Annotated in this window: 96 protein-coding genes and 4 tRNA genes; 69 read left to right on the top strand and 31 right to left on the bottom strand. The window is 37.7% G+C overall.

What is annotated here, in order from left to right; all coding sequences use genetic code 11:
* The first annotated feature begins 82 nt into the window (after window positions 1–82).
* Complete coding sequence (locus tag RGQ13_RS06225) at window positions 83–331, top strand: type II toxin-antitoxin system Phd/YefM family antitoxin (protein ID WP_348392697.1); 249 nt, start codon at window positions 83–85, stop codon at window positions 329–331.
* Window positions 321–608, top strand: coding sequence for a type II toxin-antitoxin system RelE family toxin (locus RGQ13_RS06230; protein WP_348392698.1), 288 nt, complete (start codon window positions 321–323; stop codon window positions 606–608). Before RGQ13_RS06225 ends, RGQ13_RS06230 begins: the two co-directional genes overlap by 11 nt.
* 171 nt (window positions 609–779) lie before the next feature.
* Here RGQ13_RS06230 and RGQ13_RS06235 read toward each other — a convergent pair whose 3' ends face one another.
* Complete coding sequence (locus RGQ13_RS06235) at window positions 780–3374, bottom strand: putative Ig domain-containing protein (RefSeq protein ID WP_348392699.1); 2595 nt, start codon at window positions 3372–3374, stop codon at window positions 780–782.
* A 211-nt stretch (window positions 3375–3585) separates the two neighbouring features.
* A complete protein-coding gene (locus RGQ13_RS06240) occupies window positions 3586–7386 on the bottom strand; it encodes a S8 family serine peptidase (RefSeq protein WP_348392700.1) in 3801 nt (1266 codons plus the stop codon).
* Between the two features lie 398 nt (window positions 7387–7784).
* On the opposite strand from RGQ13_RS06240, the gene RGQ13_RS06245 reads away from it, so the two are divergent.
* The 10 genes from RGQ13_RS06245 to RGQ13_RS06290 all read left to right on the top strand — a co-directional run bounded on the left by RGQ13_RS06245 (window position 7785) and on the right by RGQ13_RS06290 (window position 17276).
* Entirely contained in the window at window positions 7785–8999 is a 1215-nt protein-coding gene (locus tag RGQ13_RS06245) for a carbohydrate porin (protein ID WP_348392701.1), read from the top strand.
* Between the two features lie 191 nt (window positions 9000–9190).
* Window positions 9191–10339, top strand: a complete 1149-nt coding sequence (locus tag RGQ13_RS06250; protein WP_348392702.1) for an acyl-CoA dehydrogenase family protein — start codon at window positions 9191–9193, stop codon at window positions 10337–10339.
* Window positions 10340–10515: 176 nt separating this feature from the next.
* Entirely contained in the window at window positions 10516–11547 is a 1032-nt protein-coding gene (locus RGQ13_RS06255; RefSeq protein WP_348392703.1) for a YeiH family protein, read from the top strand.
* A 396-nt stretch (window positions 11548–11943) separates the two neighbouring features.
* The gene (locus RGQ13_RS06260; RefSeq protein ID WP_348392704.1) at window positions 11944–12915 is read left to right on the top strand and encodes a 1,2-phenylacetyl-CoA epoxidase subunit PaaC; all 972 of its coding nucleotides are present in this window, start codon (window positions 11944–11946) and stop codon (window positions 12913–12915) included.
* A complete protein-coding gene (locus RGQ13_RS06265) occupies window positions 12909–13229 on the top strand; it encodes a metal-sulfur cluster assembly factor (protein ID WP_348392705.1) in 321 nt (106 codons plus the stop codon). The genes RGQ13_RS06260 and RGQ13_RS06265 overlap by 7 nt, the downstream gene beginning before the upstream one ends.
* A gap of 49 nt (window positions 13230–13278) precedes the next feature.
* Window positions 13279–13512 (top strand): hypothetical protein, encoded by a 234-nt coding sequence (locus tag RGQ13_RS06270; protein WP_068545434.1) that lies wholly within the window; start codon window positions 13279–13281, stop codon window positions 13510–13512.
* On the top strand, window positions 13512–13721 hold the full coding sequence (locus RGQ13_RS06275) for a PaaD-like zinc ribbon domain-containing protein (RefSeq protein ID WP_348392706.1): 210 nt from the start codon (window positions 13512–13514) through the stop codon (window positions 13719–13721). Before RGQ13_RS06270 ends, RGQ13_RS06275 begins: the two co-directional genes overlap by 1 nt.
* Before the next feature lie 98 nt (window positions 13722–13819).
* Window positions 13820–14674 (top strand): Phenylacetic acid catabolic protein, encoded by an 855-nt coding sequence (locus RGQ13_RS06280; RefSeq protein ID WP_348392707.1) that lies wholly within the window; start codon window positions 13820–13822, stop codon window positions 14672–14674.
* A gap of 256 nt (window positions 14675–14930) precedes the next feature.
* A complete protein-coding gene (locus RGQ13_RS06285) occupies window positions 14931–16082 on the top strand; it encodes an acyl-CoA dehydrogenase family protein (protein ID WP_348392708.1) in 1152 nt (383 codons plus the stop codon).
* 18 nt (window positions 16083–16100) lie between these two features.
* Window positions 16101–17276, top strand: coding sequence for an acyl-CoA dehydrogenase family protein (locus RGQ13_RS06290; protein WP_348392709.1), 1176 nt, complete (start codon window positions 16101–16103; stop codon window positions 17274–17276).
* Window positions 17277–17371: 95 nt separating this feature from the next.
* Here RGQ13_RS06290 and RGQ13_RS06295 read toward each other — a convergent pair whose 3' ends face one another.
* Complete coding sequence (locus tag RGQ13_RS06295; RefSeq protein ID WP_348392710.1) at window positions 17372–18187, bottom strand: enoyl-CoA hydratase/isomerase family protein; 816 nt, start codon at window positions 18185–18187, stop codon at window positions 17372–17374.
* Window positions 18188–18329: 142 nt separating this feature from the next.
* Here RGQ13_RS06295 and RGQ13_RS06300 point away from each other — a divergent pair, with 142 nt between their 5' ends.
* Window positions 18330–19277 carry a LysR family transcriptional regulator gene (locus RGQ13_RS06300; protein WP_348392711.1) on the top strand — a complete coding sequence of 316 codons (948 nt, stop codon included), beginning with the start codon at window positions 18330–18332 and terminating at the stop codon, window positions 19275–19277.
* Window positions 19278–19444: 167 nt separating this feature from the next.
* On the top strand, window positions 19445–20281 hold the full coding sequence (locus RGQ13_RS06305; protein WP_348392712.1) for a hypothetical protein: 837 nt from the start codon (window positions 19445–19447) through the stop codon (window positions 20279–20281).
* Between the two features lie 158 nt (window positions 20282–20439).
* Here the strand turns inward: RGQ13_RS06305 and RGQ13_RS06310 are convergent, their stop codons facing one another.
* A complete protein-coding gene (locus RGQ13_RS06310) occupies window positions 20440–21489 on the bottom strand; it encodes a helix-turn-helix domain-containing protein (RefSeq protein WP_348392713.1) in 1050 nt (349 codons plus the stop codon).
* Between the two features lie 119 nt (window positions 21490–21608).
* Between RGQ13_RS06310 and RGQ13_RS06315 the strand changes: the two genes are divergently transcribed.
* A complete protein-coding gene (locus tag RGQ13_RS06315; protein ID WP_348392714.1) occupies window positions 21609–22637 on the top strand; it encodes an AraC family transcriptional regulator in 1029 nt (342 codons plus the stop codon).
* A gap of 173 nt (window positions 22638–22810) precedes the next feature.
* Complete coding sequence (locus RGQ13_RS06320) at window positions 22811–24112, top strand: carbohydrate porin (RefSeq protein ID WP_348392715.1); 1302 nt, start codon at window positions 22811–22813, stop codon at window positions 24110–24112.
* Window positions 24113–24160: 48 nt separating this feature from the next.
* Here RGQ13_RS06320 and RGQ13_RS06325 read toward each other — a convergent pair whose 3' ends face one another.
* On the bottom strand, window positions 24161–25435 hold the full coding sequence (locus tag RGQ13_RS06325; protein ID WP_348392716.1) for an MFS transporter: 1275 nt from the start codon (window positions 25433–25435) through the stop codon (window positions 24161–24163).
* Between the two features lie 59 nt (window positions 25436–25494).
* A complete protein-coding gene (locus RGQ13_RS06330) occupies window positions 25495–25914 on the bottom strand; it encodes a MaoC family dehydratase (RefSeq protein ID WP_348392717.1) in 420 nt (139 codons plus the stop codon).
* Window positions 25915–26211: 297 nt separating this feature from the next.
* On the opposite strand from RGQ13_RS06330, the gene RGQ13_RS06335 reads away from it, so the two are divergent.
* The 5 genes from RGQ13_RS06335 (at window position 26212) to RGQ13_RS06355 (ending at window position 32451) form a co-directional block, all read left to right on the top strand.
* Window positions 26212–27330, top strand: coding sequence for a hypothetical protein (locus tag RGQ13_RS06335; protein ID WP_348392718.1), 1119 nt, complete (start codon window positions 26212–26214; stop codon window positions 27328–27330).
* 15 nt (window positions 27331–27345) lie between these two features.
* Window positions 27346–27807 (top strand): MaoC family dehydratase, encoded by a 462-nt coding sequence (locus RGQ13_RS06340; RefSeq protein WP_348392719.1) that lies wholly within the window; start codon window positions 27346–27348, stop codon window positions 27805–27807.
* A 180-nt stretch (window positions 27808–27987) separates the two neighbouring features.
* Window positions 27988–30342, top strand: a complete 2355-nt coding sequence (locus tag RGQ13_RS06345) for a molybdopterin-dependent oxidoreductase (protein ID WP_348392720.1) — start codon at window positions 27988–27990, stop codon at window positions 30340–30342.
* A gap of 100 nt (window positions 30343–30442) precedes the next feature.
* Window positions 30443–31144 carry a Crp/Fnr family transcriptional regulator gene (locus RGQ13_RS06350; protein WP_348392721.1) on the top strand — a complete coding sequence of 234 codons (702 nt, stop codon included), beginning with the start codon at window positions 30443–30445 and terminating at the stop codon, window positions 31142–31144.
* A gap of 131 nt (window positions 31145–31275) precedes the next feature.
* A complete protein-coding gene (locus tag RGQ13_RS06355) occupies window positions 31276–32451 on the top strand; it encodes a dipeptidase (protein ID WP_348392722.1) in 1176 nt (391 codons plus the stop codon).
* A gap of 170 nt (window positions 32452–32621) precedes the next feature.
* On the opposite strand, the gene RGQ13_RS06360 is transcribed toward RGQ13_RS06355, so the two are convergent.
* Entirely contained in the window at window positions 32622–32924 is a 303-nt protein-coding gene (locus RGQ13_RS06360; protein WP_348392723.1) for an ArsR/SmtB family transcription factor, read from the bottom strand.
* 106 nt (window positions 32925–33030) lie between these two features.
* Between RGQ13_RS06360 and RGQ13_RS06365 the strand changes: the two genes are divergently transcribed.
* Window positions 33031–33945 carry a permease gene (locus RGQ13_RS06365; RefSeq protein ID WP_348392724.1) on the top strand — a complete coding sequence of 305 codons (915 nt, stop codon included), beginning with the start codon at window positions 33031–33033 and terminating at the stop codon, window positions 33943–33945.
* Between the two features lie 61 nt (window positions 33946–34006).
* Here RGQ13_RS06365 and RGQ13_RS06370 read toward each other — a convergent pair whose 3' ends face one another.
* Window positions 34007–35164: an MBL fold metallo-hydrolase gene (locus RGQ13_RS06370; RefSeq protein ID WP_348392725.1), complete on the bottom strand. Its 1158-nt coding sequence runs from the start codon at window positions 35162–35164 to the stop codon at window positions 34007–34009.
* Between the two features lie 278 nt (window positions 35165–35442).
* Here RGQ13_RS06370 and RGQ13_RS06375 point away from each other — a divergent pair, with 278 nt between their 5' ends.
* The 4 genes from RGQ13_RS06375 to RGQ13_RS06390 all read left to right on the top strand — a co-directional run bounded on the left by RGQ13_RS06375 (window position 35443) and on the right by RGQ13_RS06390 (window position 42091).
* The gene (locus RGQ13_RS06375; RefSeq protein WP_348392726.1) at window positions 35443–36600 is read left to right on the top strand and encodes an alpha-hydroxy acid oxidase; all 1158 of its coding nucleotides are present in this window, start codon (window positions 35443–35445) and stop codon (window positions 36598–36600) included.
* Window positions 36601–36852: 252 nt separating this feature from the next.
* Window positions 36853–37347 (top strand): RidA family protein, encoded by a 495-nt coding sequence (locus RGQ13_RS06380; protein ID WP_348392727.1) that lies wholly within the window; start codon window positions 36853–36855, stop codon window positions 37345–37347.
* Window positions 37348–37365: 18 nt separating this feature from the next.
* On the top strand, window positions 37366–40851 hold the full coding sequence (locus RGQ13_RS06385) for an indolepyruvate ferredoxin oxidoreductase family protein (protein ID WP_348392728.1): 3486 nt from the start codon (window positions 37366–37368) through the stop codon (window positions 40849–40851).
* A 76-nt stretch (window positions 40852–40927) separates the two neighbouring features.
* Window positions 40928–42091, top strand: a complete 1164-nt coding sequence (locus RGQ13_RS06390) for a CaiB/BaiF CoA transferase family protein (RefSeq protein WP_348392729.1) — start codon at window positions 40928–40930, stop codon at window positions 42089–42091.
* Between the two features lie 34 nt (window positions 42092–42125).
* On the opposite strand, the gene RGQ13_RS06395 is transcribed toward RGQ13_RS06390, so the two are convergent.
* Window positions 42126–43124: an AraC family transcriptional regulator gene (locus RGQ13_RS06395; RefSeq protein WP_348392730.1), complete on the bottom strand. Its 999-nt coding sequence runs from the start codon at window positions 43122–43124 to the stop codon at window positions 42126–42128.
* A 266-nt stretch (window positions 43125–43390) separates the two neighbouring features.
* Here RGQ13_RS06395 and RGQ13_RS06400 point away from each other — a divergent pair, with 266 nt between their 5' ends.
* The 3 genes from RGQ13_RS06400 (at window position 43391) to RGQ13_RS06410 (ending at window position 46572) form a co-directional block, all read left to right on the top strand.
* Entirely contained in the window at window positions 43391–44758 is a 1368-nt protein-coding gene (locus tag RGQ13_RS06400) for a metal-dependent hydrolase family protein (protein ID WP_348392731.1), read from the top strand.
* A 77-nt stretch (window positions 44759–44835) separates the two neighbouring features.
* Window positions 44836–45237: a hypothetical protein gene (locus RGQ13_RS06405; RefSeq protein ID WP_348392732.1), complete on the top strand. Its 402-nt coding sequence runs from the start codon at window positions 44836–44838 to the stop codon at window positions 45235–45237.
* Window positions 45238–45426: 189 nt separating this feature from the next.
* On the top strand, window positions 45427–46572 hold the full coding sequence (locus RGQ13_RS06410; protein WP_348392733.1) for an alpha-hydroxy acid oxidase: 1146 nt from the start codon (window positions 45427–45429) through the stop codon (window positions 46570–46572).
* 548 nt (window positions 46573–47120) lie between these two features.
* On the opposite strand, the gene RGQ13_RS06415 is transcribed toward RGQ13_RS06410, so the two are convergent.
* The gene (locus tag RGQ13_RS06415; protein WP_348392734.1) at window positions 47121–48128 is read right to left on the bottom strand and encodes a helix-turn-helix transcriptional regulator; all 1008 of its coding nucleotides are present in this window, start codon (window positions 48126–48128) and stop codon (window positions 47121–47123) included.
* A gap of 200 nt (window positions 48129–48328) precedes the next feature.
* Between RGQ13_RS06415 and RGQ13_RS06420 the strand changes: the two genes are divergently transcribed.
* The 4 genes from RGQ13_RS06420 (at window position 48329) to RGQ13_RS06435 (ending at window position 52007) form a co-directional block, all read left to right on the top strand.
* Window positions 48329–48721, top strand: a complete 393-nt coding sequence (locus tag RGQ13_RS06420; protein WP_348392735.1) for a RidA family protein — start codon at window positions 48329–48331, stop codon at window positions 48719–48721.
* 177 nt (window positions 48722–48898) lie between these two features.
* On the top strand, window positions 48899–50146 hold the full coding sequence (locus RGQ13_RS06425) for a dipeptidase (RefSeq protein WP_348392736.1): 1248 nt from the start codon (window positions 48899–48901) through the stop codon (window positions 50144–50146).
* Window positions 50147–50257: 111 nt separating this feature from the next.
* Entirely contained in the window at window positions 50258–50761 is a 504-nt protein-coding gene (locus tag RGQ13_RS06430; protein ID WP_348392737.1) for a FixH family protein, read from the top strand.
* A 13-nt stretch (window positions 50762–50774) separates the two neighbouring features.
* Window positions 50775–52007, top strand: coding sequence for a cytochrome-c peroxidase (locus tag RGQ13_RS06435; protein ID WP_348392738.1), 1233 nt, complete (start codon window positions 50775–50777; stop codon window positions 52005–52007).
* Window positions 52008–52041: 34 nt separating this feature from the next.
* On the opposite strand, the gene RGQ13_RS06440 is transcribed toward RGQ13_RS06435, so the two are convergent.
* The gene (locus RGQ13_RS06440; protein ID WP_348392739.1) at window positions 52042–53304 is read right to left on the bottom strand and encodes an FAD-dependent oxidoreductase; all 1263 of its coding nucleotides are present in this window, start codon (window positions 53302–53304) and stop codon (window positions 52042–52044) included.
* A gap of 267 nt (window positions 53305–53571) precedes the next feature.
* Between RGQ13_RS06440 and RGQ13_RS06445 the strand changes: the two genes are divergently transcribed.
* The 3 genes from RGQ13_RS06445 to RGQ13_RS06455 all read left to right on the top strand — a co-directional run bounded on the left by RGQ13_RS06445 (window position 53572) and on the right by RGQ13_RS06455 (window position 58777).
* Window positions 53572–54591, top strand: a complete 1020-nt coding sequence (locus RGQ13_RS06445; protein WP_348392740.1) for an AraC family transcriptional regulator — start codon at window positions 53572–53574, stop codon at window positions 54589–54591.
* Window positions 54592–54967: 376 nt separating this feature from the next.
* Window positions 54968–57301 (top strand): TonB-dependent receptor, encoded by a 2334-nt coding sequence (locus RGQ13_RS06450; RefSeq protein WP_348392741.1) that lies wholly within the window; start codon window positions 54968–54970, stop codon window positions 57299–57301.
* A 210-nt stretch (window positions 57302–57511) separates the two neighbouring features.
* Complete coding sequence (locus RGQ13_RS06455) at window positions 57512–58777, top strand: D-amino acid dehydrogenase (RefSeq protein ID WP_348392742.1); 1266 nt, start codon at window positions 57512–57514, stop codon at window positions 58775–58777.
* Here the strand turns inward: RGQ13_RS06455 and RGQ13_RS06460 are convergent.
* Both RGQ13_RS06460 and RGQ13_RS06465 read right to left on the bottom strand, forming a co-directional pair.
* The gene (locus tag RGQ13_RS06460; protein WP_348392743.1) at window positions 58774–59199 is read right to left on the bottom strand and encodes a hypothetical protein; all 426 of its coding nucleotides are present in this window, start codon (window positions 59197–59199) and stop codon (window positions 58774–58776) included. The two genes, RGQ13_RS06455 and RGQ13_RS06460, sit on opposite strands and share 4 nt — an antisense overlap.
* 231 nt (window positions 59200–59430) lie before the next feature.
* Window positions 59431–60420 (bottom strand): AraC family transcriptional regulator, encoded by a 990-nt coding sequence (locus RGQ13_RS06465; protein ID WP_348392744.1) that lies wholly within the window; start codon window positions 60418–60420, stop codon window positions 59431–59433.
* A gap of 170 nt (window positions 60421–60590) precedes the next feature.
* On the opposite strand from RGQ13_RS06465, the gene RGQ13_RS06470 reads away from it, so the two are divergent.
* From RGQ13_RS06470 to RGQ13_RS06480, 3 genes are all read left to right on the top strand, one after another.
* Window positions 60591–62288: an amidohydrolase family protein gene (locus tag RGQ13_RS06470; protein WP_348392745.1), complete on the top strand. Its 1698-nt coding sequence runs from the start codon at window positions 60591–60593 to the stop codon at window positions 62286–62288.
* A 151-nt stretch (window positions 62289–62439) separates the two neighbouring features.
* Window positions 62440–63192 carry a Crp/Fnr family transcriptional regulator gene (locus RGQ13_RS06475; RefSeq protein WP_348392746.1) on the top strand — a complete coding sequence of 251 codons (753 nt, stop codon included), beginning with the start codon at window positions 62440–62442 and terminating at the stop codon, window positions 63190–63192.
* Window positions 63193–63330: 138 nt separating this feature from the next.
* The gene (locus RGQ13_RS06480; protein ID WP_348392747.1) at window positions 63331–64575 is read left to right on the top strand and encodes a dipeptidase; all 1245 of its coding nucleotides are present in this window, start codon (window positions 63331–63333) and stop codon (window positions 64573–64575) included.
* Between the two features lie 98 nt (window positions 64576–64673).
* Here RGQ13_RS06480 and RGQ13_RS06485 read toward each other — a convergent pair whose 3' ends face one another.
* Window positions 64674–65390 carry a TetR/AcrR family transcriptional regulator gene (locus RGQ13_RS06485; RefSeq protein ID WP_348392748.1) on the bottom strand — a complete coding sequence of 239 codons (717 nt, stop codon included), beginning with the start codon at window positions 65388–65390 and terminating at the stop codon, window positions 64674–64676.
* A 684-nt stretch (window positions 65391–66074) separates the two neighbouring features.
* Between RGQ13_RS06485 and RGQ13_RS06490 the strand changes: the two genes are divergently transcribed.
* Window positions 66075–68474: a TonB-dependent receptor gene (locus RGQ13_RS06490; RefSeq protein WP_348392749.1), complete on the top strand. Its 2400-nt coding sequence runs from the start codon at window positions 66075–66077 to the stop codon at window positions 68472–68474.
* Window positions 68475–68559: 85 nt separating this feature from the next.
* Window positions 68560–69042: a GNAT family N-acetyltransferase gene (locus RGQ13_RS06495; RefSeq protein ID WP_348392750.1), complete on the top strand. Its 483-nt coding sequence runs from the start codon at window positions 68560–68562 to the stop codon at window positions 69040–69042.
* A 19-nt stretch (window positions 69043–69061) separates the two neighbouring features.
* Here the strand turns inward: RGQ13_RS06495 and RGQ13_RS06500 are convergent, their stop codons facing one another.
* From RGQ13_RS06500 to RGQ13_RS06510, 3 genes are all read right to left on the bottom strand, one after another.
* A complete protein-coding gene (locus RGQ13_RS06500; RefSeq protein WP_348392751.1) occupies window positions 69062–69469 on the bottom strand; it encodes an RNA-binding S4 domain-containing protein in 408 nt (135 codons plus the stop codon).
* 86 nt (window positions 69470–69555) lie between these two features.
* On the bottom strand, window positions 69556–70053 hold the full coding sequence (locus RGQ13_RS06505; protein ID WP_348392752.1) for a PepSY-associated TM helix domain-containing protein: 498 nt from the start codon (window positions 70051–70053) through the stop codon (window positions 69556–69558).
* A 62-nt stretch (window positions 70054–70115) separates the two neighbouring features.
* Entirely contained in the window at window positions 70116–71999 is a 1884-nt protein-coding gene (locus RGQ13_RS06510; protein WP_348392753.1) for a TonB-dependent receptor plug domain-containing protein, read from the bottom strand.
* Between the two features lie 389 nt (window positions 72000–72388).
* Between RGQ13_RS06510 and RGQ13_RS06515 the strand changes: the two genes are divergently transcribed.
* Complete coding sequence (locus tag RGQ13_RS06515) at window positions 72389–75655, top strand: WD40/YVTN/BNR-like repeat-containing protein (protein ID WP_348392754.1); 3267 nt, start codon at window positions 72389–72391, stop codon at window positions 75653–75655.
* Window positions 75656–75934: 279 nt separating this feature from the next.
* Here RGQ13_RS06515 and RGQ13_RS06520 read toward each other — a convergent pair whose 3' ends face one another.
* Complete coding sequence (locus RGQ13_RS06520) at window positions 75935–76300, bottom strand: DUF3718 domain-containing protein (RefSeq protein WP_348392755.1); 366 nt, start codon at window positions 76298–76300, stop codon at window positions 75935–75937.
* Window positions 76301–76781: 481 nt separating this feature from the next.
* On the opposite strand from RGQ13_RS06520, the gene RGQ13_RS06525 reads away from it, so the two are divergent.
* The 4 genes from RGQ13_RS06525 (at window position 76782) to RGQ13_RS06540 (ending at window position 77167) form a co-directional block, all read left to right on the top strand.
* Window positions 76782–76857: transfer RNA gene (locus RGQ13_RS06525), tRNA-Val, on the top strand.
* Window positions 76858–76885: 28 nt separating this feature from the next.
* Window positions 76886–76961, top strand: a tRNA-Val gene (locus RGQ13_RS06530).
* Window positions 76962–76991: 30 nt separating this feature from the next.
* Window positions 76992–77067: transfer RNA gene (locus RGQ13_RS06535), tRNA-Val, on the top strand.
* Window positions 77068–77091: 24 nt separating this feature from the next.
* A tRNA-Val gene (locus RGQ13_RS06540) sits at window positions 77092–77167 on the top strand.
* A 512-nt stretch (window positions 77168–77679) separates the two neighbouring features.
* Here RGQ13_RS06540 and RGQ13_RS06545 read toward each other — a convergent pair.
* Window positions 77680–77994 carry a 2Fe-2S iron-sulfur cluster-binding protein gene (locus tag RGQ13_RS06545; RefSeq protein WP_348392756.1) on the bottom strand — a complete coding sequence of 105 codons (315 nt, stop codon included), beginning with the start codon at window positions 77992–77994 and terminating at the stop codon, window positions 77680–77682.
* Window positions 77995–78228: 234 nt separating this feature from the next.
* Between RGQ13_RS06545 and gltX the strand changes: the two genes are divergently transcribed.
* Window positions 78229–79641 carry a glutamate--tRNA ligase gene (gene gltX, locus RGQ13_RS06550; protein ID WP_348392757.1) on the top strand — a complete coding sequence of 471 codons (1413 nt, stop codon included), beginning with the start codon at window positions 78229–78231 and terminating at the stop codon, window positions 79639–79641.
* Window positions 79642–79766: 125 nt separating this feature from the next.
* The gene (locus RGQ13_RS06555) at window positions 79767–81092 is read left to right on the top strand and encodes a DEAD/DEAH box helicase (protein WP_348392758.1); all 1326 of its coding nucleotides are present in this window, start codon (window positions 79767–79769) and stop codon (window positions 81090–81092) included.
* A 230-nt stretch (window positions 81093–81322) separates the two neighbouring features.
* Here RGQ13_RS06555 and RGQ13_RS06560 read toward each other — a convergent pair whose 3' ends face one another.
* A complete protein-coding gene (locus RGQ13_RS06560) occupies window positions 81323–82762 on the bottom strand; it encodes a metal-dependent hydrolase family protein (protein ID WP_348392759.1) in 1440 nt (479 codons plus the stop codon).
* A 199-nt stretch (window positions 82763–82961) separates the two neighbouring features.
* Between RGQ13_RS06560 and RGQ13_RS06565 the strand changes: the two genes are divergently transcribed.
* Window positions 82962–83951: a helix-turn-helix domain-containing protein gene (locus tag RGQ13_RS06565; protein WP_348392760.1), complete on the top strand. Its 990-nt coding sequence runs from the start codon at window positions 82962–82964 to the stop codon at window positions 83949–83951.
* Window positions 83952–84070: 119 nt separating this feature from the next.
* On the opposite strand, the gene hpf is transcribed toward RGQ13_RS06565, so the two are convergent.
* The 4 genes from hpf to RGQ13_RS06585 all read right to left on the bottom strand — a co-directional run bounded on the left by hpf (window position 84071) and on the right by RGQ13_RS06585 (window position 87308).
* Entirely contained in the window at window positions 84071–84406 is a 336-nt protein-coding gene (hpf, locus tag RGQ13_RS06570) for a ribosome hibernation-promoting factor, HPF/YfiA family (protein ID WP_348392761.1), read from the bottom strand.
* A 207-nt stretch (window positions 84407–84613) separates the two neighbouring features.
* Entirely contained in the window at window positions 84614–85090 is a 477-nt protein-coding gene (locus tag RGQ13_RS06575) for a VOC family protein (protein ID WP_348392762.1), read from the bottom strand.
* 21 nt (window positions 85091–85111) lie between these two features.
* Window positions 85112–85312: a DUF4250 domain-containing protein gene (locus RGQ13_RS06580; protein WP_348392763.1), complete on the bottom strand. Its 201-nt coding sequence runs from the start codon at window positions 85310–85312 to the stop codon at window positions 85112–85114.
* 160 nt (window positions 85313–85472) lie between these two features.
* Window positions 85473–87308: a M2 family metallopeptidase gene (locus RGQ13_RS06585; protein WP_348392764.1), complete on the bottom strand. Its 1836-nt coding sequence runs from the start codon at window positions 87306–87308 to the stop codon at window positions 85473–85475.
* A gap of 353 nt (window positions 87309–87661) precedes the next feature.
* Between RGQ13_RS06585 and RGQ13_RS06590 the strand changes: the two genes are divergently transcribed.
* From RGQ13_RS06590 to RGQ13_RS06600, 3 genes are read left to right on the top strand one after another with little or no spacing between them, the layout of a single operon-like run.
* Window positions 87662–88291: a TetR/AcrR family transcriptional regulator gene (locus RGQ13_RS06590; protein ID WP_348392765.1), complete on the top strand. Its 630-nt coding sequence runs from the start codon at window positions 87662–87664 to the stop codon at window positions 88289–88291.
* A 3-nt stretch (window positions 88292–88294) separates the two neighbouring features.
* Complete coding sequence (gene nagZ / locus RGQ13_RS06595; RefSeq protein ID WP_348392766.1) at window positions 88295–89314, top strand: beta-N-acetylhexosaminidase; 1020 nt, start codon at window positions 88295–88297, stop codon at window positions 89312–89314.
* 44 nt (window positions 89315–89358) lie between these two features.
* Window positions 89359–90729 (top strand): SLC13 family permease, encoded by a 1371-nt coding sequence (locus tag RGQ13_RS06600; RefSeq protein ID WP_348392767.1) that lies wholly within the window; start codon window positions 89359–89361, stop codon window positions 90727–90729.
* A 174-nt stretch (window positions 90730–90903) separates the two neighbouring features.
* Here the strand turns inward: RGQ13_RS06600 and RGQ13_RS06605 are convergent, their stop codons facing one another.
* From RGQ13_RS06605 to nhaB, 3 genes are all read right to left on the bottom strand, one after another.
* On the bottom strand, window positions 90904–91287 hold the full coding sequence (locus tag RGQ13_RS06605; protein ID WP_348392768.1) for a hypothetical protein: 384 nt from the start codon (window positions 91285–91287) through the stop codon (window positions 90904–90906).
* A 17-nt stretch (window positions 91288–91304) separates the two neighbouring features.
* Window positions 91305–91832 carry a disulfide bond formation protein DsbB gene (dsbB, locus tag RGQ13_RS06610; RefSeq protein ID WP_348392769.1) on the bottom strand — a complete coding sequence of 176 codons (528 nt, stop codon included), beginning with the start codon at window positions 91830–91832 and terminating at the stop codon, window positions 91305–91307.
* Between the two features lie 203 nt (window positions 91833–92035).
* The gene (gene nhaB / locus RGQ13_RS06615; protein WP_348392770.1) at window positions 92036–93622 is read right to left on the bottom strand and encodes a sodium/proton antiporter NhaB; all 1587 of its coding nucleotides are present in this window, start codon (window positions 93620–93622) and stop codon (window positions 92036–92038) included.
* A 224-nt stretch (window positions 93623–93846) separates the two neighbouring features.
* On the opposite strand from nhaB, the gene fadR reads away from it, so the two are divergent.
* From fadR to RGQ13_RS06635, 4 genes are all read left to right on the top strand, one after another.
* On the top strand, window positions 93847–94557 hold the full coding sequence (gene fadR, locus RGQ13_RS06620) for a fatty acid metabolism transcriptional regulator FadR (RefSeq protein ID WP_348392771.1): 711 nt from the start codon (window positions 93847–93849) through the stop codon (window positions 94555–94557).
* Between the two features lie 183 nt (window positions 94558–94740).
* Complete coding sequence (locus RGQ13_RS06625) at window positions 94741–95073, top strand: Grx4 family monothiol glutaredoxin (protein ID WP_348392772.1); 333 nt, start codon at window positions 94741–94743, stop codon at window positions 95071–95073.
* Between the two features lie 96 nt (window positions 95074–95169).
* The gene (locus tag RGQ13_RS06630; protein ID WP_348392773.1) at window positions 95170–95775 is read left to right on the top strand and encodes a peroxiredoxin; all 606 of its coding nucleotides are present in this window, start codon (window positions 95170–95172) and stop codon (window positions 95773–95775) included.
* Between the two features lie 333 nt (window positions 95776–96108).
* Window positions 96109–96504, top strand: a complete 396-nt coding sequence (locus RGQ13_RS06635) for a hypothetical protein (RefSeq protein WP_348392774.1) — start codon at window positions 96109–96111, stop codon at window positions 96502–96504.
* Window positions 96505–96535: 31 nt separating this feature from the next.
* Here RGQ13_RS06635 and rnt read toward each other — a convergent pair whose 3' ends face one another.
* On the bottom strand, window positions 96536–97228 hold the full coding sequence (gene rnt, locus RGQ13_RS06640) for a ribonuclease T (protein ID WP_348392775.1): 693 nt from the start codon (window positions 97226–97228) through the stop codon (window positions 96536–96538).
* Between the two features lie 202 nt (window positions 97229–97430).
* Between rnt and RGQ13_RS06645 the strand changes: the two genes are divergently transcribed.
* Window positions 97431–99278 carry a M1 family metallopeptidase gene (locus RGQ13_RS06645; protein WP_405054171.1) on the top strand — a complete coding sequence of 616 codons (1848 nt, stop codon included), beginning with the start codon at window positions 97431–97433 and terminating at the stop codon, window positions 99276–99278.
* 80 nt (window positions 99279–99358) lie between these two features.
* On the opposite strand, the gene RGQ13_RS06650 is transcribed toward RGQ13_RS06645, so the two are convergent.
* Window positions 99359–99721, bottom strand: a complete 363-nt coding sequence (locus RGQ13_RS06650; protein WP_348392776.1) for a hypothetical protein — start codon at window positions 99719–99721, stop codon at window positions 99359–99361.
* A gap of 457 nt (window positions 99722–100178) precedes the next feature.
* Here RGQ13_RS06650 and RGQ13_RS06655 point away from each other — a divergent pair, with 457 nt between their 5' ends.
* From RGQ13_RS06655 to RGQ13_RS06685, 7 genes are all read left to right on the top strand, one after another.
* The gene (locus RGQ13_RS06655; RefSeq protein ID WP_348392777.1) at window positions 100179–101057 is read left to right on the top strand and encodes an ATP-grasp domain-containing protein; all 879 of its coding nucleotides are present in this window, start codon (window positions 100179–100181) and stop codon (window positions 101055–101057) included.
* Between the two features lie 83 nt (window positions 101058–101140).
* A complete protein-coding gene (rnd, locus tag RGQ13_RS06660; protein ID WP_348392778.1) occupies window positions 101141–102271 on the top strand; it encodes a ribonuclease D in 1131 nt (376 codons plus the stop codon).
* Between the two features lie 193 nt (window positions 102272–102464).
* Entirely contained in the window at window positions 102465–102746 is a 282-nt protein-coding gene (locus RGQ13_RS06665; protein ID WP_348392779.1) for a YcgL domain-containing protein, read from the top strand.
* 14 nt (window positions 102747–102760) lie between these two features.
* Complete coding sequence (locus RGQ13_RS06670) at window positions 102761–103810, top strand: lytic murein transglycosylase (protein ID WP_348392780.1); 1050 nt, start codon at window positions 102761–102763, stop codon at window positions 103808–103810.
* 274 nt (window positions 103811–104084) lie between these two features.
* Window positions 104085–104663: a YcgN family cysteine cluster protein gene (locus tag RGQ13_RS06675; protein WP_405054172.1), complete on the top strand. Its 579-nt coding sequence runs from the start codon at window positions 104085–104087 to the stop codon at window positions 104661–104663.
* A 21-nt stretch (window positions 104664–104684) separates the two neighbouring features.
* Window positions 104685–105470 (top strand): tRNA-uridine aminocarboxypropyltransferase, encoded by a 786-nt coding sequence (locus tag RGQ13_RS06680; protein ID WP_348392781.1) that lies wholly within the window; start codon window positions 104685–104687, stop codon window positions 105468–105470.
* Window positions 105471–105525: 55 nt separating this feature from the next.
* The gene (locus RGQ13_RS06685) at window positions 105526–106455 is read left to right on the top strand and encodes a TolB family protein (protein ID WP_348392782.1); all 930 of its coding nucleotides are present in this window, start codon (window positions 105526–105528) and stop codon (window positions 106453–106455) included.
* A 36-nt stretch (window positions 106456–106491) separates the two neighbouring features.
* On the opposite strand, the gene RGQ13_RS06690 is transcribed toward RGQ13_RS06685, so the two are convergent.
* Window positions 106492–107016, bottom strand: a complete 525-nt coding sequence (locus tag RGQ13_RS06690) for a gamma carbonic anhydrase family protein (RefSeq protein ID WP_348392783.1) — start codon at window positions 107014–107016, stop codon at window positions 106492–106494.
* 171 nt (window positions 107017–107187) lie between these two features.
* Here RGQ13_RS06690 and RGQ13_RS06695 point away from each other — a divergent pair, with 171 nt between their 5' ends.
* The 4 genes from RGQ13_RS06695 to rsuA all read left to right on the top strand — a co-directional run bounded on the left by RGQ13_RS06695 (window position 107188) and on the right by rsuA (window position 109393).
* Window positions 107188–107499 carry a PilZ domain-containing protein gene (locus tag RGQ13_RS06695; RefSeq protein WP_348392784.1) on the top strand — a complete coding sequence of 104 codons (312 nt, stop codon included), beginning with the start codon at window positions 107188–107190 and terminating at the stop codon, window positions 107497–107499.
* Window positions 107500–107561: 62 nt separating this feature from the next.
* The gene (locus RGQ13_RS06700) at window positions 107562–108230 is read left to right on the top strand and encodes an AAA family ATPase (RefSeq protein WP_348392785.1); all 669 of its coding nucleotides are present in this window, start codon (window positions 107562–107564) and stop codon (window positions 108228–108230) included.
* A complete protein-coding gene (locus RGQ13_RS06705) occupies window positions 108217–108582 on the top strand; it encodes a ribbon-helix-helix domain-containing protein (RefSeq protein WP_348392786.1) in 366 nt (121 codons plus the stop codon). Before RGQ13_RS06700 ends, RGQ13_RS06705 begins: the two co-directional genes overlap by 14 nt.
* 118 nt (window positions 108583–108700) lie before the next feature.
* A complete protein-coding gene (gene rsuA, locus RGQ13_RS06710; protein WP_348392787.1) occupies window positions 108701–109393 on the top strand; it encodes a 16S rRNA pseudouridine(516) synthase RsuA in 693 nt (230 codons plus the stop codon).
* A gap of 841 nt (window positions 109394–110234) precedes the next feature.
* Here rsuA and RGQ13_RS06715 read toward each other — a convergent pair.
* A complete protein-coding gene (locus RGQ13_RS06715) occupies window positions 110235–112403 on the bottom strand; it encodes a transcriptional regulator (RefSeq protein ID WP_348392788.1) in 2169 nt (722 codons plus the stop codon).
* Between the two features lie 223 nt (window positions 112404–112626).
* Here RGQ13_RS06715 and RGQ13_RS06720 point away from each other — a divergent pair, with 223 nt between their 5' ends.
* Window positions 112627–114486, top strand: coding sequence for a serine hydrolase domain-containing protein (locus RGQ13_RS06720; protein WP_348392789.1), 1860 nt, complete (start codon window positions 112627–112629; stop codon window positions 114484–114486).
* Window positions 114487–115343 lie beyond the last annotated feature (857 nt).

The following is a 115343-nucleotide window of genomic DNA, read 5'->3' on the forward strand; positions in this document are numbered from 1 at the left end:
TCTTGCTGTTCACATTTATTTTCTTTAAAACAATATAAAACCTATAATTGGACCGATTAAAAGTCTTTAAAAAGGTTTCTAAATGACTGCTCGAATATTAACAGAAATAGCTACAAGCATAACTGAACTAAAATCCAACCCTATGAAAGTGGTATCTAGTGCCCACGGAGATCCTATTGCAGTGCTTAATAGGAATGAACCAGCTTTCTATTGCGTTCCCGCGAAAGCTTATGAGCTATTGATGGAGAAGCTTGAAGATCTCGAGCTGTTGGCATTAGTAGAAGAACGTAAAAATGAAGCTTCAATATCGGTTAGCATTGATGACTTATAAGCTTGAGTTTAAAAAATCAGCTTTTAAGGAGTGGAAGAAATTAGGAGCTACGCTCCAAGCTCAATTCAAAAAGATACTTATAGAACGCCTAACCAATCCTTATGTTCAACCTGACAAACTTTCAGGAGCAGACAACCTATACAAAATTAAGCTTCGCCAAGCAGGTTATAGATTAGTTTATAAATTTGAAGATGACGTTTTGACAATAACAGTGATTGCGGTAGGTAAAAGAGAACATGGTAAAGTATATGAGCAAGCATTCAAGAGATTAAATTAGTCTCATTGCTACCATTATGATGCATTAACGTCTTCGATGGTTTTATCTAAAATAGAGTAATTGATTGGAGTTGGCTCTTTAAGTTTTCACAGTTATATTTAAACCATAAAAAAACCAGTTCAAAATGAACTGGTTTTTAAAGTTAGCCAGAAGGCTATTTTATTGTTAGTACTAAGGTTTCACTTCACCTTCAAAACCAGTTCCTGTACATTGTGCGTCCAAAGAGCCTATTGCACAAACACCATTAGGACCTGATGTTAGTGTTCTAGCATCAAACTCTAAATCAAGTTCAAATGTTTTATCGCTACAACCCCAAACATGTTCTTCTAGTTCATTTAACGAGAAGCCACAAGAGCGAACAATACTACAACTCACTTGCCCTTCATTGATAGTACAAACATTTTTGTCTGCGATATAAATTGAATTAGCTACCGCGTTTTCAGCAAATGTTACAGCATCTAATAAAACGGTATTTTGGTGAACGCCTTCAATATAAGGAGTTAGAGTTTCTTCCATTGGTGCAACATAGTCACCTTCGGCAACAATTAGTACGTTGTTTTCATCATAAATATCTGCAGGGGCCGATGGGAGTGAGTTGACTTGATCGCTCTGACCGTAACAAATAGGCGTTCCATCATCAATCAAACATACACGCTTGTTATTCATTTGTAGGTTACTAATGGTTGTCGATGCATGGTTTATACTGTTATGCGTATAATCTGGGTTACCCCAACATTGCAGGCCGTTGTCGTCAATTACACAAACCGAGGTTTCTGAAGCGAATAATTCTTGCGGGTTGACAAATTCTGGCATTACTGTGGTAATTTCATACTCATCACCACCCCAACATTTAACTACAGTAGACGTAACAGTGTCGATAGTTTCGTCGCCTAGTGCGCAAGATGCACGTGCTGTTGCCACTAGGTTTTGAACGTTAGTTAAATCGGGTGTATCATTTATAACCGATGCGTCAGGCGCAGAAAAACAGTTAATGCCGCTTTCATCTGCATAACACATATGATAAAAACCCATCACCATATGTGTTGGATTGTTGGTTAAAAATTGTTCTCCTGCCCATACTTTGATTTGACCATCTAAACAGAAAATTTCTTTAGTGCCGGCGTCATCAACCATTACACAAGTGCCGACTGATGCGGCTTTATCACCGCTTTGAATGATTGCATCAGCGGTAAAGTTTAACGAGTATCCTTTTAGGCTCGTCGGCTTAGACCATTTGTAGTCTTTTAAACACAGCAAACTGTTATCAGTTTTTAGACCTAGACACATATCATAGCCAGGTATGTTCGCATGAGCTGCAACATCAAATACCGCTAGACCTTCTGCTTCATAGGGTTTCGGATCTGCATCATTTAAAATACCATCGTTGTCGCTATCACCATCTTCGTCAGTACATGATGTAACAGAATCTGCTTTTGTAGCACAATCGCCTAGACCATCTTTATCAATATCGCTGATGAAGTCAGCATTATTGGGTAAATCATCATTGGCATCAACAACACCATCGTTGTCGGTGTCATTGGTATTTGCCTGCTCCCTTTCAACCAACACTTGGGCAAGAGCGGCAAGATCTGTTTTGGTTGATAACGGTACATCTGTGGCAAAAAAGTCTACTGTTAACCACTTATTATCGACTGCATATTTTGTTGATACACTTTTTAGTGCTTCAGTTTTAAAATCAGCATAAATACTGTCGTTAATTGCAGCAAGATTATTACCTACAGAAGCTAATATTTGCTGGTGCACTAAGTGAGTGAAAGGTGAAATAACGGCAGTGTAATCGCCATCTTCGTTTACCGCATCAGTAACAGGGAAGCTGTAGAGTTTAAACGGCATTGCTGCAAAATCATCGTCACGACGAGAAATGTCGTCGGCGCCTTCGCCAATATTAGCTACCAAAGTACTACGTTTGATTTGTTCAATTAAATCGCCTGTGACAGTAAGGGTAAAGTCACCTTCATCAGCAGATACCGTTACTGGTTCACCTTCATCTAAGGTAAAGTTATTGTTTAAATCTAAGAATACGCTAGCACCATTAATGTAACCATCAACTACTTTACCAATAATGTTAACACTCGCTGGTGTTACGCTTAACATAACTGTGTGCGTTTGTGATGTTGTCGTAGTAGATGCGGTAATTACTATAGTATATGTACCTACATCAGCAGCCGTTGGGTTTGCAGTAAAGCTACCCGTTGTTGTATCAAAACTAAAACCAGCCCAAGAAGGTGCACCTGACACTGAATATGTAACGTTTGCGGCTTCGGCATCATTTAGGGTCGGTGTGAAAACTACTTCATCATCGGCAACAACAGTTAACGATGATTGACCTATAAGTGAGAATATGTCATTTACCGTTAACGTAAACGGTGCTAACGCTGTTGAATCTGTGCCATCGGTTGCTGAAATTGTAATGTTTTCATAAATACCGGCTTGGCCTTGAGCTGGTGTACCTGAAAGGGTACCTGTATCTGCGTCAAATGCTGCCCATTCAGGTTTTTCACTGATTGTAAAAGTAACTGTGTCACCAGCATCTGAGTCAGTTGCTGTTGGGGTAAAACTATAAGCAGCGCCTTCATCAACATAAGTATCTGCTGTTCCGGTGATCACTGGAGCACTGTTGGTTGTATTATTGTTATTGCCTGGATCTGGCGTACCTGAGCCGCTACCGCCACCACCACAGGCTGTTAAACCTAAAGTTGCAGCAACTAACAAAGCTAAGGAAGATTTATTTAAATTTTTGTTCATAGTTTCTCTCGTTGATGATAGTAATGAACAAGCCAGTTATTATTGTTTTAGGGGCTTACTCTTAAAAATTAGTCACCACTGAGAGTATGATATTGAAGCGTAGCTAGTTGTTAAAAAGTGTAAAGCACAAAGTCACGTCATTTTTGTTTGATATATTACATAAAAATCAAATGGTTAATTTTATTAAAAAAATTTGTTAAATGATTAGATACTATAAAATTTTACGTCTAACTGCTGTAACTAACATCATACAAGCCACTAACAACCAATTAACAGAACCGCCACTTGAAGTGCTCGATTTTACCTGAGTAATATTAATTGTTGCGGTAGCAATGGTAGATTCTCGGTCATCAACTTTAACTATCAGATCAAAGGTTACTTGGCTATCGGCTTCAACAGATGGCAGCATGAATGTTATGTCACTTTGTGACATACCATTAACTGAAATAGCAGGACCAGAGCGCTGTTGCCAAGTGTATTCAATGATCCTTGTAGTCGTAGGATTAATACTTTGCTTACCCGACAGACTAATCGATTCATTTTCGAATGCAGATATTTGCACGGTTTCTTGACCGTTAATTTTTGCAACAGGTAATCCCTTGAAGTGCACATCATTAAATCTTTTTTCAGGCAATAATTGATTGTTTACACTATGTCTCAAATCGAGTGTTAGTGTTTGATCAAGAACTAAACCTTGCGTATCTAAGTTAATAATTATTTCAATGTTTTTACTCGCCACACTTTGCTCAAGATCGATAGTTAATACGTTATTGCTTATTGAGTAGATTTCTGAAGCCGTAAGAACTTCGATACCTTCAGGGATAGGGATTTCGAGGAAGTGGTTTAACAGTTGTTCACTGTGGTTAGCATCGATAAATATCTTTAATTGTAATTGCTCATCAGCGTTAACTGTTGCTGGAGCATATAAAGCTGTATTGTTTGCAGTTCGGCTGATACGAACAGGAATAAAGCCAACATCTTCTTGCTTATCAATAGTAGAAGATAATCCAACAGCGGTTATGTATTGCTCATTGCTTAACATATTGGCATTCCAAGATATGTTTAAACCAATATCAGTATTATTGTCAATTTGCGAATTAGTCGAGGCGATCAATGAACCGTCGTCTTCATTAATCGTTAAAACTTCAAACTCAATCATGTCGGCGATATTACTTGGGTTTACTTTGTCGCCGTAGTTGTGAATTAGTACATAATAATTCGCATTCGCTGGGTCATCAATTTGGCACCTTTCCATAGCCGATGGCGAGACACTTTCACACACTAAACTGGTCATTTCATGTTCAGTATCTACTTTGCCATTAAAATTCCAATCGTAGCCTATATATAAATCTAAATCTGGAGAGGTTGTAGATAAAATATTAACTTCGATATAACGGGTTCCCAAATGGGTGCTTAATGGAATAGCAAAAAAGGTTTCATCGTCGTTATAAATATTGTAAGGGAAAACGGTTGTGTCGAAATCGTCCCGATTTAACTCAATTTGGTATTTATCTATCTTTGCAATGCTATAAGGTGTTGTGTAAATCTCATCAACCGCTGTGGTAACGACATTATCAATATTAACTTGTCCAATGTTAGCGTGGGCATTGATGGTAATGTTGTTGGGGTATTTGCCTTTTTGGAATGTAGCAATTAACGGCAGGATTGCACGAGCTAAACCTTCGCTGTTATCAATGACTATATCGGCACTAACGTATTCGCTGGGGTAGTCGCTATTAATTTTGCCTCGAAACTCGATACTAATTACTTCATTGGCGTTCAATGAAAATTTTTCAATTGAGGTACTGATCTCAATACCAGTTGATTGGTTGGCGATTGAAACTTGAAAATCACCAGCGGCCGTCGCTTTAAATGTACGAGTCCAAACACACTCAATCATACATTTATTACCCACAAGAGCAGGTAGGTTTAATGATTGAATATTACCTTGCAAGCTTGGGTCGGCATTATAAAAATTTTGGCTTGTTTCATTCATAACCAATGAGGATTGGATTGCACGATCAATGAGAATGTTGCCGGTGCCTCTTTCAAATAAACCTGCAGGCTCTAAGTCTGCTTTATAAACTGCTTTATTCGCGGTAAGCATTAACGCTGATTGTGCTTCAGATGGTGTCCAGTTAGGTTTTAAACCTGCTATTAATGCTAGCGCACCAGCTACATGCGGACTCGCCATTGAAGTACCATCTAAAAATGCGTATGGAGGCTGTTCATCTTTACTATAAAATGGTTGGTTATCTGCATTTGCCGCATAGATGGCAACACCTGGCGCGGAAACATGAGGAACAAGGTACTCACTAAAAATAGGCTCCGGACCACGAGAGCTAAAATCAGCAATTATATTGCTTTTACTTTTATCATTGATTTGTTCACTGTCAGATATCGTGACAGTAGCATCAGTATTAGTAGCCGCAAAATTGATCAAATATTGCCCTGATTGGTAATCAATATGAATACTCGGTAATACGTGAAAGTCGGTATTTAATTGTTCACCTTCTTTTACTGTATTAATTAGTACCATACCTGCAGCGTTACCTGCTAATGCATTGCGGCCTTTTTCAACACGTGGTGTAGAACCACGTCGGCAAATAACAATTTTATCGGTTAAAGAGCCTTCGCTAAATGGACGTAAACAGTCACCATTATTAAATTCGTCACCATCGATTATTGTAGCTGTTACACCACTTGTTGCGGCATAGCCATAAACAGTCTCAAAGTCGTTGTTAGAACCATCTATGGTTAATGATTTTTGTGAATACGCTCTGCTATGACTTACAGCTGCAACAGATGTTAGCCAAGGTGCATTGCCTGGGCTCATTAGAGATTTTTCACCTGAGCCCATATTACCAGCTGAGGTAGCAACATGAATACCTGCTTCTCTGGCACTTAACATCGCCAGAGCGTCAAGACTGTACCAAGGACTAATGGCTTCACCACCAATAGAATAGTTAATCACTTGTATACCGTTGGCAATCGCATGTTCAACCGCTAAAGCAGCAACATCAGGCCAGCAACCATCGAGATCACAGACTTGATAAGAGACAATGTTAGCATGTGGTGCCACACCACTTATCTGGTTAAAGCTTTGTTCAGTTTTATCACCTACTACATTATAAATTGGAACATTCTTCACCACATTTCCTGCTACTGTACTCGCTACATGACTGCCGTGCCCCTGCACATCTAAGCCAATAGGGTCATCACCAGTAAATGTTGCATAATCGGTAATGTAAGGGTGGCTCCATATGCCGATTAACTTGTCATTACAATAGTGTTGGTATTCAGGTATTGCGCAATCTCCCAGATATATTCCATCACCCAATGGGTTTATATGTTGATAGTTATCGGCCCCCACGGCAGCAAAAGAAGGGTGGTTAGCTGATACACCAGTATCAAGAATACCAACGATAACACCTTCACCTTTAAACGCACCATGGCCAGTTGAACCTTGCCAGACTTGCGGCGCATTAATATGCTGAGGGCCGGCGTTGGTAGATAATTTGTGCGGCTTTATTTTTTGTACAATTTTTACTTTTGCAGATGCTCTAAGCATGTCTAAATCAGCTTTTTCTAGGCGAGCAGTAAAACCATTAACGGCTAATTGGAAAGAGTGCTCAGCTGTTAGCTGGGAACGTCGCTGTTGGTTAAGGTGAGCCAATAGTTGCTGTTGATGTGAAATTAATTTATTTCGATATTCTTGGTTTACTTTACTGCTTATATTGAGTTTTTTATTATCTGACTTATTTGCCATTAATTGCGCGGAGTCTTTACCTGTACTGTTGCTTGCATTAAATGTAGCAACAGATGGCTCAGTTAAAATCACTACGTACAAGTTGTCGGTATTTCTTGATTGTTTAACTTTATTGGCTTTCACTTTTTTAGGAGAAAAACTAAGATTAAGAGGTTCTTTAACTGCAATCGATGAGAAAGGTATTGCTATTAACCCTAACATTAATAATGAAACGCTATAAAATTTAAGATTCTTTAAAATCACTACAACCTCAACAACCATGGATTTACTAACAACGATATTGAAAAAAGTCTATTTTTATTAATTTAAAAAAATAATCACCGATAGTACTTTAATTCAACAAATTTAACTGGTTATTTTAAGCAAACTGGCCCTCCTTATATGTTAAATAACGTTAACTGATATTAACCGTTTTAATTGATGATTTAGATGATTTTGTAGCCTCCTGTAACAAGTTGTTTTCAGTGAATTTTATTACCCAAATTAACCATTAAAAAAACATCCTCATGACTAAAATAGCGAAAATTTAGCTGTTCGGTGGTTGATAAGCATGTTTATCTCCTGCCATTGACTATCGAGCAGCGCTTTCTTTAGATACGGACTATTTATGCATTGTATGGTTCGTTAACAAGGTATTACTTATGTCAGTTAAAATGAAAAGTGCTGTTGCACTCGCAATCTCATTAGCAATTAGCCCGTTAACATTTGCCAAAGATGGTCAAAAAGTTGGTTCACCAGACTCTACCGAGCATGTTATTGAAGATAACAAACATGCACCGCGTATCTCAATAAAAGAGCGTCTTGAAGAAGATTATGGATTAAGCTTATCTGCCGATTATATCGCCTTTGGTACTGCCTCAGACGATACTATGGAAGGTACTGATGATTCGGCTGCATCAGGCGTTTTTCGTCTTATGGGCTCATGGGCTGCGACTGAAAGCGGTTCATTAAACTTTAAAATTGAACATCGCCACGCTTACACTGACGAAGCGCCTAAGATGTATGGTATTAATAATATCGGTATGGCGAGCTTGTCTGGAGCAGCATTTAACGATCAAGGTGCTCGTGTAACCAACCTTTACTGGCGTCAAAATTTTAATGACGGCAATACCGTAGTTTGGGCAGGTTTTATGGATATTACCGATTACCTTGATGCCTATGCTCAAGCATCACCATGGACCGATTTTTCTAACTTAGTATTCTCAACCGGTAGCGGCACAATGGCACTACCAGATGATGCGGCATTTGGTATGGCTGCAGCGCATATGATCACCGACAACATATATGTACTAGGTGGTATTGCAGACGCGTCAGGTATGTCTGATTTAGAAGAGATGAGCGATAACGTTGATAAATTTCTAAATGATGAAAAACATCATAAATCAATTGAACTAGGTTATACCGGCGCAGGAAAAAGCCGTATTTACTTAGATAATGTGCACGTTACTTATTGGCATCAAGATGGCGGTACTCGTCATGATAACAATGCCTCTGGTGATGATAGTGAAGGTGTTAACTTTTCAGCAAGTTTCATGATGGGTAAATGGATGCCATTTATTCGTGGTGGTGTAGCAGAAGGTAGCGCGCCAATGCTAGAGCAGTCTTTATCTATTGGTACCGGTTATTATGGTTTGCTTAAAGAGGGTGACACGTTAGGCGTTGCCGCGAACTGGGGCAAAGTAAATAAAGAAGCCTTTGGTACCGATCAAAATCAATACATCGGCCAGGTTTACTACAAAATACCAGTGACAGATTACTTAGAGTTAATCCCTGATGTACAGTACGTACGGAATGGCGCAATTAGTAATGAAGAAGATCAAGTGATCTTCGGTTTACGCGCACGCATAATTTTATAGTTTGGCATAGCTGATTATCAATATATTGATAATCGATAAATAGATTTAGGTCATTACTTTACCCGTTTTGACCTTTTTTTTTGCGCAAAATACCATACAATACTAACAAACATAAATACTAGGGTCAGAGTCAGGTTTACTCACTAAATTAACTTGACTCTGACCCTCGTTTAAAAATAAATGGAAAGACTATGAACATCTCTTTAACCGAAGAACAAATGATGATTCAGGATATGGTAAAGAAATTTGCTGAATCTGAATTAGCACCTAATGCTGCGCACTTGGATGAAACAGGCGACCAAGAATCCTTTAAAAAGAATATAAGCCAGTTAGCAGAGCTTGGTTTGATGGGATTAAATATTAAAGCCGAGTATGGCGGCGTTGAAGCGGGTGTTGTAGCCTTTTCTTTAGCGATTACTGAAATTGCTAGAGCGTGTGCGTCAACTGCGGTTACAACGTCAGTAACCAATATGGTTGCCGAGGTTATTCAAGCGGTTGGTAACGAAGAGCAAAAGCAAAAATATCTTCCTAAAATTTGTTCAGGTGAATATTTAGCTGGTGGTTTTTGTTTAACAGAAACAAGTGCAGGCTCTGATCCCGCAGGTATGAAAACCACAGCAGTTAAAGATGGTGATGACTACATTTTAAATGGTTCAAAACTGTTTATTACCAGCGGTGAATTTGCCGGTGTATTTGTAGTTTGGGCCGTTACTGATAGTGAAGCTCGAAAAGGTAGGGGTATCTCATGCTTTATCGTAGAAGCTGGTACGCCTGGCATGACCATTGGTAAATGTGAAGATAAAATGGGCCAAAAAGCGTCTCCTACCAATGAAGTAAATTTTGATAATTGTCGAGTACCGGCAAGTGCATTAATGGGCACCGAAAATAAAGGTTTTGGTGTTGCTGTTGGTGAATTAGCTGGCGGTCGTATTGGTATTGGCTCATTAGCCTTAGGTATTGGTTTAGCCGCACTAGATTACGCTAAAGAGTACACCAAAGAGCGTAAGCAATTTGATCAACCAATTAGTAACTTCCAAGGTTTACAATGGATGCTTGCTGAAAACTATACCAATATGGAAGCGGCTCGTTTATTACTTATGCAAGCTGCACACATTAAAGAGCAAGGTGGTGCATTTGGTACTGCAGCTTCTATGGCAAAACTGTTTGCTGCAGAAAAAGCCAACAAAGCTTGTTATGACGCACTGCAATTAATGGGCGGTGCAGGTTATATTAAAGAATATCCGCTAGAGCGAATGGCAAGGGATGTTCGTATAACCTCAATTTATGAAGGTACTAGTGAAATTCAGAAAGTGATCATTGCCCGAGATCTTTTAAGCTAATTTGGCAATAGTCTTTTTAAAGGGGTCAGTACCCATTACTATATTAAATAGTAAAGGGTACTGACCCCTTTTTGTTGATATAGAAACAGTTTTGCTGTTATCGATAATATAAATCATTAACATATTAAGTATGGTTTCAATCATAATGATAAATAAAGTATTCCAAGGTAGAGAAGATGACAACCGAAACCCAAGCTGAGCAGGCAGGTTTGCTTAGCAACTTTCTGACAACATGTAAGTCCCACTATTCTGGTGTGGCGATCAGTGTCATCATCGCAATTGCATCTGGGGCGTTAGCTACTCGTTATGATGCCCCTGTAATGTTATTCGCGTTATTGCTGGGTTTGGCATTACATTTTTTATACGAATCTCCCAAGCATCAAGCAGGCGTTAATTTTTCATCGCGGGCCGTTTTACGTTTTGCTGTTGCCTTGTTAGGTGTACGCATTGCATTTTCAGATATCGTGTCGTTAGGCATTACACCACCGATGATCGTAATGGTGTCTATGGCAATAATGATAGCGTTCGGCGTTATGTTTTCTCGAGTGCTTGGTTTGTCGAAAGTATTTGGTGTTCTGTCAGCTGGCTCTGTTGCGGTATGTGGCGTTTCAGCTGCCGCAGCTATTTCTACGGTATTACCGAAAAAAGAATACGAAGAAAAATTCTTTGCCTTAACTGTTATTGGCGTTACCACCCTTAGTACAATAGCTATGGTGGTTTATCCGCTAATTGTTTCTTACTTGGGCTTACCCGATGATTTAGCCGGGGTGTTTATCGGCGGCTCTATTCATGATGTAGCACAAGTTGTAGGGGCAGGTTATTCGATATCACCTGAGGCCGGAGATATTGCCACTTACATTAAACTATTACGAGTTGCGCTATTACTACCTATTGTAATGATCATCTTTTTTGCTTTTAAAGAGCGAGATAGCAAGATGGAAGGTGGTGTATCTACATTTATTCCAACGTTCTTAATTGGCTTTTTCGTGCTGGCGTTATTAAATAATATTGGTTTAATTCCGGTAGAGGTGGCATCAGTAATAAAAACACTGTCTAGTTGGTGCTTGGTGGTATCTATTGCCGCTATTGGGGTGAAAACATCGTTAAAACAGATTGTCTCTGTTGGTTGGAAGCCCGTTGTATTGATAACCGCTGAAACGGTTTTATTTGCGGTATTAATATTAGTGGGTATACATTTATTCGCATAATTTAAAGCTATCATCCCCACTCTTTAAGCCTGAATATACGCTAATATTCAGGCTTTTTTGCTTCAAAAGGCTAAACTTAATTAAGAGACATTATTAAAAATTAATTCAATTCCACAATAAAAATAAGGTTTCATTCATATTTGTGATACCTCTTACGCCTAAAATGACAAGTTGAAAATGCTTATCTATCAAAAAATAATGACAATAAAAACAAATAATGTTTAATAAAAACAATGGTTAATGATTGTTTTTAGAGTTGAGTCATATAATTATTATCAATGGTAAAAGTGTTCGAAATAAGTGTGAATGGCTGCTAATTTTATAGCCATGAAGTTTGATTAGAAGTAATTAAACGAAAACCAAGATAATAAATATCCTTATAAATTGGAGCAACAGATGGAATCAACAGTTATTCGACCAATGGCAAAACCAGAAATGGTTGCCGATGATCCTGCTGAACAAGCATTACTTGATAGAATCAAGTCGGGTGAATTAATTGAAAATATTGATGAGCTTACACCTCGTTACCGTAAAGTATTAGAAAATACCCTAGAGATAGCTGCAGCAGGCGAAGTAACTGTACTTACCTGGGCACAAACGGGTTATGTAAATGCTCCTGATTTAGGCGCTAAAATGGCAATTTCTGGCTCTATTCAAGATGAAGTTGGCCATGCACATCAGCAAGGTATGTTGTGGGAGCGTTTCGGTGTAGATATGCACAAAGAAGCATTTGAGCGTCCACCTGAGAAGTTCTGGTCAATGCCTGTTCTTGAGTTTGAAATCAAAAACTACATCTATTTTGTTGTAGCGCAAGCTTTCCTAGATAGAGCGGGTCGTTACACTACATGGGACATCGAATTACATTGTTCATTCGCCCCATATCGTCGTGCCTTGAAAAAAGTAAACTTTGAAGAAGCATTCCACATGCGTCACGGCTCTTACTGGATGGAGTTCTATTGGAACTACAACGAAGAAACTCGTGCCATGGTACAAGAAGCTGTTGATTGGGTATTCCCACACGGTGTTTTTTGGTACGGCCGTCCGGATGCAATGAAAGGTAAAATGGACCAATTAATTTACGGTGTGCGTAAATGGTCAAACGATGAAATGCGCGATAAATGGTTACAATCTGCTTGTAACTTAGCAAAACGTATTGGTTGTGAAGTACCTGCTCACTTTGATGAAGATGAAGGTAAATACATATTAGATTTACCATACCCAATGACTTGGGATCGTGAAACTGGCGATTGGATTTGGGAAAAATGTGAATGGTCAGATGTTGTTGGCAACATGAAAAAAGGTGGTCGCATGCGTCCAGCTATTTATGAACGTTTACAACGTGAAGAATGGGGTGCGTCATTTTGGTAAACGAACAATTACAACAAATTAATGCTGCTTTGAAGGAAGTTATTGACCCACACATGGGTGTCAACATTCTTGATATGGGAATGGTTAAGCGTGTAGAAGCTACCGTTGATAAAGGCATTTATGTTGGATTGGTTTTACCTTGTATCGGTTGTCCAGCATTAGAGTTGATGATGGCTGATATACGCAAGCGTGTTGGTGACTTAGACGGTGTTGATACAGTAAAAGTAAAAGTTGAGTGGGGCCATCAATGGGATCGCACTCACATCACCGAAGAAGCTCGCGAGCGTGCAGCCCGTCACGGATACGTGATTTAAAAATTATTAGTTATTGCTTTGCGATAACTCTAACAGAGAAGATTTAATTATGAGCAAGCTTGATCATAAAGCCGATGCTAGTGTTTACGAAGTATTCGGTCGTGAAAAAATAGATAAAGAACTGAGCCACTTAGGCTGTATCTACGCGCTGAATGAAGATTTAGCCAGAGCACAAGCCTACATGACCTATTCAGAAAAACCTTGGGTAGAATTATGTTGTGTTCGTCAAGATCACATTCTTGGCATTATTGGTAAAGAAGATACGCCAATCGGTTTTGCATAATGACTACTGATAAACAACCAAAACAAAAGCATGATTCGAAAATCTTTAAAGATGAATACGATCAAACTGTAGCGTGTCCATGGTGTAAATCTGAAGACACACAGGTAGCAAGCCCTTTTGGTGGAACGGTTTCGGAAATTTTATTCAAGTGTAATGGTTGTAAACAAACCTTCGGTTGGATGAAGTGGCAACATAAGATGCCCGAGTAACGTTTAAAATTATCATAAATGAAATAAAAATTTATATATCTGCTCGTTTGGCTTATTAAAACCATGGGCAGGAAGAGCAGATAACATAGGTGAAAGAAATGACTATAGAAAAGAATTTAATGGCTGAATTACTTTGTATCGCAGATACAGAGTGGGTATTAGGTCACTGGTATACACGCAGCTTAATGAACAGCCGCAACCTTCAAGATGCAACTGCACTAGGTGCAATGTCGCAAGATACTTGGGGCCATACCCGCGCATTATTTCGTTATTTAGAAGAAGAAAATAACTTACCAGATTTTCAAATAGAATTTGGTCGTAAAGCCGTAGAAGTTCATAATATGGATATGCTAGATAATCCACCGCAAAGCTACGGTGATTATATTCTAACAACATACATAGCAGAACTTGCCGTTTGGCGTTTAATGGCCACGTTTAAAGATGGCTCACATTCAGACATTGCACCAATGATGACTGCGTTTGGTAAAGAATGTTATTTCCACCGTCTTAATTCTGATGGTTGGTTTACTTTATTTACTGACGAAGAAAAGCAAGAAGCTATTGGCGCAATCGCTCACCGATTAGGTGCAGCCATTGCATGGTTTGGTACTGAGAAAGCTTCATCTGAGTGTGAATTATTAGCATCAGGCGTTCGTAGCCAATCAGTGTGGGATGCACGTGAAATGTTCGTTAAAGAAGCATCATCAAAGCTTGCTAAAGTATTAGATATTACTGAGCAAAAAATTGAAGCTCTTATCGACAGTGTTAACCCATCTGAGCGTAACAATATGCGTCGTCGTCCAGAGGGCACTGAAATGCCAGCACCATTATGGGAATATGTTGTACCTACAAACGAAGGCGCAATTTTAGCACGTCGTCCATTATCAGTTTCTGTTCAAGATGAAATTGATTTATGGGACAAGCCTGAAACGATTGCTTTTGATTACGATTAATTAAATCGATACTTGAGCACTAAAAAAATCCTAGCCTTGCTAGGATTTTTTGCTTTATAAACCATACTAATTCCTGAACTTGTTTCAGGATCTAATAGATAACATCAACCATTACTACATACATAGCAATCGCTATGCTCATTTTGATAAACCAATGTCAGCCATAGGCGTTATTATCATTTGTATTCTAAAATACTGATCACTATAGAAAACAAGTTTATAGCCAATAGGTCAGTGATAAACAAATGAGGCCACAATGGATTTTTCATTAGACGAAATGCAAACTATCGCCGTAGATAGTTTTAAAAAGTTCTTACAAGCAGAAATTAAACCTATTGCTGATGAATATCGCGACAAATACATTCCAACACAATTAGCTAAAGAAATTCAAGCAAAGCTAGCCCCATTTGGCGTAGTAAATGGTTTCTTACCAGAAGAGCTTGGTGGCTTTGATATGGACGCTGTTACGCTTGGTTTAATGATGCATGAATTAGCCAAAGTTTCGCCTGATATCGCCATTACTACATTAATTTATTTTGCCTCAGGTAAAATGGTGTCAGGTACGCCTGAGCCACTGCGCAGTAAATACCTTGAAGGCTTCATTAATTGTGAATTGATTGCTTCGGTTGCTATCTCTGAACCAGGCACTGGCTCTGATATTTCTTCTGCTACTTGTCGTGCTAAACCAGATGGTGATGATCACTTTATTATCAACGGCGAAAAAATGTGGATATCAAGCGGTGATTACTCAGACTTTATGTATGTGTTGGTTAACGTTACCGAAGGCGATGAAACCGGCCTCGCAGTATTTTTAGTTGACCGTGAAGAGCATGGCTATGAAACTACTAACATTGATAAAACTGCGCTAAACAGCCAATCAACTGCACAAGTGTTTTTTGATAATTGTCGTGTGCCAAAAGAAAACATGGTTGCAGCACCAGGTCAAGGCTTGAAAATGTTGTTAACCCTATTGCAATCGTCTCGTCCAATTGTTGGCTTAATGGCGATGGGCATTGCGCAAGCAGCTTTTGATGAAGCAGTGCAGTACGCACTAGATAGAGTACAATTTGGTAAGCCTATTGCAGCAAAACAAATCGTGCAAGATAAGCTAGCAACTATGTATACAAAAATCGAAGCCGGTAAATTAATGGCGTATAAAGCGCTAAGTTCAATTGATCAGAAAAAACGTGCTGATATCGATTCTGCGATGGCAAAATGGTTTTGTACTGATTTAGCTTGCGAAATTGTTGATGAAGCCACAAAAATTCATGGCGGTAATGGTGTTACCCGTGAATTCCCTGTTGAATATATGGCACGTGCAGCAAAAGTTTTCCGTGTTACCGAAGGCACCAATGAAATCCAAAGACTGATGATTGGCCGTGCCATCACTGGTTTAAATGCCTTTTAGGTTAAATGGGAAAATATTATGAATTTTGATTTAACTATGGAACAGCAAATGATCGCCGATATGGCCGCTGATCTTGCTAAAAAATATGACCCAGAATATTGGCGTGAAAAAGACGAAAACAAAGCATACCCGCAAGAGTTTATGGACGAAATTGGTTCATTAGGCTTCTTCGGTTTGCCACTTGCTGAAAAGTGGGGCGGTGCCGATGCTGGTCTAACCGATGTTGCTTTAGCGATGGAAGCGTTATGTCGTGGCGGCGGTGGTGGCGGTCCTGCATTGGGTTATTTATTTGGTCTACTTGGTAACTTGTCTGTTGCTCATCATGCCAACGACAGTCAAAAAGAAAAATATTTACCTGCATTTGCTGCTGGCGAAAAAACCTGTGCATTTGCTTTATCTGAGCCGAATGCCGGAACTAATTCATTAAACATTGAAACCTTTGCCAAAAAAGACGGTGATGATTACATCATTAACGGTGGTAAGTGGTTTATTACTAATATCGACAATACCGATGCTGTTCTTATTGTTGCTCGTACAACTAAGAAAGAAGACGTAAAAAATAAAGCTGCCGGTATTTCTTTATTTTTAGTCGACCTGCCTGCGGAAGGTATTAGCTACACACCTATTGATAAGCACGGTTACCATTACTACAAATCGTTCCAGGTATTCTTTGATAACGTTCGCGTATCAAAAGATTGCCTGTTAGGCGAAGAAGGTAAGGGCTTTTATCAATTACTAGGTACACTTAATCCTGAACGTATTTTAATTGCATCAGGCGCATGTGGTACGGCAAAGCTTGCTCTTGAACATGCTATTGAGTATGCCAAAGAGCGTAATGTGTTTGGCCAGCCAATAGGTGCTCATCAAGCAGTACAACATCCATTAGCAGCGGCATATGCAAAAGTTGAAGCTGCGTGGGGGCAAGTATTAAAAGCGGCTACTCTATACGATGATGGTAAGTCAGATAAAGAAGTTGGGGATGTTGCCAATATGGCGAAATGGCTTGCCGCAGAATCTGCGTTAGAAGCTACTCATCATGCAATGCAAACGTTAGGTGGTTGTGGTTTTGCCCGCGAATATCACGTTGAACGTTGGTTTAGAGAATGTCAGTTATTCCGCTTAGCACCGGTAACTCAGCAGATGACTCTAAACTATTTGGGTGAACATGTGTTGGGGTTACCTAAGTCATATTAATAAAATGCCTTAACTATTGAAAACACATAACAACATTTAGTTGTCTAAAAGCACTTGATTATGCAATTAATCAAGTGCTTTTTTTATGTTTAATCTTAACTTGAAAGTTCTACAGCTGTGTCGATAAATATCCCCTGTATGTCATAGGCTTCTCTTTCTGTTTGCCCTCCATGTTTAAGAAATGCAGTTATATGTGTTTGAGTTTTCTCTTCTTTTGCTCGTTCTAGAAAGTAACGCAATTCAAGTTCAGAGCCCACATCCTCGTCTATTATAGAAGCCGTTATAATTTCCTTGTACATCACAATGTCACGAATTTCCCAACCAGCGACAATTGCAAAAAATTGTGCTAAAAATGCATCAAGATCTGCTTTAGGAATAAACTGAGTAATGATATTTAATTTTTCGGCCTGTTGTGCGCTAAAGTCAGCACCAGATAGTAATGCCTGAAGTGCTTTACCTTTTCCTAAACGTCGAGCAAACTGAACTGCACCTTGTCCTCCTGTTGGAATGTTGATGTATAACTCTGGCTGGGCGAAAGCTGAATTTTCAGTCCCGTATGCTAAATCACATGCCATAACAAATTCATTACCACCACCACGCGCCACACCATCAACGACAGCAATAGATAGCTGTTTCATTGCTTTAATGTTGGCTATCATATGGTTGAATTCAATTGAGGCAGCTTGTCCGCCTTGAGTGCCGTTAATAATATTAAGATCTAAGTGAGCTATAAAAAAAGCTTCATGGAACGATTTAAAAACAACAGCTTTAGTTTCTCGGTTATCCTTTAATGAAAGAATAAATGCGTTTAACTCATTAATTAAGTCAATAGTCAAAATATTCACTGGAGGGTTTTTAATTAGAACTGTAGCCACGCCAGCTTCTTGGGTTATCGTTAGTTTTTTCATCATAATGTTCCTTTTAAGGTAGTCAGGACAGAGACAACATTTGTCTCTCTTCGAATTTAAGAAACTATATTAAGCGTAAATAAGGTGTCTAAAAACAAGCTAAAATGAACTATACTGTTTCCAAATAGGAAACAATGAGGTGTTTATGGACCTTGCAAGTCGATTACTACTTTTACTTGAAGTCTCTGAGTTAGGTAGTTTTACAAAGGTGTCGGAGCATAGAAATGTCAATAGATCTGCTATTTCTAAACAAATAGGTAAGCTTGAACAAGAGCTTAGCGTTCATTTATTGAATCGAACTACACGCTCACTATCATTAACTGCAGCTGGCGTTGAAATGGTTAATCAAGCAAAACAATTACGAAATTTGCTCAATAAATCAAAACGATTGGCAGAAAACTATCACAATGAACCTAGAGGGGATCTCAAAATCTCCAGCTCTACATTTTTTGGTCGTCAGTATGTGCAACATGCTATTTTAAAGTTTCAGGCACGGTATCCTGATATTCGTGTTGAGCTACTTCTGGAAGACAGAGTTGTCGATTTAGTTGGTGAAGGCTTTGATATAGGTTTTCGTATTGGTGAACCGGAAGAGTCCAACCTAATTGCCAAACAAATAGCCAGAAACCGACTATTAATCGTTGCTGCACCTGCATTTATAGATAAATATGGGAAACCCAATACAATACCAAAACTAGAAAGCCTACCTGCGGTTGTATATTCTGCTCAAGGGTTATTGATTGATAAAATCAAGTACCGTGACAACGCAGGAAACGAAGCATTTATACAGCTAAATCCAATTTATAAAGTTAATGAAGTTGAAATGCTAATCAATACTGTTTTAGCTGGAAGAATGTTTGCTGTAACTACAGCACAGATGATTGAAAATGAGGTTCTAGAAGGCAAGCTTGTACCTATTATGACACATATAAACTTAACTAATTACGGGACATTTTATGCGGTATACCCTCATAGGGATTCACCACTGAAAACAAGACTATTTATCGAAACACTAAAAGAAGTAATTGGTGATAAAACACCTATTTGGGAAACTCGAATTCCTGGTTTTCAGAAAATGTATGGTAATGGTTAGTTCGCCGAATAATTATCAAGACACAAGAAATTATTTATCTCATTGATTTATTTATTAAATACTTTCAAAAAACATCTCTCTCCAACTACCTATTTTAATTATCTCTGCTATACATAAAGTAATAAAAATAGTTACTAATAAGAATTATCGTTCCTGGAGAAAATTATATGCCTCAATCTTTTCAACGCAAAAGTGTGACTAAGCTTGCGCTCGCTTTACTTGCTTCAATGTCATTTTCAGCACTGTCTGCTGAAGAAAATGCCGCAGATAAAGCCGCAAAAGAATTAGCCAATCCAAATACTGCCTTTGCTTCGTTAAATTTTAAATTTCAACACAGAACCTATGAGGGAGATATTCCAGGTGCTGATGACCAAGATGGGCAAATGATATTGTTTCAACCATCACTACCTTTTCCGCGTGAAGATGGTACCAAGATAATATGGAGGCCAGCTGTTCCTATTCATATTTCTACACCTTGGCAAGAAGAGTCAGGTTTAGGGGATATATCCATGGATGTAGCTTATGCTTTCGCGCCACCTAAAGATAACCCTGGAGAGCTTATGGCTGTTGGGGTATTTACTTCCTTACCAACAGGGGATGAAAAGGTTGGGGGCGGCGAAGCTACAACTTTGGGACCAGAGTTTTTATGGGGACAAATATCAGCCGACGGTATTATTGGCATGTTTCCAAACCATCAATGGGATGTGGCAGGCGACATTGATATTAGCATTACATCATCGCAATTTTTTTATGTTAAATTACCTGGCGGTGGTTGGAACTACGGTACCTCACCAACACTTAGCTATGATCATAAAGCCGAGGAGTGGACTATTCCGCTAAACTTCTCATTTGGTAAAACCGTTATGTTTGGTACTAGGCCTTGGAAACTTGGTATGGAAATTAACTATTATGTTGAAAAGCCAGATGACTTTGGCCCTGAATGGATGATCAGCTTTAATGTATCGCCTGTGGTTGAAAACGTTATGGCTAACTGGTTTAGATAAACGATTAAATAATTCATTGTTAATAAAAAAACGCTAATTTTAGCGTTTTTTTTGATTCAGGAAATAATCAATGCAAATCCCCATGGAACGTTCATTCATATCCTTATGAACACATCATATACAACTTTCATGTTGAAAACGGGAATAGATTTGTAGTATTAAAACTTTAAATTATTAATCCGTTCCATATATGACTTTCTATAATCTGCCGGTGAGTTTCCAGTCCATCGATTATAAGCTTTGTTAAATGAGCTCGAACTCGTGTAACCCAATTTAAACGCTATCTGCTTAATTTGAACGCCTGGTTGCTGTAATAAATGTCTTGCTAATACCGGCAGTACTTTGTTTTTAATCGTATTTAGATCTGTTTTCTGCTCATTTAACTTTAAAGTAATGAACTCTAAATTTAAACCTAAGTCTTTGCTGATATCTGCGTTGTCTATGTTGTTACTTAATACTGTATCTATAAACCAAGAACGGACTTTTAACACCATATTGTCAGGAGCTATATCAACGAGCCGCTTGGAAGCGAGTTGATAATAAGCCAAGTTACAATGGCTATCGCCAGCGGGAAGGAGAGTAAATAAACGATCCTTTTTAATAAGTATCTGCCCCTTGTTTTCTGGCGTAGTTTCGACAACGCAACCGGCAAGTTTTGCAAGCTTGTCTTGGGTTTTTTTCTCAATGCCTTCTGGCACAATAATTTTGTCGGGACTAAAGTCTTTATGGGCAACAGTGCGTAAATTAGATAAGCTGGCTGAAATTCCACCTTGGATAGTTTGATAATGAATATTATCTTCAATTACATCGTTATCAGGAATAAAAGTTAACACGCCGTATTCATCAGTTTCTTCAAACGATGCAGTGTTAAAAATAAATAAAATACGAGAGAACTCTGCCCAAAATTCAAAAAAACAACGTAAAGTCGTCGCCGAACTTACCGCTAAGCCAAAAACACCAAATAAAGCAGGGTTAATAGGTTTGGCAAAATTTAATTGAATCGGAAACTGTAGGTTTGTTTCGCCCCACTTTTGGATGATACTTTTTATATATCTGCGGCCACTGACACTTAAATCATCGGCCTCAATGTAATTATCTAATAATGAAGAGATGTCATCATTTAAGTTTATTTGTTCAGAATATATCTTTTTAAACGCTTCTAAAATAAAAAGATAACGTTTTGTATGGCCAGCAACTTCAAGTTTCATATATTATATCTTTTCAATTAAATGTTTTTGAATAATAATTAAATATTAGCTAATTAAATATTAGCAGATAAAAATTAATAGATTCAGCATTTTATGCTGACTCATATAAGGAAGGCAAGGTGGAAATACTCGACTATCAACATTCAGTGATCCGTTCATTGTTGCATATGCTTATTCAAACATTAGAAGATGCAGGAGAAAGTGTTGATTCTTTACGACAATATATGGAAATTATTGATAGCCAAGATTTGCTTGCCCAATGTGGTCGAGTTAAAGGCAGTTCGTTTCTTCCTATTTTAGCCTTATTGTTAAATAACGATAAAAAGCCTTTTTTAGTATTAAACATGGTCAATAACTACCGACCAGTTACGTTTAATGCATTAGGGCCACTATGCTACTCTTGCGAAACTGTACGAGAAAATATCGAATTATTAATAAAGCACTACTCAATGATCAGCACAGGCGCAGAAGTCTATTTAAAAAAGACGGATGATAGTTGGTTTGTTGGCGCAAGATCTCGTCACCATAAACTTAATGAATCTAAAATGCAGCTTGCTTGGGTGTGTAACATGTATGCCCATTTGAAATTCAGTGTCAGTAATGAATTTATTTTTCACAAAGTCTGTCTAAGTATTCCTAGACCTGAACAAAAGTATGTTGAAGAAATAAATGCTGTATTTAACACCGAAGTAGAATTTGACTGTGAAGATAGTGGTTTTTATTTAACCACAGGTCAATTAGATATTGAACAGGTCGGTTTCGATCCGCAAATTTACGCTTTGAATCAGAAGTTAGTTGATGAATATGAACAACGCTTTGAATACTTTGAATTACCAACTCGTATATATTCTAATATATTAGAGTTAATGAAAAAGGGCGTGTTTTCAAAAGAAGCAATCGCGAGAGAATTAGGTATGAGCACACGCAGCTTAAGCCAAAAAATAAAACAGTTTGGATTAAATTATCGTGATATTTCTGAGAATGCACGAATGACATTAGCGAAAGAGTATTTATCTAACTTAGACCTTAAGTTGGTTGAAGTGGCAGAGAAACTTTGTTTTTCTGAAAACAGCAACTTTACTCGTTCTTTTAAGGCGCATAGTGGACAAACCCCTCGAGAATTTAGAGCGAAGTTAAAAGTTACATAGCGGAAGAAACTTAGCTAATGTCAGCCGCGTTAATTTTCAAAAAATAACGCGGCTTTTTTTTAGTATTTATTTGAAAAATCTCATCTTTTTTCTATCCTTATAGATAATTACTGTGAAATCACCAATTAAAAGGTGAAGTTTAAACATAGAAAGTAAACGTCAAAGGGAATCTCATGATAAATACCGTAAAACTATTACAACTAAGTGCGTTAACAATAGCTTTACTCGCCTCTCCATACTCTTTAGCAAAAGATGCGTCGACAAAAGAAAAGCCATATGACGATGATGAAGGTTACGGTGCGCCAGGTGAGTCTTCTGCACAATTAGAAGAAGATAATAAAGACAAATACCCACTTATTCGTATGCCTATTTTAGATCAAACAACCGAAGATCTACGCGCATGGAAATCTCAGCTGTATAAAGACACTGGTTTTCAGTTTGGTATCGCTTATACGAGTATGATGCAAGAAGTCGTAGATCCAGATATTAATGCCAATACTGCGGGCTCTGGTATTTTAAGGTTTACCGGTAAATGGGAACTTGTAGATCGAGGCGGTAAAAATCCTGGGGCTTTAGTTATTGGCCTTGATCATAGACACAAATATGGCGACACAGCACCAGCTTCACTCGGTGGTGAGTTTGGTTATTTAAGCCAAACAGCTATGTTATTTAGTGATACTGATGATTTAATTGGCGATTTGAAGTGGACACAAGCATTATTTGATGGCAATGGTGGTATGGTTATTGGTCGCTATGATCCAAATGATTACCATAATGTATTAGGTTACGCATCACCTTGGACAGGTTTTTCGAACCTGGATAACCTGATTAATATGACCATTGCAGCGCCAGACTGGAGTTGGGGAGTTGGTTTTGGTGGCTGGTTAAATGACTCTTATTATGCTTTAGGTGGTGTCAATGATGCCAATGGCTTTGCAACAGATGATTTAGAGTTTTTTGAAGAGGGCATGGATGAGCTTTATAAATATGCTGAATTTGGCTGGTCACCCACTCGAGATGAGCGATACTTTAAAAACTTTCACATAACACTATGGCAAGTCGATGAGCGTAAAGTAAAAGGTGAAGACTCTGATTCTTACGGTGTGGTATTTGGCTTTAATTGGACGTGGAACATGGAGTGGATGATATTTAGCCAGCTAGGCTTCTCTGATGCAGATTCCGCAAATGATGTGCAATTGTATGAGCAAGAGGTAAATGTTGGCTTTATTAAGTACTTTGAAGATCGCTCTGACTTATTTGGTATGGCGGTAAATCACGGTAAAATCATCGAGCCGTTATACGATGTAGGTTTTGCTACTAATGAATATACCACGACCTTTGAAACTTTTTACCGTTTTCAGTTGGCTGAAACAGTACAAATAACACCAAACTTTCAGTACATTATTGATCCACACACTAACGCCGAAGATGACAGTGCGTTTGTCGCAAGTGTAAGGTTTCGTATTACGCTTTAATCTAACTAGGTATGACACTGAGTTAAATGCCGGTTTTTATAACCGGCATTAATCGATTATTTTTTTACCCGTCCCGTAAATCATAAACACTAACGCACCACTTATACTGATCACAGCTGCCAGTATAAACGCTGAATTATAACTATTGGTCACATCAACTATCCAGCCGGTAACTGCAACGGCCAATATGCCAGGTAAGGTAGCTGCGGTATTAACCACCCCAAACAGTGATTCTGAGTGTTTTGGAGCAATGTCCATGGGATTAACTGTATATCCCGAATAACAAAAGGATAATGCTCCTAAGGCACCGCAGGTACAAAGTACCGCCATTATGGGGGCTGTTACATATAACGCGATAAACAAGAATAGAGCAGAGCCCAGTAAACCGATACTTTGAACTAGCTTGCGCGTAAAACCAACTGACTTCCCTGATTTAATGAGTTTGTCAGAGACGATACCTGCGACATTCATCATTATTATCATGGTTAACCAAGGTGCTGCTGACGAAAGGCCTGCCTGGGTAATGCTAAAACCATGAACATCGGCAAAATAGCTTGGTAACCAAGCAAGAAACAAATATAGCGTCCATTGTGTGGTAAATGCGGTATAAAATAATGCCCAAACAGGAGCTTTGTTGAAAAATTGTTTCCACGGCACTGCCTGGTGTTGCTTAATTTCTTCTTTTTCTGAGTATATTAACGCGAGTTCTTCTTGGCAAATATTAGGATCATCCTTGGGTTTTGAGTAGGCGAATAATAGCCAAAATATAATCCAGATAAAGCCCAATGAACCAAATATATAAAACACCATGGTCCAGTCATAATGGTTAATGATCCAACCAGAAGCGATAAGACCTACAATAGTGCCTAATGGCGCACCACTAGAGAAGATAGTTATTGTTCTCGCTTGTTCAGATTTTGGTACCCAATGTTTAAATAAAGAATATGCTGACGGTACGCTGGCGCCTTCTCCTAATCCAAGCAATATGCGACCTAGTATTAGCATAGGCAGTGACGCCATTGCTAAAATCGGAGTTAATATCGTGAATATTGACCAAAATATAACGGCGCTGCCTAAAACTATTTTGCCGCCAAACTTACTGGCTAACACTCCCCCAACAATTTGCATCAGCATATAGCCAATAAAAAATGAGGCTAAAACCATGCCTTTTACCGTATCACTCCAACCAAACTCAGCTTGCATTGGCAAGATAGCAACAGAAATATTCACCCTGTCGATAAAACAAATAAATAACGCAAACGTACACAAAATTGTAATGTTGTAACGCTGTTGCCAGTGGGTAAATAAAGAAAAGTTAAACATAAAGCAATGATCTTGGTTTGGTAAATGAAGTGATAATTAGGTGCTTATTTAGAAGCACTTTAATCTAATAACAATACTTTCATTGTTGCTGAAATTAATAGTTTGTCAGAACTATCAGTCATTTGGCCTTCTAAATATGCTAGATGACCTTTTAATTTTGTTTTATGCTCGATGAGGGTTGTTGTCCACGTGATCGTTAACTGCTCATTAGGTAGTACAGCCTTATGAAATCTATAACTACAATCTAGCCCCATAAATGGTCCCGAATGTTGAAATTTTTGGGTAAGGGCACCGCCACACAAACCAGATGTATGAGCACCACTTGCGATTATTCCTGCATAACCTGCTTTAATTGCTTCATCATGGTTGAAGTGAATAGGGTTAGTATCACCCAGCGCACTTGCACCATTGGCAATATCTTCTATCGTTAGACGTAACTGCTTGATAATAGTATCGCCAATATAAGTTTTGGTAGTCATAATTTACTGAACTCTCGATCCTTTGCTATAAAAGCGCATTAATGAGCTTAACTCAATAGTATCTTGTTTTGTAAACTATGCAAGTAAATAAAGTAATAGGATTGTTAAAGTCTACATAGGCTGTCGTTGTGTGGGGTGGCGTATAGTTGTGATGAATACTTAATTTAGGTTTTTGTTGATTAAGTTTCTTTAGTGAGTTAGGCTCAGTTGGTGTTTGGGGTAGCTGTTATAACAAATATAAAAATAAATTCAGCTTATCTTATAGAGTGAACAATAAAGAAGTTAAACGAGGTCATAGTGTCAAAATCTTTTTTCGTAAGAGTTATGCTAATCCCTGCTGCTGTTTGGTTGTCGGTATTTTTTGGCGGTTCGATGGGATCAGGTATAGAGTTGATTCAATACGTAACTATTAATGGGCCTATTGGCGGGTTAATTGCAATAGCAACAATCGCAGTTGTTGTTGGTTTTGTTATGTATTTGTGTTTTGAAATAGCTAGACAAAATAAAGCTTACGATTATCGTGAATTTAGTAAGATCATTTTAGGTAAGGGGTGGTGGTTATATGAAATCGTCATTTTGATTTCTATGATCATTGTTATTGCAATTTCTTCGACAGCAGCAGGCACTGTCATTGGTAAACACCTCGATGCAAATATATATATCGGTCAAACTATCTTGCTCGCAGTTGTTATTTTTTTCACCTATAAAGGGCGTGAATTTATTGAAAAGAGTATGGCTGTAGCTTCAGTAAGCTTACTTGTAGTGTTGAGTATTGTTGTTGGATATGTATTTTTTAATTTAGGTGACGTTACCGCCGCCAATTTTTCTAAAGATAACGTATCAGTTGCACCCGTTGGCGTCGCTTTCCAATACGCATTAGTAAACATTTCATTTTTTCCTTTGTTATTATTTGGCGCACGTCAGTTAGCTACAAGTAAAGAATCATTAGTTGCCTCTATCAGTGCCGCTGTGGTTGGAGTGTTACCGTTATTAGCCTTACATTATGCATTTGTGTCACATTACCCTGAAATAATCAGTAATGGTGCTGATGTGCCAGTGTACTGGTTATTAGAAACCTTAAATTCAGCTTGGTTAATTGATGTATATGTCGTTATTTTATTTGTTCTTATCACGCAAACAGGTGTTGGCATGATGCAGGGGTTTGTAGAACGTTTAGATAGTTATATGCAAAAATCGAAAGGTAAAAAAATGACACCGCTGCAGCATTCAGCAAGTGCTGGTTTTATGGTAGTGTTAAGTTTAATTTTGTCTAGTATGGGCATTGTAGCTTTAATACTTGCAGGTTATTCATTTTTGTTTATGAGCTTTATTGCTGTATTTTTTATTCCTTTAATCACTGTAGGTGTATATAAGTTAGTAAAAGGTAAATCAACTACTGTAGTAAATGAGTTTTAATTTTAAGAAAATATTATGTCAGAAAAAATTCAACTAAACGGTATCGGGTCTTTATCCGCCTATGAAGGTAAAGAGCTATTTACCTCAAAGCCATTGCATGTAACCGCCACTATGATTCAAGATTTTTGTCGTAGTGTTAATCAAATGGACTGGTTTCATTTTGATGAAGAGCGTTGTAAGGCTTCACCGTTCGGAGCCGTTGTTGCGCCGGGCATGTACACTATGTCATTGCTGCATTCGGTTTACTTTGACCATGTAGAACTTCATAACATGAAGGCACTGTTTTTAGGCACCGATAGGTTTCGCATTCTAAAGCCGGTAAAAGCTGGTGATTCAATTGTGCTTAAATTTAATGTCGATAAAATTGAACAGCGTAAAGAAGGCATTGCCGTACATTATGATTTTACCTGGACCGTAGCAGGAGATGAACAACCTGTGACGCTGGGTAATTTCATTGTTCGTTACTGGCCTTTATAAAATAAATCTCTATTCATATTATCGAATAAAACAGGCATCTATTGATGCCTGTTTCTATTTTAGTTACCAAACATCCATACTTATCCTTAGTCTTCAACTATTTATCACCTTAAGATAAGTTATTTAACCGTTAATGAACGTAGTATGGTTTTTACAATAATTTAATATATTAAGCTCATCATGTCAGCCAAAAAGCGCAATAGTTCAACACCAACATCGTTAACACCTACCTGTTCGCATTGGGGCAACTACTTAGTTGAGTCAGATGGCGAACAAATACTTTCAATAAAAAATTATGCTGTAGATAAAGAGCCTACGCCAATAGGTCAATCATTGAATGATGCGTTAGATAACGGCGCTCGAATTCCACAACCTATGGTACGTGAAGGATATTTAAAGCATGGTGTTAACAGTGATGGCAGTGGCCGAGGTAAAGAAAAATTTGTACCTGTTAGCTGGGAAGTAGCGTTAGATTTAGCGGCAAAAGCCATCGATGACACCAAAACTAATTATGGAAAAGATGCAATTTATGGCAGCTCTTATGGCTGGGCCAGTGCAGGGCGGTTCCATCATGCACAAAGTCAAATTCATCGATTTTTAGCAAAATGCGGAGGCTATGTAGATTCATTAAATACTTACTCATCTGCAGCCGCTGAAGTGATCATGAATCACATTACTGGTATTCCATTTCTATTATTGGTGCGTGAAGCGCCAAGTCCACAAGAAATTGCCAAGCATTCTAAAAACTTTGTGCTTTTTGGCGGCGCCGCAATTAAAAACTCTCAAGTTAATGCCGGCGGCATTGGTGCGCACAGCGCCGTTGAACAGTTAAAACAACTCAAAGACGCTGACGTTAACGTGGTTAATATTAGCCCAATTCGTGATGATGTTATTGATGAGGTTGGGGCTAAATGGCTGGCATTACGACCAAACACCGATGTTGCGTTAATGCTTGGGCTGGCTCATACCATAGCAGTAAACAATTTACATGATACGGAGTTTTTAGATAAATATACCGTTGGTTTTGAACAGTTTTTGCCGTATTTACTTGGTGACAGTGATGGCCAAGCTAAAGATGCGGCTTGGGCGGCAAATATTTGTGATGTTAATGAGCAAGAAATTATTAACTTAGCTTTAGAACTTGGTAATGCACCAAGTGTGTTAAGCATAAGTTGGTCATTACAACGGCAAGAATTTGGTGAGCAAACTTATTGGATGTTTACCACCCTTGCGGCCATGCTTGGCCATATTGGTAAGGTTGGAGCCGGCGTTGGTTATGGCTATGGTTGTATTCATAATATGGGCTTTGGTGGTCGTAAAGTACCAACCTATAAAATGGGCGCATTTGGCATGGAAATCGGCGAACGTCCAGCGTTAGGTGATAAAAAATTTATACCCGTCGCTCGCCATACCGACATGCTGAATAACCCGGGAGGTAAGTATCAATATAATGGCATGGATTTAACTTATCCTGACATTAAATTGATATATTGGGCGGGCGGTAATCCATTTCATCACCACCAAGATCTTGATGAACTAGCTAAAGCCTGGTCAAAACCCGACACCATAATAGTTAATGAAGCATTTTGGACGGCAACAGCAAGGCATGCAGATATTGTATTTCCATGTACCACAATGTTAGAACGAAATGATCTCGGTGGTAGCAGTTACGATGCGTTTATTTCCCCTATGCGTCAAGCCGTTAAGCCCTATCAGCAGTCGCGTTCAGACTTTGATATCTTTTCAGACTTAGCTCAGCGCTTGGGCTTTGAAGATGAGTTTACCGGTGGTAAAACTGAAATGCAGTGGGTAGAGCAGCTATACAATACTACCCGTGAAAATGCTGCGAAAATTGATGTGAAATTGCCTGAATTTAATGATTTTTGGCAAGGTGAACAGTTTTATGTGGGCGACCAACTCGATGATATAGAATTCACCCTTGAGCGGTTTCGACGAGATCCTAATAAATATAAGCTCAGAACCCCATCGGGCAAAATTGAATTATTTTCAGAAAAAATTGCCAGCTTTAATTATGATGATTGCCATGGTCATGCCAAATGGTATCAGCATGTTGAATGGTTAGGCGGCGAACGCGCGGCTAAATACCCATTGCATCTTGTATCTAATCAACCGAAAACTCGTTTGCACAGTCAATTTGATCACGCACGAACAAGTCGTGAAAATAAGATAAAAAACCGTGAACGTGCACGTATGAATAGCGCAGAAGCCAATAAACGAAATATTCAAGATGGCGATATTATTCGCTTGTTTAACGACCGAGGCGCATGTTTAGCGGGTATTGAAATATCAAATGATATTCGTGATGGGGTAATCGAGTTACCAACTGGCGCGTGGTACGACCCACAAACGGTGGATGGTAAAAAGCTTGAAGCTCATGGCAACCCTAATGTGTTGACCAAAGATACAGGTACATCAACACTGGCGCAGGGGTGTAGCGCGCACAGCTGTTTAGTTGAGGTTGAAAAATATCAAGGTGAATTGCCAGAAGTTATCGTATTTAAACAACCTCAATAGGGTTTAGGTTTTGTGAAAATGTCTAGCTTGGACAATATCAAGCTAGACATTGCAGCGGTTAAGTTTAATATTAGGTTTAAATACTAAAGAAAAAATTCAAATGTCCTTAAATCAATTAGCAACAGATAGCATCTCAAATTCAATGTCGTGGCCTTGTGATTTAAGTAACGATTTTAAGCAGCAGTTATTACTTGGCTCAGTAAATAAAAGTAGGCTAAAAACAGCAAGCTTTCATATTCTTGAAGCTGAAAGTTATGGGATGTTTTACATCAAAAAAGGCTGTTTGATGATGACTTCAACCATATATGGAGAGCATATCCCATTAACTAATTTATATGGCCCCGGTGACTGGTTATGTTATTCGCCTGTTATGGATGGGCAAAGTAGCTCTTTAATAGAACTAGAGCCACTCGAGTCATTAGAATATGTTTCTATATCCAAGCCGCATTTAAAGGCACTTTTTAAAGATTGTGCCGAATTATATAAGCTTTTGTTTCATATAAAATCGAAACGTTCAGATTCATTACTGCTCAACGCTATATTCCGCAACTCTTTGCCAATAACCGAAAATATTTTGTACGTATTAAGTAAAGTGTTATACATACAAAAACATCAACAGCTACACATAAATCAAAACCAGCTAGCTAAATTAACAGGTTTTACCCGTCCTAGAATAAACGAAGCTTTGCAAAAACTAGTCAATGATAATGTAATAAGCATTAGTAGAGGCACGGTAACAATTCAAGATATCGAATTTTTAGAAGAAAAAGTTGCTGAGTTAGGCGAGCCTAAAAATAATTAAAATCATTTTATTCACACTTTTGTTCACTAATGTTCTGCAAGGAACTTTTCTTTAATTTCAATAATAGATAATAGCAACAAGTTGGTTGATGCAAGTGAGTATTAACCTTTAATTCTGCTGAAGGAAATATTATGAAATTTAAGACTTTATTGCTAAGTGCTGCTATCTCTATTGGTTGCTTAAATACTGCTGTTGCAGCTGACTTATCTAAAGATTGGCCATCATCTAAAAAAGCAGATGATTTTGTAAAAAGCTCAATTGTACTTGATTTTTTTGCCGCGCCTTACGGTTTAGGATGGACTGAACCTGAAGAGATGCACACTTACCTAGAGCGTGCTCATCAAGCGGGTATTACTGGTGTGTCAGCTACATTGTCGGCTTCTACCCAAGATTGGGAATACTTTCAAAAAGAGCATGCCTTATGGCGAGACAATCTGTTAGATACAAAAGATAGATACATTTTTGTTAAGCATGTTGAAGATATTGAGCGTGCCCACAAAGAAGGCAAATATGCATTTATTTGGAACTCGCAAACATCAACTATCATTGATGGCGATCTGTCTAAAATAGCTACGTTACGAGAAATGGGCTTAGCGAGTATGCAGCTTGTTTATAACTCGGTAAATAAAGCTGGTACTGGAGTTATAAGTGCGATTAAAAATGATGATGGTTTAACCGACTGGGGTAAACAGATCATTGATGAAATGGTAAAACAAGGCATTGTAGTTGATTTAAGCCATACGGGATTACAAACTACCGAAGGTGTAATTGCTTATATGAGTAAAAAGCATCCGGGCGTACCTGTGCTGTACACTCACTCAACACCTGCAGGCTTATATAATTGTCACCCACAAAAAATAATGACAGAAGGTCGCTTAGCACCTTGTTATCGAAATATTACCGATCAACAAGCTGTAGCTGCTGCCAAAACCGGCGGTGTAGTTAGCCCTACATTTACCGAGTGGATGATGGATGGTGTTTTCCCTGATGATATCGCACCTTATCAAGCGGCTGACATGATTGATTATTATGTGAAACTCGTTGGCGTAGATCACGTTGGTATCGCAACTGATGACCAATTTGTGATGAAATATGTTATGTCTTTTGCTAAGAAAAACGCGCATGTATATCAAGACAATGGCTATATGTTTGATGCATTTGACCGTGGAGCAGCAGGAAGCGCAGAGCTGGCAAAAATATTACCAGCCGTAGTTGATGTTTTATGGGAGCGAGGCTATACCAATGATGACTTACAAAAGATTTTTGGCGGTAATGTAATGCGAGTTTACAAGCAAGTCTGGAAGTAAATTTTAATCTCTTTTTGAAATTAACTTGCTGCATCCTGCCTTCAGCCCTCAGGTCTGAAGGCAGAAATAAATTTTGCCAGACAATTGATTTAGGACGTTATCAAGCTTTCTATACATTCCTGAAGTAGAGCTCATTTGTTGTATATATGAGTTACTCAATGAACAGAACATTATACCGATTGGTGTAAATCACCAGCACAGCATTCATCTTGCAAAAAGTCGATGACTTGTAAAAACTGATCATACTCAACGACGCAATACAGCACTCGCCCTTCACGGCGTTGGGTAATTAACCCTGCAGAAGCTAAGCTCGAAATATGATGAGATAACGTTGAACCGGGAATATTCAATTCCTCTTGAACGACACCAACCGCAACGCCCTGATACCCTGATTTAACCAGTCTTTTAAATATAGCGAGCCTTGTCGGATGACCAAGTTCTTTGAGTGCCTTGGCAATAACTTCAATGTTCATAGATAACCCTTTTATTTATATATTTCGATATTACTAGAAATATATTGACTTACGCAAGTTGTTTTTGTATATTTCGAACAATCTAGAAATATCGAAGGTTTTTCAAATGACGATTACTACCCAAATGCTCATGGACTCGCTTAATATGTTTGCGTTTCTTGCTGTAGAGCTTACTTTATTATTTTTGCTGATCAGCTACTTTGTTGGAGTATTACAGGAATATATTCCCGCAAGTAAAATCCAAAGTATCTTATCCAGTAAAAATGGCAAAGGCTACATTATTGCTGGATTCCTTGGTGCGATCACACCATTTTGCTCTTGCTCAACCATTCCTTTTCTAAAAGGACTGCTACGGGCTAGAGCCGGTTTTGGAACCATGATGGTATTTTTATTTGCCAGTCCGTTATTGAACCCGATTATTATCGGGTTGTTTGCCGTAACCTTTGGTTTCAAAGTAACAGTTTTCTATTTTATAATCGCAATGGGGGTGTCCGTTGTTGCTGGCTATACCTTAGAAAAGCTAGGCTTTGAAAAATACATAAAACCTCAAGCGTATGCAGTTCCTGAAAGTAAAGGCTGTGGAAGTAGTTGTAACATCACAGCCAAACAGCACAATAAATGGCTGCGTATTTGGTACAGCACATGGAAAGATTTTAAAAAAGTTTTACCTTATTTGATTGGCGGTATCGCGCTTGGTTCTATGATCTATGGTTTTATGCCTGCTGAATTTGTCGCCAGTGTTGCCAGTGATTCCAATCCGTTCGCTGTGCCAATTGCAGCTGTAATTGGTATTCCATTATATATCCGCGCAGAAGCGGTAATTCCATTAAGTGCAGCGTTAGCGGCAAAAGGTATGAGCCTTGGCGCAGTAATGGCATTAATCATTGGTAGTGCAGGAGCAAGTCTGACTGAGGTGATTTTATTAAAATCTATATTTAAAAATCAAATGATAGCAGCATTTTTAGTGGTGATTATTACTATGGCAGTTTCTGCGGGTTACCTATACAGCTTAATGTTTTAACAGGCTGTGATAGAGGGGAAGTTCAACTTGTTTAATTGATAAGTTGAACTTTTACGATTGTTTATTGGCAGCAAGGCGCTTCTAAAAAACGGCCAATTTCATTACACAAGTCAACCTGCTTAATGGTTTTAAACAAATCGACAGTGTCGGTTGCTTCACGTTCGACTATGCCGAGTTGTTCCAAAAACTGAATATGGGCGAGTAGTTCGCTGACAAACATGACATAAATATTATCTTTAACTTCACGTTTATAGATAGGCTTTATCGCCTGACTCACTGTTTTTTCATCATCTAAACAATCGATGAGCTTATTTAATAACTTACAATGATTTTCTATAATTTCGTCGATGCGTTTATGCAAGCCAATAAATGGTTTTGAATGTGATGGTAAAACTAAGGTATCGCTGGGCAATTGCTTTAAACCATTTAAGGCATTCAGCCAGCGTCCTAATGGATTTTGCTTACGATGATCTTTAAATTTAGGGTTCTTCGGATACAAGGTCACCATAGATGGGATCTCTGGAATCACTTGATCACCAGAGAATAATAAATTCAGCTGTTTAGAGTATAAACTTGCATGAGCAGGTGAGTGGCCGCTGCCAACAATGATCTCAAATTGGTGTTTGCCAACTTCAATGACATCACCATGGCGAATAAACTGACATTTTCGCGGTAAACCATCTACGGCCTTATCAAAACCATCGTCACGTTCTTGCTCTACTTTTCCGGTAAACTCAGGTGACATGCCCGCGCGCAGTAAAAAATCTAGGTAGTATTTAGGTGGCGTACTGCCGCTAATACTAAATAAATATGCCATCATGTCATATTCACGCTGAGTGATTAGCACCGGGCAGTCATACTTTTGTTGTAACCAACTGGCCAGGCCAACGTGATCTGGATGATTATGAGTGATTATTATTTTATTAACCGGCTTATCTTCAAGCGCGCTTTCAAACAACGTTTGCCAAAACTGTTTTGAATAGTTTGTACCCATGCCGGTATCAACTAAACACCAACCATCGCCATCTTTAATTAAGTACAAGTTAATGTGATCAAGCTTAAAAGGCAGTGGTACTCTAAACCAATAAATATCGTCACAAATTAATTGTTTTTGATATTGCTCAGGTATTGGAAATGGATAATTTAAAATTGAATCATGGTCATTTATTTGACAAGAATTTCCGTGCTCATCATCTTTTTTATAATCTTCAATGGTCATCAATCAACTCCGTCGCTAAATTATGGGCTAGCTAATACTCTCCTCATATTAGCACTATACTGTTGTAAGCAAAGAGGATTTGAACTGATATTAAGCTATTTGCTTGTTTTGACTTATTTATCATTTTTAGATGATTGAGCATATTCAATGCTAATTTTTGCGAAAAACTTATCTTTTTTGGCAGTTTTTCAATTGCAATTCCTAAACAGATAAGTGCTGTTATAAACAAATGTGTAAAGTAAGACTCAGTATAAATATAATAAACTAGGTGTAAATAAATGAGCCATTCCGAGCATAAGGTTCCTAACGCGTTAAAGCATTGTTTAAATATAAACGATGTACGCAGTGCTGCTCATAAAGCATTACCATTAGCTATTAGGGAATACATTGATGGTGGTGGCGATGATGAAAAAACGCTGAAAGAAAACACCCGTACCTTCGATGATGTAACGTTAATGCCAAATTATGGCACGGGCTTAGAAGCGGCAGATTTAACCACCACTATATTAGGTCAAACATCTGCATCGCCTGTTTTGTTATCGCCTTGGGGCGCGCATAAGGTGATGCATACCGATGGTGAAATAGGCACAGCTCAAGCTGCTGCTAACACTGGTTGTATTTATTCGATGTCGAATTTTGCTACCACGTCTATGGAAGCTGTAGCGGTGACAACAGATGCGCCGAAGTTCTTCCAGCTACAACCTGCTCGTGATAAATCTATCATGAAAAATATGCTTGAGCGGGCCAAAGCCAGTGGCTATAAAGCTATAATTGTGACTATCGATAACCCTGTTCATGGTAATCGAGAGCGTGACGCCAGAACCGGCTTTGGAATTCCGCCAACATTTCCTTTAAGAAGCATACTGTCATTGCTAGCCCATCCTAAGTGGGTGTTAGGGTATATGAAAAGCAAACCTGAATTTGCCAATTTTCAAAACTTTTTTGACCAAGGCAAAGACCAAAACTGGCTGTTTCATAACTTGGTTTGCCCGGTAACATGGGACACTCTGGCTTGGATCCGTGATAACTGGGAAGGACCAATGGCAATAAAAGGCATTATGTCAGCAGATAATGCTAAAAAATCCGTTGAAATAGGCGCTGATGGCGTGTTTGTGTCAAACCAGGGGGCACGAAATTATGATGCAATTCCATCAACATTTTCAGCATTACCTGAAGTTGTTGATGCAATAGCTGGCAAAGCTGAAATTATCCTCGACGGTGGCATTCGCCGTGGTACCGATGTTGTTAAAGCGTTAGCTATGGGAGCGACAGCTTGTTCTACAGCAAGGCCATTTGTATATGGTTTATCTGCTGCTGGCAGCCCAGGGATAGAGTTTGTTATTAATATGCTCAAAACTGAAATTGAGCGAGCAATGATAGTTTCTGGTGCAAAAGATATTGCCAGTATTAGCAGCGATATTCTGCGCTTCAAATAGTCGGAATATAAAAATACACAATAGTGGTAAGGTTTAAGATAAACTTTACCACTCCCTCATAGATAAACACTTCTGCTTAATAAGAACAGTTTTAGCCGCTGTTAAAATCTTCTGGCAATGCCTTTGCCGATTCTGACAATTTTTTTAGTAACCTGCGTGCTACTTTTAAATCATCAAACTAATACAAAACTATAATTACAATAAATATAGTACTAACAGCACGTTCGCTGTTACTGCAAAAGAGAGAACATTATGTCAGACAACAAAACTCCAGAACAACGCATGCAAGAGCTTGGCTATACCATTACCGGTGAGCTGCAACTTCCTCCTGGCTTTGAAGTGTTACTTTCAATGGTAAAAGTAATTGATAAGAGAGTCATTGTTTCTGGCCACGGTGCACTTAATCCTGATGGCACTATTGCTACACATCTGATGGGACAAGTAGGCGATACTATTTCTTTGGAACAAGCACAAGAAGCGGCGAAGTTAACGGCGTTAGCTATGGTTGGCACACTTAAACGTGAATTAGGTGAGTTATCTAACATTAAGTCATGGGTAAAAGTATTAGGCATGGTAAATACTGCACCTGGCTTTACTGGTCAAACACCTGTTATTGATGGTTTCTCGCGAACAATTATTGATATTTTTGGTAAAGAATGTGGCATGGCATGTCGTAGCGCAGTTGGTATGGCTGCATTGCCGATGAACCTTAGCGTTGAAGTTGAAGCCGAATTAGAACTTCATTAATTGCTAGGTAGCTTACATATGACAAACTCAGAAATAAAATTACAAGATAAGTACGAACGCAATAACGACAACGCCTATATGACTGGCTCGCAAGCGCTTGTTCGTGCATTGTTAGAACAACGTTGGTTAGATGAAAAAAATGGTTTAAATACAGCTGGTTTTATATCAGGGTATCGTGGCTCACCTATGACCGCGATGGATGTGCAGTTATGGCGTGAAGAAAAACGTTTAACAGATAATCACATTAAATTTATACCGGGCATTAATGAAAACCTAGCGATGACCTCTGTTTGGGGAACTCAGCAAATAGAATACTTTGGTGACGGAAAATACGACGGTGTATTTTCAATGTGGTACGGAAAAGGCCCCGGCCTTGATCAAACCCTGGATGGCCTGCGACAAGGCAACTGGCATGGTAGCTCGAAACACGGCGGCGCGTTAATACTTGCCGGTGACGATCCAAATATGGCATCAACTATTAATAACTATCATTCAGAAGTATTGTTTGAAGATTTATTAATGCCAGTTTTATTCCCTGCGGATATTCAAGAAGTACTCGACCTGGCCTTAATGGGCGTCGCGTTATCTCGCTTTAGTGGTGCTTGGGTTGGTTATAAACTTTTACCTGAAACAATTGAAACCTCAGCACGGGTTAACATTGCTGAAAACCGTTTTGATATTAAATACCCAGAGTTTGATTTTCCAGAAGGCGGGGTTAACTCGCGTAAAGTCGACTCACCTTATGCACAAGAACAAAGAATTAAAGAGCACAAGTTACGTGCAGCATTAGCATTTTCTCGCGCCAATAATCTGAATAAACTGAGTTTTAACAGTTCAAATGCCAAAATTGGTATTGTCGCCATGGGTAAAATTTGGCGCGATACCATGCAGTCTTTAAAAGATCTTGGTCTTGAAGAATCAGATTTAGAAAACTTAGGCGTTCGTATTTTAAAAGTGTCAATGCCGTTTCCTGCTGATTTAGAAACGTATCGTGAATTTGCCCAAGGGTTAGAACAAGTTATTGTTATTGAAGATAAGCGTGAGATCATTGAAAAAGCAATGGTACAAGCTTGTTACGACTTACCTGAAGCGCAGCGTCCACAAATATTGGGGCGTCATGATGAACACGGTAATATTTTATTAAGTAACTCAGGTAACATCACCACAGATGACATCACTAGAGCGTTAGCAAAGCGTTTATTAGATATAACACCAAATGATAGTGTTGCAACAAATCTGGCAACACTTGAAAACTCAGGTTGTAAGCTTGGTAATTTACCAACACTAGATATGGCACGCTTGCCTTATTTTTGTTCTGGCTGTCCGCATAACACCTCAACAATAACGCCTGATGGTAGTCGAAGCTTTGGTGGTGTAGGTTGTCATTTTATGGCGAACTGGATGGAGCGTGATGTCGATCTATATACGCATATGGGCGGCGAAGGTGGCACTTGGATTGGTTTATCCAACTTTGTAAATACCAAGCATATGTTCCAAAATTTAGGTGACGGCACCTATTATCATTCTGGTTCTTTAGCAGTACGTGCGGCCATTGCTGCCAACGTTAATATCACTTATAAAATTTTATATAACGATGCAGTAGCTATGACTGGTGGCCAACCGGTTGATGGGCCTATTTCAGTTAACAGTATTGCTGATCAAATGCGCGCAGAAGGTATCGAGCGTATTGCTGTGGTAACTGATGAACCTGAAAAGTATAAAACCTATCGTGCATTTCCAAAAGGAACAACGATTAACCATCGTGATGAGCTCGATTTAGTACAAAGAGAGTTACGTGAAATTCCAGGTGTAACCATCTTAATTTACGATCAAACCTGTGCTTCAGAGAAACGCCGTCGTCGTAAGCGTGGTAAGTTTCCAGATCCGGCAAAGCGTATGTTCATTAACGACCGAGTGTGTGAAGGTTGTGGTGACTGTGGCGAAAAATCTAATTGTTTGTCGGTTGAACCTAAATCAACTGAGTTTGGCCGTAAACGTGCAGTAAACCAATCAACTTGTAACAAAGACTACCGCTGTAATGATGGCTTTTGTCCAAGCTTTGTAACGGTTCTAGGTGGCAAAGTACGCAAAGGTAAGGGCGCGGCTTCTAGCATTGCTGACTTACCGCACATACCGGATGCAACCCCGTATGAGTTACAAGGTGATACTACGTTTAATATCATCATAACTGGCGTTGGCGGTACAGGCGTTATTACGGTTGGTCAAATCCTTGGTATGGCTGCACACGTTGATAACAAAGGTGTGTCTGTTGTAGAGCAACTTGGTTTTGCTCAAAAAGGTGGTCCGGTAAAATCACACGTTAAAATTGGCAACAATGCTAATGCGATTAAAGGTGTTCGTATTACTGCAGGTCAGGCTGATTTATTATTAGGCTGTGACATGTTGGCAGGTAGTGACAATGAAACCTTGTCTATGGTTAAAGAAGGTAAGACATTTGCTGTCGTAAATAATCATCAAGCAATTACCGGAGAGTTTACTCGTGATGGCGACTTACAATACCCAATTGATGCTGTTAAAGCTCGACTAGAAGGCAGTTTAGGTAACAATTTAGAGTTCATTGAAGCCAATAAAGTGGCAACACAATTAATGGGTGACTCTATTGCCTCTAACTTCTTTGTTGTCGGCTATGCATGGCAAAATGGACAAATTCCATTAACTGAACACAGTATATTAAAAGCGATTGAATTAAATGGCGTTGCTATTGAATTTAACCAACAAGCATTTATGTGGGGCAGAATTTTCGCTAACGACCAATCCGCGGTATTAAGGTTAATTGAAGGTGGCGAAAATAATGATGCAGAAATTAAATCTCTTGCTGAGCGAATTGAACTTCGCGTTAAAGATTTAACCGAATATCAAAATGCCGATTATGCTGCTCGCTATAAAGCATTGCTAGAAAAAGTAAGTGCTAGCGAACAAACTCTCGATATCACCGATAATTCATTAACCCAAGCAGTTGCTTTATACGCTTATAAATTAATGGCTTATAAAGATGAATATGAAGTGGCAAGACAGTACGCAAGTTCTGACTTTTTAGATAAGTTAAATACACAATTTGAGGGCGACTTTAAGTTAGAATTTAACCTTGCTCCGCCGATGATAGCACCTAAAGATAAAGTTACAGGTCTTCCGAAGAAAATTCGCCTTGGTGGCTGGATGTTAAAGGCATTTGGTATTCTTGCTAAATTTAAGGGTTTACGAGGTACAGCATTTGATATCTTTGGTAAAACAGCAGAGCGCAAAATGGAACGCCAGCTAATTGAAGATTACTTTGACATGATTGAAAACGTTTTAGTAAATCTTGAAGCAAAAAACTATTCAATAGCTGTTGAAATAGCAGAGCTTCCAGACTTAGTACGTGGTTTTGGCCATGTAAAAGAGGCCAACTTTGAAAAATATGAAAGCGAAAAAGAAAAGCTTGTTAATATTTTCAAGCATGGTGACTTGGCTGCTGAGGCAGAAATTAAAGTTGTGAATTTATAACAATTCGATAAGCTAAACATATAAAAATTAAAAGCCCAGATTAGTTCTGGGCTTTTGTCAATTTAGGAAGTGATTCATGAATAACAACAATCAAAAATCTGGCCCATTAACTGGTTTTACCTTCATTGAAATTGAAGGCATTGGCCCTGGTCCATTCGCCGGCATGATGCTATCGGATATGGGCGCTGAAGTTATTGTCGTTGAGCGCGCTATGGGCAAAGCAGATGCCTCAACAGATTTTGGCAGTACCGACATTTTAAAACGCGGTAAGCGCTCTATTGCTGTTGATCTAAAGTCAGCAGAAGGGAAAGAGTTGGTATTAAAGCTTGTAGCCAAAGCTGATGGCTTAATTGAAGGTATGCGCCCTGGTGTTATGGAACGTCTTGGATTGGGACCTGATGAGTGTTTAAAAGCAAACCCTGCACTAATTTATGGCCGCATGACTGGTTGGGGGCAAACTGGTCCAATGAGCCAAGCTGCAGGTCATGATCTTAACTACATAGGTTTATCTGGTGCACTTTGGTACGCTGGCCGTCCAGGTGATGCACCTGTTGCTCCTCCTACACTTGCCGGTGATATTGGCGGTGGCGCCACATACTTGGTTATTGGTTTATTAGCCGGTGTATTAAATGCTAAAAATACCGGAGTAGGGCAAGTGGTTGATGCCAACATTGTCGATGGCTCTGCCAATATGATGAACCTTATTTTAACTATGGTGGCATCAAAGTCGGCCACTTATACGCGTGGGCAAAGCCTACTAGATGGACCGCATTGGTTTGACAGTTATAAAACCAGTGATGATAAAGCCATTACCTTTGGCCCACTTGAAGTTAAGTTTTATAAAATCATGTTGGAAGCTTTAGGGTTACAAGATGATGAAGACTTTAAAGAGCAGTACAAGCCAAAACTATGGCCAATGCAAAAAGAAAAGTTGGCCGCTATTATTGCTAACAATACGCAAGAGCATTGGAATCAAGTATTTGATGGCTTAGATGCTTGCTATGCACCAGTATTATCACCAGAAGATGCGGCAAAACATGCTCATAACGAAGCTCGTGGCTACTACTTTGAAAAAGATGGTATGTTACAAGCCTCTGCCGCGCCAAGGTTTGAACAAACGCCATCGAACGATAAAGGTGATATTGTTAGTCGTGGAGCTAATACACAAAACATCTTATCTGAATTGAATTTAAGCGATGGCGAAATAGACCGGTTGTTTAAATCAGGCATTGTTATTTAAACGATTACCACAAAATTACTAAGTCAGTTAGCCGCTAACTGACTTTGGTTTTACCTAAACTTGCTTGATATGCCGTAGGGCTAATGCCTGACCAACGTTTGAAGGCTCTGACAAAGTTTGGCGTGTATTGGTATCCAAGTTCTTTGGCAATTTTATCATTATTTATTTTCGCTTTTTTTAGTAACGCTTTTGCTTGACTAAAGCGCACCTCGTCAATGACTTCTCTGAGTGTTGTATTATAGGATGCTAGCTTTCTTTTTAATGTACTTACACTCATATTTAAGCCGCTGGCAATAACAATCGCAGACCACTCGTCGCCAAAATAATGTTGCTTTAATAAGCGCTTTAATGAGGTAACAAAGCTGTCAGGTATATTCTGAGCTTTAGTGGTTATCGCTAGAGCGGTTATTAAAGGTTTTTTAGTTAGGTATTTTAACTCAACAGGAATTGAGCTAAATTTTTGCCCAGGCAAGATAACGGTATCTTTAAAGAAATCAAATTGATCAATACCAGTATCAACAATTGATTGAATGCCTATTCGGGTGGGCGACCATTTAGGGCCAATAAAAGCGCGTATTAGTTTTACAATTAAACTCATAACATGCTGTTCTACTTGCCAAGCGCCTCTGGTTAATAGGGGAGTGCCAGGGCGACAAATCCAGAAATAGCCTTTATGCTCTGATAGCCAATAGGTTAAGCAATTAGATTGCATATTCATATGCTTGACAAAATAATTGAGCATAGTTTTTAAGTTTTTTTGATTGAGTAATTCGTCAAAAAAAGTACCGTAATCACTTAAAGGCGTGGTTTGTGTGGTGATAAAACCAAGGTTTTCCATACCTTCATATTCACTTGCCAGAGCAATTAATTCCCACACCTTACTTTCAAAAATGAGGTTTTCATCATCATCTAAGTTTTTACGGCTAAGACCGGCTCGATGTAATAACTCTTCAACTGGCAACTCATGGCTTTCCATTACCTTAATAAACGGAGTTAAATGGCTCGCTTTTAGTAAATACATTGATGGTTTCATAGGCCAATACTACTGTTAAATTAAAATACAAAAAATTACAATTCAATTATCATTATAGCTCACGCTCCCTGCTCGGTCACTGACTATTCTAACGCTTATTAATTATGAGCTAATATGATAAAAAAATGTGCTAATGTTCTTTAATAGTTTTCTATTTACGCTAACATTATGCACAGATAAGTAATTAATTGACGGCAAAGCCTGTTTTTAAGTTGTTGTTTTCAAATTTATTTATATTTGTTTAGATGAAATAAAAGGTAGTAAAAATGAATTTTAAATTAAAGAAATACGCCTGTGCGACCTTAGCAGCATTAGCGCTGATAAGTGCCCCTGTTTTTGCCGAAGAAGCGGTGCCGCAAGTTACCATTTTTAAAAATGTTAATATTTTTGATGGTACAAGTACTAAGTTAATTAAAGGCAAAGATGTTTTAATCGAAGGTAATTTGATTAAAGTTATTGGCGTAGATCTTGACGTTAAAGGTGCAACCGTTATTGACGGTGGTGGTCGCACAATAACTCCAGGTTTGCACGATATGCATACGCATGTTGCTTTATTTCGAAACGTAACTAATTCACGTAATAACTTAGACATGGCCTATACTGGGGCGCTTGCCGCAGCACGCCTTGAAGGTATGCTAATGAATGGTTTTACCACTGTGATGGATGTTGGTGGACCAGCTAAGTTTGCGCAAAAGTTAGTGGATGAAGGTATCTATAAAGGTCCAAGAATCTACCCTTCAGAAGCACTTATAACTCAAACTTCAGGTCATGGTGACTTTAGAAACCCAAATGAGGTACACCCAAACTTATCAGGTAGTAGCACTCATCCATGGGATAGCCAATTTTCCTGTATTGCCGATGGGGAAACCGAAATACGCCGTTGTGTTCGCCAAAATTTACGCCGTGGTGCGACTCAAGTAAAAATTATGGCAGGTGGTGGTGTATCGAGCCAATTTGATCCGCTACACTCAAAACAGTCATCTCCAGCTGAAACGAGAGCTGCTGTAGAAGCTGCTGAATCTTGGGGCACATTTGTTGCTGCCCATGCTTATACTGATAAGGCTGTAAAAGAAGCGGTAGAAAATGGGGTCAAGTATATTCTTCATGCGCCAATGATCTCTGAAGATACCGCAGAATTAATGGCAGATAAAAACGTTTATATGGGCGCGACCTTAGCACCAGTTTTTTCTGTTCCTATTGAATCTTTAAAAACCATGCTTTCGCCAACTAGTTTTAAGAAGTTTCTGCAAGTATATGAAACTTACCCTAATGCGATGAGAGCAGCCATAAAAGAAGGCGTTACCATGGTATTTGGTTCCGATATTTTATCGACGCCAGAAAAAACTATTCAAATGGATGATAGTGCAAATTTAGAATTTCTGCAGTTAGTTAAATATATGTCAAATGCTGAAGCACTAATATCAGCAACTGGTAATGCCAATAAACTTATTGGTGAAATGGGTCCTAATAATCCGTATGCGGATGGTCCAACAGGCGTTATTAAAGAAGGTGCGTATGCTGATCTTTTACTTGTTGATGGTGATCCAATTGCAGATATCAAAGTAATGACAACGCCAGATGAAACCTTTGATGTGATCATGAAAGATGGCGTAATCTACAAAAACGAATTGTAATTTAACGCTTATTAAACCCAAAGGGCTGGCTTAGACCAGCCCTTGTTTTATCTAGTTTTTATTTATAAGGAATTATCATGAAACACTTAATCGCCTTGTTCACCTCTGCAGCTCTTATGTTATCTACAGGGGCTAGTGCAGAAGACAACCTTAAATACTTTATGGTTAAAGGTAAATTAAAACCTGAAATTGCAAAAATGTTAGTCGACCACCCGATGGACCCAACAGCTGGCGCGAAAAAACTGGTTGCCAGTATTAAAGGTGCAAAGTTAGTGTCTTATTATTTAGAAGCGGGCACTGCCGCCAATATTGCCATAATTGCCGTGCCTGACAGCGATTACGCCTCTGCTATTGTGTATCAGCGTATGTCAACTGGCGCATTAATAGATATTGAAGTGCGCGAAATTATTCCTGCGGCTAAATTTGAACAAGTAATGCAGCTTGCCAATGATATGAATAAAGCAGAAGCAAAAAAATAATCGTTCAGTAGTCGTGTACAGTACAGGATAAAATATAAGGCTCTGCGGAGCCTTTTTATCATTTTGGCTCATATTTGAGCACTCTATTGGTGATAAACGGCAATTTACTTGTCATTGCTATTGCAGTTGTATGCGGTCGTTATAGTATCAAGAGATTAACAAAGCCAAGTGATAGCTAAAGAACAATAGATGAATTCGATAAAAAAACTACAAAAATGTAATTCTATAGCCGATGTCAAAGCATTGTTTGAAAAGTGTATGCCATTACCTATTCGAGATTTTGTTATTGGCGGCGCCGATGATGAAATTTGTATAAAAGATAATGAGAGCGTCTTTGACCGTTATTACTTTGCCCCCAAGTTTTGCCAAAATATTCAGTCAACTGATACCAGCGTTGAGGTGATGGGGGTTAAATCGGCCTCGCCGGTGATCTGTTCGCCATTTGGTGGCCATAAATTAGTGCACAGCGCTGGCGAGCTTGCTACCGGCAAGGCATTTAGTAATGCCAAAATTCCGTTTTCACTGTCGACTTATGCAAGTGTTGATATGGAAACAATTGCTGGAAAAGTATCGGGGCATAAGTTTTTTCAGTTACAGGCCACTACTAATCGTAAGATGATGCAAGCTTTGATTGAACGTGCGAAAACGCTAGCGTTTGATGGTTTGATAGTTACAGTAGACAATCCTATTCACGGAAATCGAGAGCGCGATAAACGTGCCGGTTTTGGCTTTCCAACCAAACTCTCGATTAGATCTGTCACTTCTATGCTTGCCCATCCAAAATGGTTATATGGATTTGTCACACAAGGTTTTAAATTTGAAAATTTTCGAGCCGAATTTGAACAAGGCAAGTCATTAAAGGAAATCATTGAAAACTTTAGCTGTTCGGTAAGTTGGGAAGATATTAAGTTTATCCGCGAACAATGGCCTGGCAAACTTGCGATAAAAGGGATATTACACCCAGATGATGCATCGCAAGCGGTAGCCATTGGCGCTGATGCCATTTATATATCGAATCAAGGTGCTAGGCAGTACGATTTTACTACCCCGTCATTTTATGCGCTTGAAGAGGTAGTTTCGGCTGTTGGCGGAAAAATCGAAATTATTATGGATGGTGGAATTCGCCGAGGTAGTGATGTGGTAAAAGCATTAGCCTTGGGGGCAACAGCCTGTTCAACAGCTAGGCCATTTGCTTATGGCTTAGGTGCTGCTGGGCAACAAGGCGTAGAATTTGTTATCAATCAGTTCCAAGAAGAAATAACCAGAGCAATGATGATATGCGGTGCAAAAACAGTGAGTGATTTAAGTAAAGATATCTTACGTAAACGCTACTAATACTAAGACCGATAATTTATATTTTGATAAATAATGCAAATAATGCAAATAATGCAAAAAAAGAGCAGTATCTTGCCATTTTTGCTAATTACATAAGTGAGGTTTTCAAGTAAAGTTACTTATAACTGGTGGGAACCAGGCTTTCATTTCAAATAGCGCCTGCTATTTCGATTTGGAAATACTTATGTAATTGAAAGGCCCCCTTATTGGATTTGGGGGCTTTTTTTACTTCATGGATGAAGGAATGCCAACTGAACAGGGATGTTTATAATGTTGGCCTACTTTTACCTCATAAGCTTCACTTCTAATTCGCCCAAATGTTCTAGAAAATGTACTCCGTCATCCTCGAGGAGCTCAAGCGACATCGGGGACCTCCTCCAGTAATAGTGTGCTTATAAAGTTTGATTGGTACAGTCCCTAAAAGTGTGTCTTTCTTAATTTAATTTCTTTTAGAACCACAGTATGCGTCAGGAGATTCCTGACATCGCTAGTACTCTTCAGGAATGACGGCGTAAATATACTAATTTGAAGGATATGTTCTAGAAACACTAAACTTCATACTGACTAGGCGGCACGCCATGCCAACGCTTAAACGCTCTTGAAAAACTACTTGAGTCTGCAAATCCAAGTAAATAGGTTAATTCACTAAAAGGAATATCCATTTCTTTCAAGTATTTATCGGCAAGTTGTTGACGTGTGTGATCTAAAATCTGTTGATAAGACGTATTTTCTTTTTTTAATTTATCATGAAATGTTCTAGGGCTCATGTGAAGATTTTTCGCAATTTTTTCTCGATCAAACTCTCCTGATGGCAATAACGTGATCAATAATTCTGCAACCTTAGTGGCTAAACTGCTTTTCTCTATGGTTTCTAAATACTTTATCACCAGTAAATCTAGCTGGCGGGTCAAATCTGTATTTGCTGCCGGTAAACTTAAATCCAACTCTTCACTGTCTACATAAATGATTGTGCTTTGTGCATTTAAGGTAACTTCACATCCAAAGTAATTTTCATAAAGAATTTTGGTCGCAGGAGCTACAGCACCGACTAAAGAAACTCTTACTGGTGAATAGTTCGGCTGATACATTTGCCTGATCAATTTGATTAAAACTGCAACGGTAACGGCTGAATGAAAATGTATTGTCGTAGAAGGGTGAACTACTAAGGGCTTAAACTCTATGCATGCGGGTTTCGTATCTAAGTGCAGTTCAACAGATTTAATTGTGGTCATTAACGAAAAGAATCGTGCAAGGCGAAGCCAAAACGAGCGCAATGTACTGCTACTTAGCAATGACATCCCTAGCGCATGGTAAGTTGTTGGGTGTACATAGTTGGCAAAGTTAATGGGAAACATAACATCATCAGTTTTCTCTAATGCGAGGGTAATGAGCTGATCAAATTGTTCTGCTTGCATACGGATATTTTTACTGCGTAGTTTTGAAATATCTATATTCAATTCATTTGCTAGTTGTTCAACATCAACATCGTAGGATTTTAATATCTCAAATAAAGAGATGATATTGCCATGATATGTGGTGAAGTTTTTATTTAACATTGAGTCTACTTTTATGGGTAAATATTAATCCCTGCAAATATAAATATACGATATCAATTTTTGGGTGATAATTTAACCTAAATATAAAGGATTACTCGTCAAAACTGGCAAATTAAATGATTTTATATGCAATATTTAATAACGCAAGTTGTGGATTAAAAAACTACAATCACAATAACTAAATATTATGGAAAGTTATTATGAGTGAAAAGCAGATAATTGGTGGTGAAATTACCTGGAAGGGGCATACAGTTCCTATTTCTTGGGCCGTAAAAGCAGGGGACTTTGTCTTTGTATCAGGCATGGTTTCAATTACTAAAGATTTGGTACCGCAGTTTGAAGGTGACATTACTGAGCAAACACGAAATTCTTTAGAGTTTATGAAAGATATATTAGCGCAGGCCGATTGCACTCTTAGTGATGCAGTTAAAGTACAAGTGTTCTTAAAAAATGTCGAAGACTTTCCTGCATTTAATGCTGAATATGCGAAGCATTTTCCTGAAATGCCACCTGCACGCTTTACCATTAAAACTGGTTTTATGGATGAAGCTTGCTTGGTGGAACTTGATTGCACAGCTTACAAGCCACAGTAACTAACAAAGCAACTTTAAAAATTTAAATTTTTCTTATTGAGCAACTCCGCAATCAAAGTGTTTTTTGTATTATTTTTACGAAAAATAAAAATAAATCAGCCATTTTAAATTTTTATACTAAAGTTATAAGTAACTGAAAATGTTGTAGTATTCCAAACAATCTGAAAGGAAGGTAAAATGAAAAATCTGAGCAACTTGTCTCGTCGTGATATGCTAGCTTTAAGCATGAAGGCATCTCTTGCCACCGTTGCCGCAACACAAATGCCATTCGCCTTTGCCAATGAAAAAATGCCTTATGGGTCTGCTTATAGTTATAATCCAGACTTTAAATACTTAAGAAATCCAGCAACAGTATTTGACTTTGGTTTGACGCCTGATCAAGAAGAGCACGCAAAAGAGTTACATAAAAGCATTGTCGTATACGATGCCTTAATGGAATGTAGTTATTACGAAGATTTGGTAAAACTGTCAAAATTAGGTGGGTTAACAGCCGGTCACATGTCATTAGGGATCACAGGGCTTAATAATTTCCGCCCTGATCAGTTACCTGCACCTGATGACTGGTGGAGCTGGGAAAACCTAGTAAGGGATATGGCATTTATCCAAAATGAAATACGAGGTCGTAAAGATGCGATGATTTGTACAAGTCATGCCGATATTATGCAAGCACATAAAACGGGGCAAGTTGGCTTTATTCCTACCACACAAAACATTCAATTTATGGGCCGTGATACCAGTAAAATTAATGAAGCTTATGCGATGGGATTACGTGCTATTCAATTAACCTATAACCCAAGTAACATGGTGGGCTCTGGTAGTTTAGAATTACCTGAACGTCGTTTTGGTTTATCTGAGTTAGGCCATCGCGCGGTCGGTACCATGAATGATTTAGGGATGATTGTTGATACCGGGCATTGTTCGCCTGAAACTATGATCGCGGCTGCTAATGCATCCTCTGATCCTATTATTATTTCTCATGCTGGCATGCAGTCTAAAATTAAGCAATTTAGAGCAACCACAGATGAAGCATTAAGAGTTGTTGCTGATAAAGGTGGTGTTGCTGGTGTAATAAGTGTTCCAGCAGCTATTGCTGGTAGTGACAAATGTACCGTCAATGACTACCTTGACAATATTGAACATGCGATTAATGTTGCTGGTATTGATCACGTTGGTTTTGGCTCTGACTTTATTATTGCTGCTACATTTGAAGCTATTTTAAGTGCGCCATCATGGGATCCTGCGGTTGTTGCTCAAATTGGTAGCTTTGAAGTATGGCCATGGTCAGATGGTCATGTCGGTTATGAAAACACCTCTGCATACCCTAATTTAACTCGTGGTTTAATCGCCCGAGGTTACTCAGATGAAGACATTGCTAAAGTGATGGGCGGAAACTTCTTACGTGTATTCAAAGAAGTTGTCGGTTAAGCGAGCGGTTACATTTTAATTAAGGGTTGTGATGAATTCATCACAACCCTTTTCTTAAGCTCTTATACATTATACTCATAGAGTGTATATGCAATTATTGGTAATATTTAAATGAAGTATGTTTATCAAATAATTCTTCTGTCAACGATTTTACTCTCTGTTGAAAGTGCGGCAATCGATACCTTTGCAAAAATTAAACAACATCGACCTGAAAATTTAAATTTAGCAAACCCAACCAAATCAGCTTCGGGTCAGTTAATTGCTAAATATTCATTAGCCACCAGTAATATTCCACTAAATGAAATTCACAGTTGGACACTGACATTAACTAAAAAAAATGGTCAAACCATCACTGGCGCTTTAGTCGAGATCAGCGCAGATATGCCAGAGCATCTACATGGCATGACGACAAAACCTAAAGTATTAGAAACCGAAACATCCGGTGAATATTTAATTAAAGGTATGAACTTTCATATGCCTGGTTGGTGGAAAATAACTTTAGATATTTCTGGTTATGGTAGCCGTGATTTAATACGTATTAATGCTATTGTTGGTGAAGATAATGCTGATGTGGATCATACTCAGCATCAGAATAAAACCCATAAGCACCATTAAGAGTTATTGTAGTATGCCGTTTATTTCTAAATTAGGTTTTATCTTAATTTGCACCGCTTTATACTCATTTAATTTATGTGCAGAAGGTGGTATTGAGCAAGATGATGTTCAATGGACTAAGAAAGAGTTCGCATTAATTAACTCATTACGCTTGGCGAAACTTCCGAACAACAAACCTTCACTATCAAACAAATTTGCCGATAATTTAAACGCTATTGAATTAGGTCGAAAAATTTTTCATGATTCTCGCTTTAGTCAAAATAACAACATTAGCTGCTCTACCTGCCATAAAGCGGATTATAACTTTACTGACAATTTAGCCTTAGCGAAAGGACTTAAAAAAACCACACGCCGCTCAATGCCTATTGTTGGCATGGAACATCAAACGTGGTTTTTTTGGGATGGCCGTAAAGATTCATTGTGGTCACAAGCGTTAGGCCCTTTAGAAAATGAGCGTGAACATGGTATTAGCCGTACAGAAGTATTAAAACTAATTAGGCAATACTATAAAGATGACTATATAGCGATATTCGGCGAACTTCCTGCAGTTAAACCGCAATATGTCCAACAAATCGCTTACCCAAGCAGCGATAATACGTTGGCTAATACCACTTGGCAGACAATTCCGACAGCTCAACAACAAGACATTACGCAAGCTTTCGTAAATATCGGCAAGAGTATTGCGGCTTTTGTGCGAACCATTAAACCACAAAACACCCGTTTTGATGTTTTTGCCGATTCACTAAAAGAAGAAAAATTAAACAACACCATATTGACGAAGCAAGAACAGCTTGGGCTTAAATTGTTTATTGGCAAAGCGAATTGTATCAACTGCCATAATGGCCCGTTATTTAGTAATGGTGAATTTCATCATGCTGGTGTTATTGATAATAAAGAAATTGATCATGGAAGGGGCGCTGTTATTGACACTATTTTAGATGAGGAGTTTAACTGCTACAGTCAATGGAGTGATGCCAACGCTGCAACAGAATGTCCGCATTTAGATTATCTTGCAATTGACCAGGTTAAATATCAACAAACCTTTAAAACACCCTCGTTAAGAAACGTCGCTATTCGTTCCCCTTATATGCATGCAGGCCAATTTAATAGCCTGCAAGAAGTGTTAAGGAATTACCGTGATAACGATGGTTCATTACTAAGTGATGAATTACAACACAGCAATTTGAATGATAATGAATTAGATCAGTTAGAGGCTTTTTTACAGACTTTAACCGAGCTAAATTAGCATGTGTAATTAGCAACAAACAAACATTGATCAATTATCGATCAAGTCGGTAAGGTGTAGCATCAATTTCAGGTTGTTTACCAATAATAATATCGCCTAACATGCTAGCCGCGCCCATGCCTTGGATCCAACCTAAATGTCCTAACCCTGAATTTACATACAGACTGTTAACCTTGGTTGGCCCAATAAACGGGTTGCCATCAAATGACGATGAGCGAAAACCGACCCATGTTTTTTGTTGATCGCGTTTAAGGTGCGGCACAAGATGAGGCATTGCTTTCTCAACCGTAGCATAAGCTTGATCTTCATAGCTTTTCTTAAAACTATTATCTAAACCAGCGAACTCAGCACCGCCGCCAATCCGCAACGTGTTGTTATGGTGAATGGGGATTATGCCCATATGTAAACCAATATCAAGCAATACTGATTTTGGTAACTCAGCATCAACAGGGATTGAAATTGTATAGCCTTTAACAGGACGTACAGGTAAGTTAATTCCTGCTTTTGCTAATATGGCTGGGGCATTGTTACCCAACGCGACAATAATACGATCAGCTTTGATCACTCCTTGGCTCGTTTGTACCCCAGTAGCACAACCATTCTCAACAATTATTTTTTCTACTTTTACGTTAGTGGTTATTTTAGCACCGCGTGATGTGAGTAAGTCGGCAAGTTGTTGACAAAATAAAGGGCATTCTCCGCGAGCGCCATCTGTATATTGGATAACACCAACCAAATCATCAGAGCTATGCTCTAGGTGTGGCTCTTTGATTAGTGCCTCTGCTTTATTTAATACTTCGTATTGTAGATCAAATTCTTTTGCAAACTGTTCATGCATCGCAATGCAATGATCAAACATTGCTTGATCTCTAAAGACCTGCATAATGCCATTATTTTGAAATTTAATATCAAAGTTATTGTCATTTATAACCTGTCGGGTTTTATTTTGTGAGTAGGCTGAAAGGCGGTAATTTCCAGCAGCAGACTGAAGAAAGCGTTGATTAGTAGAGCTTCGTAAAAACTTAAGCCCCCAGCAGATAAGTGAAGGTAGGGCTTTAGGAAAGATGCGTAGCATAGAGCCTTTTTTACCAAGTAAAGCAGGGATCATGAGCTTTGAAACACCTGGTTGATTGAAAGGTTCGCATAATTGTGGCGACATTAATCCGCCATTGCCAAAGCTAGTCTCTAAAGCAACGCCGTTACCAGCTTCAAGTATTTCAACGTCGTCACCTTGATCTTGTTGAACCATTGCACTTGAAAGGCCAGCGATACCAGCCCCGAGAATAAGAGTTTTCATTATAATAATCGCTTATTGAGTATGTGAACTATTACCACCCATCAAAAGAAAGTAGTTCTTTGTGGGTATGATAGTTACATTTTGTAATTATTTTTATATCCTGTATGAATTAACAAAATTTTAGTTGTCCTCAACTGAAATTTATTTGACTAAACAGGTAATGCTGCAAGTATTGAATAAATAATATTATTATTAGTTGGTAACTATCAGTGTTTTTTGTAAAATTTAACTAATCAAACTAACTCTCTAATGGATAAGTAAATAGCGATGAATGGTCTTCCTACAACATCACGCGGTAATGTAATGGCACTTTACCAAGCGCTTGAAAGTTACGGTGTAAACCCTGAAGCTATCATTAAAGAAGTTGGTATAGAATTGCCGGAACTCAGCGACAACAATAGAGTTGTAACAGCTGAAATGATGGATAAATTGCTGTACTTGGCTGTACGATCTACTGGTGATGAGGCCTTTGGTCTGCGCTTTGCCGACTTTATTAAGCCCACGTCTTATCATGCACTTGGTATGGCATTGCTTTACAGTCCTACATTACGTTCATTTTGCCAGCGCTTAGAGCGGTATTTTGCGATGATCACAACATTGGATATTGTCACCTTTACTGAGAGCAAACAAGGCTGTTATTTGTCTACTACTGCAGCGAGTGAATATAGTGATATCACTAAACGCTGCCATTCAGATGCGTGGTCTGCCTGGATAGTTAATCTAATTCGATTGATCTATAGTCAAAATTATTTTCCATCTAAAGTTAGCTTGTTCGCTAATTCTGAGTCTCAACAAGAACGTTATCAACAATTATTTGGTGACCAAATAACATTTTCAGCCTCTGAGACTCGTATTTATTTTGAACCGAAAACGTTAGATATGCCCCTGCCAACATCTAATGCTGAACTAGCCCGAGCTAATGACAAAGTAGTGATACAGTTTTTATCTCAACTTAATGAAGCCGATATCGCTGTACAAGTGCAAGCTAAACTAATTGAGCAACTACCATCAGGACAATGTAGTAAAGAAAATATTGCAGAACAACTGCATTTAACCGAACGTACTCTCCACAATAAACTTAATGGGGCAGGTACTAGTTACCATAAATTGCTGCTACAAACACGACAGTCTTTAGCGCAAGAATATATTAAGAGTAATGAAGTATCGCTTAGTGAAATTGCCTATTTACTGGGTTTTACCAGCATTAGCAGTTTTTCTCGAGCATTTAAACAGTGGACAGGTATATCCCCGCGCAAATATCAAAAACAAGTATTAACTGAGTTTTAATCGGTTCTATTTCGTATTCTTTGTTTATATTAATACTGCTGTAATTGTGTTTTCTTTTTAAGCTTTGTAATAACACTTAAACGTTACCTATAACTCAAAAGTTCAGTTTACATCTTTATATTTACATCTTAATAAGTTCAACTCAGTAATGTTTGCGGTAGTCATTGCGATCGCTTTATGTTTATATGTTTTGCGGTGTTCGTTGGTGAGTCTGGCTCATCATTTTTCAATTATTGCAGTTTAAAAGGTTGGTTTTGCTAAATATGCTACTATGAATTATGTGTGAATGATTTAGTTTTATATCGTCCAATTAAATAAAACAAAATAAAACAAAATAAAACAATAATAAAAACTAAACCATACATAAGGGTGAGAGATGAAACTAAAGTTAAATACAATTACACGCTGTTTAGGTGCCATGTCGCTTACGGTGGCGTTAAGTTATCCAGTACAAGCTGCAGAAGTCGCTAGTGAAGAAAATGCAGGTTTAGAGCATATTACGGTGACCTCTACCAAGCGTACTCAATCAATTAAAGACATTCCTATGTCTATTCATGCAATTTCGGGTGATGATTTAAAAAACGAATCAATTTCAGGTTTGGCTGATTTGTCTGGTTCTGTTCCAAACCTGATCATTACTGAAACGTTGGGTACTACCAATGTTAATATTCGTGGTATGGGAACGGGTAACGATGCATCCTTTGAACAATCAACGAGTTTGTTTATTGATGGTATTTATATGCCTCGTTCACGTCAATACCGTGCACCATTTATGGATGTTGAGCGTGTAGAAGTATTACGTGGCACGCAAGCAGTATTATTTGGTTTAAACTCAACTGCAGGTGCTATTAGTGTTGTGTCTAAAACTTCAGCACCTGAAGATGATTTTGAAGCAAGTTTATCGGTTGATCACGAGTTTGAATATGGTGAAACAACAACTGGTCTAACTATTGGATCTGGTGTAACTGACACGTTAGGCTTACGTTTAGCTGTGCAAAATGTTACTTCAGATGGTATGGGTGTAAACACTTATACAGGCAAAGACATCAATGAAAAAGATGAAACTGTTGTCCGTTTAACTTCTGTTTGGCAACCAACTGATGACTTAACAATTACGGCAAAAGTTGATCAAGCTGAATTCGACATTACGGGGAATTTACATAGAACGTTTACTGAGAAAGGTGACTATACTTACGATGTTGACTTTGATGCTAGTACTTTACCGCTGTTAACGCCAAATGAATTATCTAAACTCAAGCATCAAGGTGATGAACCCGGAATCGATCATGAGTCAACTAATGTAGCCATTGATATCTCTTATGATCTGAATGACTATACATTATCAGCGATATTTGGCTACTCTGAATTTGATAATGTTCAGCAATTAGATCTTGATGGCTCATCAAGTTGGATTATTGGGCCGTTGTTAGGTTTGCCAGCCGATCCTGGCACGGCTTCTATTGACAACTTAGTAAGTGAAGACTATGAACAAACAAGTTTTGAATTACGTCTTGCTTCCCCTGTATCTGATAGCTTTAACTATATTGTTGGCCTGTACTATCAAGATTCTACCTTAGATCGTCGCAGTGCTAACATAGTAAATACTCATTACCTATATCCTGTATTTACTGGCGGTGCAGTTAATGCTTCTCATGAATGGACAGAAATTAATTTAGATCAAAACACTGAGGCGATGTCTGCTTTTGCAAACGCGACTTGGTCGTTTACTGATGATATGCGACTTACTTTTGGAGCTCGTTACATCACTGAAGATAAAGACCAATTACGTGAAGCGCAAAACATGATAAAAATGGGCGATGTTTGGGTTCCAGTTCCAGGACTTTTACTGTTCACTGCCACGTTTGACGGTTTAGAGCAAGATAGAACTTCTGATAACATTATGCCAGAAGCAATGTTTCAGTGGGATGCAAACGATGACACTATGTTTTATGCTAAAGCAGGCACCAGTGCTAAAAGTGGTGGTTTTGCAGCGTCATTACAAATTGTAGACCCTGATGTACTTGAATACGATGATGAAGAAGCATTTGGTTTAGAAGCAGGTGTTAAAGGTAGTTTTTCCGAAAACATGGGCGATTACACTATTGCTTTATTTAGAACTGAATATGATGATTTACAAGTAAATACGTATGATGAAGCGGGTCAATCTACTATTCAAAATGCGGCTACATCAATTTCACAAGGTCTTGAAGCGGAAGTTCGCTTTATGATGAATGATTACATCATGGTAGGTGGTTCATTTGCTTATTTAAGTGCTGAATATGATGAGTTTACTACTGGCCCATGTAATGAACAAGAAACAATCGCTTCTGGTGGTACATGTACATCGTCAGATAAGTCTGGTGAGACTATGCCATATGCGCCAGAGCTTTCAGCAAAAGTTTACGCCGATATAGTGTACCCAATGTTTGATAGTCTTGATTTTACCGCAGGTGTGAGTCTTCAATACAGTGATGAATTTTATACAGAAGGTTCATTAGATGAAATGGGGTTACAAGAGTCGTTTCATAAAATCAATGCTCGAATTGGTGTTAAATCGACTGATGATGTATGGGATGTACAATTAATAGGTAAAAACTTAAATGATGAAATGACTTTAGGTAGCTACCAGTTCTTTGCAGGTCAACGAATTGCAACTTACGCAAACCCTATGACTGTTAACTTACAAGCAACTTACCGCTTTGGTGGTTAATTGCTAATAAGTAAATAACTAGAAAAATCCAGGTAGAGAAGCAATGTGTTTCTCTGCCTTTTTTATTACCTAGAATTTTTCAAAGAAGGTTATTTTAGTTAAGTTATTTTATCTATTTTTATTGAAGTAAGATAACTTACCTAAGATGACATTTATTTTTCAATCATTCTTATAAATTAATGTAGATAGAAAACAATAAAAGAGTAAATTATGCACGTAGTAGTTATCGGCGCTGGTGTTCAAGGGATTAACACCGCATATTATTTAAATCAGTTAGGTGCAGAAGTTATAGTTGTTGATAGTGCTTCTGGTCCTGCTATGCAATGTAGCTTTGGCAATGGTGGTGGTATAACGCCATCGGCTGTTGATCCTTGGAATGCTCCTGGTCTTGTTCAAATGCTGCTTAAATATATCGGCCGAAAAGACTCACCATTATTATTTCGTTTAAAAGCATTACCAGGGCTGACAACTTGGGGACTAAAATTTTTAAAATATGCGACCATGGAAAAATATATCAAGTCGAATCAAATAAATGGTCAATTAGCTAATTACTCCGTAGATTTATTAAATGATATTCGTCAAGACACTGAAATTGATTATGGCTTCAATAATAATGGCACCATAAAAATTTTTCGTGATCAACAATCTTTTGATCAGCACGTTGAATTATCACAAACGTTAAAAGAATTAGGCAATGCCGACTTTGAAAGTCTTGATGTTAAACAGACTATTCAATTAGAGCCTGCACTTGCTGGCATTTCAGATAAAATTAGTGGCGGCATTTATTATAATTCTGACGAAGCTGGTAACTCACACATTTATTGTCAGCAAATGAAAGCAGTTCTTGAACAACGTGGCGTTAACTTTTTATTTAATACGCCAGTAAAATCACTGCAAAAATCAAATCAACATTTCTTCGTTAGTGTTGCTAACAAGCAAGCTATAAAGGCTGATAAAGTTGTTATATGTGCAGGGGCAAAGTCACCAAGTTTAGTAAAACCTTTCGGCATTAATTTGCCTGTTAAGCCAGCTAAAGGCTATTCATTATCTATCCCTATGAACGGTTGGAATAATAAACCAACGCATTTAATTGCTGACATGAGCCTTCATGCTGGTATTAACCCTTTAAATAATATTTTAAGAGTTGCTGGTACCGCTGAATTTGCTGGCTTTAATGGTGAGATTTCAGCCGATAGAATTGATAACTTAATTGGTTTAGTTGACTCTGTTTATCCGGAATTTGCAGCAACAATGGATAGGACTAATTTGAACCCTTGGGCAGGTTTTAGACCTATGAGCTGTGACGGAAAAGCAATTCTTGGTAAAACAAAAGTTGATGGATTATATTTAAATACTGGTCAAGGCCAAATAGGGTGGACCACATCTACCGCATCTTCGCAATTAGTTGCAAATGAGATATTTGATCTGCAAAATAAAATAGATATTAACCAGTATTCAATCAATCGATTTAATTAAGCGTTGCCACCAATTTTGACTGCATTAATTTGCTTAAATACATCTTGTGCTTGTTTAGTTGTCATAATTGGCACAAATTGAATATCTTCCATTACACCTTGCATAGTACGGGTAAATACAATGCGAGCAACATCAGTATGCTTAGGAAATGCGACAATTGCGTAGTTTTTTGATTCAGTAACGCCAAGGTAAAAACCTATAAATTTACCACCCATGGCTTCAATACCAGCCTTGCCTGCAGGGCCCATGTCTATTTCATTTTGGATGATAGGAGTCCAACCTTGAGTGTTGGGCTTACCGATCATTAAATAATATTGCAAGTTATCCTGTTTTTCTTCTGTAGTATTCGCTTGTACCGCAAAAGTCATAGAAATCATGATAGTTAAAACTAAAGATACACGAGTAAATAATTTATTGAACATAATAACACCTCAAAAATATAAAAAGTTGTCTAACGCTAAAATCAAATAAGCCGTTAATAGGAGGTAATTATGCATCATTGAAAAAAGTGTTATGTGCCTTGCAGCACATAAGACAGTAATTATGGCGTCTATTAACTTATAGTATTCATGCGAGTATAATTTTAGTAATACCACATAAGTTAATATTCATCATTTTAATCACGTACTTATACTCGTCACTTTGTTATACCATTAACTAATTTTTTTGAATTGTTTAGGTGTTTGTCCACACTGCAGCTTAAATGCCCGGTAAAAATTAGCGACATTGCTATAGCCCAAATGTTTGCTGATTTCTTCATTGCTAAATATTGATTTTTTCAGCATTGTTTTTGCCAAAGAATGTTTGTGCTCATTAATTAAATAGTTGAGGGTAGTGCTATATTGCTTCAGTCGACGTTGTAATTTTCGCTCTGGTATATTTAATACTTTTGCAATTGTTGTTGCGTTTAAATCTTCATCAAAATAGCCTTGCTTCATTAATACTTCAATAATATTGATAAAGCCATGTGGTATGACTTTTTCTAATTTATCGACTGTACTCGTTTCTATTTTTTGGAAACTTGGTTTGGCCGTAAGTAGTGCCTTTTCAACAGCAATGACAGTATAAGGTTGATTGGTTTTTAGTGTCGACTTTGTTAACCCTGTTGCGTATTCCAGACCTTCGGCCAATTTGTCTTGAATGTGCAGGTGTTGTGGGTACCATTTATCTCCAGTATAAATTTTTATTATTTCAATGATGAATCCGATTATATGTTGCTCTACCTGCCACTTACCAAACTCAATGCCAGGTGTTCCTTGCCGGCAAACCCAAATAAAATTATCGTCTTGTTCTAACCAATAATTTAGGTAGTTGGTGTGGGTATTAATATTCTTTATGAATGTATTTAAAGCTAGTTGTAGATTTTCTGCATGACATAAATGTGCGCCAAATACACCATATTTATCAAGGCTTAGTTGTTCGCTAATATAAAAACCTAAATGCGGCATAGCTAACTCTTTTGCTGCTATCTCCAACAGTTTCCATACTGGCGCTTCCAATACAAGTTTGTGTTCTGATTCTATTTTATTCTGGTTTAAGCCGACTTGTTGTAAAAGCTTATTGGTATCTATTTTTAATTTCTCTAGAATTTTAATTATTGGCTTTATATGGGCGGCGCGAACGACAAATATATTTGCTTGCATAAATCATCTTTATAATCGTGTTTGAATTTTGAACACTTAACTCAGAGTTATAATTATAGTGTCGTAAATTGATAGTTTATCAGGTTTTTTAATATTTTAACTACTATAGTTGTTACAACCAATTTAAAAGTAAATTGTAAATATAAGAAACTGATTATTATGGAGAAACTATGAAAAAGTTATTTGTTGCAGTAAGCGTATCTTTTGCTCTTACCGCTTGTAGTCAAATGGCTGGTGATGATGCCGGCTCAACCGCAGATACCAGTCAAAAATTTGATGTGGTAATTAATAATGGTCGCGTGATGGACCCTGAAACTAATTTTGATGGCGTACGTAACGTCGGTATTAAATACGGCCGCATTGTTGCCATTACAGAGGATTCTATATCAGGTGCTGAAACAATTGATGCGACAGGTCATGTTGTTGCTGCCGGTTTTATAGACTACGAACAGCACGGCTTAGGACCGTGGGGGATAAAAGTGAACCTCCGCGATGGTGTTACCACGCAAATGGATTTTGAAGTGGGCGCTGCAAGTATTCCACAATGGTATGCAAAACGCGAAGGCACTACCCAAGCTAACTTTGGTACGGTTGCAGGTCAAGAGTATGCACGCATGAAGGTTCATGATCCAGAGATGGACTTAACTGGTCCTGATATTTCGATGCCATATACTTTAAGTGATCATCGCGGTGCTTCAGGTAAAGACGGCCATGAAGGGTGGGCAAATGATAAATCCAATCTTGCTCAAATGAATGAAGTGCATAAAATTTTAGATGAAGAATTACGTCAAGGTGCTTTAGGTGTCGGCTCTCTTCTAGGTTACGCTGGTAAAGCAATAAAAAGCTATGAGATGTACACCACGCAAAAATTAGCGGGTGCTTATGGGCGTGTAACAGCCGTTCATCATCGTTTCCATCCAAGTGCAACACCTCCTACAGAACAGCCTATTGGGGTGAAAGAAATTCTTGCCAATGCAATGTCATTAAACGCACCATTACAAATCCATCATGATAATGATTATGGCTGGTGGGAAAATCAAAAGATGTTAAGTGATGCGCGTAAACAAGGCTTTAATGTTTGGGCAACTTATTACCCATGGATTGCCGGAGCTGGTAACTATGGCGCAGCCATTGTTAATCCACCTATTTGGCAAGATCTTATGGGCTATAAGTACGAAGAAACGATATATGATCCGCAATTGGATAAATTTGTGACCAAAGAAGAGTTCTTAAAATTTTCTAAAGAAGAACCTGGTCGAACACTAGTCGCTTATAGTCCGCCACGTAAACAGTGGTTACCAGAATGGACCAAAGTTGAAGGTTTTATTGTTGCTGGTGATGGTATGCCAGGTTTAGGAAGTGATGGTAAATTACTCGCTTGGGACGCAGATTTTAAAGATTATGCCGGTCATCCCCGTACAGCAGGTACCCATGCCGTGGTTTTACGAGTTGCACGTGAAAATGGTGTGCCGCTGATGCATACGTTATCACAACTAAGTTATTGGCCAGCTAAATTCATTGGTGATACAGGGCTTAAAGCAATGCAAGAGCGTGGCCGTATGCAAGAAGGTATGGTCGCGGATATTGTGGTTTTTAATGCTGAAAATGTTACTGAACATGCTGACTTTAAGGCTGGGACAAATGGTTTAGCTTCCACAGGAATTCCATACGTTTTAGTAAACGGCACAACCGTTGTTAAAGATTCAAAGGTACTTAAAGTTTATCCAGGTCAAGCGATGCGCTTCCCTGTAGAAGAGAAAGGTCGTTTTGAGACAATGTCACCTGAGTCATGGATGAAAGCGAACTTAGTTGAAACCTCTAAACCGACTTTATATAAGGCTAAAGAAAACCCAGAAAATATCATGTAGTTTATCTTTTCGATAATGAGAACAAAGCCAGATTAACTTCTGGCTTTAAGTTTGTACTTAGAGGTAAAAGAAATAGTGTATTTGTTTTTAGCTGCTTACTAGTTATGATTAAAGAAGGTTCTATCCTGAAAAATATTATAAGTGAAAGCCTTTGCCATTAAATCAACAACAAATTAGTAATTACAACAGCACAATTGACTGGCCTTGTGAGCTTAGTAACGACTTTAAAGAACGTTTTTTATCTGGTGCGATTAAAAAGACGCATATCAGTGGTAGCGAATTTAATCTGCACAATCAAGACCAATACGGCATTTATTATTTGCTCAAGGGTAGTCTAATGATGAGTGCTCCATTGCTAACCGATGGCTTTAGCTTAAGTAAACTCTACGGCCCAACAGATTGGATGTGCTATGCACCAATTATGAACTTTAAATTTCCCAGTGGTATGGCTGGTGAGTTTCTACAAAATATTGAATACTTAAAAATTCCAATTTCACACCTAAATTATTTAATGAGTCAATCAGATGAACTATTTAAATTATTGTTCTTCATAAAATCTATGCGCTCCGACACCATGTTTGAAAAGTGCTTGGTGAGTTTAGCGACACCATCAATTGTTAAAGTGTCCTATACATTGTTGGATATATGCCGAGTGCAAAACAGTCATTATCATTTATTTGTCGAATCTCCAAATGATGCCACGCCAATTAAAATTAAAATCACCCAACAACAAATTGCCTGTCTTGCAGGGCTGAACCGCTCTAATACCAGTACCATAATTAATGAGTTTGCCATACAAGGTATTGTTGAACAATATCGTGGTGGATTGTATGTTAATGATTTAAAAGAATTAAAATCCTTTCTTAATGACGTTAACTTGCTTGAATCGAGTAAGTTAAGCTAACTTTACATTCTTTTACCCTTATCTGTTGTCCAGCCAACACAAGCATAACTTTTCTTTTGTCATAATAGCTCCAAGTTAAATAAATCAATCGCCTAGATTAGCAATCAACGACTTAGCCAAGTACTAAAGGAGCTAGAAATGAAATTATCAAATAAAATGAAGTGTCTCATTGCCACAGCTGTATCAGTTTGTTTCTTAAATACAGCCTCTGCATCTATTGAAACGAAAGACTGGCACAACATAGCATCACCAAAAGCCCAACAATTCATGCAAGATAATATGGCGGTAGATTTTTACGCCGCGCCATTTGGTACTGGTTGGGATCAAAACCGCGAAGTAACTAATTACATTGATCTTGCTCACTCTCGAGGTATTTCTGGTGCATCTATTACACTAGGCTCGCCGGCAACTCCGAACTGGGCTAAATACAAAGCTGAGCTTGCTAAATGGACTGAAGCTGTTCAGGAGTCAAATGCAAAAATTCGTTTTGTAAAAGAGCCAGAAGATTTTGTAAAAGCACAACAAAATGGTGAATACGCGGTCATGTGGAACTCACAAACTACCATGATGCTTGAAGGCGACGTAAGTCGTGTTAAAGAGATGGCCGATGATGGTATAAAAGTAATGCAACTTGTATACAACGGTGTAGAGCTAACAGGTGTTGGTGGAGTATCAGCTCTTACTGGGGATAAATCAGGTCTTACTCAATATGGTAAAGAAGTAATCGATGAAATGGTAAAACATGGTATCACGGTAGATATGTCACACCATGGTTATCAAACAACTGTAGATATTACAGATTACATGAAAGATAAGCATCCGGGCGTTCCGGCAATTTATTCTCACTCGCCATTAGCGTCAACATACGGTTGTGAGCCACACGAGACATTAACTGAAACTGAAAAGCGTATGGCAGAGAAAGGTTACAAGAAAGGCGACCCGTTCTACCGTCTATCTGCTTGTTACCGCCTGATCTCTGACGAGCAAGCACTTACCGTTAAAGAAATGGGGGGCATGATATCTATCACTGCAACTGAATGGATGATGGATGGCGTATGGCCAGAAGATATTACACCTAAGCAATTTGCCGAAATGATAGACGGTGCGGTGAAAGTTGTAGGAATTGAACACGTAGGTATTGGTACAGACGACATGATGACAACGTCTAAAGTTGTTGGCTTTGCTAAAGCAAATGCTGATGTATATACAGACAATGGTTACATGATTGATGCATTTAATCGCGGCGCAACAGGTTGTGCTGAAATGTCTAAGCACTTAGCCGCCGTTATTGATGAGCTATGGAAGATGGGTTACTCAAACGAAGATATGCGTAAAATAATGGGTGAAAACTTAGTGCGAGTATACAAAAAATCTTGGAAATAATTTAATTATTAGTTTTAAATTAAGTAAAAACTTAAAGGGCTAACCATGTGGTTAGCCCTTTATCTATTTAAATGGTGAAGGTTTTAAGTGATGAAGTTTTAGCCTTTACAGTTTAGTTTATTAATTTTCGATTCTAAGTTAGCTAACTTGCTTAGTATTAACGTATTATCACTTTGGTTAGTTACAACTTCTTCAACGCCAGTTTTCAACAACGACTTATATACAAAATGGGATATTTTGTCGGCAATGTTATCTACATCCAAGCGTTTACTTCGACCTGACACATAACGCCAAGAGTGGTATTCAACCCCGCCATAAACCATGTCACGTACAAGCGCGATAGGGGCATCTTCAACAAAGATACCTTCAGCAATGCCTTCTTTAATTATTTTATCAACAGCGCTTGAGTATGATTTATTGAGTTGGAAAATTTTTGTCGTTTCGTAATCATCGCTGGCACGAACATGCTGAACAATCAGATCACATAACACCGGATCGGCTTGCAACACCTTTAAGTGATGCCAGATCATAAAGTGCATTCGATTTTTAACGCCAGTAATACCTGCTAAGTTTTGTTCATAATCGGCGAGGGCCTTTTCGTACCACTTTTCTAAGACCACCAATAAAACATCTTTTTTGGTCTTGAAATAACGATAAATAGTACCTTCTACAATGCCAATCTCTTTGGCTACTTCAGCCATAGACGTAGCTTCATAGCCATTTTCTACAAACATTTGATGCGAGATTTTAATTATCTCAGCTAAGCGTTCTTCAGGTTTTTGTCTTACTCTTTTTTTCTTAGCTGTTTGTGGCATTAGTACATTCTCTTATTGTTGTTATTTCTGGGGCTGTTGAGCTTTGCAGGGCATTTTTGTACAGAAAAGGTCAACAAACCCTAGGGTACATAAGTTAAAAAGACATGTCATCAATTGTTAGCAGAACAAACGAAATATCACAGTTCTACTGCTGTTACAGAATACTTTTTACTTATGTTCCTATTTTAATTTTACCAATTATTTATATTTATAGCGCTTTAATGAAACTACCTATGTTATGCATTTCTTTAAAATACATTTCTTATTATAGTATTTCAATTTATTAATGTAAATATGAGGTAAACTCATTACGTAGTGTTAACTTGATTTTTTGTTGCTAATAAAGCTTTGATAACCAGTATGTTAAAAATTGTTAATTCCAAAGTGTTACTTAGTTTTGCTTTTGGTTAGTTATTGTTTTGTAACGTAATTGTGTGAATGTGTTAGATGTTGCAATAAAAAGTTAATGAATAAGACTCATTAAGTGTTGACATTTACACTTTGGTTGCATATTTTAAATACAGATTTAAGAGTTTACCTATCCAGTTAACTTTTAATTACTTCTCTATCCAAGAAGTAAAAAACGGTTTCTCCATCCAAGAAACCAACTGCTGAAACGCAGTAAATTATAAAAATAATAATTAATAAAATAACTTACATAAGTATTCCAAAGAGATAAATATTATGAATCCATCATTTAATAAAGTTACAAAGGGCTTATTCCTAGCTTGTGGTATTAGTTGTGCTGCAATGCCTGCAGCATATGCAGAAGAAGTAGCAACAGACGAAGACATTGAAGTAATTCAGGTTCGAGCTACCAAACGTGCAGAAAATGCTAAAGATGTGCCAATGGCTATTAATGTTACTTCAGGAGAGGACATCTCACGTCAAGGTATTACTCACCTAGAAGATTTGTCAGCATCAATTCCTAACTTTACTATTGGTGATAGTTTAACAACCAATAACGTTTACATGCGCGGTATGGGCTCTGGTGCTGATCGTGGTTTTGAACAATCTGTTAGTATGTACGTTAATGGCGTATATATGCCTCGTTCACGTCAAACACGTGCTTCATTCTTTGATGTTGGTCACATTGAAGTATTACGTGGTCCTCAATCAGTATTGTTTGGCTTGAACTCTACAGCCGGTGCTATCAGCATTCATAATAATAAAACTAATCCAGGTGATGACTTTCACGCTACCGTATTAGCTGAGTATGAAACTGAATATGAAGGTGTTAAAACGGATCTAATTCTTGGTGGTTCATTAACTGATGATTTAGCCGTACGTGTTGCACTTCGCGAATCTGATTCTGATGGTTGGTTTACTACTTACAACCCTATGACTGATGAAAGTGAAACTGTTGGTGGTCGTGATGAAAGTGTTGCCCGTGTATCAATGGTTTGGCAAGCAACTGATGATTTAAAAGTTGAAGCAAGCTATGAAAATTCAGATTTCTTTGTTTCAGGATCAATAGGTGAAATTTATAATAAAAGTGCAGCTTTCATAGAATCAAGTGATGCGCACCCTTTATGGGCTGCAGAAGCAGATGGTGACCTTAATTGGCAGAACTCAGCAGATACTTCTTTAGCACTTATGGCTAATGGATTAACTGCTGACAATGACGGTAAACCTGGAGTTCAACAAGAAAGCGATAATGCATCAATGAATTTAACTTATACGTTAGGTGCAGGCTCTGAAATTCAAGCCAACCTTGGTTATTCAGATTATAACTATGGTGCCGTTGTTGATGTTGATACAACATACTTACCAATGTGGGATGCTTATAACTATGAAGAGTATGAGCAAACAAGTGCAGAACTAGTTTACTTATCTCCTACTGATGGTGATTTTAGCTATATTGTTGGTGCTTACTACCAGACCAGTGATTTCTATACCACTCAGCCAAATGTTGTTAACTTAGCTGCGTTTGGTTTAGCTCCGTTCTTGCCTGCTTTTGGCCAGCCAGAATCTGTAAGCTTCTTTGAAAGAGGTGATAACCCATTAACTGTTGACCAAACAATGATGTCGGTATTTTTCTCTGCAGATTATAACATCACTGACGATTTAACCGTGATTGCTGGTGCGCGTTGGACTAACGATGAAAAAGATTTTGATCGTGGCGCCGAGTGTCAATGGAAAACAGATAATCATGACTGGACTGATACAAAAGCGTTAATTGGCGCGCAAATGGGCTTAGTAGTTTGTTCTCCTGCAGGTTATGAAGGCAATTCAGACACTATTGAATCTGATAATGTAATGCCTGAAATTACTGTTAAGTATACAATTAATGACAATATGTCGATGTATGCTAAAGCTGGCCAAAGTGTTAAATCTGGTGGTGTAGCAACTGCCGGTACTATTGACCCTAGCAGCCTAATTTTTGATGATGAAACCGTTACTGGTTTAGAGTTAGGTTTCAAATCATCTTTCTGGGATGATTCTGCAACAGCTAATATTACCGTTTTCCAATCAACATTTGATGATTTGCAAGTTAAAAGCTCTGTTATTGACCCGGTTACAAATGCGGTTAAATCTATCGCATCAAACGCCGGTGAATCGACAACTCAAGGTGTTGAGTTAGATTTTTCTTTACAAGCAACAAATTGGTTAACAGTAGGTGCTAACGTGGCTTACTTGGAAGCTGAATATGATACATTCCGTAACGGTCCTTGTAACATTGGTATGTCTAACCCTGCTGATACTGTACCTGATACGTGTAATTTAAATGGCGCTACTATGCCATTTGCGCCTGAAATGTCAGGCAACGTGTACGCAAACTTTGAATTTGATTTAGGTGCAAGCTTAGTTCTTCAAGGTGGTGCAAACTACAGCTATAGCGATGAATACTTTACTGAAGGTTCATTGGACGAGAACGTTGTACAAGATTCTTGGACTAAAGTGAATGCTCGTATTGGTGTTGCTCACGTAGATGGTACTTGGGAAGTTAACCTAATGGGTAACAACATTACCGATGAAAAAGTTCTAGGTGGTAGCCAACCATTTGGTGGTTCGTATGACCTAGGTTATTTAGGTGCTCCACGTACTGTGTCAGTACAAGGTGTATACCGTTTCGGTGGTTAATCGCTAATTAAATTTCAAAAAGCCTATCATCAGATAGGCTTTTTTTTTATCATTAAAATATCGAGTTCTCAATCAATAAATAAAAATGACAATAGAAATTATAAAAGCAGATTACAACAACGAATCACACTGCCAAGATTTAATGTTGCTACTTAATGCCTATGCCGAAGATCCTATGGGCGGCGGGGCACCTTTATCAGCTTACTCTAACCAAAATTTATGTAATGAATTAAGAAAGCGCAACAACGTGTTTAGCTTACTTTGCTATGTCGATGGTAAGCCTGCGGCAATATGTAATTGTGTTGAAGGTTTCTCTACCTTTAAAGCTAAACCATTGATGAACATCCATGATATGGGCGTTATAAGTGAGTTTCGTGGTTTAGGGTTAAGTCAGAAATTGATGGATGAAGTTGAACAAATTTCTGTTGAAATGGGCTGTTGTAAGATCACTTTAGAAGTTCTTGAAGGTAATCAAGTAGCCAAAAATAGTTATATTAAATTTGGCTTTGAAGGCTATGAACTTGACCCTGAAATGGGTAAAGCTATGTTTTGGGAAAAGGTACTTTAATTAGTACCTCTCAATGTATTTAAAACGAAATAGATTTGCGGCCTGTTCGAGAGTTATTTGAACTTGGTTTTTTCTCAGCCTTTTGACTTTTGTTCTTAGGGCTGTTTTTCGTTTTAGAGTTAGGTTTTTTTGATGAACTATTTTTAGAGGAGTTATTCGCTTTCTTTACCGCCGGTTTTGGTTCGGGCGCTGGTTTTGGTTCATCGCTTAAAATTGGCATTATTGCTTCATCGTTAAATTGAACGATATCTTCAAAATAAACCTTTTTACGCTTCTGGTATTCAACTTCACCATTAAGATAAACGTAGCCTTCTGTGATCACCATTTTAGCTTCACCACCGCCGCCAACAAGGTTAGCAATTTTTAAAAGCTTACAAAGCTCTATAGGCTCTTCATATAATTCAATGGCTAAAACTTCAATTTCCAAAACGGTTTCCTGTTCAATAACTGCATACATAGCTAAGTTTAACATGGTACTGGCGACTTTGATAAACTCAACTTAGTAAAAATCGTTTAATCTCGTTTTCTAAAATAAGGGTAAATAAAGAGATAAAGCCCAGTTAACCATAATAACAACAGAATAATGGCCGAAGGCAGCATTAACCATAGGTTGGCTTTGTCTTGAAAAAATGTAGCGTCGTGAAGTGTTTCAATAAAATCAGAACGCCGGTAGGCAACTTGCAATATTTCAGCGTTGCTCGAATCAATTTGGATTTCCCATTGATTTTTACTACGTATCTTGATTATGCCTTTATTTGGTCGAACATCTAATCGGTCAATATCTTGCCAGGTTGAAATATTCGCCTGCTCAACTGTTTGTGCTTGATTCAATACTTCATTAAAGCTAATGGTTGGAATTCTTTCAATGCCTTTCATACTCGCCGGTTGAATATAAGAGATTTCTTTTTTTAATAGTAATAGTGTACCTGTTGCTATGGTGAGCAAGATAGGCAGGGCGATAAGGATACTAGCCCATTTATGGATTGTTCTGTTAGTTTTTGAAAAGCTCATAGGATTTGTTGAATATTCTTTTTATCTTTGTATTTTATACAATTACAACTGTTATTAATACTTTAAAATCGCCATTTAGTAGATAAAGTAATGTTTCGTTCAGGTTGCAGTGGCGCTTTGTCATCAGCATTTGCATGATACTTTTCATCAGAAAGATTGTTAATCGAAATCGTTAATGTTTGCTGATTGGTAACTTGATAATCACCACCAATATTCCATAAAACATAACTTCCTCGTGGCAATTCATCTGGTGATACTTCGTCAAGCGAAGGTTGAAATATTAATTGGTTAAAAACACTAAAATTGTTGAAGTCCAGTCTAGTATTTAAACGTAGTTGTATCGGAATTAAGTCAGCTAATGTTTGATTGCTTTGGGTTTCGCCTTTTTGCTGTTGATAACTCAGACTGTGGTCAACATAATCATTTTGTTGCCATTTAATTTGAGTTTCAAAGCCGAAAATTGTCGCACGCTCTATATTTCGATAACTTGTTAATAGCTCATTTACGTTATAGCGTTCAATGTAATCATCCAACTGATAATAATAACTACTGAACTCTAATGTTAATTGCGATGTTAATAAAACGCTAGTGCCTAATTGTGCACCAACACTTTTTTCAGGTGTCAGGTCTTCGTTGCCTTGAGTGCGGCCTCTTGGCGTTTCGCCAGTAAAATATAATTCAGATAATGTTGGAAAGCGAAATCCTGTCGCTAACTCGACAGTAGTTTGTATCGTATCATTCCATTCACTGCTAATTGACATTGACGCATTTAACTTTTCGTTTTGTACGCTAGCAAAACCCTGGTTTGATTGAGTGATCCAGTCATATCGCAGTCCAAAATTTATAAGGCTATTGGCAATTTTCCAGTTGTTATCAGCAAATACTGCAAGATTGTCTTGCTCACCGTTAACTATAGTATTAGCAAATTTTTCATTATTTGAATCAAGCTCAAGTTGATCATTAATTTTTACACCTTTTCGAGCAACCCATTCAAAACCAATCCTGCCGCCGTCAGCCATAAAATTATGAGTGAGTAGTGCTAAAGTACCTAAAGTGTGGCTCTGATAACTAGTGACATTGTTGTAGCTGTTAGCACGATCTATTTTTGTGTCCCAGTTTTGATAATGGTGGTAAAACTTTGCTAGCCATGAATCTGATGATTTTAATTGGATTTGTGCAAGACTGTGCTTTTCTGTCGGGTAGGTTGCAGTTTCTTGATCTGGATAAGATATATTGCTTTTGCCTATATCACTGCCAATGCTTGGCATCCAACTAACGTTTGTTGTTATATCTCCAATGGCCCCTTGATAGCGAAGTAACCCTGAAACCTGTTCGAATTCCGTGTTTAAAGGGGCGTTATTAGCGGCATGGTGATTATTCGCTTTTCGATAAGCAAAAGCACTCGAAATATTGTCAGTTTTATTTTTATAACTAAAATTCATTCCATCATTTGGTGTTTTATAGCCTAAATTTATTTCCGTACCTTGAGCGAATTCGCTGCTCAAATTTACAACACCTCCAAGAGCTTGTGAACCATATAAGCTAGAGCTAGGCCCTTTTATGATATTAGCGTTGGAGAGTAATTCTGGTGCTATAAAAGATATAGAGTTACCGGCTCTGCGGTCGGTAAATATTGGAATACCATCTACTTCAGTTCGAACTCTTGAACGGCTAAAACCTCGAATATTATAACTTTGAAATAAACCGCCTTGACCACTGTAGCTGACTCCTGGTAACTCTGCCAACCAGTCGGCAATGCCGTAGTATTGTGAGGCTAATAGTGATTTTTCTATATCATTAATACTTGTGTGTGATTTATTGGAATAAGAAAACATATCCCGAGGAGATATAACTTCGATAGTTTCAATTTTATTTGTACTTTCAACTTCATTCGCTATGCAACAACCAATAAAGGCATAAGCGAAGAGACAACATATATAGCGCATTAAATTTGTAATAATTTGAATTTTATACCTTTAAATAAATAATCAAATCAATGAAAAAGCAAGTTTTATTAATTAATTATAGTGTTTTATAGAAACACGCGCACATAAACATATTTCTTTAAAATTAACGCTGCTCAAAAAATCAAACCAAAGGAATTTTAACGCCTAAAAAGATAATTGCATTGGCACTCAATCCTTTAAAACTCAATGGTATAGGTTAAAGATAATCTGTAAAAAAATTGTTAATTTTCAATTGTTAAACTACTTTTATAACAAGGAATTAATATGGATTGTAAAAATTCGGAACATTTTAAATTTCGTGATTTTTAATTAGTAGAAATTACATAAGTAAAAAATAAATATCCAAAAGGTTTAATGAGGAATAATTGATGAAAAAACTTATTGCGTTATTAAGTGCAAGCGCCGTATTTATGATTGGTGTTACTGCATGTAGCAATATTACCGGTGGTGATGGGGCTACCGCTTCTAATGAAAGTAGCAGCCAAATACCAAGAGTGGCTAAACCAGAAAAACTTGCCGCTAATACAGACGCGTTACAGTGGCGTTTTATTGGTCCGATGACGGGGAATCGTGGTTCAGCCGTGGTTGGCCACCCGGTTGATAAAAACGTATTTTTTCATGCCGCTTCAAATGGTTTGTGGAAAACAATTGATGCAGGCCAGTATTGGATACCTGTTGGAGACGATCAGTTTAACGAAGGTTCTATCGGCGCGGTAGAAATTTCTGAATCACATCCGGATGTAATGTGGGTTGGTACTGGTGAACCGCAAATGCGTAATAACGTAACTTGGGGCGATGGCGTCTATAAATCAGTTGATGGTGGTGATACCTGGACTCATATGGGTTTAAAAGACACCAAACATATCTCGCAAGTAAGAATCCATCCGACTAATCCTGATATTGTTTATGTCGGTGCATATGGTCATGCTTATGGTCCAAACAAAGAGCGTGGCGTATATAAAACTGTTGATGGCGGTAATACCTGGAAGCAAGTGTTATTTAAAAGTGAAAAAGCCGGGGTTATTGATTTAATAGTAAGTCACGCTAACCCTGATCATATCTTTGCTGCTATGTGGGAGTTTGAGCGTAAAGCTTGGGGCCCCAAAACGGCAGGCCCTGATACTGGTTTGTGGAAAAGTACCGATGGCGGCGAAACTTGGAACGATATATCTAGAAATCCTGGTTTGCCACAAGATGGTGGCTATGGCCGGATAGGTGTAACTATGTCGGCAGCCGATGGTAATCGAGTTTATGCATTAATTGATTCAGAAACCAAAGCAGGGGTTTACCGCTCTTACGATTTAGGTGAAACATGGGAATTAGCTTCTGACTATTTTCAGATAACCGGTCGTCCGTTTTATTACTCACATATTTATGCCAACCCGAGCAATGCTGATGAAATATGGTCACCTAATAACCGTACGTTTTCATCTACAGATGCCGGCACAACTTGGATAGTAGAACCAGGTACTAAAGATGACCAGCATGATGTTTGGATTGATAAAAATGATGCCAACAGGATGATCATTACCCATGATGGTGGTGTGCAAGTTTCATTAAATGGCGGTATGACATGGTCACAACAGTTCACCCAAAAGTTAGGGCAATTTTATCGCGTTGATACCGATAATGATTTTCCTTACAACGTCTATGGCTCAATGCAAGATACTAATGCGTGGAAAGTAGCAAGTGCCTCTAAGTGGGGGCCAATATCAATTACCTATAATACCATTCTAGGCGATGGCGAAACGGGTTCCGTTTTCCCAGATCCAAATGATTTAGATATTGTTTATGCTATAGGTCAAGCGTCGACGATTGGTGGTACGGGATCATTTTCCGTCAACAATTTAAAAACTGGTGAGAATGAGCATAGAGGCTTATACCCAGAGCCAATCTTTGGTTTGAATGCCCATGAGCTTGATTATCGTTTTAATTGGAATTCACCACTTTTTATTTCAAAACATGATAACAAAACCCTTTATATAGCTGGTAATGTCGTTTTTAAATCAATGGACCAAGGCATGTCATGGGACGTTATCAGTGACGATTTAACCAATGATTATAAAGATAAGCAACTTATTACTGGCTCAGGTTGGTTACCAGAATATTTTGGTCAAGAAATATATAGCACCATTAATCGCATGGTTGAATCACCATTAAAACAAGGCTTGATTTGGACCGGCTCAGATGACGGCAAAGTATTTATTACTCAAGATGGCGGTAAAAAATGGGCTGATGTGACTATTCCAGGCTTGCCTAAATATTCAAAAATATATGAAGTAGAAGCATCGCCTCACGCTGCAGGTACCGCTTATGTTGGTATCAGTAACTACAAAACCAATGACGATTACAAGCCGTACTTATATAAAACTACCGATTACGGTAAAACCTGGACTAACTTAAGTGCTAACTTGCCACAAGATAATATCGTTCGTACTGTTCGAGAAGATATCACCAAACAAGGTCTGTTATATGTTGGTACTGGCAATGGTATTTTAGCGTCTATGGATGACGGTAAAAGCTGGGTTGATATTAGTGAAAATATGCCAGCGGTAATGGTAACGGATATTAAAGTTAGAGCAGATGATTTAGTTGTTTCTACCATGGGCCGAGGTTTCTGGGTACTCGATAATATTTCGCCCTTACGTGAACATAACGCTGATCTAGGTAACCATCTTTATGATATCTATGATTACACCCGTTTTGCCCATAAGTGGTGGATGGACTATGCTCCAGGTGGCGACCCTGGTGGCATGAAAAAATACTTTATTCAAAACCTACACCCAGGCCAAACGTTTTTTGAGTTGGGCGTAATCAATGGTGAGAAAAAACGTATCTATGTCGATGCCGGTGATGCCGAGCATTGGGGCGCATTAGTGTATTTTAAACTTAGTGCTGCAGCTAAAGATAAAGATATTAGTATTAGTATTTTAGACAGTCATGACAATGTAATTGTGACTCACCCTAAAGAGTCCTTAGTGCTAACCTACACAGATAGTGCGAGTGAGTCATTAAACTCTGGCTTAAACCGTTTTGTCTGGAATATGCGCTATCCTATGGTAAGTTCTATTCCTATGCGTCCGCCAACGTCTATCCGTCCAATTGCAACCCCGGGAAAATATAAAGTTAAATTAACCGTTGGCAGTGATTCTATGGTTGAGGAGTTTAGTCTTAATGCTCACCCTGATTCACCAACAACGAAAGATGATCAGCAGGAAAAAGCTAAATTTTGGATGGGCTTATATGCGAAAGCTGAAAGTTCAACACAAAGGATTTTAGCGGCATTAAAAGTTAAAGCGGATACATTAGCTAAGGTCGAAGAAATGCAATCCGCGGGTGCTGCCAATGCAGTTGATGCTGAAAAACTTGCCGCAGAAATTACTCGTATTGTTGATGAGTATGAAGCGACGTACGTGCCAACGGGACGTACGATGGCAGAAGTAATTAACTTACCGGCAAAGATTTTCACTAAACTCATTCAGTTAAGTGCATCAATGGAAGTTACAGAAAACAGACCAACTCAAGCGATGAAAAATGTCTATGGCAAACTTGAAAAGTTGATGGCTGAAGCAGATGCAGCATATGATGCTGAAATTAAAGTTGCGCAAGCAAACTTTGATAATGCAGTTAACTGAGACTGGAAAAAAATAATGTTGTATTAATATTGTGTTAGTACAATAGTTTTTCAAAAATTAAAAACCTCATCATTGATGAGGTTTTTTTATGGCTACTCATAAAATAGATTTCATTAGAAACAAAAAGCGCCTTATTATAAGTAAAGCGCTTTTATTAAACAGGAATTACAATTGATTGACAGAAACATTTCCATCCATGGTGTTTCCGCAAATATAACATCCTTGAGAAAAACAGATCAGATCCAATTCCAGGAAGTTTGTTCTAACTCAATATAGATATTACTCAGGGCTTGTAATAAAGCTAACTTCATAAGTAACAAGTTCAATTGCAGCTAAGTCTGTAATGCTTGCTGAGCCGATGCTTTCTGCCATATGGTCTGCCGTTTTATTAGCTCCATGGTTTTGTGCAAAAGTAATAATATCTTCACCATTACAAACAACGCCTAGGGCTACTGTTTTTTCACTTAAACGATAAGCTTTTAATGTTTTTGATAAACGAAGTGTTTTATTACTTGCTGCTGCTTTACATGTTTCAACTAATGCGTCTTCCATATATGAACTCATAGGGGCTGCTGAGCTGTTGAAACTTACAAGGCTTGCGCCAGCTAATAAAAGGGTAGTGGTTACTGTAGTTAATGTTTTCATGATTCTCTTCCTAGTTGGTTCGAATTTATTCGGACGTTATCTCCGAAGGACTAATTCATTCGGACGTTATTAATTAAAATTTACTGCCATTATTGATGTTCTAATTATATAGACGGGATGAAAGTCACTTTTGGTTGCATTAATTTTTCATAAGGGTGTAACAAAGTATGTCGGCGACATATTTGAATCTTAACTAAGTCGATACTGTTAAATGTTGAATTAATGAGGATTAGTGACGAATTAAAGTTGAATATTTGTTGTTAACAAAAAATAAACATTTACATTCAGCGGTAATATTAATTATTCTTTAGCATTATTTTTTGAACCTTTTACTCAAATATGCAAATTAATGAAGGATGTTTTGCTGAGTAGGTAAACAATTTGTACTAAAAAACAGCATTTAAACAAATAATCACAAAATAATGGCAACTTAGTGTTGACAGTTTTTTAGCTATCCCTATAATACGCAACCACAAAGACTGGACGATTAGCTCAGTTGGGAGAGCATCGCCCTTACAAGGCGAGGGTCACTGGTTCGAGCCCAGTATCGTCCACCATTCTTTGTAATTTGATTTGAAATTGTTTGGACGATTAGCTCAGTTGGGAGAGCATCGCCCTTACAAGGCGAGGGTCACTGGTTCGAGCCCAGTATCGTCCACCATTCAATTTTAATTCAAAACTTTTACTTGATGGACGATTAGCTCAGTTGGGAGAGCATCGCCCTTACAAGGCGAGGGTCACTGGTTCGAGCCCAGTATCGTCCACCATCAAGTAAAATGTCAGAAGACCCCGGACGATTAGCTCAGTTGGGAGAGCATCGCCCTTACAAGGCGAGGGTCACTGGTTCGAGCCCAGTATCGTCCACCATTTCTTATTTCTACCATCATCTTATTTTTCAAGTTATTCGATATTATTCGGATTTTTTTGCATGTCTGAAATTTACTTTACAAGTTGGGAGAGCATCGCCCGCTAATACAAGTGCACAAGGGTCACTGGTTCGAGCCCACAGCACAAGAGCCGTCCACCATTTCTTAGTTTTACCATCATCTTATTTTTCAAGTTGTTCGATATTATTCGGATTTTTTTGCATGTCTGAAATTTACTTTACAAGTTGGGAGAGCATCGCCCGCTAATACAAGTGCACAAGGGTCACTGGTTCGAGCCCACAGCACAAGAGCCGTCCACCATTTCTTAGTTTTACCATCATCTTATTTTTCAAGTTATTCGATATTATTCGGATTTTTTTGCGTGTCTGAAATTTAACTTTACAAGTTGGCAGAGCATCGCCCGCTAATCTTCAGACACAAAAAAGGCACCCAAAAGATGCCTAAAGTTTTTCGCTGCTTTTATTATTATAATTATTCTTTCATTAATTGATTCTAATTATCTTGTACGATAACTATCATGCCATCCAAATCATCTTTCATTCTAACCTGACAGCCTAAACGTGAATTTGGTTGATGATTATCCATTGATTGCAACATGAAGTATTCATCTTCACTCATCTCGGGGAGTTTATTTAGCCACTCATCTTCAACCGTACAATGACATGTTGCACACACAGCATCGCCGCCACACGCTCCAGGCATACCTGGAATGTTATTTTTTATTGCGCCGTCTAGAAGAGTGTTGCCTTTGGCTATTTCAACTTCGTGTACTGTGCCACAGGTTTCGATAAACGTTACATGACCCATAAAAGTCTCCAATCTAATATATATACAGGCATTATAAGTAATTAAAATTTTCATTACTGGTTAAAAGCTGCAGAACAATTTGCAAGCATAATATAGGGCGTATTCAGTTAATAAATAGCAGGTGTTTTTAACCGCTTAAGCTGTTAAAATACGCGACAATTTTTTATGTACTTATTTGTTCGATTTTATTTTCTACTTCAGTAATACAATCAAACACTTTTTAGCGAGAATACTATGACATTAACGACCCGTTTTGCGCCGAGTCCAACTGGCTACCTTCATGTAGGTGGTGCCCGTACAGCCCTTTATAGCTGGTTATACGCCAAGAAAAATGGTGGTGACTTTGTGCTTCGTATAGAAGACACTGATTTAGAGCGTTCTACGCAAGAATCGGTAGATGCAATTATGGACGGCATGAACTGGTTAAACCTAGACTGGAATCGTGGTCCGTTTTTTCAAACTCATTGTTTTGATCGTTACAAAGAAGTTATTCAACAATTACTTGATACTGGTCATGCTTATCGTTGTTACTGTACAGCTGAAGAAGTAGATGTAATGCGCGAAGAGCTTAAAGCTGCTGGCGAAAAACCTCGCTACAATGGTTTATGGCGTGACCGTACCGATTACCCTGAAGATAAGCCGTACGTTATTCGTTTTAGAAACCCGCTGGAAGGTTCAGTAATAATTAAAGATATCGTAAAAGGCGATATCGAAATATCTAACAGTGAGCTAGATGATTTAATTATTGCTCGCTCAGACGGTTCACCAACGTATAACTTAACTGTTGTTGTTGATGACTGGGATATGAAAATTACTCATGTTGTACGTGGTGATGACCATGTAAACAATACTCCGCGTCAAATTAATATTTTAAATGCTTTAGGTGCTCCGTTACCTGAATATGCACACATTCCTATGATCTTGGGGGATGATGGCAAACGTTTATCAAAACGTCATGGCGCAGTTGGTGTAATGCAATACCGCGATGATGGTTACTTACCTGAAGCACTATTAAACTATTTAGTGCGTTTAGGTTGGTCACATGGCGACCAAGAAATTTTCTCTCGTGAAGAAATGATCGAGTTGTTTGATTTAACCGGTTGTAACCGTGCACCGTCAGCGTTTAATACTGACAAGTTAATTTGGGTAAACCAACATTACATGAAGTCTTTAGACCCAGAGTATGTTGCAGAGCACTTAACTTGGCACATGAATGAGCAGGGCATTAATACTGACAATGGTCCAGCATTAAGCGAAATTGTTAAAGTACAAGCGGACCGTGTTAAAACCTTAAAAGAAATGGCGCAAATATCACGTTATTTCTATGAAGAGTATTCAGAATTTGATGAAAAAGCGGCAAAGAAACATTTACGTGGTGTAGCAAAAGACCCTCTTGTACTTGTGCAAAGTAAATTAGCAGGTTTAACTGATTGGACTGCCGAAGCAATTCATAACGCGATTAACGCTACTGCTGAAGAGCTTGAAGTTGGCATGGGGAAAGTTGGTATGCCACTACGCGTTGCTGCTACTGGTGCTGGTAACTCACCATCGCTAGACGAAACGTTAGCGTTATTACAGCAAGATCAGGTTGTTGTACGTATTGATAAAGCAATTGCATTTATTGATGAGCGTGTAGCTAATTCGTAAACAGCTTGAAGCTAGAAAGATAGAAAGCTTGAAGCTAGAAGCTAGAAGCTAGAAGCTTACAGCTTGTTTATTAAGCTACACTTAATCGTGTAGCTTTATTTTTACAAAATTTTGGAGAAACATTTTTGGCATTTGCACAATTTAATCTAGACAGTCGTTTATTAAGAGCGGTTGAACATATGGGCTTTGAAAAGCCTACCGATATTCAACAGCAAGCGATCCCTGCAGCAATGACAGGACAAGATATTATTGCATCGTCAAAAACTGGCTCGGGTAAAACCTTAGCGTTTTTATTACCTGCTTTGCAGCGTTTAATTAAAAACCGTGCCTTATCTAAAAAAGATCCCCGAGTATTAATTCTTACGCCAACGCGCGAATTAGCCAAGCAAGTGTTTGCTCACTTAAAGGCGGTTTCAGCAAGTACGCAATATAACTGTGCACTTATACTTGGTGGCGAAAATTTTAATGACCAAGTTAAAGTGTTAGATAAAAATCCTGATTTTATTGTAGCGACTCCCGGTCGGTTAGCAGATCATTTATCAAAAGGTTTATTTTATTTAAATGGTTTAGAGCTATTAATACTTGATGAAGCTGATCGTATGCTTGATTTAGGCTTTGCCCCGCAACTAAAGCAAATTAATGAAGCGGCAAATCACCGTAAACGCCAAACATTAATGTTTTCAGCAACATTAGAACATGGACAAGTAGAAGAATTTGCCAAAGACTTATTGAAGAAGCCTAAGCGAATTGCCATTGGTGCCATCACCAGTGAGCACAAAGACATTACTCAACGTTTTTATTTATCAGATCATTTAGATCATAAACAAGCGTTACTTGAAAGTTTCATTGCTAACGAAGATTATCAACAAATGATCATCTTTACCGCAACCAGAGTTGACACAGAACGATTGGCAAAAGAGTTAAATGATAAGCAATTAAACGCTGTAGCTTTAAGTGGCGATTTAGCACAGAGTGAACGTAACCGTGTTATGGAAGCATTCTCGAAAGGGCAAAATAAAATACTGGTAACAACTGATTTAGCTTCACGTGGTTTAGATTTAGTTAATGTTTCGCACGTTATTAACTTTGATTTACCTAAACATGCAGAAGAATATATTCACCGTGTTGGCCGTACTGGTAGAGCCGGCTCTAAAGGTAATGCAATGTCGTTTGTTGGACCTAAAGATTGGCAAAGTTATTTAAATATTAAAGCGTTATTACAACAAGATATTGAGTTTTCTATTGTTGAAGGCTTAGCGGCTAAATTTAAAGGCTTAAAACCTAAAGTGAAGGCTAAAGCAAAAGCTGACAATAAAACGAAAGCTAATAAAGCTAAAAAGAAAGTGTCTCAACCGAAAGTGAAGAAGAAAATTGTCTTTACTGATGAAGACTTTGGCGATATGCCTATGGTACGTAAAAAGCCTGGAAGCTATGTTGAAAGCGATGACTAATACCAACTCCATTAAATAATTATAAACAAAAAATCCCTTGAAGTTGTTTCTAACTCAAGGGATTTTTTTTACCTAATTTAGTATTAAGATTTAAACCAAGCTAATAATTTGTTTTCTACCACCGGTGTAATACTAAAACCAATCATCCATTCTGGTGCAAAGTAATCATCTTTTTCAACGTAGTAAGAGGGGCAATTATAAATTTGCCCCTCTTATTTTACTTATTGTTTTTAAAGATTATTTTTATAAACATAACCATCTTTCATCACAACGTTAATAGTAGTAATGTCTTTATATACAGGATCGGCACCAAACCACTTATCAGTTGCACCAATCACTGAAACATCTTCTAGTGGGTTCCCATCAACTAGTAATAAATCAGCTGCAGCGCCTACTTCAACAACACCTAACTTACCTGCCGCTGCATAAGGGTTGCGAGGACCCGAAAGCGCCATTAGTTCACCTGCTGTAGAAGTCATTTGTTTTAACACTTCAAAATTACTGCCAAACGCTTGTGTACGCCACCAAATCTCATAACGGCGTGCACGCTCTGCATCCATATGAACGCCAACATAATCGGAAGCAAATACAACCTTTACGTTATTTTTCAATAAGCGCTCACCGTAATCACCAAACATTTCTTGCAGCTTTGCAACCATAGGCAATTTATCTGCTGGCATTAATGGGTTTTTCGCCAAATCAGGTGATAATCCCCACATTTGTGGAACCACATAAACACCTTCTTTTGATATGCGTTGCATAGTTTCGTCATTCATAAAGAAGCCATGTTCGAAAGATTTAACACCACAATCCATTAATCGATTCATTGCTCTGTCATTAAATACATGAGCCCCAACATAGGTATTCCAATCTTTTGCCGCTTCAACAATTGCACAGGTTTCTTCTTTAGAAAATTGAACTGTATCAATAGGGTCAAAACGTGATGAACCACCACCACCAGCCATAATTTTTATTTGCGTAGCGCCATTTCTTAAATTTGTACGGGCTGCTTTTAATGCCTCTGGCACACCATCAGCAACTGCACCTATGCCCATACGTTCAAAATTAGATAAATCTCCAGCAGTTGAAGGTGAGAACCCTGCATCATTTCGATCTCTAAAATCGCCGTGACCTGATGTTTGCGAAATAAATGTACCTGAAGGGAAAATACGAGGACCGATCACATGACCATCGTTAATGTTGCGCATTAAACCCATTGCAGGGCCGCCCATATCTCTCACAGTTGTAAAACCGTCCATTAACGCACGTTTAGATACTAAAGTAGCTCGGTAAGCCATATCAGTTAAATCCATATCCTTTTCTACACTGTTGAAATGAGCACTAATCATTAAGTGAGCATGCCCATCGATTAAGCCTGGCATTAAGGTTTTGCCATTGCCTTCAATAACAGTTGCTCCATCAGAGGTAATATTATCTGCAGTGATTTTAGTTACTTTATTACCTTCGACTAATACGTTCAGCCCTTCATATAGTTTATTCTCGGTGCCATTGAATACATTTACATTAGTAAATAATGTATTTGTACGCTCGGGAAACAAACTAGGCTCTGCAGCACTGCTACCACCACCGGCAGCAATAGCTGAGGTCATACTTACAGCGCTTAAAAGAGCGATTGCCGACATTTTAAATTTGATTACGTGTTTTTTCATAATAAAGTTCTTCCTGATCACTTCAAATGGGATAGTTAATATTTAGAATTAACTCTAAACTAGTTGATTTATATAAAATTTAAATTATTTCTTAAATCTAAGGTAATTGTAGTAGAGTATTATTTTTTTGTTGATGAAATTGTCATAATACGACGTAAAAAAGAAAGTTTTTAAATATTAAATGTTTATAGGTTATTGAATGAACAACAAATTATTTGCAGCGAAGGCGGTTTACCTAAAAGTTATAATTGAAACCTTAGATAGCCTAAATGCGCCAACTAACATTTTGTTATCTCAAGTTGGATTAAACAGAGGGCAATGCCTTAAAGATGACTTTATTATTTTGGAGTATCCTTTATGGCAATTAATGGCTTTGTCCGCAGAAGAGTTAAACCTAAGCAATTTCGGCGAGTTGGTTGCAGATACCTTTAACAAAAATTATTTTTCTAAAATAGACGTAGGTTTTTTCAATCAAAGTGATATTTACCAAGGCTTACAGTATTATTTAGGCTCAGTTAACAAACATTCGAATATGCCTGCATTTTGGTTAAAGCATGATGAACAGTACTCATGGCTTTGTCGTAGTGGCACCCCTGGAATTGAAACAGGCGACTGGCAAATGGAGAAATTTGTTTTATGCTTTTTGATTTATTTATTAAAACGTTACTTAGGAACAGAGTGGGCTCCTAAAAAGATAAAGCTAAAAACGTCTAGTGCTGAAATTTCGACTTGTTTTTTATCAAGTTTAGACTGTGAATATTTATTTAATAATAAATACTCAGCAATTGCCATCGAAAACAAATTTCTAGCTAAGATTGATGTTTGGCCATCAAAACTGGTTACTATAACAAAGGGGAAAGTTGTTCCTAAAAAGCATACTTTGTTATTAAAACAATTATTAAAGCAAAACTATTTTGGTATTAACCCTAGTGCAGTAATTATTGCTCAAACCGTGCGAATGAATTTGCGTACATTGCAACGAGTATTAGCTGAAGAAAATACACAGTTAAAAAAACTGATTAATGAAGATAAAAACAATAAAGCTAATCAGTTGCTAGAGGGATCAGATAAATCGGTAAGTGATATAGCGCTAATACTGGGTTATCAAGATGATGGTAATTTTTGCCGAGCGTATAAGAGTTGGCAAGGGCAAACACCGTTGCAATTTCGTAAGGCTGATAAATACTAATTAATCATTAGTTCTGTTATGTTTAAACCAATAAGAGCTCATACGAGCTCTTATTGGTTTAGGTAAAGTAGAATAGAATTACTTTCTGGGGAGAGATCTTCTATTCTACATATGTTTGGTTAAGCGTTAGCCACCAACTCTGATTGCTTCACATTAAATTTATTGTGCAGATTAGCCTTTAAAACACCTTTTCGGTGTTGAAGGGCTGCTTCCATCTTTTTAACTGAATTGCCTATGGCAACATACATGTCATCATCGGTAGCAGACACTGCTACTTTTTGATTTTCATAGTTGGTATTGATTTCAATTTTGTGGGCGTTTTTGTCTACGGTTAGTATTGCGTCAAGGGACATTAAACTAGGGAAATGATTTGCGATTTTTTCATATTTGCTATTAATAACATCTACAATTGCGTCGGTAATCTCTACATGATGACCAGAAATATTTATTTTCATATATACGTCTCCAAATTGTTATTGAAAAGGATACTCAAACTGCATCCTTAATATAAGCATGGGGCTAACTTTGAATTCTTACAAGTGCAATTACAAAAAAAATTGATTTAAAATAAATTATTTTTTATTTCTCTTTTATTTTCAATATATTAGTTGTTCACTAATATTTGTTCAAAACTTAAATGGAAAATATTTATTGTATAATTACTAATCATCTTTATAGATATGGTCCCATAAAGTATTCACCGGTAAGCTGTCAGGGTTACTTTTTTCTGCCCCTGGTCCTAAAGGTTGACCGTAGCTAAATTCTACAAAGTTTCCGTCTGGATCTTTAATGCCACAATAGTAACCAACTGGAAAGGGCTCTTGTTTACAAGGCCAAGCAAGAATACCCTCATTTATTGCTCTTAAGGCAATATCGTCAACATCATCTTTAGTTTCTAAGGCAAAACCTAAGTGGGAAAAATCATTGTCTTGTTGGTTTCTGCCAGGGCCTTCTGGCAATATGATCAGAATAAAGGTTTCTTCTCTGCCTTCTTCGGCTAGCCAGACAATACGTTTTCCATCGGGTCCATTGGGACGACGATCTCTGACAATTTTTAAATCAGCATACTTTTGATAAAACGCTACGCAGGCATCTAAGTCTTTTACGTGTAAAGCAATATGGGTGAGTGTGATAGCCATTGCGTTTTTGCCGTTAGTTAATCAAATTGGAATATCTTTAAATTGATTTGATGAAGGATCGTATTGATAACCTAGTAAAGCCATTTTATGGTTCAGTGATCCTTCTTCCAATTCATAGCGAGAAAGCAATTGTTGGTAACTGTTACATTCAATGCGTAATCGTTCATTAATAATTCCAAGTACAATCGCACTTTCAATGGTTAATAAATTATTTATTTCCATAAGCCACCACTAGATGAGGACAGTGTTAATTTAATTATAGTACAAAGAGTGGGGAGGTGAATTAACGTGCGAATACAGAATTTATTCGGACGTTAAAATGAAAAAAGCGCAAACCTTACGGCCTACGCTTTATTAATTAGTCTTAACTTTTAACTAGTTATTAAAAACCACATTGACGGTCTTGGTTTTTCTCGTCAAGCCATACTTTAAGTGGTGCAAAGTAATCTAAAACCGCACTTGCGTCCATTTGCTCAGTGCCGGTAAGTACTTTATGAGCTTCTTGCCATGTTTGGCTTGCACCCATTTCTAATACTTGGTTTAGCTTGGCTCCGGCTTCTTTATTGTTGTAAATTGAACAACGATTAATTGAACCTTCGTTACCAGCTACTTCACATAACGATTTGTGGAATTCAAATTGTAGTATGTGTGCTAAAAAGTAACGTGAATAAGGTACATTGCCAGGTACATGATATTTTGAACCTGGGTCAAAGTCAGTAGCCGAGCGGGCAATAGGCGCTTTAACACCTTGGTATTTTTCTCTTAATTCCCACCAAGCAGTATTGTAGTTTTCAGGAGTGATTTCACCGTTAAATACTTTCCAACGCCATTGATCAACTAATAATCCAAATGGAATAAAGGCAATTTTTTCTAATGCCATTTTCATTAATAAACCAATATCTTTCGATTCATCAGGAATGGTATCAATTAAGCCGATTTCTTTCAGGTAAGCTGGCGTTACAGACAAGGCTATAGTATCGCCAATTGCTTCATGGAAACCATCGTTAGCGCTGTTTTGGAAAAACACTGACTGGTCTTTATACGCGCGTTGGTAGAAGTTATGTCCTAACTCATGGTGAATAGTAGAGAACTCTTCACCGGTTTTTTGAATACACATTTTAATACGAATATCGTCTTGTGAATCAAGGTTCCAAGCTGAAGCATGACAAACCACATCGCGATCTTCTGGCTTGGTGAATAATGAACGCTCCCAGAATGTTTCTGGTAATTCTTCAAAACCTAATGAAGTGAAGAAGTTTTCAGCGCCTTTAACCATATCAATTTCGCTATATTCATGCTTAATTAACTGGTCTGTTACTGAATAGCCAGGATCGGCATTTTCAGGTGCAACTAAGTCGTATACATTGCCCCAACTTTGCGCCCACATATTACCAAGAAGGTGTGCAGGAATAGCTTCATCTTGTGGTACTTTGTCTTCACCATAATGCTCACCAAGCTCTGCACGTACATGACAATGTAAAGCATCATATAAGGGCTTTACTTGTTCCCATAAACGATCTAATTCGTTGGCAAATTCATCAGCAGGCATATCGTAATTTGAACGCCACATTGCACCTAAATCAGGGTAACCTAAACCTTGTGCACCTTCGTTGGCGAGTTCTACTTCTCGAACAAATAATGGCTTCATTTCTGGACTAATTGTACGCCAGCCTTGCCAGGCTTCTAATAATTCGCTGTAGTCTCGAGATTCAGCCATTACAGCCGACAGTTGACCTAAACTTTGCTTTTCACCTTTAGCATTAGTGTAAGTGCCTTTACCGTACATACCACCTAAGTCTGCGGCAATTTTAGCAAGCTCGGCGCTTTTGGCTGAATCTTGTGGTGCCGGTAATACCAAGGCTTGTTTTAAAATGTTTAATTTACGGCGTTGCTCAGGGCTTACTTCAACATTATCAAATTTAGCTGCTTGTAGGGCGAAGCGAACACCAGCTTCAGAATATTCTTGCGCGGCTGCAGCTGATAGTGCTGCGGTATCGTCGGTAATAAAGTTTTGGTAAATCCATTCAACTTTTGAACCTTCATTAATTAATTGATCAAGTTCTTCAGCTGTTGCTGTAAGGAATTTATTTACGTCAGCAACGGTATATGTTGCCTTAACCGGCGCTGCCGTGGTGGTGCTAGTATTTTGTTCGCAACCTGTTGTTGCAATTGCTGCAGCTACTATTAGTGCTGCACTGGTAAGTTTAAATGATTTCATAGGGACTCTATTATTTTCTAATTATTTTATGTTGTTTAGTATAGTGAAGTAGCGAGTATATTAGAAACGAGCGGGAAGAACAAAAAAAGAGACCCACAGCCAATTGACAGATCGAACTTATGGGTCCAGGGAGAACTTTTATATAAGTTAATTATGGTAGAAAACATCAAAATAGCTCGTTTTTTAAACGATATTTTTATATTAATTTTGAATTTATAAATCGATATACTTAATCCTGTTTTATTTCTCTATAAGTGAGTTGTTACTTGACACTTTTATTGCTTCCTGTCATTTTAAACGAACGTTTAAATAGTAATGAAAACTATAATAAAAAATTACCAACGGCACCCGTTATGAACACAAAAACAAAGATTTTAAATGCTGCGGAGCTGCTTTTCGCTGAAAAGGGCTTCGCGACCACTTCGCTTAGAGAAATTACTAGCGATGCTGAGGTGAATTTAGCTGCGGTTAATTACCATTTTGGCTCTAAAAAAGAATTAATTAAAGCGCTTATGAAACGCTACCTTGATCAATTATCACCAATATTGGTTAGTGCGTTAACCAAGGTAAATGAACAAGCTGAACAGCCAACGTTAGAGCAGGTATTTACCGCTTTTATTGAACCATTACTTACTCTTAATGATTTTAGAGAAAATGGTACCAGTACTTTCTTACAATTATTAGGGCGCAGTTATACCGATAGCCAAGGTTTTTTACGTTGGTTTATTACTACTACTTACCCTGATATTTTGGATAACTTTGTTGCTGCAGTGCATAGAGCTTATCCAGAATTATCTACAGAAGATATATTTTGGCGCCTACATTTTACTATGGGCACGGCGGTATTCACTATGTCTTCAACTGGCGCTCTTATCGATATTGCTCAGAATGATTTTGATGAAGAAGTGGATGTTGCGGGTGTGATCCGCCGCATTATTCCTTATGTTGCTGCGGGTGTTGGCGCACCAATCAGTAAAGCATAATTTATGTCATCATTAATGATAGATGTGCATGGCACATCGTTAACTGCTGACGATAGAGACGTTATTGCCCATCCCAAAGTAGGTGGATTAATTTTATTTAGTCGCAACTTTGAATCTATTGAGCAACTCATTGCGCTCAATAAAAGCATAAAATCAGTTAACCCTAACCTTTTGATTGCAGTTGATCATGAAGGCGGGCGAGTGCAACGCTTCAGAGAAGGCTTTTCTAAAATTCCAGCAATGGGCAAAATCTACCAACATGCGAATACTATTGCGTCTAATGAAAATGTAATATCAGTTGCGTCAAACATAGCACTACATATGGGCTATTTAATGGCAGTTGAAGTGCAAAGTGTTGGTATTGATATAAGTTTTGCGCCAGTGTTAGATATTGATGATATTAGCGATGTTATTGGTGATAGGGGCTTTCATAAAGATCCGGATGTTGTTACTAGTTTAGCAAATGAATTTATCAAAGGGATGAAACTTGCAGGCATGAAAGCGACAGGGAAGCACTTTCCTGGCCATGGCAGTGTTAAGGAAGATTCTCATATTGCCATGCCTGTTGATAACCGGGCGAAACAAGATATTTTTTCCCACGATATGCTTGTATTTAAAAATCTTATTCAACACAACCAAGTTGATGCGTTAATGCCTGCTCATGTTATTTATCCTCAAGTTGACGCTTTGCCTGTAGGCTTTTCACCTTTCTGGCTGCAAACAGTTTTAAGAGAACAGTTAGGTTTTGAAGGTGTCATTTTTAGTGATGACTTATCAATGCAGGGAGCTACAACAGCAGGGGGGTATGCAGAGCGTTGTGAAGCTGCCTATGAGGCTGGGTGTGACATGCTACTTGTTTGTAATGATAGAAATGGTGCTATTGAAGCGATTGATAAAGCAAACATTCCAAACCGTGCAATAAGCATTGCTCGCGTACAATCAATGTTAAATCAATCGAAGTATAATTTTGCACAGCTCAAGCTTGACCCTGAGTGGCAAAAAAGTCAGCAATATCTGTTTTAATCCAAATACATAAAGTATCTAAAAGAATAAGAGAGCAATATTTAATGAGAAGACAGCATTTTATCTATCTTGCCCCAATTATGGCTGTGCTTTTTCATTATTTACTACTGTCTTTAGGTTTTGAGCCTAAAGCGGCAATTACTGGTGGCATAACCTTGCTGACTGTTATTTTTTGGGTTACTGAAGCTATCCCAATCCCAGCAACGTCTATTATTCCGTTTGCGTTACTACCTTTGTTCAATATTGTTGATCATAAAACGGTTGCATCATCATTAGGATCTCACGTAATTTTGTTGTTAATGGGCGCTTTTATGTTATCTAAGGCACTAGAGAAAAGTAATGCTCATGAACGTTTAGCGGTTTACATGGTGAAGCTCGTTGGTGTTTCAAGCGGCAGACGTTTAGTGTTTGGCTTTATGCTTGCCGCTGCTATGTTGAGTATGTGGATCTCTAACACCGCTACGGTATTAATCATGCTACCAATGGCGTTAGCAATTTTAACTCATGTAGATAACCCTAAACTAAAGGTCGCGCTTATATTGGGTATTGCTTATGCATCAAGCGTGGGCGGTATAGGGACATTAATTGGCACGCCACCTAATGTTATTTTTATGGGCATCTATGAAGAGCAAACGGGCAGTGAGTTTGGCTTTGTAGAGTGGATGAAAATTGGTGTTCCAGTTGTACTTGTTGCTATACCTATTATGGCGTTATGGTTAACCCGTAATGTACATTTAGAGCAAAAAATTGTATTACCTGAGTTAGGTCCTTGGCGTAGTGAAGAACGTAGAACACTGTTTGTATTTGCGTTAACCGCACTTGCATGGATCACCCGTAAAGAACCTTTTGGTGGGTGGAGCTCATTGTTTGAAATTCCAATGGTAGGCGACAGCACCGTAGCACTTACTGCTGCTGTGTTAATGTTTGCTATTTCTAATGGCAAAGGAGGGCGATTGCTTGATTGGGATACCGCTAAAACAATTCCTTGGGGAATGTTGCTACTATTTGCCGGTGGTATCGCTTTAGCGAAAGGTTTTGTTGCTTCAGGGTTAAGTGACATGCTTGGGCAATGGTTAACTTCACTGGCTAATTTACCGCTATTTTTAATGTTACTTACCATATGTTTAGTAGTGACTTATTTAACTGAAATCACCAGTAATACTGCAACGGCAACACTATTAATGCCTATTCTTGCGGTAGCTGCCATATCTTCAGGTTATGATGCAAAAATGTTTATGATCCCCGCTGCAATGTGTGCCAGTTGTGCGTTTATGTTACCTGTGGCAACGGCGCCTAATGCAATTGCCTATGGCACGGGAGAAATAGAGATCAAACAAATGGTGACCGAAGGCGCTATTTTAAGTGTATTGATAGCTAGTGTGGTGGCTGTGATGTGTTACTTATTGCTTGGTTAGAGATATTTATTAAGTCTTTCATCTACCTAATTATAAAAATAACATCATCATTCCCCACAAGCCAAAGCGAGATGAGGAATCTCCTGAAGCGTACTGTGGCTTAAAGATAGTCTATTAATTAATAGATGTAATGCTAATTTTTAAAGCAATATCATACGTCAGGAGGCCCCTGATTTACTTAATCCAAGACTTTTGACTAGCCATTTGACTTAACCAGACCAAATAAATAGCAACAACAATTACCATAACCGGCATTATTGCCCCTCCGGGACCAAACACTTCCCATGCATTACTAATGAAGTAAGCATGAAACATTTGCACCAACACTGAGGCAAGCGAAATGATCAGAATAATTTTTGCTAATGCCCGCTTTAAAATCAATAACAAACATCCTAATGCACCGCCAAAAACCGCAAAAGCGAAGGCCATTGTTACCCAGATTGGTGTAGCTGGAGTTGTGCCAGATTCCTGAAGGTATGCCATTACCCCCATCAAGTTCCAGAGCAGTGCGAGCACAGCGACAACAGTAAACCATTTAGGTATGTTTGTACTTGTCATGATGACCTCTCGTTATTTTAGTTTTTAGTTTTCATCAAGTTAACTATACGAGAGCTAAAGAATATTGCAAATAACGCCGTATAAACGCCATAAACGACAATCATCCATTGCGGCATTGAATACCCTAAGAATGACCAGGAAATTTCACCACAATCACCAGTGGCTTCAAAAAGTGCTGGAAACCATTCATGTAAAGGCATCCACTTAGGGAAGTTAGGGATAAGATCACAGGTATAAAATAATGAACCGGCGTTAGATTGAATATCAACATGCTCTATAGCAATTAACAGGCCCCAAATTGCACCAACAGCCCATAATGAAAATCCTATAAGCCTACTAGTAAGTAGATTGTTACCAATAGCGCCAATAACGCCTCCTGCCATAATCGCCAGAATTGCCACTCGTTGGTAAATACACATAATGCATGGCTCAAGTCCTAAGCCATATTGAAAAAATAGAGCACTAAACTCTAAACACAAAGCCGAAGCGGCAAGTAGCCACCATGAACGTGGGTTTAAAACAAACTCATTTAAGGTTTTTAGCATTTAAAATATACCTGCTGCTGTACTGAAGTTTTTATTTGAAATAATGATAACTACTTTATTAAATTAATTCTATTCATCGAGGTAGAAAATAGCTTTTCATGAAGTTACAAATCTATTGCCATCCCTGGCGATTTGCATTCCTTCTTCCATGAAGTAAAAAAAAGCGCCAAAAGGCGCTTATTTAAAATACTTTTAACAAAGCATTAGTGGCCCGAAGCTCCTGCACCTTCAACAATATTATGGTGACCGATGATACCCATCTCATAAAATGTGTTGGTATATTCAACCAGTAAGCCAGAGTAAATGGTTAGCAACCCTACAATAGTTAATACAACAGTGTAAGGCAGAGCCATATAAACCATGCGTCCGTAAGACAAACGAATTAGTGGAGCAAGAGCTGAGGTAAGTAAGAATAAGAACGCTGCTTGGCCATTAGGTGTCGCAACTGAAGGTAGGTTAGTACCGGTATTAATTGCAACCGCTAACATGTCAAATTGATCGCGGGTGATCTGGCCAGCAAGTAGCGCTTTTTTCACTTCGGTGATGTAAACAGTACCAACAAACACATTGTCACTTACCATTGAAAGGAAACCATTAGCTAGATAGAACATCACTAATTGCATATCGCCTTCATAGGTTAGTACCCAGGTAATTACCGGAGTAAATAATTGCTGATCGATGATAACTGCAACTACGGCAAAGAAAACAGCAAGTAATGCAGTAAAAGGCAACGCTTCTTCAAACGCATGACCAATTTGATGTTCTTCGGTGATGCCAGTAAAAGCAGTTGCTAAAATGATCACTGTTAAACCAATTAAGCCGACAGAGGCTAAATGCAAGGCAAGACCAACAATTAACCAAATAGCAATTAAGCCTTGAGCAAATAGTTTAGCTTTATCAGCTTTAGAACGCTGGCTTGATTCTTCTTCATCAAATTCAACCAATATTTTGCGAACATTATCGGGAAGGGCAACACCGTAATTAAATATTTTAAACTTTTCAACTAAGAAACAGGTAATTAAACCACAAATTAATACCGGAATAGTTACAGGTGACATGCGTATTGCAAATTCAACAAAACTCCATCCGGCTTGTTCACCAATAATTAAGTTTTGTGGCTCACCTACTATAGTCATTACACCACCTAGAGCGGTACCTACACCAGCATGCATTAATAGGTTCCGTAGGTAGGCACGAAATTGTTGTAAATCGTCACGTGAATAATCAGGTAAGTCATTATCTGAAGTATGATCATGACTGTTGTTGCTTTGTTTACCTGAGGCAACTTTGTGATAAACCGAATAGAAACCGATGGCAACACTGATGATCACAGCGATTACTGTTAGCGCGTCTAAAAAGGCCGATAAAAAAGCACTGGCGAAACAGAATAATAAAGAAACAACGATTTTTGATTTTACTTTAGTAATTATCTTTGTGAACAAAAATAACAATAAGTTTTTCATGAAGTAGATACCGGCAACCATGAATATAAGCAGTAATACTACCTCTAGGTTTACGGTTATTTCATGCAACACTTGTTTGGGAGAGCTCATTCCTATAGCAATTGCTTGAATAGCAAGTAAGCCGCCAGGTTGCAAAGGGTAACATTTCAACGCCATTGCCAGAGTAAATATAAACTCTAAAACAAGCGCCCAGCCAGCAACGTATGGTGAAATAAAGAAGAAAATAATAGGGTTCAATATAAGAAAGCTTATTATTGTTAACTTGTACCACTGAGGCGCTTGACCTAAAAAGTTTCGGTAAAAGGCCTGCAAATATGTTTGCTCCATGAAATTCCCTTAGAAATGTTAATTATTTATTATGAAATTTTGATTGGCACTATATTAAGCTTTTAATATAACGGGGTAAATAGCCATTTTGTCGAAAACTAAGAATGATATTGTCTAATATCAACAATAAAGCAATAAATTAGCTTGACAGAATCTGGTACAATCAGTTTATATTAACAGATAGCACGCATTTATGACTCCATAGTCATAATTTTAGGATAATAATGATAATAAAAGCGCACAGTCCAGCAGGGTTTGCTGAACAATATATTGTAGAATCTATCTGGAACGGTGGATTTCCTCCGGGATCAATTTTACCTGCTGAAAGAGAACTTTCAGAATTAATTGGAGTAACCCGAACAACCTTACGTGAAGTTTTACAACGTTTATCCCGCGATGGCTGGCTAACGATTCAGCACGGTAAGCCAACAAAAGTAAATAATTTCTGGGAAACCTGTGGTTTAAATATTCTCAGTAAACTCGCAGAGCTTGATCAAGCTGGCGTTCCTGATTTAGTTGAAAACTTACTATCTGCTCGTACTAATATTAGCGCCATTTATGTTAGAGCTGCACTAAAATCAAATCCTGAAAAAGTGATCGAATTACTGACTAATTGCTTGGAAAAGAGTAATGATGTTGAAAAGTTTGCACAAAATGACTATCAACTCCATCATGATTTAGCCCTTGCCTCAAGTAATCCAATATATGTATTAGTATTAAATGGGTTTAAAAATTTATATTCTCGTCTTGGTGGGGTGTACTTTGCTAATGATGAAGCGCGATCATTAACCATAAACTTTTATCACTCATTAATAGTCTTAGCTCAGCAAGGTAAATTTGATGAGGGGATTTTAGCTGTTCGTGAATATGGCCTAGCTTCAGCGAAAGTCTGGTCTGAATTAAAAGAAGATATTTTAAAAGAACTTGTACAGTAACCCCTTGAAGAGTGCGGTTAATAAAAGTCGTACTCTTTAATAAATCTGCAATTTCCCCATAAATCTATTGTTCTTCCCCCTAAAAACCAAGTAAACTAGTCGGACTTTATTTAGGTACCAATTTAGACTTGGTATAGCCATCATTTTAATAATTTTTGCAAGTTATTGCATGTAGAGGAATCTATGGAAACTATCGACAAAATCAAACAACAAATTTCTGAAAACCCAATCCTTTTATTTATGAAAGGCTCTCCTAAGTTACCAAGTTGTGGTTTTTCTTCACAAGCTTCACAAGCATTAATGTCTTGTGGTGAAAAATTTGCATTTGTTGATATTTTACAAAACCCTGACATTCGTGCAGAGTTACCTAAATTTGCAAACTGGCCTACCTTCCCACAATTATGGGTAGATGGTGAGTTAGTAGGCGGTTGTGACATTATTATTGAAATGTTCCAACAAGGCGAATTACAAACCCTTATTAAAGAAACTGCTGAAAAGTTTCCAGCAGCTGAATAAAAATCCATTATTACACTTGTATTTATAAAAAATAGAGCCATATTTATTTCAACATTAAGTGTAATATCTACTACAAAAAAATAATTGGAGAAACCCATGAGTGTATTAGTTGGTCGCCCAGCGCCAGACTTTACTGCAGCTGCCGTATTAGGTAGCGGAGAAATTGTTGATAACTTTAACTTAAGTGAAGCAATTAAAGGTAAAAAAGCGGTAGTATTTTTCTACCCTTTAGATTTTACTTTCGTATGTCCTTCAGAGCTTATTGCTTTTGATCACCGTATGGATGATTTTAAAAGCCGTGGTGTTGAAGTTATTGGTGTTTCAATTGATTCTCAATTTACTCACAATGCATGGCGTAACACGCCAGTAAACGATGGTGGTATTGGTCAAGTTCAATACGCATTAGTTGCTGACGTTAAACATGAAATTTGTAAAGCATATGATGTAGAGCACCCAGGAGCTGGTGTTGCATTCCGTGGTTCATTCTTAATTGATGAAGAAGGCAATGTACGCCATCAAGTAGTTAACGACCTTCCTCTTGGTCGTAACGTTGATGAAATGTTACGAATGATTGATGCATTACAATTCCACCAAGAGCACGGTGAAGTTTGTCCTGCTGGTTGGAATAAAGGCGACAAAGGTATGACTGCGTCTACTGAAGGTGTTGCTTCTTACTTAGCGGATAACGCTGACAACTTATAATAGGTATAAAATACTTATCTACAAAAAGCTGCTATTTGCAGCTTTTTTTTTGCACAGAATGTGCTGAACCTCCCGAACTATGGGGGGCTGATAGGAGGGGGCAGGGATGAATCAACTTAGAATTGCCATGCATGCTCAGTCGGTATATACCAATGAACATGGAAAAACGTTGTTACATTATAGAAAATAAATAATTATGAAAGGTAGGCTTTTTGAAAGAAAATTTTAAAATTTGCACTACACTGAAAATAAGATGATAATGAATCCGTTAATATTCTCTCAGTGTTGTTCGAGGGAATGGGACTAATAACAACGAATCACGGATTGAGATTTATGAGACTAAGCAAACCTGTGTATGAAAAACTTCCTTTCATATATTTTATAGTAGCACTGTATTTATTCTTTAATTATGACCTGACCCTAACAAACGTGTCGGCAGCATTACTGTATGTTGTATCTGCATTAGTGTGGGTCAAACGCTCTGATTATCGTCGTCAAACTCGTATCAGCAAAACTGTAAGCGGTATTCGTTTACCTCAAATTGTTTATGAATATTACCCATTCGTATTTTTAGCGGCTTCGTTAGCTATTCTGAAATATTTCCCACAACCAATAGCATTAGCAGCAGCATTATTAATGAGTTTAGTTGCGTTAAAAAATATTATAATTCGCAGGCAATCAAGAAGAGCTAATCCGCTTAAGTTTGGCGCAAAACAAAAACTGCGTTAATTAATTGAATTGGCATTATGGTTTCAGGTATCTATTCAGATACCTTTTTATCATCAGCTTTTTCAATTGCATCTTCATTTTCATCAGCTTCAATGGCTAATGGCCAACCGCCTAATTCTTGCCATTTGTTCACAATAAAGCAAAATAATTCAGCTGTTTTTTCAGTATCATACAATGCTGAATGCGCCTCACTGTTGTTAAAGTCTATTTTTGCACTAGCACAAGCTTTTGCTAGAACAGTTTGCCCTAACACTAATCCAGATAGAGTTGCAGTATCGAAACTAACAAAAGGATGAAATGGACTACGCTTAATATTACAGCGCTCAGTTGCTGCATTGACAAAACCTAAATCAAAGGCCGCATTATGCGCAACCATAACAGCTCTTTGACAACCGTAGGCTTTCATTGCTTTGCGGATTTTTTTGAACATATCTTTTAACGCTTCATCTTCGCTTACTGCACCACGTAATGGGTTTGTCGGATCGATGCCGGTAAATTCTAGTGCTGCAGGTTCAAGATTTGCACCTTCAAAAGGCTCAATATTGAAACAAAAAGTTTCTTTGATAGATAATAAACCAGTGGCTTCATCCATATGTAATATGCTGGCGGCTAACTCTAATAACGCATCAGTTTTAGCATTAAAGCCTGCAGTTTCTACATCAATAACCACCGGAAAGTAACCGCGGAAACGTTGAGCGAATAAGGATTTTTTTTCTTCAGCCATGTCATTCTTTAAAAAGAGTTGTTTATGGCGAGATTATCGCAGATATTTAACACGATACCAATTGTATTATTACGTACTGTGTGTAATTTAAATAAAAGCTATGACTAAGCTTGTTAAATATTTTTTGCTCGGTACACTGAGCGGTTATGTGCTCATTGGACAATGAGCTGATAAAATTCCACTCTAGTATAAAGAGAATCCTATGTTTAAAAAAATGGGCCAATTAATAGCCTCATTAATGTTAATCAGTTTTACTGCCAGTGCTGCGGTAAATGATGACTTAACCTATGCCAACTATGACCAAGTTAGAATCAATCATGTATACCTTGATTTAACAGTAGATTTTGAAGAGAAAGCGTTAAAAGGTTTTGTTGATATTGATCTTAAATGGTCAGACAAAAACGCAACTGCTATCTATTTAGATACTCGTGATTTAAAAATATTTAAAATTTTGGCAAAAACGGCTAACAATACTTGGTTAGCTAGTGATTTTAATCTGGCTGAACGTGATGATGTTATGGGCTCTAAGCTAAGCATAGAACCAGGTTTTCAAACCGATAAAATTCGAGTTTATTACCAATCTACCGAAGTAGCTTCAGGACTGCAATGGCTTAGCCCTGAGCAAACTGCCGGTAAGAAACATCCATTCATGTTTAGTCAAAATCAAGCTATTCATGCACGTAGTTGGATCCCAATTCAAGATACACCAGCAGTACGTTTAACTTATACTGCTCGTATTCGTACCAGCTCTGATTTGCTCGCAGTTATGAGCGCTAATAATGAACCCACAACGAAAAAAGATGGCGATTACTTTTTTGAAATGCCTCAAGCTATACCTCCATATCTAATTGCTATTGGTGTTGGTGATTTAGAGTTTAAAGCAATGAGCAAGCAAACTGGTGTTTATGCCGAAAGCTACATTCTAGAAGCATCGGCTACTGAGTTTAACGATACCCAAGCTATGATCACTGCTTCTGAAGCTTTGTACGGCTCTTATCGTTGGGGTCGTTACGATTTATTAATGTTACCACCAAGCTTTCCTTTTGGTGGCATGGAAAACCCGCGCTTATCATTTATCACGCCTACCGTTGTTGCTGGAGATAAAAGTTTAGTCAGTTTAATCGCTCACGAACTGGCACATTCTTGGTCGGGTAATCTGGTTACTAATGAAAGCTGGCGCGATTTATGGTTGAACGAAGGCTTCACATCTTATGTTGAAAACCGCATTATGGAAGTTGTATTTGGTAAAGAACGTGCGGTAATGGAGCAAGCGTTAGGTGTTGCCGATTTACATACTGATATTGCTGACTTACCTGAAAATGATTCAATTTTATATTTAGACCTTCAAGGCAGAGATCCTGATGCTGCGTTTAGTGATGTACCTTACGTAAAAGGGCAGTTATTTTTAATGTTCTTAGAGCAACGCTTTGGCCGCGAACGTTTTGACCCATTTGTGTTGTCATATTTTAACAACTTTAGTTTTCAAAGTATTGGCACCAAAGATTTCTTAAAATATTTAGATGCTAATTTAATTAGTAAATATCCAGGTATTGTAAGCGAAGCAGAAGTACAAGAGTGGGTATTTGGAAAGGGCTTACCTAGTACAGTTCCTACACCTAAGTCAGATGCATTCACTAACGTAAGTTCGTTAACTTCAGCTTGGCTAAGCGGTGATAAGTCGTTATCAGATTTACCAACCTCAACCTGGACTGTACATGAGTGGTTATATTTTATTAATGGCTTACCGCGTGATTTAGCTAACGACAAAATGGTTGAGTTAGATAGCGAATATAATTTAACTAAAAGCTCGAATGCTGAAATTGCACATGCTTGGTATTTATTAGCACTTAACTCTGGTTATGATGTGGTTAAACCGCAATTAGAGCAATACTTAATAAATATTGGTCGCAGAAAATTGATTGTGCCGCTTTATAAGAAACTTGCTGAAACTGATGCAGGGTTAACTTGGGTCAAAGCTGTGTACGTTAAGGCTCGTCCTGGCTATCATCCTTTAGCACAAGGTACAGTTGATGATGTTTTAAATAAATAAACATCACTTGATAGAAATTAATAAGCCAGCTACAAAGCTGGCTTATTTATATTTGATTAAATGATTTTCGACAATTTCAGTTACTTGTTTTCTTCAACAAGCACATCAACTTCACGATGATTTTTTTGTTTGGCAACAATAACTCTAATGGTTTGTTGCATATGATCAAACTTAAGCTCTAATCGACCGTATACCGTTTGCTCTGAAATTGGTGAACCAAACTGTTCACTATAAAAGCTGGTGATCTCAGTAAAGGAGTTTTTGGTGAAGTAATTCACCATCGCTGGGTATTTATCATTAAATTTAGAAAATACTTGTGCATCCGTCACCATAGGAATCTCGATACTAATCGTTTCAGCTTCCGTACTTTCTTCTGCGATTGCTCCTGTTGCGATTAATCCTAAACCTAAGCTAAGTGCAAGAAGCGATTTTTTTATTGTCATAGTCTTTATCTGCTATTTAAGTAAATATGCCCTTTATCATTCAAGATGCAGGTTTCAGTCCCGTAGCTTGAATGGTTACGGTTATAGGTTAATTTAAGGTTTTTTATGGTGTTACGTCAAGTTAAAGGATGAATTATACCAAGTCCGATAATTTATTGGCTATTTAGCGAGAATTAACAGGCTTATTTACAAGGCATTGATTGCAAAGAAGGGTTGTTCCCTTGTTAAAATCAATAACGCAGTATATAGGTCTGTTAAACTCGCCCTTCGGGAGATTGAAAGAGTCGAGATAACTGCTCAAAATTTATTTTATATAGAATGACTATACCAAAACAAATTTCGATTGTTCTCCCACCTCTTTCAAGCTCTAAATGACCAATAAAATATCGGAATTGGTATTAACTAAAAACTCTTGTAAACTCTTCGCTAAATAAATTACTTGAATTTGGAGCCTGTATTGAAACATTGCGCTATTTTGACCATGGATTGTTTAGACGACTTTGAAGCCTATGATCATTTACTTGATCAACCCTTACTTGCTTTAGGTTGGAAAACACAATTAGTATCATGGAAGCAAGAGCAGATTAACTGGAATGAATTCGATGTGGTATTGATCAGAACACCATGGGATTACCAAGAAGATGCGCCTCGGTTTTTGCAAGTACTTAATGATATAGAAGCTTCCTCTGCAATTTTAGAAAATAATATTGATATTGTTCGTTGGAATATTAACAAGAAATACCTGCAAGAATTACAACAAAAGCAAGTGACTATTGTGCCTACTATTTGGCAAGAAACGTTTAACTTTAATGACGTTGCTAGTTACTTTACAAAATTTTGCACTGATCAAATTGTCATAAAACCTTGTGTAAGTGCCAATGCCGATAATACATTTTGGCTAACTAAAACCAATGTGGCATCGCATAAAGAGCAACTAGAGATAGCTTTTACTAATCGTGACTTTATGGCGCAACCATTCATGCAGAGTGTGATTGAAGAGGGTGAGTTTTCATGTTTTTATTTCGACGGAAAATATAGCCATTGCATACTGAAAACACCGAAAGAAAATGACTTTAGAGTACAAGAAGAATTCGGCAGTCGATTACAGCTTGTTGAACCAGAAGCTAAGCTTATAATGCAAGCTGAACATGCAATAGCCCAATTATCAACAACGCCAATGTACGCCAGAGTTGATTTTGTCCGCCACGGGAATGAGTTTGCCATGATGGAAGCTGAGCTTATTGAGCCATCATTGTATTTTAATATGGATGAAAAGTCGGTGCCATTGTTTGCAAAACTGTTTGTCGAGCGCATGCAAAGAGAGCACCAGTTATAATCAAAAGGTTGACAGCGTAAAGATTTACGCTGACACTGCCAGTTCATTTTCTTTTTATCAATTTCCCATTTATCGGAGTAGGCGTGCAATTTACTTATATTCAAGATCAACAGAGCTTATTAGACTATTGCTCTGCGGTTAAAGATGCTGATTTACTTGCCGTTGATACAGAATTTGTACGTACTCGTACCTTGTACCCCAATTTAGGTTTAATTCAAGCCTATGATGGCAATGAATTGGCATTAATAGATCCTGTTGCTATTGATGATTTAGAGCCTTTTTGGCAATTACTTAAAGATGAGTCGTTGTTAAAAATTATCCATTCTTGCTCAGAAGATTTAGAAGTGTTTTTACACTCGGGCAACTGCAAACCTGTTAATATGATTGACTCGCAAGTTATCATGTCCTTTTTAGGCCATGGCTTATCGATGGGTTATGCGGGGATGATCAAGCATTATTTAGATATAGATGTAGATAAAAGTGAATCACGTACTGACTGGATGAAACGCCCTTTAAGCGATAAGCAATTAGATTACGCAGCTGCAGATGTATTACACCTTCATCAGATAAGTGGCAAATTGTTTGCTGACATTGAAGCGTCTGGTTTTTTAAAGGCAGCAAAGCAAGAATCACAACAACAAATAGACAAAAAATTTACCCCTATAGATGCCGACAAACTCTATGTTGAGAACAAACAAGCATGGAAGTTAGACCCGCAGCAATTATTATTGTTACAGCACTTACTTTCATGGCGATATGAACAGGCAGTAAAACGTAATTTACCATTAAGTTTTGTTGCCAAAGATCATACTTTGATGATGCTAGCACAACGGAACCCACAAAGTGTTGGTGCCATGGCTAGCTATGATGGTATTGAAATTTTAGATGTTCGTCATAAAGGCAAGGCTATGCTTAATGTGCTGCGCGCAGCAAATCAACAGCCAGAAGAAGCTTATCCTAAAGCTATTACTCGCTTAGATGCTTACCCTTCATATAAACAAGTATTCAAATCAGTTAAAAATAAAATAACTCAGTTAGCACAAGAGCAAGGACTTGATACACAAGTTGTTGCGGGTAAAAAGCAGATTAATCAATTTTTATCCTGGCATTGGCAGTTAAATGAACAGCAACTAGATAAAGTTGAATTGTTAAAAGGTTGGCGTGGTGAGTTATTTGCTGAACCATTAAGCCAATTTGCTGACTCTGGTTTTTAAGCAGAACTACAGAAACGAGTAACGAGAAATTAGAAACGAAAAGCATAACTGTAAATTTTTATCGCCTTTTTGTTTCTTCTCGCAACCAATCACATTTATTCTTGTCAAAACCTTATTCAACAAGTAATTTCACTTTCAGCTCATCAGCCTTAATGGTATATTTTGCATAATATTAAATTACAGTGAAATTGCTATGTTGTGTGCGGTTTATAAAAGCTCGAGAAAACTTGAAACTTACTTATATGTGTTAAAACGTGATGACTTTTCATCGGTACCAGAGGCGTTAATGAAAACCTTTGGTACACCACAATTGGTAACCTTGATTAACCTAGCCAATCGTGACAAATTAGCAATAGCTGATATGGAAAAGTTAAAAGCAAATTTAACCAACAAGGGTTTTTATTTGCAATTACCACCACCTACAGAAGACCTATTAAAACAACATCGCATTGATAGTGGTGTTGAAGACGAATAATTTCGGAGTAGTACATGAAAATTAAACACAGCTTGGCCGCCTTCATCCTTGCCAGCTCAACAATGCTTTCTATATCTTCAACAGCACAAGTTGCTGCTGAGCCTCATCCTGAGCCAACCATTAGTTTTGAAAGTTATGTAGAACAACTAAAGCAGCAAGCGCTGGAAAAAGGCTTTTCAGCAGCTTTAGTTGAACAAAGCTTTGCTAATGTTGTTTACCATAAACGTGCCGTTAAAGCCGATAGAAATCAGCCAGAGCACGTTGAAACCCTGGAAACATATTTGCCTAAACGTGTGCCTGACTGGAAGGTTAATAAAGCCCGGGAAATGCTGAGTAAGCATAAAACTGAACTTGCTAAAATAGGTAAGCAATTTGGAGTGCAACCTCGGTTTATTGTGTCTTTATGGGCATTAGAGTCTAATTTTGGCAAAATTACCGGTAATTTTAGCGTAGTTTCAGCTTTAGCGACTATGGCATATGACGGACGTAGAGAGAGTTTCTTTAAAGGCCAGTTATTTGACGCCTTAACTATTTTAGAACAAGGTCATATAGAAATAACAGATATGAAAGGCTCTTGGGCCGGAGCTATGGGTCATAATCAGTTTATGCCAAGTTCATTTTTAGCTTATGCTGCTGATGGTGACGGCGATGGCAAAAAAGATATTTGGAATAATACTTCAGATGTATTTGCCTCTATTGCCAACTATTTGAAAAAAGTAGGTTGGGATAATGATATTACCTGGGCTAGACAAGTACAACTGCCAGAAAACTTTGATTATAAATTGGCTATTCCGCAAAATACTGGCGGACGTAAACCATGGTTGAAACAGTGGGCGTTAACTGAGATGTCATTAAGTGATTGGCAGGCTGCTGGCGTGCGTAAATACAACGGTAGAGATTTACCTCATGTAGATATAACCGCGGCTCTTGTTTTTCCTGATGGCGAAGAAGGGCGCGCTTATTTAGCTTATGACAACTATAAGTCATTAATGCACTGGAATTTATCCTATTACTTTGTCACGAGTGTGGGCCATTTAGCCGATAGAATTAAGTTTGATCAATAGTCTTATCAGTATCAAAAACAACAAACAAGCACAGGATATGGTAATACCAATTCCATTAATTGGGTGGTCTACTTTTTAGTGAGGGAAAATGGATAAATACAAGGCATAAAATGTTATAAGTAGTTATTCTCGGCTTTGGCATCCTGCGTCGCTCTACCTGCAGCATCCATGCTTTCGTACTTAAATGTTTTATAACGCAGTAGTTATTCATTTAAACCAGTAAAAATCAGCAGATAATTAATGGACTTGGTATGATATCCTCTTTGAGGTTTATGTGAGTAAGAAAACGAATAAAGTAAAATCTTCAGCCAAAACGCTCATTGAGCCATTTTGGCAAACCAAAAGCTTGAGCGAAATGAGCGAAAGTGAATGGGAATCATTGTGTGACGGTTGTGGTAAATGTTGTCTGCATAAATTTATTGATGACGAAGATGAACTTGAAGTTGATCATGATATTAGCGACGAAGAGTTAGCGTTATTACAACATGCGCCAACTGATTTTATTCGTGAGGGCGAAGAATTACTTTATACCAATATCGTTTGCCATTTGCTTAATGATAAAACCTGCAACTGTAGTAAATATTCAGAGCGAACTCGTCTTGTACCCGATTGTGTAAAACTTACCCAAGAAAATTTAGAAGATATTTTCTTTATGCCAGAAAGCTGTACCTATCGACGTTTACATGAAGGTCGTGGTGTACCAACTTGGCATCCGCTACTACATAAAGGCAAAAAGTCAGCCATGCATAAAGCGGGCATGTCAGTGCGCGGTAAAGTAGTAAAAGACAACGAAGTAGATACTAACGATTATGAAAATCATATTGTTACTTGGCCGTTAGCCGATTTAGATTAGTAAAATTTTAATAAGTTAATTATGCACGCAGTTCAAAAGTTATATTTGTATCGTAAAAGTCTAAGTACTACTGAATTTAAAGCTCGTGGCTGGAAAGTTAAGCGTTGTGAGGTTTGTCGTTTAGACCAAGAGTTTTGTATTTGCAATATGGTAAAGCAAGGCGATAGTGACTACGCTTTTTTATTGTTGATGTATGATAACGAAGTGCTTAAACCTAGTAACACTGGCCGTTTAATTGCAGATATTGTTAAAGATACCTACGCTTTTCTTTGGAAAAGAACTGAGCCTAATACTGAATTATTAGATCTGCTTAATAGTGATAAATATCAACCTTATTTAATTTTCCCAAAAGATTATGCAAACGAGGGGCAAGTTGTTTTTGAGCACAAGCCCGAACAAGTTCACACTGACTTTAGCAATAATAAGAAACCGCTTTTTATTTTAATTGATGCGACTTGGCGCCAAGCTAAAAAAATCTTTCGTAAGAGTCCTTATTTAAGTCAATTACCCATTATATCAATTCCTCTGCCAAGCCCTGAAGAGCAAGAAGCAAAGGTTAAAATACCGGGTAACTTCGATTCTAGATATCAAGTAAGAAAAGCGGCAAAAGCAGGGGAGTTAGCTACCGCCGAAGTCGCAGCTAAAGTGTTAGCACTTATGGGCGATGACAAAAATGCTCTGCATTTAGACTTATGGTTTGATGTGTTTACCTATCAATATCAACGTTCGGTAAAACAACGCAGTTTAGCCGATCCAGAGTCACTGCCTCGCTATGATAAATTTATTATAGATAATAAAATCACTTGACTAAAATTAGCTTTAACCTGACAGTTAATGAAGCAATAATAATTGGCGTATAGCAATGAAATTTAATTACCTTGATACAAAACCTAATCTCTTTAAGAACTTTTTAGCTATATTTGCCTTTAGCGCTTTTAGCACTGTTGTAGTTGCTGAAGATGAAGTTTATATCGCTGAAATTAAAGGTGATAAGGTAGTTTCAGTAACGAATGTTAGCCAACGACAAGGTTATGACAACCAACCCCACTTTACTGCAGACAGTAAGTCTTTATTATACACCGCCATGTATGAAGTCACTAATTCTGATGGTAAAGCGAGCCAACAAACTGACAGCCTACATTTTGATTTAACCAGTAAAAAAATCTCAAATATTACCTCTACAGCAGCAAGTGAATATTCTCCAACAATCACCCCTGATGGTGAGCACTTTTCAGTGATAAGAGTAGGGGATGATGGTCGCCAATTACTATGGCAATATCCTTATACCGTGCAAGAGACAAACAAGGAGCTTGTTGGTAAACCGTTAATTCCAACGGTATTTGATGTTGGTTATCATGTTTGGCTGAATTCTGATGAGCTTTTATTATTTGTATTAGGTCAGCCAATGACGTTACAACGCGTGCAGCTAAGTACTGCAAAAAGTCAGCAAGTAGATACTAATATCGGTCGAACGCTACGTAAACTTCCTAATGAAAACCTATATAGTTATACGAAAGCTGTTATTGATGAGTGGCAACTAAAGCTTTATAACCCAGAAGATAAAACTGTAAAATCATCTGTAATTTTACCTGCTAAAAATATGTATTATGCTTGGCATCAAAGTGGCGACTTGTTATCAGCAGATAAAGCTCTAGTGATGCGACATAATTTAGAGCAAGGGTCAAAATGGAAATCGTTTTTTGATTTTTCAAATGATTGTAAAGGTGACATCACCCGTATGGTGATGTCTAATGACAGCAAGTATTTGGCTTTTGTTTGCGCCACTAAATAAAGTATTTTGCTGCGAATAACGATTTCTATTCTGTGGCTAAGGGGTTAGGATCTTTCCTTTTTCATTATATCGCTTACCATTTTCAACATAATGTTCGGCGCCATGAGCGATCATTTTTCGATGTTCGTCAGAAAGCTGCTTTACTATTTTTCCAGGACTACCTAACACCATTGAACCATCAGGAATTTGCATGTTTTCTGGGACTAAAGTATTCGCACCAATAAGGCATTCTTTGCCAATATTTGCACCATTTAAAACCACAGCATTCATGCCAACTAAACTGCCATCGCCAATAGTACAACCATGCAACATGACCTTATGGCCAATGGTAACATTACATCCTATATTCAACGGAACATCGGTATCAACATGCAAAATGCTACCATCTTGGATATTAGAGTTTTCACCAATAGTTATGGTGTCATTATCAGCTCTAATAACCACATTAAACCAAATGCTGACATTATCCGACAGCACCACATCACCAATTAAAACAGCATTTGGAGCTATAAAGTGCTCCCCCTTGATTGTTGGCTTTTTATCTGCGATTTGGTATAGCATATGAGGTCCTTTTTATGATGTTTAATCGTTAAATCTAACATTTTATTTGCAGTAAATTTGTATTTTTTTTATATTTGTTGTTATATTGAATGTATCAAGTTGAAAGTAAGCCCGCTAAATTTTGCATTTGGCATAGGGGTGCTTGCCTTATTTCAAGGGAATAAAATAATAATGAATGAAACTAACTTAGATGAATTAGAAAACATTGAACGTCGTCAAAATTTCCGCATAGATATGGAACGAGAACTGGTAAATATTTCTTGGCATGATAATGAAGGCCAAGCTCATAAATTACAATGTTCTTGTGAAGATTTCTCTAAAGGTGGCTTACGAATAGAACATGACTATGCCATAGCCGTTGATACTATAGTCGAATTCAAATTCCAAGCTGATCACCCTGAAAGTCGATATATACCTGCTAAAGTAGTTCGTTGTATTGAATTAAAAAACGGTAAGTTTAGTTTAGGTTTTAAAATGGCATGAAATGTAGCATGTGATGAAATACTGTTACGTTTGAATAAGAATAATAACCAAGGAAGTGAACCATGATATTATTGGTAGGTGGAGAAAAGGGCGGTAGTGGTAAAAGCTGTTTAGCTCAAAATATAGGCGTGTTTTTTGCCAAAGAAAAAAATGCCAGTGTATTAATTGCCGATTGTGACCCTCAGCGCACAACCTCTGATTGGATCCAAGCACGAAATAATGATCCCAAGCTAGCGACAATTAACTGTATTCAATTATACGGTAAGATTCGTAACGACTTACTCAGTTTAAATGAACATTATGATTATGTGATTGTTGATTGTGGTGGTCAAGATAACCTTGCTCTAAGGGCATCAATGTCAGTTGCCGATCATGTACTTATCCCTATGCGTCCTAAGCGTAGAGATATCAAAACTGCTCCTCATATGGAAGACATGCTAAGTACTTGTAAAATGGTTAATCCTAAAATGATAGCGTCATTTGTTATAACACAATGTCCATCATTGCCAAACCAAGCGCCTCGTATTATGGAAGCAAAAGAGGTTTGTGCATCCTTTGGTATTAATGTACTTGAGTCAATTACTTACGCTCGTAATATATACGATGACAGTGAAGAGAAAGGTACCTCGGTATTTGAAACTGAACCGGATGGCAAAGCTGCAGATGAGATCAGAAGTATAGCTACAGAAATGATGTCAATTAAGCAGGAGCTTAGCTATGAGTTTAGCTGATCTGAAAAAGCAATCATCGAATAAAGTTCAGCGCAGTTTTACTGTAGATGAATTTATTGATGATTCAACTAACTATTCAATTGGCAACCCGCAAATTGTTAGTGCAGATATTCAGGCGCAAACACAATTGCTTAGCCAAAAAATTGCTGACTCTATTAAGCCCGCTATAGAGCCTGAAGCAGATAAACCGTTTAAACATGCAACGTTCACTTTAAGTGAAGATATTATTGAGCAACTTAATGAATTAGCTAGTAAAACTAGTATTCCTAAGTCTAGATTATTGCGAATTTTGGTTAATAACTTTTACTTTCAAGATAATCCTAACAATTTATTGTTATCAAAAGTGAAATAGCAGTAGAAGCTAAATAGAAAAATTTATTTCTAAATGAAAGGCAAGTTTATCCATACTCTATAAAGTATGTGATAAAATTGCCTTTTTTAATGGGTTAAATTTGGCATAAAAGTTAAGCATGAGATTAGATAAGTTTATTTGTCGTTGTACTGAGTTATCACGCAGTGACGCTAAAAAGTATTTGAAACGCGGTGTTATTAAAGTAGCAGATGAAATTATCAAAGATCCTGGCTTTCAAGTTTATCCAGAATCTCTCGTCACCTTAAACGGAAACCTACTAAGCTTTGCTACTGCTCGATACATCATGCTGCATAAACCTGCTGATTGTATTTGCTCTAATGTCGATGAACTTTATCCATCGGTATTACATTTAGTTGAAGTAGACCGTGCCTTTGATTTACACATTGCCGGGCGTTTAGATGCCGATACAACTGGTTTAGTATTAATTACTGATGACGGGCAATGGTCACATAAAATAACCTCACCTAAAAAAGAATGCCAAAAGCGTTATCGCGTGCAACTTTCAAAGCCAATACCTGAAAACGCCGTACAGCGCTTTAAAGAAGGTGTACAACTACAAAATGAACCTAAGCTAACAAAGCCTGCTTTGCTTGAAGTATTAGCTGAAAAGGAAGCTTTGTTAACGATTTCTGAAGGAAAGTACCATCAAGTAAAAAGAATGTTCGCTGCGATCGGTAATCGAGTGATCGGCTTACACCGTGAACAAATTGGTGACATTGAACTGGATCCAGAGCTTTCTTTAGGTGAATGGCGCTATTTAACTGAAGAAGAGGTTAATTCAATAAACTAAACTTTGAATGTTCGCGTCAATAATTGATAACCGAATGATTAGTATTGACAGTGCCAGCAGCGGAAGTTGATGAAATGAGCCATCATCCCCCACGAGTGGAACGAGATGAGGTAGCTCTTTAAGTGACACTGTGGGTCTTATAAGAGCCATTAGCTGAAGTAGAAAAACACTGTCATTCCCACGCAGGTGGGAATCCATGATATAGGCTGCTTTGTGCCATTTGTAAACCATTAGTAATCTCTAATATAAACTACAAATGGTTAAGAACTTTTAAACTTAGAATAGAAAAGTTGTGCACAGATAAAAACTACGCTGAGTATTACGGCAAGTGGCCAATATGCCATCCGCTGTATTGGAGGACCTGAAGGGGCTAGATGTAACAAACCACAAACTAGCAATTATTAACAATGCGAGTGTCATACCAAGCCCTTGCATGCACGCTTCTTTTTGAAACGTTTAGAAACCAACTAAATATAGCAAGTAAAAAGAATGGAGCACTGTAAAACAACCCTCCATAAACTAGCAACCCAAAAAAGTTAGCTTGATTATGTTTACCTGTAATCATTAAAAAACAGGCAATTAATAGGCTGAAAAATATAGGAATTGATAGATACTTAGCCATAAGGTTCATTGTTGCTTTAAATCCCTTCCCTGAATGCCGTTCAATGACCTGGGCACAAAGGTTAAAGCGGGTATTCACATAGACATTAAAACCTATATAGCTTGCCAGAGACAGGTAAGAGACATCTGCTGTATTGAAGATCCTGTGGTCATCAAAAAGCATTAAAGGCTTAATGAATAAGCCTTAGGGATAAGCATTTAATTCAACTTAAAGTTGAATTCACCATGTTACTTTTACAAAATCACTTTGAGCACTTAAAGACTCAACTAAAAGCAATTTACTTTTGTTTGGATGTAAATCAAAACCAACTCTAAATTTATTATTGCCTATTGATACTTTTGTCATCCCTTTATTTTTCTCGGGGTTTGTATTGAAGTTAACGTTAATTAAAAACGACTCTCTGCCCTGCCTTGATGTAAAATATAAACCCGTTTTATCTATTGCCCACCGATGCAGATTAGCTGATTCTACTTTTGCTAAATTTAGCTTTTTAATAACTTTCTTATTATCAATAAAAACTAACCAAGCTATTTTGTTCTTATCAATAACAACTGCGTTATACCCTTTAAACCCATAATAAGGTCGATATGCTATATAGTCGTTAATAACATGAGTATACTTTTTATCCTTTAAACTGAAGCGTTTAATATTAGGTTTTCCATTTTCATAAACAGTTATATACAAAAATTCGTTTTCATCATGCCATACAGGATCGGCTACTTTTTTTAATGAATCAGTTATATAAACAGGCTGTGTGTGTGAAGTTAAATTACATTCAGAAAGTGTTTTAATTGGCTCAATAACTAATCTTTGATTTACGATTACCGCAAAGTGCTTTTCATTTGGGCTGATCTCTAAGTTTGATATTATCACATCGCTAGGCCAACAAGCCTTTATAGATAAATTTCCACCGCTTTCTTGTTTATGGATCATTAAAGATTCAGCAGTTAAAGTTGCAAAATAAATCGCTGAGCCGGACTGGTTATAACGCGGTAAATCCTGTGCTCCTGACAAGGCGATAATGTCACTTGCTGAAATTAAAGGCGTGTTATTTTCCGTCTTATGAGATAGCAATGAATTAGGCTCTTCTTTTATATCTAAATAATTACCATTATGCTGGCGCATTAAATAACAATTTTTTCCACACTCAGCAAAAATATCATTAGTATAAGCAGGGAACTCAGGCAAATTTCTTAAGCTATTTTTAGCAATATCAAATGAGGCAGCAGCACCATTAAACGCGCTTAAAGTTAATGTATTATTATCTTGATGCCATACTATTCGATTCACAAACATAGGAACAATGCGATTCGCGATTAAGGTGCCAGACCCCGTTTCAAGTACTAATAATGAAAACTCTCCCGTGGCAACTTCCCTGATGATCGCTAAATATTTGCCATCAAATGATTCTGAAGCTAAATAATCACCTGAACCTGTCACTTGAGGCGATGTTACGCTTATTAATTCTTGGGTAGTTAAATCAAATTTATAAATGCTACGGTTATTTGAGATATGCGCTTCTTGTGCTAGATAAAGTGCATTATCTCTATGCCAACCAACAACATACTTACCTTTGAGTTTTAGGTGTTTTAATTCATTTACATCAACTACATCACCTGATTTATTAAATTCTGTAATGATATTACTAGATAATCCTTTATTACTTCTGCCAAACGCGAGTTTATTGCCTCCCCTTGACCAATAAGCACCAGAATAATGTGCACCATCCCAGCTTATTTTTTGCAGTCTATTGTTTTTCAAGTTTTTAATAAGGATTTGTTGGGGAGCATCACTTTTACTACGGTGTGTAAATGAAATTGTTTGCGTATTATGATTAAAACTACCATAAGTTTCTGAGCCTGCTAGCGCTGTAATTCTACTGACTTCAAACTTTGGGGGGATTGATAAATCATTATCAGTAGTGTTTTTTGAATAGGAAATATAAAAAAAGCCAACGAACAAACAAAGCAATACAATAATAAAATAAGGGTTTAAATGGTTGAATTTAAATTTGTTATTTAAAAGTTTGTTATTTGATATATCGGTTTTTAAAGCCCTTTCAACTGGCGCTATAAATTTATAACCTTGGCGTGGCACTGTTTTTATAAATATTGGAGATTTAGCATCATCCCCGAGTATTTTTCGTAACTTCTTAAATGCAGCCCTGATCGCTTCATCACTGACATGTCGTCCAGCCCAAACATCATTTTGAATTCTCTCTCTACTCACCACATTAGGTGACTCTAAAACCAATAAAGCCAAACAAGAAAAGAGCTGAGGCTCTAGTTTTATTTCTTCATTATTTTTATAAATACGCTCTTTAGACAAATTAATTTTAAATTCGTCAAAAATAAAAACTTCCTGAGTACTCAGCCTTATACCAGCCATAAAAAAACCTAATAATACCTGTGACCTTTTGTGAACACTGTATTATTACACGAGTTCACAACAGTTAACAAAAGGTTGTTTGCCTAAAACCCCCCTTTTAATTAATTATAATAAAACACTTTGTCCAACTAGATTCAAGTGACTTAATCAGTATTAACTTAAAGCTTTACATTAATCCTACATTAACTTTACATTGAAAATAATATATTCATTAAGAGGTACTATGAAATTTTTATCCATACCATTCATCATCTATTGCTTTTTACAACTAGCTATTTCAAATATTGCTAATGCCAATTCAGAGCTAGCAAAAGCACAAACATTAACTCAATTAAATAACAATATTTCAAAACTCATGGGGGAAAGTACACTTCCTTCTTTGGCTTACACATTAGTCAAAAAGGAAAGTATTGAAGAAATAAAAACACTTGGCTTTGCTGATTTAGACACACAAAAAAAAGCTAATAAAAACACCTTATACCGTATAGGCTCAGTATCCAAAATGTTCACCTCTATTGCGATATTAAAATTGATAGAACAAGGTCGATTACATCTAGACGATGAAATTAAGACCTTAGTTCCCGAAATTGAATTCTTTAACCCTTGGCATGACTCACATCCAATTAGAGTAGTTCATTTACTTGAACATACCACTGGCTGGGATGAGATCGCTTTAACTGAATATGCAAAAAAAAATAATCCTGAACAAACTTTAATTGAGAGTTTAAATTATTACCCTGAATCTCGGACATCTCGTTGGCCTGCAGGAACACGATCATCATATTCAAACTCAGGCTCAGCTGTGGCAGCTTACATAATTGAAAAAATCACAGAAAAAAGCTTTGAATCTTATATTCAAGAAACCATTTTTAATCCGCTTAAAATGCACAACACAACTTATTTATATAATGAGCAAGTGAAGCAGTTTGGTGCGACCTCTTATATGAAAAATAAAGCACAAGCTTATAAACATCTTATATATCGCCCTGTAGGTTCGATAAATTCAACCATAGAAGATATGGCTAAGTTTACAAGAATGCTCCTAAATAATGGCAAACCAATATTAACAGCTGAATCTATCAAGCGTATGCGAAACAGTGAATCAACTAATACACAGGAAATTGCTAATGCATATGGATTAAACAACATCCCTATTTTATTAAATAACTTCTTATATCACGGACATGATGGAGGTGTTAATGGTGCTTTAGCTGATCTTAGGTACTTACCTAGTGGCAATGCTGGATTTGTCATTTTAACTAATAGTTCAAACCCAAGTAAATTAAAACAAATTAGAGAGCAGATTGTCAGTTTTCAAACTCAGGGGTTGAATAAACCTGAAGTATTTTCTGAAGCAAACCAAAATAAAATATCAACACAACTTAGCGGATACTATTACACTGTAAACCCTAGATTTGAATTAGCACATTTTCTCAATAGGTTAGTGGCTGTTTATAAAGTAACTGCCACAGAGCAAGCATTATTATTCGGTGGCTTGATATTTAATTCTAAACCTAAAAAGTTTTTACCTGCTTCTGAAACTTCATTTAAATCTATCGAGAATGGACTCGTGACTTTAGCGGTCGCTGATGATCCTATTGACGGACAAGTGATACATTACGGTGATAAAGTACTGAAAAGAACTTCTGCTTTTGCAGTTTATAGCCAACTAGTTATTGGGATACTTTGGATATTAAGCATCATCTTATTTATTATTACTTTATTAATTAGTGGCATTAATAAAATTCGAAGAAAAAAACTATCAGAAATTCATAAAAAGCTAAGAACTTATCCATTATTAGCATCGTTTACAGCATTAGTGATGATCACAGTTCTTATACTAGGAATGCAAAACCCTTATCTAAACTTCGGAAAAATCGGTGTTTTTTCATTAATGCTAATGCTAGGGACTATTTGCTATGCCGTTTTTACATTGCTCGCCGTATATAACCTATTTAAAACTTCCCCTAATCAATTAAGTAAATTAACCTATAGCTACCATGCTGTTTGCTCTATTATTCACTTATGTACTTTTAGTTACTTGCTATATTTTGGCGTGATAGGTATTAGGGTTTGGGCGTAAATTAAGTATTTCAACGAAAAACCAGGCTCATAAATAGGCGTGGTTTTAATAATTAATCATTTAATTCAATACTTGCCATGTCGAATAATCACAATTACCACAAATGTTTACAGCTTTTACTCTGGCATATTGCGTACCAGATAAATTTAGATTGTAATTTGTATTCGTTGTATTGCCGAGATCTGTCCTACACCCGTCCAATATTGAACATCATAACGTGCTGCACCAGATACTGTTTGGCAATTAATTCTTTGGCTTTTTTTATTTAGGCCTGTAGAAATGCTAGGATCAGCGTTACAGGTATCATTTTGAAGTATTACTTTTACTTTATAACCAGCACGCCATAGCTAGCCTGCCGTAGTTAAATCATTATGACCCGTGCCAATAATAACGACATCATATTCTGCATTATTTGTTGTCATATATGGCTCAAAAAATCAATGGGAATATACTCAGTGTATGCTTAGAAAATGCAAAAAACTTCCCTGCGTATCAGCAGCAATAAAATTTTCAGAGAAAGATTAAAAGCGCTATTGAAGAACGCACCTTAGCAGAATAGTAGCACCGTAACTGATAGAAAACGTTTATCCCGAACCTATCGGCATTAGTGCTGCTATGCACGTCATTCCACCGTTCTTTTGGGTTAACTTCTCCAGTTTTACGGTGACTCTGAACGGTAAGTTTGTGCCATGAACTGCCATACGATATTAGAAAAAATATACCGTCATCCCACCGTGCTTTTGGGTGGGAGCTTCTCCAGTTTCAAGATGACTTAATCAGGCTGGTTTGTGCCATTAGCGGAAGTAGCTTAATCAATGATTCAGTTCAAGTTTTGCCACACTGAAGACATTAGTATC

This window comes from Thalassotalea psychrophila (assembly GCF_031583595.1).
In the GTDB taxonomy this organism is placed as follows: Bacteria; Pseudomonadota; Gammaproteobacteria; order Enterobacterales; family Alteromonadaceae; genus Thalassotalea_A; species Thalassotalea_A psychrophila.

Excerpts from the sequence above, each read along its gene's own strand:
- RGQ13_RS06225 (WP_348392697.1), top strand. The coding sequence starts at position 83 with ATGACTGCTCGAATATTAACAGAAATAGCTACAAGCATAACTGAACTA.
- RGQ13_RS06230 (WP_348392698.1), top strand. The coding sequence starts at position 321 with ATGACTTATAAGCTTGAGTTTAAAAAATCAGCTTTTAAGGAGTGGAAG.
- RGQ13_RS06235 (WP_348392699.1), bottom strand. The coding sequence starts at position 3,374 with ATGAACAAAAATTTAAATAAATCTTCCTTAGCTTTGTTAGTTGCTGCA.
- RGQ13_RS06245 (WP_348392701.1), top strand. The coding sequence starts at position 7,785 with ATGTCAGTTAAAATGAAAAGTGCTGTTGCACTCGCAATCTCATTAGCA.
- RGQ13_RS06250 (WP_348392702.1), top strand. The coding sequence starts at position 9,191 with ATGAACATCTCTTTAACCGAAGAACAAATGATGATTCAGGATATGGTA.
- RGQ13_RS06255 (WP_348392703.1), top strand. The coding sequence starts at position 10,516 with ATGACAACCGAAACCCAAGCTGAGCAGGCAGGTTTGCTTAGCAACTTT.
- RGQ13_RS06260 (WP_348392704.1), top strand. The coding sequence starts at position 11,944 with ATGGAATCAACAGTTATTCGACCAATGGCAAAACCAGAAATGGTTGCC.
- RGQ13_RS06270 (WP_068545434.1), top strand. The coding sequence starts at position 13,279 with ATGAGCAAGCTTGATCATAAAGCCGATGCTAGTGTTTACGAAGTATTC.
- RGQ13_RS06275 (WP_348392706.1), top strand. The coding sequence starts at position 13,512 with ATGACTACTGATAAACAACCAAAACAAAAGCATGATTCGAAAATCTTT.
- RGQ13_RS06280 (WP_348392707.1), top strand. The coding sequence starts at position 13,820 with ATGACTATAGAAAAGAATTTAATGGCTGAATTACTTTGTATCGCAGAT.
- RGQ13_RS06285 (WP_348392708.1), top strand. The coding sequence starts at position 14,931 with ATGGATTTTTCATTAGACGAAATGCAAACTATCGCCGTAGATAGTTTT.
- RGQ13_RS06290 (WP_348392709.1), top strand. The coding sequence starts at position 16,101 with ATGAATTTTGATTTAACTATGGAACAGCAAATGATCGCCGATATGGCC.
- RGQ13_RS06295 (WP_348392710.1), bottom strand. The coding sequence starts at position 18,187 with ATGATGAAAAAACTAACGATAACCCAAGAAGCTGGCGTGGCTACAGTT.
- RGQ13_RS06300 (WP_348392711.1), top strand. The coding sequence starts at position 18,330 with ATGGACCTTGCAAGTCGATTACTACTTTTACTTGAAGTCTCTGAGTTA.
- RGQ13_RS06305 (WP_348392712.1), top strand. The coding sequence starts at position 19,445 with ATGCCTCAATCTTTTCAACGCAAAAGTGTGACTAAGCTTGCGCTCGCT.
- RGQ13_RS06310 (WP_348392713.1), bottom strand. The coding sequence starts at position 21,489 with ATGAAACTTGAAGTTGCTGGCCATACAAAACGTTATCTTTTTATTTTA.
- RGQ13_RS06320 (WP_348392715.1), top strand. The coding sequence starts at position 22,811 with ATGATAAATACCGTAAAACTATTACAACTAAGTGCGTTAACAATAGCT.
- RGQ13_RS06325 (WP_348392716.1), bottom strand. The coding sequence starts at position 25,435 with ATGTTTAACTTTTCTTTATTTACCCACTGGCAACAGCGTTACAACATT.
- RGQ13_RS06330 (WP_348392717.1), bottom strand. The coding sequence starts at position 25,914 with ATGACTACCAAAACTTATATTGGCGATACTATTATCAAGCAGTTACGT.
- RGQ13_RS06340 (WP_348392719.1), top strand. The coding sequence starts at position 27,346 with ATGTCAGAAAAAATTCAACTAAACGGTATCGGGTCTTTATCCGCCTAT.
- RGQ13_RS06345 (WP_348392720.1), top strand. The coding sequence starts at position 27,988 with ATGTCAGCCAAAAAGCGCAATAGTTCAACACCAACATCGTTAACACCT.
- RGQ13_RS06350 (WP_348392721.1), top strand. The coding sequence starts at position 30,443 with ATGTCCTTAAATCAATTAGCAACAGATAGCATCTCAAATTCAATGTCG.
- RGQ13_RS06355 (WP_348392722.1), top strand. The coding sequence starts at position 31,276 with ATGAAATTTAAGACTTTATTGCTAAGTGCTGCTATCTCTATTGGTTGC.
- RGQ13_RS06360 (WP_348392723.1), bottom strand. The coding sequence starts at position 32,924 with ATGAACATTGAAGTTATTGCCAAGGCACTCAAAGAACTTGGTCATCCG.
- RGQ13_RS06365 (WP_348392724.1), top strand. The coding sequence starts at position 33,031 with ATGACGATTACTACCCAAATGCTCATGGACTCGCTTAATATGTTTGCG.
- RGQ13_RS06370 (WP_348392725.1), bottom strand. The coding sequence starts at position 35,164 with ATGACCATTGAAGATTATAAAAAAGATGATGAGCACGGAAATTCTTGT.
- RGQ13_RS06375 (WP_348392726.1), top strand. The coding sequence starts at position 35,443 with ATGAGCCATTCCGAGCATAAGGTTCCTAACGCGTTAAAGCATTGTTTA.
- RGQ13_RS06380 (WP_348392727.1), top strand. The coding sequence starts at position 36,853 with ATGTCAGACAACAAAACTCCAGAACAACGCATGCAAGAGCTTGGCTAT.
- RGQ13_RS06385 (WP_348392728.1), top strand. The coding sequence starts at position 37,366 with ATGACAAACTCAGAAATAAAATTACAAGATAAGTACGAACGCAATAAC.
- RGQ13_RS06390 (WP_348392729.1), top strand. The coding sequence starts at position 40,928 with ATGAATAACAACAATCAAAAATCTGGCCCATTAACTGGTTTTACCTTC.
- RGQ13_RS06395 (WP_348392730.1), bottom strand. The coding sequence starts at position 43,124 with ATGAAACCATCAATGTATTTACTAAAAGCGAGCCATTTAACTCCGTTT.
- RGQ13_RS06400 (WP_348392731.1), top strand. The coding sequence starts at position 43,391 with ATGAATTTTAAATTAAAGAAATACGCCTGTGCGACCTTAGCAGCATTA.
- RGQ13_RS06405 (WP_348392732.1), top strand. The coding sequence starts at position 44,836 with ATGAAACACTTAATCGCCTTGTTCACCTCTGCAGCTCTTATGTTATCT.
- RGQ13_RS06410 (WP_348392733.1), top strand. The coding sequence starts at position 45,427 with ATGAATTCGATAAAAAAACTACAAAAATGTAATTCTATAGCCGATGTC.
- RGQ13_RS06415 (WP_348392734.1), bottom strand. The coding sequence starts at position 48,128 with ATGTTAAATAAAAACTTCACCACATATCATGGCAATATCATCTCTTTA.
- RGQ13_RS06420 (WP_348392735.1), top strand. The coding sequence starts at position 48,329 with ATGAGTGAAAAGCAGATAATTGGTGGTGAAATTACCTGGAAGGGGCAT.
- RGQ13_RS06425 (WP_348392736.1), top strand. The coding sequence starts at position 48,899 with ATGAAAAATCTGAGCAACTTGTCTCGTCGTGATATGCTAGCTTTAAGC.
- RGQ13_RS06430 (WP_348392737.1), top strand. The coding sequence starts at position 50,258 with ATGAAGTATGTTTATCAAATAATTCTTCTGTCAACGATTTTACTCTCT.
- RGQ13_RS06435 (WP_348392738.1), top strand. The coding sequence starts at position 50,775 with ATGCCGTTTATTTCTAAATTAGGTTTTATCTTAATTTGCACCGCTTTA.
- RGQ13_RS06440 (WP_348392739.1), bottom strand. The coding sequence starts at position 53,304 with ATGAAAACTCTTATTCTCGGGGCTGGTATCGCTGGCCTTTCAAGTGCA.
- RGQ13_RS06445 (WP_348392740.1), top strand. The coding sequence starts at position 53,572 with ATGAATGGTCTTCCTACAACATCACGCGGTAATGTAATGGCACTTTAC.
- RGQ13_RS06450 (WP_348392741.1), top strand. The coding sequence starts at position 54,968 with ATGAAACTAAAGTTAAATACAATTACACGCTGTTTAGGTGCCATGTCG.
- RGQ13_RS06455 (WP_348392742.1), top strand. The coding sequence starts at position 57,512 with ATGCACGTAGTAGTTATCGGCGCTGGTGTTCAAGGGATTAACACCGCA.
- RGQ13_RS06460 (WP_348392743.1), bottom strand. The coding sequence starts at position 59,199 with ATGTTCAATAAATTATTTACTCGTGTATCTTTAGTTTTAACTATCATG.
- RGQ13_RS06465 (WP_348392744.1), bottom strand. The coding sequence starts at position 60,420 with ATGCAAGCAAATATATTTGTCGTTCGCGCCGCCCATATAAAGCCAATA.
- RGQ13_RS06470 (WP_348392745.1), top strand. The coding sequence starts at position 60,591 with ATGAAAAAGTTATTTGTTGCAGTAAGCGTATCTTTTGCTCTTACCGCT.
- RGQ13_RS06480 (WP_348392747.1), top strand. The coding sequence starts at position 63,331 with ATGAAATTATCAAATAAAATGAAGTGTCTCATTGCCACAGCTGTATCA.
- RGQ13_RS06485 (WP_348392748.1), bottom strand. The coding sequence starts at position 65,390 with ATGCCACAAACAGCTAAGAAAAAAAGAGTAAGACAAAAACCTGAAGAA.
- RGQ13_RS06490 (WP_348392749.1), top strand. The coding sequence starts at position 66,075 with ATGAATCCATCATTTAATAAAGTTACAAAGGGCTTATTCCTAGCTTGT.
- RGQ13_RS06495 (WP_348392750.1), top strand. The coding sequence starts at position 68,560 with ATGACAATAGAAATTATAAAAGCAGATTACAACAACGAATCACACTGC.
- RGQ13_RS06505 (WP_348392752.1), bottom strand. The coding sequence starts at position 70,053 with ATGAGCTTTTCAAAAACTAACAGAACAATCCATAAATGGGCTAGTATC.
- RGQ13_RS06510 (WP_348392753.1), bottom strand. The coding sequence starts at position 71,999 with ATGCGCTATATATGTTGTCTCTTCGCTTATGCCTTTATTGGTTGTTGC.
- RGQ13_RS06515 (WP_348392754.1), top strand. The coding sequence starts at position 72,389 with ATGAAAAAACTTATTGCGTTATTAAGTGCAAGCGCCGTATTTATGATT.
- RGQ13_RS06520 (WP_348392755.1), bottom strand. The coding sequence starts at position 76,300 with ATGAAAACATTAACTACAGTAACCACTACCCTTTTATTAGCTGGCGCA.
- RGQ13_RS06545 (WP_348392756.1), bottom strand. The coding sequence starts at position 77,994 with ATGGGTCATGTAACGTTTATCGAAACCTGTGGCACAGTACACGAAGTT.
- gltX (WP_348392757.1), top strand. The coding sequence starts at position 78,229 with ATGACATTAACGACCCGTTTTGCGCCGAGTCCAACTGGCTACCTTCAT.
- RGQ13_RS06560 (WP_348392759.1), bottom strand. The coding sequence starts at position 82,762 with ATGAAAAAACACGTAATCAAATTTAAAATGTCGGCAATCGCTCTTTTA.
- RGQ13_RS06565 (WP_348392760.1), top strand. The coding sequence starts at position 82,962 with ATGAACAACAAATTATTTGCAGCGAAGGCGGTTTACCTAAAAGTTATA.
- hpf (WP_348392761.1), bottom strand. The coding sequence starts at position 84,406 with ATGAAAATAAATATTTCTGGTCATCATGTAGAGATTACCGACGCAATT.
- RGQ13_RS06575 (WP_348392762.1), bottom strand. The coding sequence starts at position 85,090 with ATGGCTATCACACTCACCCATATTGCTTTACACGTAAAAGACTTAGAT.
- RGQ13_RS06580 (WP_348392763.1), bottom strand. The coding sequence starts at position 85,312 with ATGGAAATAAATAATTTATTAACCATTGAAAGTGCGATTGTACTTGGA.
- RGQ13_RS06585 (WP_348392764.1), bottom strand. The coding sequence starts at position 87,308 with ATGAAATCATTTAAACTTACCAGTGCAGCACTAATAGTAGCTGCAGCA.
- RGQ13_RS06590 (WP_348392765.1), top strand. The coding sequence starts at position 87,662 with ATGAACACAAAAACAAAGATTTTAAATGCTGCGGAGCTGCTTTTCGCT.
- nagZ (WP_348392766.1), top strand. The coding sequence starts at position 88,295 with ATGTCATCATTAATGATAGATGTGCATGGCACATCGTTAACTGCTGAC.
- RGQ13_RS06600 (WP_348392767.1), top strand. The coding sequence starts at position 89,359 with ATGAGAAGACAGCATTTTATCTATCTTGCCCCAATTATGGCTGTGCTT.
- RGQ13_RS06605 (WP_348392768.1), bottom strand. The coding sequence starts at position 91,287 with ATGACAAGTACAAACATACCTAAATGGTTTACTGTTGTCGCTGTGCTC.
- dsbB (WP_348392769.1), bottom strand. The coding sequence starts at position 91,832 with ATGCTAAAAACCTTAAATGAGTTTGTTTTAAACCCACGTTCATGGTGG.
- nhaB (WP_348392770.1), bottom strand. The coding sequence starts at position 93,622 with ATGGAGCAAACATATTTGCAGGCCTTTTACCGAAACTTTTTAGGTCAA.
- fadR (WP_348392771.1), top strand. The coding sequence starts at position 93,847 with ATGATAATAAAAGCGCACAGTCCAGCAGGGTTTGCTGAACAATATATT.
- RGQ13_RS06625 (WP_348392772.1), top strand. The coding sequence starts at position 94,741 with ATGGAAACTATCGACAAAATCAAACAACAAATTTCTGAAAACCCAATC.
- RGQ13_RS06630 (WP_348392773.1), top strand. The coding sequence starts at position 95,170 with ATGAGTGTATTAGTTGGTCGCCCAGCGCCAGACTTTACTGCAGCTGCC.
- RGQ13_RS06635 (WP_348392774.1), top strand. The coding sequence starts at position 96,109 with ATGAGACTAAGCAAACCTGTGTATGAAAAACTTCCTTTCATATATTTT.
- rnt (WP_348392775.1), bottom strand. The coding sequence starts at position 97,228 with ATGGCTGAAGAAAAAAAATCCTTATTCGCTCAACGTTTCCGCGGTTAC.
- RGQ13_RS06645 (WP_405054171.1), top strand. The coding sequence starts at position 97,431 with ATGTTTAAAAAAATGGGCCAATTAATAGCCTCATTAATGTTAATCAGT.
- RGQ13_RS06650 (WP_348392776.1), bottom strand. The coding sequence starts at position 99,721 with ATGACAATAAAAAAATCGCTTCTTGCACTTAGCTTAGGTTTAGGATTA.
- RGQ13_RS06665 (WP_348392779.1), top strand. The coding sequence starts at position 102,465 with ATGTTGTGTGCGGTTTATAAAAGCTCGAGAAAACTTGAAACTTACTTA.
- RGQ13_RS06670 (WP_348392780.1), top strand. The coding sequence starts at position 102,761 with ATGAAAATTAAACACAGCTTGGCCGCCTTCATCCTTGCCAGCTCAACA.
- RGQ13_RS06680 (WP_348392781.1), top strand. The coding sequence starts at position 104,685 with ATGCACGCAGTTCAAAAGTTATATTTGTATCGTAAAAGTCTAAGTACT.
- RGQ13_RS06685 (WP_348392782.1), top strand. The coding sequence starts at position 105,526 with ATGAAATTTAATTACCTTGATACAAAACCTAATCTCTTTAAGAACTTT.
- RGQ13_RS06690 (WP_348392783.1), bottom strand. The coding sequence starts at position 107,016 with ATGCTATACCAAATCGCAGATAAAAAGCCAACAATCAAGGGGGAGCAC.
- RGQ13_RS06695 (WP_348392784.1), top strand. The coding sequence starts at position 107,188 with ATGAATGAAACTAACTTAGATGAATTAGAAAACATTGAACGTCGTCAA.
- RGQ13_RS06700 (WP_348392785.1), top strand. The coding sequence starts at position 107,562 with ATGATATTATTGGTAGGTGGAGAAAAGGGCGGTAGTGGTAAAAGCTGT.
- RGQ13_RS06705 (WP_348392786.1), top strand. The coding sequence starts at position 108,217 with ATGAGTTTAGCTGATCTGAAAAAGCAATCATCGAATAAAGTTCAGCGC.
- rsuA (WP_348392787.1), top strand. The coding sequence starts at position 108,701 with ATGAGATTAGATAAGTTTATTTGTCGTTGTACTGAGTTATCACGCAGT.
- RGQ13_RS06715 (WP_348392788.1), bottom strand. The coding sequence starts at position 112,403 with ATGGCTGGTATAAGGCTGAGTACTCAGGAAGTTTTTATTTTTGACGAA.
- RGQ13_RS06720 (WP_348392789.1), top strand. The coding sequence starts at position 112,627 with ATGAAATTTTTATCCATACCATTCATCATCTATTGCTTTTTACAACTA.